Consider the following 98415-nt stretch of genomic DNA (forward strand, 5'->3'; position numbering starts at 1 on the left):
GTGCGGGCATGCCGAGCCTAAGCGAGGCACCGAGTGGTGGGGCAAAGACCTTTTGGTTACTTTTGGGGCGTTTGCCAAAAGTGACCCGCTGTAAGAGCGGAACCATAAGTGGCCGTTACCGAAGAAACGGATATGTACTCAGCCAGACTGAACATATCTCATACCCCCCAACCCACCACGCAACTATTGGTTACAAGTTGGTGATAACCTCACCGTTCCCCCACCCAGACCCGTCTCCCCGATGCCCAGTGAACCCGCGCTGCTGTTACGTCACCACCGCCCTTTCATCGCGTTCTGGCTGGCGCGGATCTTCACCGCCAGCGGTTTCCAGATGCTCACCGTGGCCATCGGCTGGAACCTCTACCAACTGACCGGCAACGTGCTGGACCTGGGTTTGGTCGGCCTGGTGGAGTTCGTACCGCGAGTACTGTTCATGCTGCACACCGGCCATGTGGCCGATCGCTATGAACGGCGCAAGGTCGCAGCCATCTGCCAGACCGTTCAAGCGCTGATCGCGCTATCCCTGGCAATCGGCGGACTGACCGGCAATGTCACCCGCGAGATGATTTTTATCCTGGCATTCCTGCTGGGCGCAGCCCGCTCGTTTGAAATGCCCACCACCCAGGCCCTGCTGCCGAGCATCGTGCCCACTGCACTGTTTCCCCGCGCCGTGGCGTCGTCGCAGTCGGCGCAGCAATTGGCCACCATCGTGGCGCCGGCGCTGGGCGGTCTGCTGTACGCCTTTGGCAGTGTCTGGGTGTACGGCCCCACGGTGGTGCTGTACCTGATCGCCTGCGTGTTGACCCTCAACCTGCCCGCGCGCCAGACGCCGCTGAACAAGGCCAAGGCGACCATGGATTCGTTGCTGGCCGGGATTCGTTTTATCCGCAGTCGGCCGGACATCCTCGGCGCGATTTCCCTGGACCTGTTCGCCGTATTGCTGGGCGGCGCCACGGCCTTGCTGCCGGTGTTTGCCAAGGACATTTTGCTGACCGGGCCGTGGGGCCTTGGGCTGCTGCGCTCGGCGCCAGCGGTCGGGGCGTTGTTGATGTCGTTGTGGCTGGCGCGGTTTGCCGTCGACCGGCATGTGGGGCGGATCATGTTTACGGCGGTCGGGGTGTTTGGCGTAGCCACCATCGCGTTCGGCCTGTCGACCTCGTTCTGGTTCTCCCTGGCGGTGCTGGTGGTATTGGGCGCAGCGGACATGATCAGCATGGTGATCCGCGCCTCGTTCGTGCAACTGGAAACCCCGGACGAAATGCGCGGCCGGGTAAGCGCGGTCAACGGGCTGTTTATCGGCGCGTCGAATCAGTTGGGCGAGTTCGAGTCCGGGATCACCGCCCACTGGTTCGGCACCGTGCCCGCCGTGGTCATGGGCGGCATCGGCACGCTGGTGGTGACCGGGGTCTGGATCAAACTGTTCCCGACCCTGGCCAACCGCGACCGCATGCATGTGCCGGTGGAAGAACCCGCCAAGGTTTAGAAGACCTTGTCGAGGGTGACGGGAAAGTCCCGCACCCGCTTGCCGGTGGCGTGATACACCGCGTTGGCCACCGCCGCCGCCACCCCGACTATCCCGATCTCGCCGACGCCCTTGGAACCAAGGGCGTTGACGATCTCGTCGTGTTCTTCGACAAACAGCACATCAATCTCGCCGATATCCGCGTTTACCGGAATGTGGTATTCGGCCAGGCTGTGGTTCATGGAGCGACCCAATGCGTGATCGACCTGGGTCTCCTCATGCAACGCCATGCCGATGCCCCAGACCACCCCGCCGAGAATCTGGCTACGGGCCATCTTCGGATTGACCACCCGCCCGGCCGCAATCGCACTGACCACCCGGCTGACCTTGATGGTGCCCAGGTCCTCATCCACCCGCACTTCGACAAACACCGCTGAATGCGTGGCAGAGGCATAGCCTTCGCGCTGTTTGCCCGGCTCGCAATCCACCTGCACTTCCAGCGCCTGCTCGCCGCTGTCTTGCACCAATTGCGCCAGGGAGATGCGCTGGTCACCGGCGTGCAGCTGGCCATTCTCAAACCGCGCCGACTCAGCGTCTTTGAACGCCGGGTACGTCTTGCGTGCAATGTCCAACAGCTTGGCGTTCAACGCTTCACAGGCCTGTTGCACCGCACTGCCCACCGACGACACGGTAAACGAGCCGCCCTGCAATGGCGCTGTCGGCAGCGATGAATCCCCCAGCAGGAACGTCACATCGCCTACCGGCACGCCGCTGGCCTGGGCGGCGATCTGCGCCATGACCGTGTAGGTGCCGGTGCCGATATCGGTGGTGGCGCTGCTGACCGTGAGCTTGCCCAGATGGTCGATCCGCGCCTTGGCGCTGGCTTTCATTTGCAGGGCCTCCCACACCCCGCCGGCCATGCCCCAACCGATCAGTTGGCGACCATCGCGCATGCTTCGCGGCTCCGGGTTGCGCTGGCTCCAGCCAAAACGCTCGGCACCTTCGCTGTAGCATTCGCGCAACGCTTTGCTGGACCAGGGCTTGTCTTCGTTCTGATTGCGCTCGGCATAGTTGATCAGCCGCAATTGCACCGGGTCGATGCCCAGGGCGCAGGCCAGTTCATCCATGGCGCATTCCAGGCCGATCACCCCCAGCGCTGCGCCGGGAGCGCGCATGTCCAGCGGTGTGAACACGTCCAGCGGCACCAGCTTGTAGGTCAGCAGCACGTTATCGCAGTGATAAAGCATGCCGCTCCATTCCACCACGTGTTCGCTGAAGTCCTCGAAGCGCGAGGTCTGGCCGATGGCGGTGTGGCCCAGGGCAAGCAAGCGGCCATTGGCGGCAGCACCCAGTTGCAGGCGCTGCAAGGTGCGCGGGCGATAACCGAAGGTGAACATCTGCTGGCGCGTGAGGGTGACGCGCACCGAACGCTTCAGGGCCAGCGATGCCATCACTGCCAGCGGCAACTGGTACTGCGGGCGCAGACCGGAACCAAAGGCGCCGCCGACGAACGCGGCGAAGATCCGCACCTGGCTTTTATCCAGGCCGAAGACTTTCTGCACATAGGCCTGGCAGTTCTGCGGGCCCTGGGTCTTGTCGTGGATATGCAGGGTGCCGTCCGGCTGATACAGCACGGTGCTGGCGTGGGGTTCCATGGGGTTATGGTGTTCGATGGGCGTGCTGTAGTGCAGGTCCAGGCTCGTGGCGGCGCCGGTCCATTCGGCCTGGAAGTTGCCGCGCGGCTTGGGCGGTGTTTGCGGCGACGGGTGCGCCTGCTCCTGCAAGGCCAGCAGATCGGTCTCGGCAGGCTCGGCGGCGTATTCGATCTGCACCAGGGAACCGGCGTGGCGCGCCAGCTCCAGGTTGTCGGCAATTACCAATGCCAACGGCTGGCCGCTGTAGAGCACGCGGTCGTTGTACAGCGGGCGAAACGGCGAGCCGTCGGCAGCATCGGCATCGGCGTAGCTGTCGTCGTAGCTGGCCAGTTTCGGGCGGTTGAGGTGATCAAGCACCATCACTACACCGGGCAGCGCCAGGGCTTGGGACGCATCAATGCGGATGACCCGGCCCTTGGCGATGTTGCTCGACACCACGCTGCCGTGCAGCAAGCCATCCTCGGGAAACTCACCGGCATAGCGCGCTTGCCCGGTGACCTTGAGCAGACCGTCGACCCGGTCCAACGGTTTGCCGATTGCGCTCATGACGTGGCTCCTGCAACAGCGGCATCGCTCAGGGCGCGAATGATCGCGCGGCGTGCCAGTTTGATCTTGAAACCGTTGTGTTCCAACGGCTCGGCGTCCAGCAGCAGGGTTTCAGCGGCAGTGCTGAAGGTTTCGCGGCTGACGGACTGGCCGATCAGCGCGGCTTCCACCGCGCGATCACGCCATGGCTTGTGGGCGACGCCGCCCAGGGCCAGGCGAGCGTCGACGATCACATCGCCATCCAGCTCCAGCGCCGCCGCGACGGATATCAGGGCGAAGGCGTAGGAAGCCCGGTCACGGATTTTCAGATAGTGACTGTGGGCAGCCAGGTGGTCGGCAGGCAACTCGATGGCGGTGATCAGTTCGTCGTCGGCCAACTGGTTATCCCGCTGGGGCGCATCGCCCGGCAGCCGGTGAAAGTCGGCGAACTCGATGACCCGCGCACCACCCCGGCCCTGCACATGCACCCGCGCATCCAGGGCGGCCAGGGCCACGCACATGTCAGAAGGATGGGTGGCAACGCACTGGTCACTGGCGCCGAGGATCGCGTGGATGCGGTTCAAACCGACCCGCGCCGGGCAGCCACTGCCGGGCTCGCGTTTGTTGCAGGGCACGGCAGCGTCATAGAAGTAGTAGCAACGGGTGCGTTGCAGCAGGTTGCCGCCGGTACTGGCCATATTGCGCAATTGCGGCGAGGCGCCGGCGAGGATGGCCTGGGACAGCAGCGGGTAACGTTCCTCGATCAGCGGGTGCCAGGCCAGGTCGGCGTTGCTCACCAGGGCACCGATCATCAAGCCGCCCCCGGGAGTTTCTTCCACGTCGCGAAGTGGCAGCCCGGTGATATCAATCAGGTGCTCCGGGCGGCTGATGTTCTCTTTCATCAGGTCCAGCAGGTTGGTGCCACCGGCGATAAACCGCGACGCCGGGCTGACCAGGTGCACCGCCTCCTGCACGTCGGCCGGCTTGCTGTAATGGAAGGGATTCATTGCTCACCTCCCTGCACGCGGCACGCCGGCAAGGCTTCTTCGATGGCATCGCGGATGTTGTTGTAGGCGCCGCAGCGGCAAAGGTTGCCGCTCATCAGTTCCTGGATCTGCGCGGTGTCGTGGGCGCGGCCTTCACGGGCCAGGCCCACCGCCGAGCAGATTTGCCCCGGCGTGCAGTAGCCGCATTGGAAGGCATCGTGCTTGATAAACGCCTGTTGCATCGGGTGCAGGTCTTCGCCCGAGGCCAGGCCTTCGATGGTGGTCAACTCGGCACCGTCGCACATTACCGCCAGGGTCAGGCAGGCGTTCACCCGTTTGCCGTTGAGCAACACGGTGCAGGCGCCGCACTGGCCGTGGTCGCAGCCCTTCTTGGTGCCCGTCAGGTCCAGTTGCTCGCGCAGCAGGTCCAGCAGGGTGGTCCAGGGCAACACGTCGAGTGAGTGGTCCTGACCATTGAGGGTCAAGCGTATGGAGTGGGCGACGAACGGCTTGGCCGCCGCGCCATTGGGAGTTGCGCTCATAAACACCTCACGGATTGGTGTGCAATCGCGGCGTTCAGAAAAGTCGCCGTCTTAGCGGTCCGACTTCCGGAGTTTATGAGCGTTCAAGGCAATTGATGGGTGGCGATCAGCGAATGCCGAGGGTGGTGACCAACTGGTTGCGCGGTGGGTTGATCGAGGTGTTGCTGTACTGGAACGTGCCGCCGGCTTCGACATTATCCAGCTGGAACGTATAGATGTAGCCCATCAACGTTCCCGCGCCGCTGCATGGCTGGCTGATGGAACCCACCTGGCAGATGGCGGTGGTGCTGATACGGGGCACCGACGCGCCGTCGAAAAATGCCTGGGAGCTGTTGCCCAGGCCGACTTCCATCACGTACACCAGCGTCTGCCCGCGGTGCGTGCACATCTGGGTGCTGTCGGCCCGCTCGGGAATGGTTTCAGTGCACTTGGCCGACTGAACCTTGAATACCCGCACCTCGCTCAACGCCGGTGCAGGCGCGCCCCACGCCGGTGCCGCACCGAGCCACAGGCCGATGCAACCGAACAGAGCTAGACTCCAGGCGCTGGCTTTTTTCATGCTGTCGATGACCCTGTAATAAACGTCGGCGCAGTATGCCTCAAGGCCATGATCAAGCCTATGCGCCACTGGCCCTCGGCTGCTGGTATGATGCGCCGCTTTTTCCGATCCTCTCTGGAACCACAGGCGCTTGGCGCAGTTTGTGCTTTGACTTAGAGGTCAACAAATAACGACGCAAGATAGCGTCACAGGGAGCAGGCATGCTGGAAAAGCTGTTTCAACTCAAGGCACACAACACGAATGTGCGCACCGAGATTCTCGCGGGCGTCACCACCTTCCTGGCCATGGCCTACATCCTGTTCGTCAACCCGAGCATCCTCGGTGAGACCGGCATGGACAAGGGCGCGGTCTTTGTCGCGACCTGCCTCGCGGCGGCCATCGGTTCTACCGTGATGGGCCTGATCGCCAACTACCCGATTGCCCTGGCACCGGGCATGGGCCTCAACGCATTCTTCACCTACACCGTGGTCCTGCACATGGGCCACACCTGGCAAGTGGCGCTGGGTGCGGTGTTCATCTCGGCGGTGCTGTTCTTCCTGCTGTCGATCTTCCGCATCCGCGAATGGATCATCAACAGCATCCCGCTGCCCCTGCGCTCGGCGATTGCGGCGGGTATCGGCCTGTTCCTGGCGCTGATCGCCTTGCACAACGCCGGCATCGTGGTCAGCAACCCGGCCACCATGGTAGGCCTGGGCGACCTGAAACAACCCGCGCCGATCCTCGCCACCCTCGGCTTCGCGCTGATCGTTGCGCTGGAAGCCCTGAAAGTGCGCGGCGCGGTATTGATCGGCATCCTGGTGGTGACCATCGCCTCCATCGTGCTGGGCTTCACCCCGTTCGGCGGCGTGATGTCGATGCCACCTTCGCTGGCCCCGACCTTCCTGAAACTGGACATCAAAGGCGCCCTGGACATCGGCCTGGTGAGCGTGATTTTCGCGTTCCTGTTCGTCGACCTGTTCGACAACTCCGGCACCCTGATCGGCGTCGCCAAGCGCGCGGGTCTCATGGGCAAGGACGGCCACATGCCGAAAATGGGCCGTGCGCTGATCGCTGACAGTACGGCGGCCATGGCCGGCTCGCTGCTGGGCACCTCGACCACCACCAGCTACATCGAATCGGCGGCGGGCGTGAGCGCCGGTGGCCGTACCGGTTTGACCGCCGTCGTGGTCGCGATCCTGTTCCTGCTGGCGCTGTTCTTCTCGCCACTGGCGGCCAGCGTCCCGGCCTTCGCCACCGCACCGGCGCTGCTGTTCGTGGCCGTACTGATGACCTCGGGCCTGGCCGAAATCGACTGGGACGACATCACCGTCGCCGCACCGGTGGTGATCACCGCCCTGGCGATGCCATTCACTTATTCCATCGCCAACGGCATTGCCTTCGGTTTCATCGCCTGGACCGCCATCAAGCTGCTTTCGGGCCGCTACCGTGAGCTGAACCCGGCGCTGGTGATCCTGTCGATTCTGTTTGTGATCAAGCTGGGCTGGTTCAACGCATGACTTTTGACGCCGCAAGCTACACCGTTCAACTGGAAGAAAAGGTCACGCGCCTGCGTGACCTGCTGGCGCCGTTCGACGCGCCAGAGCCTCAGGTTTTCGACTCGCCGTTGCAGAACTTCCGCCTGCGGGCGGAGTTCCGCCTGTGGCGCGAAGAGGGTCAGCGCCACTACGCAATGTTCTCCCAGGAGGACAAGCGCACACCGATCCTCATTGAAGAGTTTCCGATTGCCAGCCTGCGCATCAACCAGTTGATGCCGCAACTCAAGGCCGCCTGGCAAGCCAGCGCCGCCCTGAGCCACAAGCTGTTCCAGGTGGAGTTCCTCACCACTCTGGCCGGCGACGCGATGATTACCCTGTGCTATCACCGCCCGCTGGATGAGCATTGGCATACGGCGGCGAACAAGCTGGCGGCGGACCTGAACGTCAGCATCATCGGCCGCTCCAAGGGCAAGCGCGATGTGATCGGCCGCGATTACGTGGTCGAGAAACTCGACGTCGGCGGTCGCACCTTCAGCTATCGCCAGCCTGAAGGCGCGTTCACCCAGCCCAACGGCACGGTGAACCAGAAGATGCTCAACTGGGCATTCGAAGCCCTGGGCGATCGCAGTGACGACTTGCTGGAGCTGTACTGCGGCAACGGCAACTTCACCCTGCCCCTGGCCACTCGCGTGCGCAAAGTGCTGGCCACCGAGATCAGCAAGACTTCGGTGAACGCGGCGCTGAGCAACCTCGATGAAAACGCGGTGGATAACGTCACCCTGGTGCGTTTGTCTGCCGAAGAGCTGACCGAGGCCTTGAATGAAGTGCGGCCGTTCCGCCGCCTGCACGGCATCGACCTCAAGAGCTACGAGTTTGGCAGCGTGTTCGTCGACCCGCCGCGTGCCGGCATGGACCCGGACACCTGCGAGCTGACCCGGCGCTTCGAGAACATCCTGTACATCTCCTGCAACCCGGAGACGTTGGCGGCGAACATTGCGCAACTGCATGACACGCACCGGATTACCCAGTGCGCGATGTTTGACCAGTTCCCGTGGACGCACCACATGGAATCGGGTGTGTTACTGACCCGGCGTTAAATCCCCAGCACTGCAAAGATCAAAATGTGGGAGCCGTCGAGCTTTAGCGAGGCCGCGATGGCGGTGGGTCAGACAGAAAAATGTCATCAGTCCCGCCGCCATCGCAGCCTCGCCAAGGCTCGACAGCTCCCACAGTGGATCGGTGTGTTAGCCGATATAGCCATCATGCCGATGGCTGGAAATACCCCGCCAACGCCCGCAGGTCCTGCTCGTTGAGCAATCCTGCAAAATACTTCAGTTGTATCCGCGCCAGCAGATACGCATGCCGCGCATCCGCCAGGTCGCGGCGTGCCGTGAACAGTTGCTGCTCGGCATCCAGCACATCGAGGTTGACGCGCTCGCCACCGGTCACGCTTTTCTTCGTCGCCGTCACCAGGGCGGTGGCCGAGCTGACCGCCATTTCATACGCCCGCACTTTGGCCGCGCCGCTGGTGTTGAGGTTGAATTGCTTGCGCAGTTCGATCAGCGTCCTGGCGGTCTGCGCGTCCAGTTCATATTGGGCCTGGGACAGTTGATTGGCGGCCTGACGGGTTGACGCCGACACCGAGCCACCGGCGAACAGCGGCAGGCTGACCTGGATGCCGACGCTGTTGGTGTCGTACTTCTGGTTGTAGCTGCTTTCCGAATCCGAGCTGGTCTGGCGGCTGCTCGCATACAGGCTGACCTTGGGCATGTGCCCGGCGCGCTTGCGCTCCACTTCGTATTCGGCGACGTCCAGCGCGTGGTGCTGGGATTTGAGCTCCGGGTTGTTGGCCATCGCCATTTCCCGCCAGGTCTCGAAACGGTTGGGCTCCAGCGGCGGGATCTCGAACTGGCGAGTCAGCGGCGCCAACTCGTCTATCTGCAACGGCTGGCCCACAATCGCTTCCAGCTCGCGCAAGGCTGCGTCCTGGGTGTCCAGGGATTCGATCTCTTCGGCCTGGGCCAGGCTCAGGCGTGCCTGGGTTTCCAGCACATCGGTGCGGGTGCCCTCGCCGCCCTTGAGCAGCCGTTCATTGAGTTGCAGGCGCTCGGCATACGCGCGTTTCTGGGCGCGGCTCAGCTCGATCCGCTCCTGGGCCAGCAACGCCTGGCTGTAGGCGCTCAACACCCGCACGGCCAGTTCCTGGCTCTTGCTGCGAAAGCGTTCATCGGCAAACAGCGCCTGCGCTGCACCCTGGCGATAGCGCGCATAGGCTTCGTAATCGAGCAGCGGTTGTTGCAGGGTCAGGGTCGAGGCATAGCTGCGGTAATCGCGGTCGCTGGTGACGTTGCCCACCGCCGTCGACTGGGTGACTTCGGACTCATTGCGCGAGTTGTTGTAGCTCCAGGACAGGTTCGGCAACAGCCCGGCGCGGCCGATGATGCGGTTTTCCTCGCCGGCCTCGCGCTCCTGGATTGCCGCCTGAAACGTCGGGTCGTTGCGCAGGGCCAAGTCATAGGCGTCGAGCAATCCCAGCGCCTGAACCGATCCACTGCAGGCACAACACAGACCGAATAACAGCGCCTTCATTCTTCCACCAACGCCATGTGAGTCCGATCCAGCAAGGGTTTGAACAGGTAGTTGAGCATCGAGCGCTCACCGGTTTTGACGAACGCTTCCACCGGCATGCCCGGGCGAATCTGCAAGCCGTCGAGCTGGCGCATGCCAGCTGCACTGACCTGGGCGCGCAAGGTGTAATACGGCTCATCGGTGCGCTCGTCGACCTGGCGGTCGGCCGACACCAGCGTCACTTCACCGGCAATGCGTGGGGTGGTGCTCTGGTTGAACGCCGAGAACAGCAACTCCACCGGCAAGCCCGGGTGCACCTTGTCGACCATCTGCACCGGCACCCGCGCTTCCACCAGCAGTGGTTCGCCCTGGGGCACGATGTCCATCAGCGCCTGGCCGGGCTTGATCACGCCGCCTTCGGTATAAACCTCCAGCCCCACCACCACGCCAGCCGCCGGCGCGCGCACCAGGCTGTTGGCCAGTTCGAATTCGGCCGAGGCCAACCGGTTGCGCAAGTCGTCGCTGCGGGTGCGGGTTTCGGCCAGTTGGCCGCGCAGGTCTTTCTGGAAGTCTTCGCCGAGCTGGCGGATGCGCAGGCGCAGTTCAAGGACTTGCCGTTGCAACTGGCCGATGCGGCCGAAATCCTCGGCAATCGCACCGTCGAGCTGGGCATACAGCCGTTCATTTTCTAGCAGCCGATTGCGCGGAATGTAGCCGTCCCGCGCCAGCTCGCGCAGGCCTTGCAGTTGTTCATTCATCGCGGTGCGTTGCAGCACTTTACTGGCCTGGGATTCCCGGGTGCCGCGCAATTGTGCCTCGGCCCCGGCGATGGTTTCCCGCAGGCCTTGCTGCTCCGTGGCCAGGGCCTGGGCGCGACTGCTGAACAGTTGCCGTTGCAGGCTCAAGGTGGCGGCGGCCTCAGGCTCGTTCAGCAGTTCGGGACCGAAGACGATGGCCGACAAGCCTTCGCTCTCGGCACTCAAGCGCGCTTCGCTGGCCCGGGACGCAATGAACTGGCTGCGCAAAGACTGCATCTGCCCGCGCAACGGGGTTTCCTTCAGGCGGACCAATACCTGGCCGGCGCTCACCACCTCGCCATCGCGCACCTCGATCCGCTCGACGATCCCGCCCGCGGGGTGCTGCACCGTCTTGCGGTGCCCCGACACCATGACCTTGCCGGACACCGCCACACCCTTGTCCAACGGTGCCAGCGCGGCCCAGCCAAGGAACCCGGCAAACCCGCCGAGCACCAGCAACCAGCCCAGGCGCGCGTATTTTTTATCGTCCAGCGCCAGCACGTTGTTCACCGGCGGCACGCTGTTGTCCGTCACAAGCACAGGTCGGCTCATGCTTTTTTTCCTTCACCGAGGCGGTAGCTCATGCTCATCGCCGACACCGGTTTGGGCGGCGCGGCCGCCGGTTTCTGCGTGGCCTCCAGCACCCGCGCCGTGGGCCCGAACGCCTGCAACTGGCCGTCCCGCAGAATCAGTAATTGGTCCGTCAACGCCAGCACAGGGGTCTTGTGGGTGATCAGCACCAGCGTGCGACGCTGCGCCTTGAGCAAGGTGATGGCATGGAGCAAGGCCTGCTCGCCGGCCTCATCGAGATTGGAATTGGGCTCATCCAGTACGATCAGCGCAGGCACGCCGTACAGCGCTCGCGCCAGCGCGACACGTTGCTTCTGCCCGCCGGACAACCCGGCACCGCCCTCCCCCAGTTGGGTGTCGTAGCCTTGGGGCAACTGCAGGATCAGTTGATGCACGCCGGCCATTTGCGCGGCAGCGAGCACCTTGTCCGAATCCACGGTGTCGAAACGCGCGATGTTGTCGGCAATGCTGCCGGCGAACAGCTGGATGTCCTGGGGCAGATACCCAATGTGCGGGCCGAGTTGCTGCTTGTCCCATTGCGCCAGGTCCGCGCCGTCCAGCCGCACCTTGCCGGCCAAGGGCGCCCAGGCCCCCACCAGCAACCGCGCCAGGGTCGACTTGCCGCAACCGGAAGGCCCGATCACGCCCAGCACGTCACCGGCAGGCAGGCTGAACCCGAGGTTGGCCAACGCGGGCCGACGACTGCCAGGCGCACACGCGCTTACCTGCTCGACCGTCAACTGGCCGCTGGGCGCCGGCAAGCTCATGCGCTCGGTGCGCGCCGGGTTGGCCGCCAGCATCAGGGTCAAACGGTCATAGGCCAGGCGCGCCGAACTCCACTGTTTCCACACGCCGATCAGTTGGTCGATAGGGCTCAGTACCCGCCCCATCAGGATCGAGCCGGCGATCATCATGCCCGGCGTAATCGCCCCCTGCACCGCCAGCAATGCACCCAGACCGAGGACCAATGACTGCAACGCCAGGCGTACGCCCTTGGACCAGGCACTGATGGCAGCGGTCTTTTCACTGGCCAGGTTCTGCGCCGCCAGAAACGCCTGGTGCTGGGCAAACCAGCGCGCACGCAGGGTTGCCAGCATGCCCATGGCTTCGATGGCTTCGGCATTGCACAGGTTGGCCGTGGCCTGCTGGCTGGCGCTGATCGACAGCTGATTGGCCTGAGTCAACGGTGCCTGGCAGATGTGCTGGTTGGCCCACGCCAGCGCCATCAGCATCAGCGCACCGGCCAGCGCCAGGACGCCGAGCCAGGGGTGGAACAGGAAGATCACCAGCAAGTACACCGGAAACCACGGCGCATCAAAAAATGCGAACAGCGCCTGGCCGGTGGCGAACTGGCGCAAGGTCGTCAGGTCGCTCAACGCCTGCCCAGCCGCCTGGGTACCGCCCTTGAGTTGCGCCTCGAACGCGGCGTCGTACACCCGCTGGTTCAGGCGCATGTCCATCTGTGTGCCAAGGCGGATCACCACCTGGCTGCGCACCCACTCCAGCGCGCCCATCAAGCCGAACAAGCCAAGGATCATCAGCGTCAGCATCAACAGGGTCATCGAGTTGCCGGAGGCCAGCACCCGGTCGTAGACCTGCAACATGTACAGCGCCGGGGCCAGCATCAACAGGTTGATCACTGCCGAAAACAGGCCAATGTTGAGGAAGCCACATTTATAGGCCGTGAGAGCGGCCAGGGTTTCGTTGCCGGCATGGCGCATCGAGGGAGTCTCATGGGGGAAATCGGGAAGCGCCGCCCGCGTTTGACACGCCGCGCGCCGCTGCGCAGAATTTGTCACCGCCGTCGCCCTGGCCTTCGAAACTCACGGCGACGACGGGGTTTACGCAGCGAATGGGAGAGCGATCTTCCATTCGCTTTTTTCATTGCACAGCCACATCAGGCAGCGAGTGCCCAGTCCTGTGCAACGTCCTGCACGCCTACCAGGGCGACGTCGGTGGTGGTTGCCGTAGCGTGTGCTGCCAGGCCGGCCGAGATCTCGTCGAAGGTGTTGGCGGTGGACAGGCCGAAGTCGTCCAGCAGGTTGTTGAGCACGGTTTCCAGTGCCGAGGTGTTGCCTTGCATCAGGCTGTAGATCACGTTCTGAACGTCGTTGCCGACGCGGCCTGCACCTTGTGCCGCGCTCAAGTCAAGGCCGTTGAAAGCCACTTTGAACGCATCGAGGGTGAAGTCGCTGCCATTGCCGCCGCCCAGGCCGGTGCCCAGTTGAACGTTATCCAGGTTGCCCCACAGGTAGTGGTTTTCGTTGTGGCTGGCTGGCAGCGCCGGGTTGAATACGTAGTGCAGGCCGTTGCTGGTGTTGCTGTCGGCAATGAACGCGTAGTCGGAATTGTTGGCGCCGTGGGTCGAATACTGGTCGCCGCTCAGGGAGCCGTTGCTGAAGCCGCCGGTGTTGCTGCTGCCGTGACCCGCAGTGTTGAACCCCAGTGCCCAGTCGGTCAGGTAGTCCGAGACGGAGTAAGCACCGAGCGCAGCTTCGTAACTAACAGAAATAGTCATCACTTAACCTCGTTATAAACAACACGATTGATCAGCACGCTCATACAGCGCACTTTTTGCCCACCCTTGGGCAAAACCGTTGGTTGATAAAGTGCCGTGGCACCTTGATCAGAACTTGTATTCGAGCATCCCGCTCAACGTTCGCCCGCGCGCCAGGCTCAGGTTATTGGCGTCCCCCATCGCAACGAAGTAGGCCTCATCGGTGGCGTTTTCCAGCGCCAGGGCGATGTTCAATTGGTCGGTCATCCAGTAGCTGGCGTACAGGTCATAGAGGGTGTACTGGGGCCATAGCGCCTGGTCGATGAAGTCATAACCTTGTGAGTCGAGGTTCTCGCCATTGCCTGAGCTGTAGCGCACGCGGACGCCCATATCGAGTCGCTTTTCCAGGAAGCGCGCGCCCAGGGTCAGCGAGCCGCGATCAGCCGGCATATAGGTGGCGTTGCCCATGATCCGGCCACAGCTTTCCTTGTTGTTGGCGACATCGTCGTCCAGCACCTCATACGTGGTCACCGGGCGCAGGCCGGTCGTGCCGTTTGGCCGGGTGTAGCGTTCATAGCGTGTGGTGGACGGCCCGTTCTTCTTCGCCCCGCCCATGTAATAGTTCTTCGAGCAGAACTCATTACTGCCGATCATGTGGGTGTAACTAAGGTTGGCGTACGCCCGCCCCATGTCGTAGTTGAGCTGGTACTCCACCCCCCGAAAGCGCGTGGGGTTGGTGTTATTGACGTACGCCATCGTGCCGAGAAAACCGCCGACGGAGGTCTCCGGCAAACTGACGCTGTGATTGAGGAAAGAGAAGTTCTCGATCCGGGTATCGAAGTAAGCCACCTTCATGCCCAGGCGGTCGTCACCGAACAGCAGTCCCTCTTTGAATACGTTCACGCCCATTTCCCAGTCCCGCGACTCTTCGGGTTTCAGGAACGGGTTGGGAAACACCCGCTCTGATGAGCTGCCACCGTGAGGACGCCCGGTCATGAAGGTTTCCGTCACCGCCGGCGGGCGCCAGCCCTTGCCCCAGCGGGCGTAGAGTTGCATCCAGTCCAGCCCCGGCTTTATGCCGATACCGAACGTGGGAGAGAACTGGCCCTCTTCTCTATCAATGTCGAACACTTCCTCGACACGCTTGGCACCTACCGTGCTGCTGTAGAACCGATCGCGCCGGTAGAGCGTCATCCCGGTGACCCCTTCCAGCCGATAGCGGTCGTACCGCAAGCCCGCATCCAGCGTCAGCCAGTCGCCATATTCGTACTGCAGGTTGTTGAACAGGCTGGCGATGGTGCGTTTGCCACCGGGCGTCCCGCCTTCAACGTAAGGCAACAGGCCGGAAAGGTTGGTGGCCTCGACCTTGTTGGTACTGGGCTTGAACTTGTCTTGATACACCTCCACGCCGTAGTTCCAACTCACATGCCCCAACGCATCGAAGTCGAACCGCGATGTGTTGTCGCCCTGTACACCCCAGGTATCGGTCTGAAAATGATCCGTGTAGCCCGCCACATAGTTGCCGGAGGTCAGCGACGCGGTGTTGGGCGCATTGTCCCGGTCCATCTGTGTGGTGACGTAGTAGACCTTGGCCTTGAAATCGATCAGCGGGTTATCCGGCGTGTAGCGATAATCCAGTCCGACGTTCCTGGCATTGAGGTTGTTCTTGCTGACGCGCTGGTAGTACACGCTCTGGTTATCCGGGGCGGTGTAGGCCCACGCGTCATTGCTGTCGCTGTCACTTTCCAGGTAGCTCAGTTGCACCCGTTGGTCATTGGGCAGGTTCAGGCCGAACTTGACGATTTGCGAGCGGGTCACGCTGCCGGTGTCACCGACCTCACTGTTCAGCCAATCGTCGAAGGCCGCAGGCTGGGAGTCACGAGCGCGCAAATGAGTACCCAGTTTCTGGTCGTTGTGAGTACCGGCGCGGTAGTCGCCAAAATGCCGTTCGCTGTACCCCAGCAGCACGTCGCCGCGCTCGTCGCCAAAGGCAAACACACCGCTGCCGTTGAAATAGGTGCCGTTACCCAGTTCACCAATCCCGCTACCGGCACGCAGACGCCCGCCATAGTCCTTGCCATCGGCCAGGAACTCACTGGCCTCCAGGGTCTTGAAGGATGCAATCCCGCCCAACACGGCAGCACCGCCCTGCCCGGACTGGCTGCCCTTGTCGATTTCGATGCTGGAGATGAATTCCGGGTCGATCAACATCGTGCCGTTGCGCTGCTGGTGGCCGTTGACGTTGAAGTTCTGGCGCATGCCGTCGATGTTCATGTTGACCCGGCCGTAGTCCTGCACGCCGCGGATGTTCACCGACAGGCCCGGGTCACGCTGGTTGACGGCGGTGTACACGCCGGCGGTTTCTTCGAGCATGTCGGCGGCGTGGCGTGGTGGGCGTTTGTCGATCTGCTCGCGACTGATCACGGCCACCGAGCGCGGTGTGTCGTACACCCAGTCGCTTGGCTTGCCGTTGGTGTTGCCGGTGATGGTGGTGGTGCCCACGGTCAGCGCACCGTCATGGTCGGCGCCGACGCGAGTCAGCGTCACCTGCCGGTCCCCGGTAAAGCGGTATTCCACCGGTGCACTGCCCACCAATCGGCCGAGGCCTTCCTGGGCGCTGTAACGGCCCTTGAGCGCGGTGCTGGTGAGGCCTTGCAGGCGCGCGCTGTCGAACAACACTTGCAACCCGGCCTGGTCGGCGAACGTCAGTACGGCAAGGCCCAAGGGTTGCGCCGCAATATCAAACGTCAACGTGACAGGCTGTGATTCACCGACTGGCGCCTCGGCGGCCTGCACCTGGCAGGCGGAGGCTAACAGCCCCAGGTGGATGGCAAGGGCCAACCGGCTACCGGTGTTGCGCCCCTTGGTGATTGCAGACATCGACGTTATCCCTTCGCTGACCATTCTTGTTTATGCGAATACTTCTCACTTAACAGGACGTGTCAGGCGTCGGAACTCAGTAAGGTTTTTTTGAAAGTTTTTTCGAAGGGCGTAAACGGGGCCCGGCGACCCCATCAATAGATCAGGCTCAGCCCCGCCAGATCAAAGCGCTGCACCTGTAATTCTTCGGTCAGGGTGCCGAGGGCCGTGTCGAGCATATCGAGGCGGAACACGCCGCTGACTTCACGGGTGCCGAGGTCGGCATTGGTCAGCACCACCTTGCCCGGCCGGTAGCGGTTGAGCTGTTCGATGACCTTGGCCAGCGGCAAGCGGTCGAAGATCAGCACACCGCGACGCCAACTGGTGGCGCGCTCCAGGTCGAAGTCGTCGAGGGCGACCACGCCGTTCTCCGGGCTGTAGCGCGCAGCCTGGCCTTCCTTGAGCACCGTTTCTTTCTGCGGCAGCGCCTGCAGCGTGACGGCCACACTGTGCTGCAACACTCCGACCCAGGCCTGCCGGTCGTCCTCACGCTCGACCACAAACCGCGTGCCCAGGGCACGGGTTTGCCCGCTGGCGCTGTGCACCACGAACGGCCTTTTTTCCTCACCGGCCATGGGCGCCACATCAAAGATGGCCGAGCCTTTGATCAGGCTGATGCGCCGCTGCACACCGTCAAAATCCAGCTTGATCGCACTCGCAGAATCCAGTTGCACGCTGCTGCCGTCCGCCAGGTGCACGGTGCGCACTTCGCCTTTTTGGGTGAAGTAATCGGCCTGCACCTGCAGCAGCGCCTCAGGCCCGCGCACCCAGCCGACGCCCGCCACCACCAGCAACAGCGCAACACTCGCCGCCATGCGCCACGGCCTGCGCCGACGAGGGCCGCGCACCGGCGCAGCGGTAGCGGGCGGCCGCTGGCGATGCACCGTCTCATCGCGATGCACCTCGCCCAGCGCCGCCCACGTCTGCTCGGCAAAACGCAGCGCCGCTTCATGGCGGCTGTCTCTGGCGATCCATTGGCGCAGCTCGGCCTGCTCCTGATCGGTCAGGGCGCCGGCGTGCAGGCGCACCGCCCAATCGGCAGCCGCCTCGGTAATGCTGTGCTGTTGCGGACCCGGGCTATTCACGTGTGAATCTCGAATTTTTCGTTATATAACGCTGTGACGTCTGACCCCAGGTTTGTCGGTAATTCATTCGTCGGACGGCCCCGCCTCACCTTCCTGCAAACGCTGCATGACATACGCCAGCGCCTTGGCCAGGTGCTTTTGCACTGAGCTGTCGGAAATGCCCAGGTGGCGCGCGACCTGGGCATGGGTCATGCCCTCGATCCGGTTGAGACGGAAAATCTGCCGGGTACGCTCCGGCAATTCCGCCAGTGCCTGCTTCAATGCCTGCCGCTGTTGCTGCGCCATCGCCTGAGCCTCCAACCCGGCCATTTCATCTTCAATCTCGGCCAGCGCCTCATGGGGCACGGAGTCGGTCTTGCGCCGCGCCTCCTGGCGGATATGGTCGATCAGCAGATTGCCGGCCGTGCGATAGAGATAGCCCTGGGAGTTGTCGATGCGCTCGCCGGCCGGCTTTTGCGCCAGGCGCAGGAAACTCTCCTGCACCAGGTCTGCGGCCAACTGCGGGTCCCGTACCTTGCGTGCGAGATACCCGCGCAGGGTATCGGCGTGCTTGAGAAACAGGCCTTTGAGATCCACGTCCGACAAACCGACTCCCTGGAATGTTAAGGAAACAGGCGGGCATCTTAAGCGTTGTCGAGAATGATTTTCAATTGATATCAACTCTGATCCACACAACGGTGGTTTTCATTCAGCGTTCGGTAATCGAACGGTTCCCACCCACGCGATTGACCAAATTAACCATTCAGTACATTTTATCGGCATACATAAAAACAACAGTGGAGAACCCTCTATGCCGCCCATCGTGCTGGTGCTCAACGGCCCCAACCTCAACCTGCTCGGCACTCGCGAGCCCGCCACTTATGGCCATGAAACCCTGGCCGACCTTGCTGCCCTGTGTGGCCGCAGCGCCGAGCAACTGGGCCTGAAAGTCGAATTCCGCCAGACCAACCACGAAGGCGAATTGCTGGACTGGATCCACGGCGCCCGCGCCCGTTGCGCCGGCATCGTGATCAACCCGGCAGCCTGGACCCACACTTCGGTGGCGATCCGCGACGCGCTGGTGGCCAGTGAAGTACCGGTGATCGAGGTGCACTTGTCCAACGTGCATGCCCGGGAAGCGTTCCGTCATCACTCGTTCGTGTCGCCGATTGCCAAGGCGGTGCTGGCCGGGTTTGGCAGCCACGGTTATCACCTCGCCCTCGAACATTTCAGCAAGACCTTGAAGGGATGAGCGCGGTGTCCAAACGTCGAATTCTGGCCGGCCTGATCGGCGCCGGCATCCAGGCTTCCCGCACCCCGGCCCTGCATGAGCATGAAGGCGATGCCCAGGGCCTGCGTTACCTCTATCGCCTGATCGACCTCGACCAGCTACAGGTGGATACCCGCGCCCTGCCCGACCTGTTGATGGCGGCCGAACAGATGAACTTCACCGGCTTGAACATCACCTACCCGTGCAAGCAGGCGATCCTGCCGCTGCTGGATGACCTGTCACCCGAAGCACGGGGCATCGGCGCGGTGAACACCGTGGTGCTTTGCGACGGTAAACGCATCGGCCACAACACCGACTGCCTGGGCTTTGCCGAAGGCTTTCGCCGGGGCTTGAGTGATGTGGCTCGCAAGTTCGTGGTGCAGATGGGCGCGGGCGGCGCCGGGGCGGCAGTGGCCCATGCGCTGCTGGGTGAAGGCGTGGAACGCTTGAGTATTTTCGACATGGACGCCGAACGTGCCCGCAGCCTGGCGGACAACCTCAACCAGCATTTTGGTACCGGCCGGGCGCAGGCCGGCAATGACCTGGAAAGCGCCATGGCCGAAGCCGATGGCCTGGTGAATACTACGCCAATGGGCATGGCCAAGCTGCCGGGCATGCCCGTGCCGTTGGGCACCTTGCGCGCCGACTTGTGGGTAGCGGAGATCGTGTACTTCCCACTGGAAACCGAACTGCTGCGCAACGCCCGCGCCCTGGGTTGCCGCACCCTGGATGGCGGCAACATGGCGGTGTTTCAGGCGGTGAAGGCGTTTGAGTTGTTCACTGGCGAAGTGGCGGATGCAGAACGCATGCTCGCGCACTTCCAGAGCATGACCACCCAACTGTAGAAACCGGATCAAAAATGTGGGAGCGGGCTTGCTCGCGAATGCGGTGGATCAGCCAAACATCCGGCGACTGACACTCCGCCTTCGCGAGCAAGCCCGCTCCCACATTTTGCTCGGTGTTGAACTCAAGCCTGCAGGTAGCGCAACACCGACTCGCAGATCATCGCCCGATGCCGCTGCTTGACCGCCTCATCCGACAACTCGATCTGAAAGATCTCGCTGAAGGTGTGGCGGTTCGACACCCGGTAGAAGCTGAACGAGTTGATCAGCAAGTGCACGTCCAGCGGCTCCAGCCCTTCCCGGAACAACCCCAACTCGGCGCCCCGGCGCAACGTGGTGCCAAGGGCTTCGAGGATGTTGCTGTTCATCGCCTTGATCGACGTCGACTGCTTTACATACTCGGCGTTGTGGATGTTCTCGATGCTCACGATGCGCACAAAATCCACGTTCTGATCGTGGTGATCAAAGGTGAATTCCACCAGCCGGCGGATCGCTTCCCGGGGCTCCAGGGCCGTCAGGTTCATCCGTGTCTCGGTGTTGCGAATGTCGCCGTAAAGCTTCTCCAGCACCTCGACGTAGAGCTGTTCCTTGCTGCCGAAGTAGTAATAGATCATGCGCTTGGAGGTCTGGATACGCTCCGCGATCGCGTCCACCCGGGCGCCGGAAAGGCCCTGGGTGACAAACTCGACGATGGCTTCCTGGAGAATGTTCTCGCGGGTCTTTTCCGGGTTGTTCTTGCGGCTCTTGCGCGGTGCGGTGGCCGCGGCGGGAAGCTCGGAGGTCAGGGTCATGGTGCGCTCACGGCCTTAGGTGCAGGCGCTGATTATGGGCCGCGCCGCACGCCGAAGGAAGCGCCGGCACCTTACAACCTGGCCTGGCGCACCGCACCGCTGCGGGACTTGGCCATGGCCGCCAGGCGCACCGCCACGTTGGCCGCACCGTAGCCGGCGTAACCGTTCTTGCGCTGGATGATCTCGAAGAAAAACCGGCCCTCGAACGGTTCGGTATAAACGTGAAACAGTTCACCGCCCTGGGCATCGCGGTCGTACAGCACGTTGTAATACGCGAGCTGGCTGAGGAACTCGTCATCGAAATCAAACCGCGCGGCCAGGTCATCGTAGTAGTTCAGCGGGATATCCAGCAGCGGCACGCCCGCATCCTTGGCCCGGCTGACCTCGGCGAAAATGTCCGCGCAGTCGAAGGCAATGTGGTGCACACCCGAGCCGCGATAGCTCGACAGCGCGTGGGAAATCGCGGTGTTGCGGTTCTCGGAAATATTCAGCGGCAGGCGAATCGAGCTGCAACGGCTGCGCAGTGCCCGGCTTTTCACCAGGCCATAGGGGTCCGGCAGCACCACTTCGTCGTCGGCTTCGAAATCCAGCAGGCTCTTGTAGAACAACACCCAACTGTCGAGGCTGTCGGCGGGCAAGGCCATGGCCATGTGGTCGATGCGCAGCAGGCCGCCGCTGGCAGCGCTTGCGGGTTGCAGGTTGAAGTCGGTGTCGTAGAGGCCGCCTTCGCTCTGATCGACGAGGTAGATCAGGCTGCCATCCGGTGCACGCACCGCTGCCAGCTCCAGCTCGTTGGGGCCGACCAGCCCACGATACGGCTGGCCCTTGTAGGCCACCGCCCGCTCCAGGGCCTTGGCGCTGTCCTTGACGCGGATCGCCGTGGCGCACAACGACGGGCCGTGGGCCTCGAAGAAGTTATGGGCGAAGGAATAGGGTTCGCAATTGAGGATCAGGTTGATATCGCCCTGGCGCAACAGGCTGACGCTCTTGGATCGATGCTGCCCGGCCTTGACGAAGCCCAGGCGCTCCAGCCATGAAGTGAGCTTGGCGCCGAGGTTTTCATCCACGGCGAATTCGAGGAATTCAATGCCGTCGTATTCGCTGGCGGCCGAGGTTTCAAACAGGATCTCGGGGACCTGCGTCGCTTCTTGCTCCAATCGCTGGCGGGTTTTCTCTTCGAGGTACAGCAGCGAGCGCAGGCCGTCGGCGGCATTCGCCCGGGTCGGTGCGGCGCGGAAGCCGTCGTTGAAGATTTCCAGGGACAACGGCCCGGTGTAGCCGCTCTTGATGATCGGGGCGAGAAAGCCCGCCAGGTCGAACTCGCCCTGGCCTGGGAAGCAGCGGAAATGCCGGCTCCATTCCAGTACATCCATGGCGAGGATCGGTGCATCGGCCATCTGCACAAAGAAAATCTTGTCGCCGGGAATCTCGGCAATCGCACTCGGGTCGCCCTTGAGAGACAGGGTGTGGAAGCTGTCGAGCAACACGCCCAGGCTCGGATGATCGATCTTGCGCACCAGGTTCCACACCTGCTGCCAGGTGTTGACGTGCCGGCCCCAGGCCAGCGCTTCATAGCCGATGCGCAAGCCCCGGCGGCCAGCGTGTTCGGCCAGCAGGCTCAGGTCATCCAGCAGAATGCTTTCATCGCCCACGGAATCGGCTGACGCGTTACTGCACACCAACACCAGGTCAGTGCCCAGCTCCTGCATCAAGTCGAACTTGCGCTCGGCCCGCTCCAGGTTGCGTGTCAGGCGGTCGCGGCGGCAGCCCTCAAAGTCCCGGAACGGCTGGAACAAGGTGATGGCAATGCCGAGGTCGGCGCACATTTGCCTAACTTCACGCGGACTGCCGTCGTAATACAGCAGATCGTTTTCGAAGATTTCCACGCCATCAAACCCGGCAGCCGCGATGGCTTCGAGTTTTTCCGGCAAGGTTCCGCTCAAGGAAACGGTGGCGATGGAGCGTTGCATGGGGCGACTCCCGGCATTGAGGCATGTCTTGTTTACGGCAAATTATTGGCCGCCAGGTTCATCACAGCAATTGAAATGTACGAACCGGTTAGTTTTATGGGCGATTATCGAACAGAATGGCAATCGGCGAATTGACGATTTTTTAGCCGCTGCGCACCATCGACAGCACATTGAGCCCCGCTTCCATTGAGCGGCCTCGGTTAACCAAGACCCTGAACACACCATAAAAATTTCAAAAAAACGGGTACTTCCTCATGCCTTCGCAAAATCCCGCCGTGGCCGTGGGCCACAGCAATCCCCATAGCGGCATCGGTGACAAAATCCGTGGCGCCATGGCTGTCGGTAAAACCCGCTGGGGCATGCTGGCCCTGGTGTTTTTCGCCACCACCCTGAACTACATCGACCGCGCCGCCCTCGGCGTGATGCAACCGATCCTGGCCAAGGAAATGAGCTGGACGGCGATGGACTACGCCAACATCAACTTCTGGTTCCAGGTGGGTTACGCCATCGGCTTTGTGCTGCAAGGCCGGTTGATCGACCGGGTCGGCGTCAAGCGCGTGTTCTTCTGCGCGGTGCTGCTGTGGAGCCTGGCCACTGGCGCCCACGGCCTGGCCACCTCGGCGGTGGGTTTTATGGTCTGCCGGTTCATTCTCGGGCTGACCGAAGCCGCCAACTACCCGGCCTGCGTCAAGACCACCCGCCTGTGGTTCCCCGCTGGCGAGCGTGCCGTGGCCACCGGGATCTTCAACGCCGGCACCAACGTCGGCGCGATGATGACGCCGATGCTGCTGCCGCTGATCCTCCACGTGTGGGGTTGGCAGGCGGCGTTCCTGTGCATGTCGGCACTGGGCGGGATCTGGCTGGTGCTCTGGGGCTTGAAGTACTACAACCCGGAAGACCATCCAAGCGTGAAGCAATCGGAACTGGACTACGTGCAACAGGAAGTCGAACCGGAACAACCCCGCGTACCGTTCAGCCGGATCCTGCGGATGCGCGGCACCTGGGCCTTCGCCCTCGCTTACTCAATGACCGCGCCGGTGTTCTGGTTCTACCTGTACTGGCTGCCGCCGTTCCTGAATCAGCAATACAACCTGGGCATCAACGTGACCCAGATGGGCATCCCGCTGATCATCATTTACCTGACGGCGGACTTCGGCAGCATCGGCGGCGGGATCCTGTCTTCGTTCCTGATCGGACGCGGGATGAACCCGATCAAGGCGCGGCTGCTGTCGATGTTGCTGTTTGCCTGCTGCATCGTCGGAGTGATCATGGCCGCCGGCTCCAGCCACCTGTGGGTCGCGGTGTTTGCGATTTCCCTGGCCATTGGCGCGCACCAGGCCTGGACCGCCAACATTTGGAGCCTGGTGATGGACTACACGCCCAAGCACATGATGAGTACGGTGTTTGGTTTTGGCGGCATGTGCGCGGCCATCGGCGGGATGTTCATGACCCAAATCGTCGGCCATATCCTGACCGTGACCAACAACAACTACACCGTGCTGTTCACCCTGATTCCGGCGATGTACTTCATCGCGCTGATCTGGATGTACTTCATGGCGCCGCGCAAGATTCCGACCGTCGAGGTCTGAGTTTCCTACCTGCGCCGCTGCTGCCAGGCAGCGGCCAACCCGCTCAGGCAAATCACCCCGATCCCGACCACGGTGGTCAGGTCCGGGGTGTGGTTGAACACCAGCCAGCCCAACAACCCCGCAAACACGATCTGGCAATAGCCGAACGGCGCCAGCAGGGCTGGCGCTGCGAAGCGGAAGGCCTGGGTCAGCATCAAGTGTGCGGTCATCCCGCAAGTGCCCAGCGCCAGCATCAGCACCCCGTGCCACAGGCTCGGCACCTGCCAGAAGAACGGCACCAAGGCGCTCATCACCAAGGTATTGCACAACCCGGCGAAGAAGTTGCTGGTGGTGGGGGTGTCGTACTTGCTGAGGATGCGGGTGAGCAGTTGGTAGAAGCAGAAGAACAACGCCGACGTCAGCGGCAACAACACCGCGGGGGTGAACAGCTCACCGCCCGGGTGCACAATGATCAGCACCCCGATAAACCCGCAAATCACCGCCAGCCATTGGCCGCGGGTCACGTGTTCGCCTAACAGCGGCACCGACAACGCGGTGACCAGGATCGGCGCAAGAAAGTTGACCGCCGTGGCCTCGGCCAACGGGATAAAGTGCAGCGCCGCCGTAAAGAACAGGCTGGTGCCCAGCAGGCACAAGGCCCGCGCCACTTGCAGTAAAGGGCGTTTGCTGCGCAGTACCCGCAGGCCCGATTGCGGCAGGAAGATCCCGGCCATCAACAACGTGTGCACCAGGTAGCGGGCCCACACCACCATCACGATCGGGTAGAACCCGGCCAGGTATTTGGACAGCGCGTCGTGGCTGGAAAACAGAAAGGTCGCCACCACAATCAGCAAAATGCCTTTGAGCGGGTGGTTGACGCCGGAAAGTGGGGTACTGAGGGTCATTGCATTCTCTTGAGTGGCAGGCTGAAATGACCGCCGCATACCGCGGCATAATCTAGAACGGGTAAAGCGCCTCGCTCAAGAGCATAACCAAACACTGTTCGAACAGCGCACTAAATTGCGGTTTTCCAGTCCAACGCTTCACGCCGCCCCGCCCACTGCGCGTTTTTTAACCAAGGCTTTCTCACCATGAAAAAAACCCTGTTGATTCTTTCGACCCTGACGCTGCTCAGCGCCTGCGACAAGCAAGCCGAGACCGCCAAGACGCCCGCCCCGCCGTCTGTCCAGGCAACGTTGGTACCGCAAGTGCTGCCCACCGACAAATGGGTCGGCAAGTGGATTGGCGTCGAAGGCCTGAACCTGACCATCGCCAAGGACGACAGCATCGGCCGCGGCCACTATGTACTGACCATGAAATACGGCCTGGATGACGACGATTCCGGCACCTTCAAGGGCCAGGCATCCGAAGACGGCATCACCTTTGAACGCCCGGACGGCCCGCAGATCCTGAGCGCTGGCGACGGCGAAGCCACTGGCCTGAAATGGCTGGCCGACAAGAAGGACTGCCTGATCGTCGACACCGGCGAAGGGTATTGCCGCGACTGACACAAGCTTCATACAGATCGGACGACGCAGCGTTTAGCATCGTCAGACAGCCGGACTGGCGCCAACCCTACACACCAACAACACTGAGCTGCAGGTTCACAAAGAGGATTGCCACATGCTATGGAAAAAAGGCCGACGCAGCGACAACGTGGTAGACGCCCGCGATGACAGCGGCGGCGGTGGCGGTGGCATGCGTTTTGGGGGCGGCAAGGGCCTGAGCCTGACGGCCATCGTGCTGATCGTCGGCATCGGCTGGCTGACCGGCCAGGACCCGATGCAGATCCTCGGGCAACTCAGCGGCCAGCTCACCGAGCAAGCGCCCTCCGTCAGCCCGCAAACCCGCCAGGCGCCGCCGGCCAATGATGAACAAGCCGACTTCGTGCGCGCCGTCCTCGGCGACACCGAAGACACCTGGGCCCAGGTGTTCCAGGAAAACGGCCTGACCTACAAGAACCCCAAACTGATCCTGTTCCGCGGCCGGGTGAACTCCGCCTGCGGTGGCGCCACGTCCGCCAGCGGGCCGTTCTATTGCCCGGCAGACCAACAGGTATACCTGGACCTGGATTTCTTCCGGGAAATGTCCCAGCGCTTCAAGGCCGCCGGCGACTTCGCCCAGGCCTACGTGATCGCTCATGAAGTCGGACATCACGTGCAGACGCTGCTGGGCATCTCGGCGAAGATTCAGGCAGCCCGCCAGCAAGGCCGGCAGATGCAAGGCGACGGCGGCCTGCTGGTGCGCCAGGAGCTGCAAGCCGACTGCTTCGCCGGGGTGTGGGCCAACCGTGCGCAAAAGCGCCTGAACTGGCTGGAGCCCGGCGACATTGAAGAAGCACTGAATGCGGCCAACGCGATTGGCGATGACCGCTTGCAGCAACAAGGCCAGGGCCGCGTGGTGCCTGACTCGTTTACCCACGGCACCTCGGCACAGCGGGTTCGCTGGTTCAAGACCGGCTTCGCCCAGGGCCAGATCACTCAATGCGACACCTTTACCGCCAAGAGCCTTTAAATGAATAAACGACTGGGTCTGCTGTTAGGTTTGTTGATCACCTGTTCCTCCTCCACCTGGGCTGCCGAACATGGCGTCAAGGTGGTCAGTCCCGATCGTTTTCACCTGGATGCCGGCGACCTGAGCGTCGGCTTGAGCCAGGACTGGCGCCAGCCGCTGCCTCAAGTTACCCGCGCGCTGATCATCGTGCATGGCCGTTTGCGCAACGCGATGACCTACCTGGACAGCGGCGAAAAAGCGGCCGAAGCCGCAGGACAAAACGCCAATACCCTGGTGATTGCGCCACAGTTCCTCAACCAGACCGACCTCAAGCGCAACCAGATCGACAGCCAGACCCTGCGCTGGAACAGTAACGACTGGATGGCCGGCGAGCCGTCCACAGGCCCGGGCCAGATCAGCTCCTACGGCGCGCTGGACCAGATCATCAAGCACCTGGGCAACCGCAAGCTGTTCCCGAACCTGAAGGAAATCGTGGTGGCCGGCCATTCCGGTGGCGGCCAAGTGGTGCAGCGTTTTGCGCTGACCGGGCATGATCACCCGCTGCTGCAAACCGAGGGCATCAGCCTGCGTTATGTGGTGGCCAACCCGTCGTCCTACGCGTACTTCAGCCCACAGCGTCCGGTGAAATTCGATGTTGCCAGTTGCCCGGGCTTCAACGACTGGAAGTACGGCATGCAAAACCTGCCGGCCTACGCCAAGGGGCAAAGTGCCGAGCAGCTGGAGCAGGCTTACGTTTCGCGTAATGTCACTTACTTGCTGGGCCAGCAGGACACCGACCCGAATCACCCGGCGCTGGACAAGAGCTGCGGCGCTGAAACCCAGGGCGCGTATCGCTTGATTCGCGGGCACAATTATTTTGACTACCTCAAGCAGCGGCACCCGCAGTTGGGCCACAAGCTGGTGGAAGTGCCGGGGGTTGGGCATAACGGGGACAAGATGTTTACGTCGCCTGAAGGGCAGAAAGTACTGTTCCAATAACCACTGAAGAAACCGGATCAAAAATGTGGGAGCGGGCTTGCTCGCGAATGCGGTGGATCAGTCAGCCTATGTATTGACTGACACACCGCATTCGCGAGCAAGCCCGCTCCCACATTGGATTTTCATCGACCGGACTAAATCATCCGGCGCAATACCGCGCAATCTTCAGCATGCCAATCCGCCAGCTCCGGCCACGGGTTTTCCGGCAGATTGACCAGCACAGTCTTCGTCCCCGCCGCCCGCCCGCAATCCAGATCAAACCGGTAATCACCGACCATCACCATCTCTTGCGGCGCCACTTCCCACGCTCGCGCCAGCTTCAACAAACCACCCGGGTCAGGCTTGGGCGGCGCATCATCACGCCCCAACACATCCTCGGCCGCAAAGCAGTCCGCCAGGCCGATCGCCTGCAATGTCACATGGGCCAGCTCCCGCGCATTGCGCGTCAGGATGCCCAGGCGATAACCCCGCCCGGCCAATTCCCGCACCAACTCCACGGCACCGGTAGCGGCTACCGAACCCAGCGCCAGCTCACGCTCATGCGCGAGCAACCACGCATGCTTGGCCGCTGCTTCATCGGCGGGCAACGCCGCCAGGTGCGTAAGAATGTCGTCAGTCGCCGGAATATCCAGGGCCACGCGGATCGCCGCAAAATCATGCACGGCCACCGTCAGGGTGCCATCCATGTCGAACACCCAGTGCTTCACATCACTGAGGCTCATGCCCAATCCTTGCGATGACGAATCAAGCCTTCCTGGGTAACCGATGCCACCAGTTGCCCGGCGCGGTTGTACACGCTGCCCCGGGAGAACCCACGGGAATTGCCGGCCCATGGGCTGTCCATGGCGTAGAGCAACCAGTCATCGGCACGCAGGTCGGCGTGGAACCACAGCGCGTGGTCGAGGCTGGCGACTTGCATGTCTTTCTGCCACACGGTCTTGCCGTGGGGCAGCAGCGAGGTAGTCAGCAGGCCGAAGTCCGAAGCGTAGGCCAGCAGGTATTTGTGCAGCGCCGGCGAGTCGGCCAGGGCGCCGTCCGCACGAAACCACACGTATTTGACCGGGTCGGACGGCTGCGGGTTGTACGGGTCTTTCTCGGTCACCGGCCTTACTTCGATCGGCTTGGGGCACAGCAGCTTTTCGCGCATGTGCTCGGGAATCAGGTGCGCGCGCTGCTGGGTCAGCTCCAGCTCCGACGGCAGGTTCTCCGGGCCGACCACCACGGGCATGGTGGTCTGGTGCTCGAAGCCTTCTTCGTCGTACTGGAACGAAGCGCTGCAGGTGAAGATCGGGTTGCCCTTCTGGATCGCCGTCACCCGGCGCGTGCTGAAACTGCCGCCATCGCGCACCCGGTCAACCGAATACACCACCGGCAACGCCGCATCGCCGGGGCGCAGGAAGTAACCGTGCAACGAATGCACATGCCGCGCCTCTTCAACGGTCTGGCTGGCCGCCGACAGCGACTGGCCGAGCACCTGGCCGCCGAACAGCTGGCGAAAGCCCAGGTCCTGGCTGCGGCCGCGAAAGAGGTTTTCCTCGATCGGTTCCAGGGTCAGCAGGTCCACCAGATCTTCCAACACTTGGCTCATAGAGCATCTCCTACAACAATCTATTGGGCATTCCGGGCTGCTTATCCGTGCAGCGTGTCCAACCATTGGGCGCGGGTGATGCGATACAACACATGATGCCGCAAGGGGTCATCGGCTGCGACCTTGGGGTGTTCAAAATCTGCCAGGGGATCGTAATGCATACCGATGGCCTGCATGACTTTTTGTGATGGCAGATTGGCTTCAGTGGTAAACGAAACGATTTCGTCCAGCTTCAGCCGGTCGAAACCACAGCGCAGGGCAGTCCAGGCGGCTTCGCTGGCGTAACCCAGGCCCCAGTGTTCCCTGGCCAGGCGCCAGCCGATCTCCACCGCCGGAGTGAACGGGGCCTCGAAGCTCACATTCAGCAAGCCGGTGAGGCCGATGAACTCGCCGCTGTCCTTGCGCTGCAAGGCCCACAGGCCAAAACCGTACTCGGCAAAATGGCCGCGAATACGCCCGATCAGCGCGGCACTTTCCAGGCGGCTCAAGGTGGCCGGGAAATACCGCATCACCTGCGGGTCGGCGCACATGCGCGCAAACTCCGGCAAGTCGGCATCGCTCCATTGGCGCAGCACCAGGCGTGCGCTTTCCAATTGCAGTATCGGCTCCATTGGTCCCCCTCCCTTGCCATGTGCGTGAGTGTAACGCGCTGTTAAGATCCGTCGCTGGTTCCCGTCAGAAATCGCCATGCCCTTGCCATTGATCTACCACGACGACTACAGCCCCGAGTTCCCGGCAGACCACCGCTTCCCCATGGATAAATTCCGCCTGTTGCGTGACCATCTGGTGGAGAGCGGCCTGACACGGGACAGCCAACTGCTGCGCCCGGAACTCTGCCCCGCCGAGATTCTGGCCCTGGCCCATGAACCTGGGTATATCGAACGCTACATGAGCGGCGAGTTGTCGCGCGAAGACCAACGGCGCCTTGGCCTGCCTTGGAGCGAAGCCCTGGCCCGGCGCACCGTGCGCGCGGTGGGCGGCTCGTTGCTGGCCGCCGAGCAGGCCCTGGAGCACGGCCTGGCCTGCCACCTGGCCGGCGGCACCCACCACGCCCACTACGATTACCCGGCGGGTTTCTGCATCTTCAATGACCTGGCCGTGATCAGCCATTACCTGCTGGCCAGCGGGCGGGTCAACCGGGTGCTGATCTTCGACTGCGACGTGCACCAGGGCGACGGCACCGCACGCATCCTCCACGACACCCCGGATGCAATCACCGTGTCCCTGCACTGCGAAAAGAACTTCCCCGCGCGTAAGGCGCAAAGCGACTGGGACATCCCGCTGCCGATGGGCATGGGCGACGCGGACTACCTCAAGGTGGTCGACGATGCCCTCAACTACCTGCTGCCGCTGTATCAGCCCGACCTGGTGCTGTATGACGCCGGCGTGGATGTACACAAGGACGACGCCCTCGGCTACCTCAAGCTGACAGACCAAGGCGTCGCCGCCCGCGATGAAAGCGTGATGCGCCACTGCCTGGGCCGCGATATTCCGGTGGTCGGGGTGATCGGCGGCGGCTACAGCAAAGACCGCCCTGCCCTGGCCCGTCGCCACGGGATCCTGCACCACAGCGCGCAGCGCGTCTGGACGTCATCAGGCTGTCATTGAGTTATGCGCGTTACCCACAATCGCTGTGGAACTGCCTGTGGATAACCTGAGTGAAAGCCCCTGCAGGCCATAAGCCGCCTGGCCTGCAGAAGGCTGTATGTTTTTTGATCAGGCAGCATGAGCATCCTCGGGTAGAATGCTCGGCCTACTTTGCCGAACCGCAGTTATCCCCATGCCCCAGACTCAAACCCCATCTCAACACGTCATCATCATCGGCGGCGGCCCGGCCGGGCTGATGGCCGCCGAAGTGTTGAGCCAGGCCGGGATCCGGGTCGACCTGTACGACGGCATGCCCTCGGTAGGCCGCAAGTTCCTGCTGGCGGGCGTGGGCGGCATGAACATCACCCATTCCGAACCGTACCCGGCGTTTCTGGCGCGCTATGCCGAACGGGCGCCGTGCATGGCGCCGTTGCTGCGTCAGTTCGGTGCCGAAGCGTTGTGCGAATGGATACACGGGTTGGGGATTGAAACCTTTATCGGCAGCTCCGGCCGGGTGTTTCCTACTGACATGAAAGCCGCCCCGCTGCTGCGGGCCTGGCTCAAGCGCCTGCGCGACCAGGGTGTAGTTATCCACACCCGCCATCGCTGGCTGGGCTGGAATGCCGACGGCAGCCTGCTTATCCACAGCCCCGAGGGCGACAAAAGCGTACGCGGTGATGCAGTGTTGCTGGCCTTGGGCGGCGGCAGTTGGTCGCGCTTGGGCTCGGATGGGGCGTGGCTGAAGTTGCTGGAAGACAAAGGCGTGCCTTACGCGGCGTTGCAACCGAGCAACTGTGGCTTCGAGGTGTCGGCCTGGAGCGAGTTGATGGTCAGCAAATTCGCCGGGGTACCGCTGAAAAACGTCGCCATTGGCCTGGCAGACGACAAGCCACGGCTGGGGGAATGTGTGGTCACCGCCACGGGCATCGAAGGCAGCCTGATCTATGCGTTGTCGGCACCGATTCGTGAGGCGATCAACCGGGTTGGATCGGCCACGGTGCACATTGACCTGTTGCCGAGTAAGCCACTGGACAAGGTGATCGCAGCGCTGAGCAAGCCGCGCGGCTCACGCTCGATGAGCAAGCATTTGCACAGTCAGTTGGGATTGGATGGGGTGAAGGCGGCGCTTTTGCGCGAGCTGTCACCGGCGGAGCACTTCAATGATCCGGCGCAGCTGGCGGTGGATATCAAGGCGCTGCCGCTGACGCTGGTGAAAACCCGGCCAATGGATGAAGCCATCAGTACCGCAGGCGGCGTGCCGTTTGAGGCGCTGGATGAACGCTTGATGATCAAGCAATTGCCGGGCGTTTTTTGCGCAGGCGAGATGCTGGACTGGGAAGCGCCGACGGGCGGGTATTTGCTGACGGGGTGTTTTGCCAGCGGGCAGGCGGCAGGGCGCGGTGTTCTTGAGTGGTTGAGGCCGGCCACCCCGGCATGACCCACTCACCCCATCACCGCCCGGCAGCAAAGTTACCTCTGACTCAACTGGCTGTTAGATCGGGATAGGCACGTTTAAAAGCTGTTACTTGCTTCTGCAGGAAAGCATCCTCTTCAGGCAGTAAAGTTTTCAGATTTTCTATATAACCTGAATACGCACTGAAGAGTCTGGAAGGATCGCCGTGTTTCAAATCGTTCCATTCCTGCTTGAAGGCGTAGCTGAGTTTCTGGCCCTCTTCCTGACTGGTATAAAGCATATCCTGTAGATACTTATCCAATGGCGCCCTTATCTCAGGACTGATCGAATAATTAGCCTCATACAACGACATCAACTCTCTGAACGAATGGATTGCCTGCCCATACTCGCCGCGCGCCGCATGGTCTTCAACCCGGGACCTTAATTCGGCCACACGCAACTCTACCTGCTTGAAAGCTTTCTCGTCAGCGGCCTTGCCTTTCTTGATTTCGCCGTCTACAACAACGCCGCCGATAATGCCCGCCGCCGCCAGGACCGGCAAAACAAAAGGTACTAAAAACACAGCCATATCTACATCTCCATCTAAGTTCGTCATTCAGAAATCAGTTTCTGACTCAAGCTCAGTGGAAATGAAGCATTTTAAGTTCCAGCACTTAAACACGGCGACAATTACAAAAAATATCCAAATCACAAGCAATAACTCATCAAGGATGACGAGGCACAACTTGACGCGAGCGGAATTGCTCCGCTCACGGTAGTCACTATGCGTTTACTTGATAACCAACAAGCCCTACTTCTTTTTCCGCGGCCCGGTGTTAAACACGGGCACCTTACGCACTGGCTTGATCGAAGGCTCGACCGGCGTCGCCTCCCCGCTGTCCACCCACTTGCCCAGGTTGCGCTTGCCACCACCGCCGCCCGAAGCCTTGGGTTTCTTCGGCTTTTTCGGCTTCTTCACCACCTGGCCAGTGGCATCGGTATCCGGCACACGGTGCTCCGGTTCGAAGTCCTGCTCCATCTTCCGGGTCAACGTCTGACGGGTCAGCATCTCGATGGCCGACAGCATGTTCACTTCATCGGCGCACACCAGGGAAATCGCCTCACCGGTGTTGCCCGCACGACCGGTACGGCCGATGCGGTGGATGTAGTCCTCGGCCACGATCGGCAGGTCAAAATTGACCACCAGCGGCAAGTCTTCGATATCCAGGCCACGGGCCGCCACGTCGGTGGCCACCAGGATCTGCACGTCGCTGCTCTTGAAGCGATCCAGCGCACGCTGGCGCGTGGCTTGTGGCTTGTCGCCGTGAATCCCGTCGGCATTGATGCCCAGGCCCTGGAGTTTTTCCACCAGCGCGTCCACACCGTTACGGGTCTTGGCGAACACCAGCACCTGCTTCCAGCGGCCCTTGCGCATCAGGTGCACAAACAGCTCGGCCTTGCGCTTCTTGTCCACCGGCACCACCCATTGCTTGACGGTGTTGGCGGCGACGTTGCGCGGGCTGACTTCGACGGTCAGCGGGTCGTTGAGCATCTGCCCGGCCAACTGGCGGATCTCGTCGGAGAAGGTTGCGGAGAACAGCAAGGTCTGGCGTTTTTTCGGCAGCATGCGGTAGATGTTCGCCAGTTCTTCGGAGAAGCCCAGGTCGAGCATGCGGTCGGCTTCATCCAGCACCAGGGTTTGCAGCTGGTTGAGTTTCAGCGCGTTCTGGCGGAACAGGTCGATCAGGCGGCCAGGGGTGGCGACCAGCACATCAACGCCTTTGCGCAGCTTCATCATCTGCGGGTTGATGCTCACGCCGCCGTACACGGCGTAAGTGGTCAGCGGCACGTTTTGGGCGTACTCGGCGACGCTCGCATGAACCTGCTCGGCCAGTTCGCGGGTCGGGCACAGGATCAGCGCGCGCACCGAGTTGGCGCTGACTTTCGGCCCTTCCATGGTCAGCAGTTGCAGCAGCGGCACGGCGAAACCGGCGGTCTTGCCGGTGCCGGTCTGGGCCGCAGCCATCAGGTCACGGCCTGCCAGCACCGCCGGAATGGCTTGCGCCTGCACCGGCGTCGGGGTCTGGTAGCCAAGCGTCTCAAGGGCGCGCAGCAAGGGTTCGATCAGGCCAAGTGTGGCGAAAGTCATGGAAATACCGTAGGAAAAAGTCAGCGCAAGGTCGCAATGCGCGGCAGTTTACCTTATTTCCGGCTTTGGCTTTCGCCACTGTGGCAGGCTGATCAGCAGCACCGCGCTGATAATCACCAACATCGCCAGGGCTTCCTCCGTGCCGATGGTCTCACCGACAAACACAATCCCGAGCAACACCGCCACCGCCGGGTTGACGTAGGCATAGCTGGTGGCCGCCGCCGGGCGTACGTGCTTGAGCAGGTACATATAGGCATTGAAGGCGATGATCGAGCCGAACACGGTCAAGTACGCCAGGGCCAGCCAGCCTTCCAGCGGCGGCATGGCTTGGAGGTGTTCGCCGCTGACGGCACTGAGCAACAGCAGCACGAAACCTGCGATCAGCATCTCCGCCGCACTGGCCATCGCGCCTTGAGGCAGCGGCAAATGCTTGCTCCACACCGAACCAAAGGCCCAGGCCGCCGCCGCAAAAATCAGCAAGGCCGCACCGGTGGGGCTCGATTGCAGGTTGGAGCCCATATTGAGCATGGCGATACCGATAATCCCCAGCACCACCCCGGCCCATTCCAGACGGGTATTACGCGCGCCCCAGAAATAACCACAGAGCAAGGTGAACAACGGCACCGTCGCCACCGCCAACGCGGCAACCCCGGACGCCACGCCCGTATGTTCAGCCACACTGACCGCACCGTTACCGAAGGTCAGCAGCAAAATGCCGATCTTCGCGGCAGCCTTCCACTGCACCCACGTCGGCGCCGGCGCCCCGCGCCAGCGCAGGAAGGCATACATCAGCGCACCCGCTGTCATAAAGCGAATCCCCGCCAGCAACAGCGGCGGCCAGTACTCCACACCAATGCGAATCACCAGGTAGGTAGACCCCCAGATCACGTACAACGCAAAAAAGGCGGCGATCAACGGTAAGGAAAAGCGACGTGGGCCAGGCATTGGGCAGCTCTGTGGCAGGACAAGGGAGCGTTATTTTAGAAATCCCCGGCCGTAAACATAAGTTACAAAACCTGTTTAAAGCGCCAGTACACTTTTCAAAACATGGTTATCAAGGCTATAAACCGTGCTTTCGAAAGCTATGCATTCCCGGAGCCTTATCATGGACAAATACGACCGTATGCTTCTCAGCGCCCTGCTGGAAGACGGCCGCGCGTCCTACGCGCAACTGGCGCGCACCGTGAACCTGTCTGCGCCCGCCGTGGCTGAGCGGGTGGCGAAACTGGAAGCCAGTGGTGTGATTACCGGGTATCAGGCCAAGGTCGACCTGTCGAAGGTGGGGTTGCCGATCCAGTGCGTGATTGAGTTGCGGTTGACCAATCATGGGAGCCAGAAGGTTTACGACGCGCTGTCGGAAATTCCCGAGTTGACTGAATGCCATCGGGTGACGGGCGATCCGTGCGTGATCATGCAGGCGGCGGTGGGCTCGATGCCGGAGCTGGAGAACCTGATCAATCGGGTGGCGAAATTCGGGTTCAGCAAGACCTCGATCATCTTGTCGAGCGCGATAGAGCGGCGGGTGCCGTTGGGGCAGTTGGAGGGGAATGGGAAGAGTGGCAACTGAACACGCCGCTCGGCAGCTCGTTCCCACGCTCTGCGTGGGAACGCATCCGGTGACGCTCTGCGTCACGACTTCAAGAGCGGACGCAGAGCGTCCAGGGCGGCATTCCCACGCGGAGCGTGGGAACGATCGCCATAGTTGACCGAGTTGCCTGAAACACCCTCGCTCAACTGTGGGAGCTGGCTTGCCTGCGATGACGTCAGTAGCTTCACTGATTCGAAGGTGGTGGTGGATCGGTCGCTGGACTGCTTACAGCCTCGATAACACCGCAAAACTAATGTGGGAGCGGGCTTGCTCGCGAATGCGGTGTGTCAGTCAGCGCATGTGTTTGCTGATACTCCGTATTCGCGAGCAAGCCCGCTCCCACATTTGGATCTTCGTCATGTTGAAGATGGAGTTCTGCTCAAGCGACTTAGAACCCGCGATGCTTCTTCAGATGATCATTGATCTTCGCCGCCGGAACCTTCTGCAAGCTGCACAGCAATTCGTGTGACAACTCCCGCAACCCGTGGGTGCGACGCAGTTCCTCGGCCAGATGCGCGGTAAGGTTCGCCGCCATCTCCGCGTCCGCCATCGCCCGGTGAGCCTTGCCGGTGTGGGGCAGTTGGGCAAACGAGGTCAGGGTACCCAGCTTGTGGTTCGGCGCCGCCGGCATCAAGCGTCGCGCCAGCAATAGCGAACAGGCAAACTTCTGCAAACGCGTACGCCGGATCAACCCCAGCTCGAAATCCCAGAACTTCTGGTCAAACGCAGCGTTGTGGGCCAGCAGCGGCGTGGTGCCGACAAACTCGTTCACCTCGTTCATCACCCGCTCCGCCGACGGTGCGGTGCGCAACATGGCGTTGCTGATGCCGGTCAGTTGCTCAATAAACCCCGGCACACGCACACCGGCGTTCATCAGGCTCTGGTAGCGGTCCACGATCTGGCCCTGCTCCAGGATGACCACGGCGATTTCCGTGGCCCGGCAGCTGCTGCTCGGCTGGATGCCGGTGGTTTCAAAGTCGATGACCGCTATACGTTCCAAACCTGTTCCAACTCCGTCAAAAATCTATTTAAGCAGCAACGCGCCTTCAATCGGCACGTAGCGGCTGGCGGCGCGTATCAATGAGTTGGCCGTCAGCCCCGGCACGCCGTAGGCCACGGCTTCGACGCCGTGCTTGCTGATGATGCGGTCCAGCAGCATGTCGAAATCACCGTCGCCGGAGGCCAGCACCACTTCGTCGACATGGGCGGCGGCGTCCATGATGTCGATGGTGATGCCCACGTCCCAGTCGCCCTTGGCCGAGCCGTCGCTGCGCTGGATGTAAGGCTTGAGCTTCACGGTAAAACCCAGGTTGCGCAGGATCTGCTGGAACTGCTGTTGCTTGCTGTCGCCACGGTCGATGGCATAGGCATACGCCTCGACAATCTGCCCGCGCTGGCTGATGTCAGCCCACAGCGCCGCGTAGTTGAAGTGACAGCCGTACGCCTGGCGCACGGTGTAGTAGAGGTTTTGTACATCGGCGAACACGGCTATCTTTTTCACCGCAAATCCTCATGACACGCGCATGGACCCCGGACTCAAGGGCCCGGAAAGGTTGCCAGTATGCCAGCCACAAGGGAGTTTCCGAGAAAAATCAGCCCGGGGCGACGAAGCGCCCCGGTTGAGTGTGGGTCAGACGAAGGAATCGTCGTCGCCAAAGGAGGAGGAGTCGTCGGAATAGTCGTTGTCGGCGAAGCTGTCGGAGGCGTTGTCGCTGCCCCAGCTGTCGTTGCCGGCATATTTCTGGTCGTCGTTGCCCCAGTTGCCGTTGTCGCTGGCCGGGGCCGGCTCTTCGCGGATGATCTCTTCAACCACTTGCGGTTGTTGCGAGTTGTGGCTGAACAGGCTGCTGATGCCTTCTGCCAGCATCACACCACCGGCCACGCCAGCTGCGGTTTTCAGGGCGCCGCCGAGGAAACCGCTGCCAATCGGCGCTGCGGGTGCCTGTTGTGGCTGCTGATAGTTCTGCTGGGGAGCACCGTAGTTCTGCTGCGGCGCAGGTTGCCCGCCAAACGACGGACGCGCCGGTTCACGCCAGCCACCGCCCGACGACGCCGGTGCGCTCTGGGTCGGCTGCGGGTCACGGGAACCGCCGCCGAAAATGCTCGACAGGAAACCGCCACTGCTCGGTGCAGGCTGCGCCGCCTGGGACCTGGCCTGTTGCAGTTGGTCCTGCAACTCCTGGATCTGCTGGGCCTGCTGCTTGTTCTGCGCATCGAGGCTCTTGATCGCGTGCTCTTGCACCAGAATCGACTGGGTCATGTAGTACGCAGCGGCCGGTTGGCGAGTGACGTGTTCCTTGATCCGCGCTTCAGCCTGGGCGTCGCGGGGGGCTGAGTCCGTTTCGGCTTGCTGCAACCGTGAAAACAGTCCGTCGATCAGGGTTTGTTCTTCGCTGTTCATGGCGACCTCGTTAGATTGCCGGTAGAAATCTTCGCCTTGCGCACGATGTGCAAGGTACAACCCAGTTATGGGGCTGTTGCTGATTGTTTCAATGGTCTTTACGCAAGGTTTACGTTTGCTTGCATCTGCTCATGATCGGTTAAAGTAACGCCCTTGCTTTTCGGCCTGTGAAGACCCTGATGAATCCGTTAGACGTATTGCGCGACTCCTTCTTCTTTTTCAAGCGCAACCTGGGCGCCATCGTGCAGTTGTGCCTGCCACTGGTGATCCTCGAAGCCCTGCTGCAACAGGTGCTCGACCACACGCTCGGCCCAGATGCGTTTCCCGGTTACAGCGTGGTGATCGGGCTGCTGGTGTACCCGTTGTACACCGGCGCACTGATCCTGTTCCTCGACGCCCGCACCCGGGGTGAATCGCCGCGCACCCTGGATGTGCTGGCCATGGCCCTGACCCTGTGGCCGCGCTTTGCCCTGCTGACGGCAATCAGCACGCTGCTGATCCTGCTGGGCCTGTCGCTGTATTTCCTGCCCGGCCTGTGGCTGATGGTGGTGCTGGCTTTCGCCGAATACCTGCTGGTGCTGCGGGGCATGTCGGCGCTGTCGGCCATGAAGGAAAGCCTGCGCCTGACCCGTGGGCATTTCTGGCGGATCCTGGTGTGCCTGCTGTGCGTGATGACCCCGCTGTGGTTGCTCAAGGGCGCCAGCGTGGCCGTCTATCCGGACCCGAACCCGCTGCTGGGCCTGCTGATCGACAGCGCACAAAGCTTCCTGCAACTATTCACCAGCGTGGTGTTGTTCCGCCTGTTCATGTTGATTGGTGGCGACGCCGACGCGCGGTGATATGCTCCGGGCCTGTCCTGCAACGCCATAAGCCGAGCCGATGACCCGACTACTGCGCATTACCTTGGTGGGCCTGCTGATCCTCGCGGCCCTGCTGACCGGCTTGATCTACAGCCTGACCTGGCGCCCTGCCGACAAGGAAACCCTGCCCATCCGCTGCGTCGCGCCCCGTGCGCCGACCCTGCTGCCTGGGCAGGCGCTAAAGGTCATGACCTGGAACGTGCAGTACCTGGCGGGCAAGAACTACGTGTTCTGGTACGACACCCCGGACGGCAGCGGCCCGGACGACCGCCCGACCGTTGAAGACATGGCTTCAAGCCTCGACGAAGTGGCGCGGGTGATCCGCGACGAGCAGCCCGACATCCTGCTGTTGCAGGAAGTCGACGAAGGCGCCAAGCCTTCCAGCTACCAGGACCAACTGGCCTTGCTCCAGGAGCGCCTGGCCGACCTCTACCCGTGCAGCGCCCAGGCCTTCGACTGGAAAGCCGACTTCGTGCCCGACCTGCATATCTTCGGCAGCGTCGGCCGCAAGCTGGTGACCATGAGCCGCTACCAGATCGAACACGCCGAGCGCCTGCAATTGCCGGTGGCACGCGCCAACCTGATCAGCCGTCAGTTCCAGCCCAAGCCCGCGTTATTGCTGACCTACCTGCCGTTGAGCGATGGCGGCCAGTTGGCCGTGCTCAATACTCGCCTGGACGGCGCGGCCCCCGGGCACAACGCCGTGCTGGAACAGGTGCAGGCGACCGTCAAGCTGGTGGATAAATTCGAGAGCCGCGGCACGCCATGGCTGATGGGTGGGGATTTCAACCTGATGCCGCTGGGACAGTTCCTGCGCCTGGACCCCGGCAAGCGCGGGCAATACTCGCCGGACAGTGAGCTGCACCTGCTGTGGGAAAAGTACCCGATGATCCCGAGCAACAGCCAATCCAGCGGGATTGACCGGGACCAGTGGCTGACGTATTTCCCGAATGACCCAACCGTAGAGGGGCCGGACCGTACGCTGGATTACCTGTTCCACAGCTCGCGCATCAAGAAGGTTGAGAGCAAGGTGCGCCAGAGCGATACGGTGCGTATCTCCAATCATTTGCCGGTGATTGCGCGGTTCCTGTTGCCCGCCGCGCAGTAAGCCACGCGGCGAAACAGTGTGGGAGCTGGCTTGTGTGGGAGCCGGGCTTGCCCGCGATGCAGGCACCTCGGTCTATCCGACAGACCGAGGTGATGCCATCGCAGGCAAGCCAGCTCCCACATTAGATCTGCGATGTACTTACTTTCTCGGCTTGATCCGGGCAGTCGGTTCAGCAATCAACGGATCATCCGGCCAGTAATGCTTCGGATACCGCCCCTTCAAATCCTTCTTCACCTCGGCGTAAGTACTGCGCCAGAAGTTCGCCAGGTCCTGCGTCACCTGCACGGGCCGTCTGGCCGGCGACAACAGGTGCAGCTTGACCACCTGCCGCCCGCCGGCGATCCGCGGCGTATCCGCCAGCCCGAACAATTCCTGCAAGCGCACCGCCAGAATCGGCGGCTGCTCGCTGTAGTCCAGCCGCACCGACGAGCCCGACGGCACCTTCAGATGGTGCGGCGCCAGCTCGTCCAACCGCGCCGGCAACGGCCACGGCAGCAGGTTATGCAGGAAGCTGGAAATATCCAGACTGGCGAAATGGCTCAGGCGCGACACCTTGCCCAGGTACGGCATCAACCAGTGTTCCAGGCTGGCAAGCAAGGCGCTGTCGCTGACATCCGGCCATTCACTGGCCTTGCCGCTATCCAGACCACGCAGCAGCATCACCCGCGCCTGCCATTGGCGCAGCTCCGGGGTCCAGGGCAGCAGTTCCAGGCCTTTGCGCCGCACCAGGTTGACCAGCGCCTGGCTGCGGGCGGATTCGTCGAGGCCGGTCAGCGGCTCGCGGCTGAGCACCAGTTCGCCGACCTTGCGCTGGCGTTCGGCGCGCAGCACGCCCTCGCGTTCGTCCCAATCGAGTTGGTCGACATTGCGCACCTGCTCGGCCAACACCGAGTCGAACAACGCCGGATCAAAATCCGCCGCGAGGTAAATCCGTTCTTCACGCTGGCCCTGGCGGCTGCCCAGATCGGCGATCACCAGCCAGGGTTGCTTCATCAGGCTGTCGGCTTCGGCGAACAACGCGGCACGGCCGTTGGCGAGGCGGTATTCGGCACCGCCCGCCCGCCGTTGCTGGGCGACGCGGTCCGGGTAGGCCAGCGCCAGCAAGGCGCCGAGCCAGCGCGGATGATCGGGATCAGCCACCGGCTGCTCTGCCTTGCCTCTTAAATAGCCACGGTATTGCCGCGCCAGTTGGCGGGCACGCTGCACGCCGCCCTGGGTGCCACGGGCCTTTTCTTCACCGGATAACAGGGCCAGGCGGCTGTGCAAATCCGCACCGGCACCACGCAGGATATCGCGCTCACCCAACAGTGCCGCCACGTCACAGGCCATGCTCGCCAGGCCCAGATCCTGACCACGCAGCAGCAAATGAGCGATTCGCGGGTGCGCCGGCAACCCGGCCATTTTCTGGCCGTGGGCGGTCAGCTTGGTATCGCTCAACGCTCCGAGGCGCTCGAGCAAATCCTGGGCCTGTGCATAAGCCGCGGTGGGCGGAACGTCGAGCCATACCAACTGAGTAGGCGCCACGCCCCAGCGGCCCAATTGCAGGGCCAAACCGGAAAGATCCGCCGAGAGAATTTCCGCACTGGAATACGCCGCCAGCCCTTCATGCTGGTCCTCGGACCACAACCGATAACACACCCCCGGCTCCAGTCGCCCTGCCCGGCCGGCACGCTGGGTGGCGCTGGCGCGAGAGATGCGCTGGGTGTCGAGACGGGTCATGCCGCTGCCCGGGTCGAAACGCGGGACCCGCGCCAACCCGGCGTCGATCACCACGCGCACGCCGTTGATGGTCAGGCTGGTCTCGGCAATGTTGGTGGCCAGCACCACTTTGCGCTTGCCGGCGGGCGCCGGGTCGATGGCGGCGCGCTGGGCGGCCAGGTCCAGTTCGCCGTGCAGCGGGCATAGCAGCACATCGGGGTTATCGCCCAGCGCGTCAGCCAATTGCTGATTAACCCGACGAATCTCGGCCTGCCCCGGCAGGAACACCAGCACGCTGCCGGCTTCATCATGCAGGGCTTCAAGGATGGTCTGCACCAACCGTGGCTCGATAAATTCGCCGGGCTGGAATGGCCGGCCCCAGCGCATCTGCACCGGGTACATGCGCCCTTCGCTGCGCAGGATCGGCGCGTCGTCCAGCAACCCGGCCAGGCGTTCGCCTTCCAGGGTGGCGGACATCAGCAGGATCTTCAGTGGCTGCTCGTCGCGAAACAGGTCTCGACCATTGAGACTAAGGGCCAGCGCCAGATCGGCGTCCAGGCTGCGTTCGTGGAACTCGTCGAAGATCAACAAACCCACGCCGTCGAGTGCCGGGTCATCCTGCAGGCGACGGGTGAGGATGCCTTCGGTGACCACTTCAATACGGGTGTTGGGGCCGACCTTACTGTCGAGGCGAATGCGGTAGCCGACGGTTTCGCCGACCTTTTCTCCCAACTCGCTGGCCAGCCTTTCTGCCGCTGCACGGGCGGCCAGGCGGCGGGGCTCGAGCATCAGGATGGTTTGCCCGGCCAGCCAGGGTTCATTCAACAGCGCCAATGGCACCCGTGTGGTTTTACCGGCGCCGGGCGGTGCTTCGAGCACGGCTTCATGGCGCGTCGCCAGGGCGTCACGCAGGGCAGGTAAAACATCATCGATTGGCAACGAATTCATACTGGCTCCAAAGCAGAGCGGCGAGTATAACGGCGAACTGCCGGGTGTCGGTGGTGGTCTCAACGACACGGCCCCGTCCTGACTGGAATGCGGCCAGCTCCCACACTTGATCATCGTCGCCTTGTAGACTGGCTTATAGTCATTTTCATTATGTTCAAGGAGAGTCCCATGCGTGTTGCTTCCCGTGTTATCGGCGGTGTTCTGGCCGTCACCCTGCTGAGCCAGTTGACGGCCTGCGGCTCGATTTTCTACCCCGACCGCCGGGGCCAGATCGACGGCAAGATCGACCCGGCAATTGCCGTGCTCGATGCGGTCGGCCTGCTGTTCTACGTGATCCCGGGCCTGATCGCCTTTGGTGTCGACTTCGCCACCGGCGCGATCTACTTCGAGCCGGGCAAAACCGCCCAGGTGGCCCCGGAAAAACTCCAGCAAGCCATCGGCGCCGACGGCAAGGTCGACAACGCCAAGCTGCAAACCATCATCCAGAAAGAAACTGGGCATAACCTGCCGCTGGACGACCCGCGCATGATCCAGTTCAAGGGCAGCGTGCAACAACTCGCCACCCTGGGCCTGCAACCCGCCGCTTAAGGACTGACCCGCCCCATGACCACCAGTCCCGAACACGCCCGGCTGTTGCGCCTGGCCACCCGCGCTTCCGTCGGCGTGGCCTGTGTGCTGATTGTGACCAAGGCCATCGCCTGGTGGCTCAGCGGCTCGGTGAGCATGCTCGCCGGGCTGACCGACTCGCTGCTCGACGGCGTTACCTCGCTGCTCAACTTGCTGGCCGTGCACTACGCGTTGCGCCCGGCGGATGACGATCACCGGTATGGCCACGGCAAGGCGGAATCCCTGTCGGGCATGGCCCAGGCGTTGTTCATCGCCGGCAGTGCGGTGTTGATCGCCTTCCAGGCGTTCCAGCGTTTGCAGCATCCGGAACCTGTGGGCGCGCCATGGCTGAGTATTGGCGTGATCGTTCTGTCCCTGGCGTTGACGGCGGCGCTGCTGATCCTGCAATACCGGGTGATCCGCGAAACCGGCTCCAACGCCATCCGCGCCGACTCGCTGCACTATCGCTCAGACATGATGCTCAACGGCAGCATCCTGGTGGCGCTGGTGCTGGCGGCGTTTGGTTTTCATCAGGTGGACGCCTGGTTCGGCCTGGGCATCGCGGCCTACATTTTGTGGAGCGCCATCCAGATCGCCCGGGAAAGTTTTTCGGTGCTGATGGACGAGGAACTGCCGCCGGATGTCAGCCAGCACATGCTCGAACTGGCGTGCAGCGTGCCCGGTGTATTGGGTGCCCATGACCTGCGCACGCGGATTTCCGGCAGCCACTGGTTCGTGCAGCTGCACCTGGAGTTACCGGGGGAATTGAGTTTGTCCGTGGCCCACGGCATCAGCGACCAGGCCGCCGATGCCATCCACAACGCCTACCCGCGAGCCGAAGTGCTGGTGCACGCCGACCCGCAGGAAGTGGTCAAGGGCGAGAAGGCCTAGTACTGCACCTGATACCCGCGACTGCTCAGGCAGTTGCCCTGGGCCTGGCGGTAGGTTTGCACCACGGCCGGGTCGGGGGCGTAGGTGACGGTCCTTGGGTCAAAGCCACTTTGCTGCACCGCCCAGCGATAGCAGTCGTAACCATCCTGCTGGACCTGCGCCGGTGACTGGCCGTTGGCTGGGTAAGCCACCACGTCATAACCATTGCCCTGGGGCACGGGCTGCGGCGCTGGCGCGGCGGGTGGCGGCTGCACCACAACGTACTGCTGGCTGCTTTCTTCGTAGGTGTAATAGGCACCGGCGGCGAGGAAGAACAGCGCACTGCCCACCCACACTTCCCGCGCGTAGTCGGGCAGGTATTGCACGCGAATCCCGTAAGGCGGCGTCACGACGACATAGCGCGGGCCTTGTGGGCGATACCAGTAGCCACCCGAGAAGAAGTAGTCCTGCCCGCGATACGGCACGCGGTAATTGCGGTCGGGGAAGCGATCGACGATATAACCCGGACGGTATTGCGGGCCGGGCCCCCAGCCATTGCCGTGCCCGTCGGGGCGGCCTGGCCAGCGGTGATCGTTGGGGTGGTTATTGCCACCGCCGTTACCCCCGTTGAAGCCGGGCCGGCCCGGGCCACCCTGGCCGCCATTGCCGGCCTGCCAATGCTGGTTGCCGTCGTTGCGACGCGGGATGTCCTGGTAATTGCCGGGACGCGGTTCCTGGGTCTGGCGCACGGTGTCCGGGCGACCCTGGATCGGCAGGTTATTGGCCGGCTGCGGCGCCGGGTGCGGAGGTTGCTGTTGATTGCCTTGCGGGCGACCTTGCCACTGGCCACCTCCGTTCGGGCGCTCAATGTTCTGGTTCTGCGGCCGTGGCTGATTGTTTTCGAAATGCTGATTCTGCGGACGCGGCTGATTGTTCTCGGGCCGAGGGGCTACAGGGCGCGGTTGACTATTTTGTGGTCGCGGTTGGTTGTTCTGCGGCCGAGGCTGATTATTGCCTGGATGCCCTTCCGGGCCTCTTTCATGCTGACCACCGCCTTCCTGGCGTGGCGGGTCGTCGGCCATCACTTGCGCACCAACGCTCATCATCAGCAAACCAACACCTGCCAAACGCCAGATGCGCTTCATGCTATTCCTCACTGCGGATTAGGGCCTACACGTAAGACTGGAAAACCGGGGCCCGGTTCTGCGAGAGGTTATCAGTCACGAGAACTATTTTCGCAGGCAATAAAAAGGGGCGACCCGTCGGTCGCCCCTTGAGAACTTCGTCCTGGCTCAACGCTTTTGACGTCGGCTCACCTCACGCCGTCTTGTGGACAGTGTGCAGCCCGGGGGCCGGGGCAACCCTGTGGGGTTGGCGGCCGCAGCCGGCCTTATTGGCGGGCTGCAGTGGACTGTATGTCCGGGCAGTGATTCTGTTGATAACTCTACGCCTCGGCCTCGGGCAGATGATTGCGAAGATTGCGTCAATAAACAGTGCTTGCGCAATTTTTAACCCTGGATAGATAATTCACCGCAATAGTTACGACAAAGGCCAGCCCCATGAGCAAACTTGACCGATACGACCTGAGTATTTTGGCGGAATTGCAGCGCGACGCGAGGATCTCCAACCAGGAGTTGGCCGAGCGCATCGGCCTGTCGCCTTCGCCGTGCTCACGCCGGGTCAAGCAACTTGAAGACGACGGCTACATCGCCCGCCAGGTCGCCTTGCTCGACCGCAAGATGCTCGGCCTGAGTCTGACAGCCTACGTGCTGATCGGCATGGACCGACACACCCCCGAACGTTTCGAGAACTTCGAAGCGGCCATCCGCACCTTGCCGCAAGTGCTGGAATGCAGCCTGGTGACCGGGATGGACGCCGACTATCAGCTGAAAGTGGTGGTGCCAGACATGGATCACTACCAGAAGTTGCTGCTGGGCCACCTGACCCGCATCGAAGGCGTCACCAGCGTGCGTTCAAGCTTTGTGCTGAACCAGGTGCTCAACAGCACCGAGCTGCCGCTGACCCACCTGCGCACTTAAGACCAGCGCGGAACAAATGTGGGAGCGGGCTTGCTCGCGAATGCGGTGTGCCAGGCACCGAATGTGCTGACTGATCCACCGCATTCGCGAGCAAGCCCGCTCCCACATTTTGACTGTGTTCCCGCAGGGTGGTAAGTCTGCGGCAGACCGACGCAGGTCAATGTCGCGCCGATTGCCCTGGCGTATAATCGGCGCCCTGCCCCAGCCGGAAACGACCCGATGAACTCGATTGATCCCGCCGTGTTTGAAGAATGGATGATGACCGGCCTGGTCAGCATCCTGATCATTTTCATGGGCTTTATCGTCTGGGACCTGGCGAAGAAATCCAAGGCCGGGCGCTTTGGCTCGATGATCCTGTTCTTCGTGCTGGGCCTGGGCGTTGCCGCGTTCATCATCAAGAGCGTGGTGATCGGCCTGATCGAGTCCGGCGCCTTATAAGCGCGCCGGCACTTCTTTCCATTGGCCTTGGTCCAGGCCGTCGATTGACCAGTCACCAATCCGCACCCGCACCAGACGCAACGTCGGCAACCCCACCGCCGCCGTCATGCGCCGCACCTGGCGGTTACGCCCTTCACGAATCACCAGCTCCAGCCAATGGGTCGGCACGCTCTTGCGAAACCGCACCGGCGGGTTACGTGGCCACAGTTGTGGCTCGTCCAGTTGCCGGGCTTCGGCGGGCAGGGTCATGCCGTCGTTGAGCTCCACACCGTCGCGCAGGCGTTGCAGCTGTTCCTCGGTCGGTTCGCCTTCCACCTGCACCCAATAGGTTTTCGCCAACTTGTGCTTGGGGTCCGCGATGCGCGCCTGCAATTGGCCGTCGTTGGTCAGCAGCAACAGGCCTTCACTGTCACGGTCCAGGCGCCCGGCCGGGTAAATGCCGGGGATGTCGATGAAATCCTTGAGGGTCGCCCGCCCGCCTTCATCGCTGAATTGGGTCAGCACATCGAAGGGTTTATTGAACAGGATCAACTTGGGATCGGCCGGTGGCGCCTTGGCGACACGACGCGGGGCTGACGAGGTTTGCGGACTTTTCACACCGGGGCGGCGGGAAACAGGACGGGCAGGACGGGACATGGCAAAGGAACATCTAACGGTCAGGACCGACAATGCTAGTGGCCTGACCGTTAAATAACCATCCCAACCGTTTAGCGGAACGGCGGCTCGTCGAAGCTGCGCAGTTTGCGCGAGTGCAGCGAGTTGAGTTCGGTGCGCAACAGATCCACCGCCTCGATGCCGATCTTCAAGTGCTGGCTGACCGCACGCTCATAGAACGCGTTGGCCGATCCCGGCAGCTTGATCTCGCTGTGCAGCGGTTTATCCGACACACACAGCAACGTGCCGTACGGCACCCGCAGGCGGTAGCCCTGGGCGGCGATGGTGCCGCTTTCCATGTCCACGGCCACGGCGCGGGACAGGTTGATCAGCGGACGTTCCTGGGCCCAGCGCAGCTCCCAGTTGCGGTCGTCGTAGGTCAGCACGGTGCCGGTGCGCAGGCGCTTTTTCAGCTCTTCGCCTTTCTCGCCGGTGACGTTGGCCGCGGCTTGCTGCAAGGCCATCTGCACTTCGGCCAGGGCCGGGATCGGAATGTTCGGCGGCACTACCCGGTCGAGAATCCCGTCGCGACGCATGTAGGCGTGAGCCAGCACGTAGTCACCGATGGTCTGGGATTGGCGCAGCCCGCCGCAGTGACCAATCATCAGCCAGCAATGCGGACGCAATACGGCGAGGTGGTCGGTGATGTTCTTGGCATTGGACGGGCCGACGCCGATGTTCACCAGGGTCACACCATGGCCGTCGCTGGCTTGCAAGTGGTAGGCCGGCATCTGGTAGCGGTGCCAGACCACGCCGGCGGCGATGGCAGACGCTTCGCCGTGGTCCATGCTCTTGTCGATGATCACATTGCCCGGCAGCACCATGCGGATAAAGCGCGGGTCGCTGCGCAACTGTTCCAGGCCATGCACGATGAACTGGTCAACGTAGCGGTGGTAGTTGGTCAGCAAAATCCACGGCTGCACATGGCGCCAGTCGCTGCCGGTGTAGTGCACCAGGCGGCGCAGGGAGAAGTCGACGCGGGCGGCATCGAACAATGCCAATGGCAGCGGGTCGGTGTTTTCCCAGTCGTACAGCCCGTCGGCGATGCCATCGGTGGCGGCAGACAGGTCGGTACTCGGGAATACCCGCGCCAGCGTGGCGGCAGTCACACCGGAGCCGGCCAGTTCGTCACCCTGCTCCACCACGTACGGGTAGGGAATGTTCTGCTGGCTGACGCCCACTTCCACCGTCACGGTGAAGTCGTGCATCAACGGCACCAGTTGCTCCAGCAGGTATTTGCGGAAGGCCGACGGATGGGTGACGGTGACGCTGTAGGTCCCCGGCAACTGAACCTTGGCATACGCCCGGGTGGTCTGTGGGACTTCGCCCTGCACCAGGTAGGTCAGGCGCAGTTCCGGGTAGCGAAACATCGCACGTTGTTCAGCGTCGGGTTCGACGCGGTCTTTGAGGTAGCGCTTGAGGGCTTGATTGAGCGCGCCGGTAGCACGCTCATGGAGAGCCGCCAGCCGATCCACGGCTTCTTCGGCGGTTTGAACGACAACAAAAGCTTCGGTCACGGTAAGCATCCTGTGTTCTGACTTGCAGGCCTTCATCTTGCCTGTATCCCTGGCGCACTGGAACACCGGAATTGGAATGCGATCAATAATGTGGGAGCGGCGGTGCGACGATTCGACTTGCTCGCGAAAGCGGTAGGTCAGTCAGCACATGTATTGGCTGATCCACCGCCTTCGCGAGCAAGCCCGCTCCCACATTTTGACCGTGTTTGTTCAGGAAAAAGGAGGTGTCGAGCGCGCGACAATCGCTTCCACATTCACACCGCGCGGCAAGGTGCCATAGACCCGGCCCGACGACTCACCCAGTCGGCTGGCGATAAAGCCATCACTCACACTGGCATTGCCCGCCTCCAGCAGCAGCTTGGCCTGCAACGCCACCGCGATGTCCTCGGTCAATTGCCGGGCACGGTATTGGATGTCCTGGGTGTCCATGAACGCCGACTTCAACTGCTCGATATGCCGCGCCAGGTGCTTGTGACCATGACCATCCCCCAGCTCGACAAACAGCGCCTCCAATACTCCCGGTTCTTTGGACAGGGCCCGCAGCACATCCAGGCACTGCACATTGCCGGAACCTTCCCACGTCGAGTTGACCGGCGCCTCACGGTACAAGCGCGGCAGGATACTGTCCTCGACATACCCCGCACCGCCCATGCACTCGGCGGCTTCGTTGATCATCGCGGGCGCGCGCTTGCAGATCCAGTACTTGCCCACCGCCGTCACCAGCCGGGCGAATTTGGCTTCCTGTTCGTTATCCAGATGGTCCAGCGCGCGCCCCATGCGCATGCTCAAGGCCAGGGACGCCTCGCTTTCCAGGGCCAGGTCGGCCAGTACGTTCTGCATCAACGGTTGCTCGCTGAGCACCCGGCCACCTACCAGGCGGTGAGCGCAATGATGGCTGGCCTGGGTCAGCGCCTGGCGCATCAGGGCGCTGGAGCCGACCATGCAATCGAAGCGGGTCATCGCCACCATCTCGATGATGGTCGGTACGCCGCGCCCTTCTTCGCCGATCATCCAGGCCAGCGCGCCACGAAACTCCACTTCGCTGGAAGCGTTGGAGCAGTTGCCGAGCTTGTTTTTCAGGCGCTGGATGTAGAACTCGTTGCGGGTGTCATCCGGGCGGTGCCGGGGCAGCAGGAAACAGGTCAGGCCCTTGTCGGTCTGGGCCAGGGTGAGGAAGCCATCGCACATCGGCGCGGAGCAGAACCACTTGTGCCCCACCAGCTCATACGCCTGGCCCGGACCGCCAGCGCCCACCGGGTAAGCGCGGGTGGTGTTGGCGCGCACGTCGGTGCCACCCTGTTTCTCGGTCATGGCCATGCCGATGGTGGCGCCGGCCTTGTGGGCGATGCCGACGTTGCGCGGGTCGTATTCGGTGGCGAGGATTTTCGGCAGCCAGGTTTCAGCCAGGTCTGGCTGCAGGCGCAGGGCCGGGACGCAGGCGAACGTCATGGTCAGCGGGCAGCCGGTGCCGGCTTCGGCCTGGCTGTGCAGGTAGGTCATCGCCGCGCGGGCCACATGGGCGCCGGATTGCGGATGGGCCCACGGCAACGACGGCAGGCCGTGTTCGACGGCGGTGCGCATCAGCTCGTGGTAGGCCGGATGAAACTCCACCAGGTCGATGCGATGGCCAAACCGGTCATGGCTGTTGAACACCGGTTTGTTCTGGTTGGCCAGGAACCCGGCTTCCATCAGCGGCCCGCCCGCCAGCGCACCATAGGTGTCGATGCGCTGCTCGGCCCAGCCGGCGCCGAAGCGCCGGGACCAGTCTTGCAGCGGCAAGTCGATACGGTACAGGTTGGTGCCGTCCAGGGACGGTGGCTGGTTGGTGACGTCGTGGGTTTCGGCGAACTGGTGCAGGTTCATGACAGGCCTCCTGAAAAAAGGCCACGTTCATTGAGGCCTGAATTTCAGTTAAGCACCGTCACCCGGGTTAAAAAAGTGGCATAAACGCCTAATTGGCGGCGCTTTCACCCTCAACCATATGCAACAACCGCAGTTGCAGCACCCGTTGCAGGGCCTCGAAACGTACCGGCTTGGCCACTCGGTCGGTGATACCCACGCCGTGGCAGCGCTCGCGTTCCGGGGCTTGTAACGAGGTGCTCAAGGCGATCACCGGCAGCTCACCACAGCCGGGCAACGCACGGATCTGGCAGCACAGCGAAAAGCCGCCCTCGGGCACATCCAGCAACACTGCGTCGAAGGTTTGGCTCTGCAGCAACGCCAGGGCGGCCGGCCCATTGTCGACGGTTTTCACCCGATAACCGAGCTTGAGCAACATGCCGCGCACCACCAGTTGCGCCACGCTGTTGTCGTCCACCAGCAGCACCGTGCACTCCTGCGGCGTGCGTTGCGCCTGCGGTACTCGCCGCACGGCAGCCGGTTCTGGCTGGACGGGGCTGACTGCAAGTTCCAGCTGGAAGCGACTGCCGCGCCGCGGCTCGGAATTGTGGGTGAGGCGCCCACCGAGCAACTCGATCAATTGCCGGCAGATCGCCAGGCCGATGCCCATGCCGCCGTATTGACGAGTGGTCGAGCCATCGAGCTGGAAGAAGCGCTGATACAGGGTCGCCTCATCGAGGTAGGCGAAGCCGATGCCGGTGTCAGTGACAATGAAGGTCAGGCGCAGCGTTCCGTCCGCCTGGGGCACACCGACCACCCGCACACGCACCGAGCCCTCGTGGGTGAACTTGAAGGCATTGTCCAACAGGCAATCCAGGCACTGCGCCAGCTTGCCGGGATCACCGTTGATGCGGTCCGGCAGGTCTTCTGCCAGATCAATGGAGAACGCCAACCCTTTGTTCTGGGCGCTGGCCGCGAACTGCTGGCGCAAGGTGTCGAGCAGCCCACGCAGGCTGAACACTTGGGGTTGCGGGCTGAGGCGCCCGGCCTGCAATTCGGTGAGGGTGAGGATGCCGTTGACCATGCGCATCATCTCGCGGGCCGCACCGGAGGCGGTTTGATGGTACTGCGCGAGGTCGCCTGGCAGCGGCTCGGTCTGCATCAATTCCAGGGAGCCGATCACACCGTTCATCGGCGTGCGCAGCTCGTGGGTCAAGGTGGCGAGGAATTCATCCTTGAGCTGGTTGCTGTGGGCCAGTTGCGTGTTGAGCACTTCGAGTTTCTGGCTGGCGTCGAACAGGATTTGCGCCTGTTGCTCGCGCATCGAATTGATCCGGTCGGCCAGCGCCAGGGACAGCAAGGCCACTTCCAGTGCCGAGCCGATCTGGCTGGCGTACATCGTGAGGAACACATTGGGCAGGTAGCCCAGCACCATCATCGTATTGACTACACCGCCCAGCAGGAACGCGGTCCAGGCGATGATGAAGTAGCGCGCCATGCGCTGGCCGCAATACCAGGCCTTGATGGCCGCGACGAAGATGGTCACGGTAAAGACCAGCGCCAGGGCGGTGGCCAGGCGTAGCGCCAGCGCATAACTGGTGAACAATGCCAGCACCATCACCACCCCGCCGCTGACCGCCAGGGCCAGCAACAGCCGGTTGATCCAGCGACTGTAAAGCGCGGTGTGCAGGAAACTGCGGGCAAAGAGGCTGCCGAACAGCGCCGCCGAACCGATCAGGAAGGGCACCGCCGCGTTCGCCCACCACGGGTTATTCGGCCAGAAATACTGCACGGCCACACCGTTCACCGACAGCTGATACAGGCCGAACGAGGCGATATAGAGGATGTAATAGAGGTAGCTGGTGTCGCGCACGCTCAGGTAGATGAACAGGTTGTAGATCAGCATGCCGAGCAACACGCCGTAGATCACACCCAGCACGTACAGGCGCAATGGCTGTTCTTCGAGGTACGCGGTGGTGGACCAGAGGGTCAGCGGTGCCTGGATCGAGCCCTGGCTTTGCAGGCGCAGGTACAGGGTTTCCTGCTGGCCAGGGACGAAGTCGAGCTTGAACAGGTAGTTGCTCTGGCGGATTTCGCGGCTGGAAAACGGCAGGATGCTGCCGGTGCGCGACACCAGTCGATAGTTGCCGACACTGTCAGGCTCGTACAGCTCCAGTTGGTTCAACGGCGGGTAAGCCAGTTCCAGCAGCCAGCGGCGCGGGGCATCCGGGCGCTGTGCACGGTAATGCAAATCGACCTTGAGCCAGAACACCGAGCGCGAATAGCCGGCATTCAATGTGGCTTTGTCGTGGGTCTTGAAACGACTGGCGAGGACCGGCGAGCTGATATCGCCAATGGTCAGGGCGCCACTGGGGTCCTCAAGGACTTGCATCACTTGGCCCAGGGGCAACCGCGTGGTGGTCTCGTTGAACTCGACTGCGCCGGCCAGCATCGGCAGCCCGGTCAACAGTAACATCAGCAAATAGCGCATAGAGCCCCAGCGTGACCTGTCCGGTTATGTCAAAAGCCTCCATTCCTTTTGAGCAGACGTAAACCGGCGATACAGTTATTGGTTTGAATCCACTCTAGCATAGCCATTACAGGCCAAAAGACACCATTGAAATAATTTTTTGAAAGGCTCTAGAGCGGGCATTACAGGGCATTTGACCTGTATTTCACGATGATAGCAAACAGCCACTTCCACCTTCCCCTCCGCTAAAAATTCAACCATCGCCCGACAGCCACCCAAAAAGCGTTTGGTGGTAAGCTCGCGCACCATGAATATCTACAGCTCTCGCCCCGTTGTCCTCTGTCTCTCCGGCCATGATCCCAGTGGTGGCGCCGGCTTGCAGGCAGATATCGAAGCCCTGCTCGCCCAGGGCTGTCATGCGGCCCCGGCCGTCACCGCGCTGACTGTGCAGAACACCGTCAACGTCAGCGATTTCCGCGTGCTGGATCGCGAGTGGGTGCTGGCCCAGGCCAACGCCGTGCTCGGTGACTCCGAAGTGGCCGCGGTGAAACTGGGCATGCTCGGTTCCCTGGAGATGGTCGACACCGTGGTCGAACTGCTCAAGGCGCACCCGCATTTGCCGGTGGTCTGCGACCCGGTGCTGCGCGCCGGCGGCGGCGGCAGCCTGGGCAAGGACGAGGTCGGCTACGCCATGCGCGAGCGGCTGTTGCCGCTGTCGATGATCGCCACCCCCAACCTGCCTGAAGCACGCATCCTCGCCGAATTGCCCGAGGGCACGGCGGACGAATGCGCAGCGAAACTGCTGCCGTTCATCAAGCACCTGCTGATCACCGGCGGCCATGGCGACGAGCACGAAGTGCACAACCGCCTCTACAGCCGCGACGGCACGCACCAGACCTTTACCTGCCAGCGCCTGCCCGGCAGCTACCACGGTTCGGGCTGCACCCTGGCCAGCGCGCTGGCCGGTCGGTTGGCACAAGGCGAAGGGTTGGTCAGCGCGGTGCAATCGGCCCTCAACTACACTTGGCGCACCCTGCGTGACGCTGAACAACTCGGCCAGGGGCAATTCGTGCCTCGTCGTCTGCCGTTGGATTTCTGCTCGTAACACCAAGAGGCCTGCCCGATGAAACTACGTGGCCTTTATGCCATTACCGACAGCCAACTGTTGGCCGGCAAGTTCCTGGCCTACGTCGAAGCGGCGTTGGACGGTGGCGTGACCCTGCTGCAATACCGCGATAAAAGCAGCGACGAAGCGCGCCGCCTGCGGGAAGCCGAAAAACTGCGGGAGCTGTGCTCGCGCTACAAGACCCAACTGATCATCAACGATGACGCCGAACTGGCCGCACGCCTCGGCGTCGGCGTGCACCTGGGCCAGACCGACGGCCCGCTGACCCCGGCCCGTGCGCTGCTCGGTTCCAAGGCGATCATCGGCTCCACCTGCCACAGCCAGATCGAACTGGCCGAGCAGGCTGCCCGCGAAGGTGCCAGTTATGTCGCCTTCGGCCGCTTCTTCAATTCCAACACCAAGCCCGGCGCGCCGGCAGCCACCGTTGAACTGCTGGCCCAGGCCCGCACGCGGTTGCACCTGCCGATCTGCGTGATCGGCGGCATCACCCTGGAAAACGCCGAGCCGCTGGTGGCCCACGGTGCCGACTTGCTGGCAGTGGTCCACGGCCTGTTTGGTGCCGACAGCACCCAGGAAGTCACGCGCCGCGCCCGCGCTTTCAACGATCTTCTAAAATCTTGAATTCAGAGAACACGACCATGTCCCGTTCCGAAACCCTGTTTGCCAATGCCCAGAAACACATCCCCGGCGGTGTGAACTCTCCCGTGCGAGCGTTCAAGAGCGTTGGCGGAACCCCACTGTTCTTCAAGCATGCCGAAGGCGCCTACGTCACCGACGAAGATGACAAGCGCTACGTCGACTACGTGGGTTCGTGGGGCCCGATGATCCTCGGCCACAGCCATCCGGAAGTACTGGACGCGGTGCGCCAGCAGCTGCAACACGGCCTGTCCTATGGCGCACCGACCGCCATGGAAACCGAGATGGCTGACCTGGTGTGCTCCATCGTGCCCTCCATGGAGATGGTGCGGATGGTCAGCTCCGGCACCGAAGCCACCATGAGCGCGATTCGCCTGGCCCGTGGGTTTACCGGCCGCGACAGCATCATCAAGTTCGAAGGCTGCTACCACGGCCACTCCGACAGCCTGCTGGTCAAGGCCGGTTCCGGTGCGCTGACTCAGGGCGTACCGAGCTCCGCCGGGGTGCCGGCCGCGTTCGCCAAACACACCCTGACCCTGCCGTTCAACGACATCGCTGCCGTCGAGCAGATGCTCAGCGAAGTCGGCCAGGAAGTGGCGTGCATCATCGTCGAGCCGGTGGCCGGCAACATGAACTGCGTGCCGCCGGCGCCGGGCTTCCTGGAAGGCCTGCGGGAACAGTGCGACAAGCACGGCGTGGTGCTGATTTTTGATGAAGTGATGACCGGCTTCCGCGTTGCCCTCGGCGGCGCCCAGGCTTACTACGGCGTCACGCCGGACCTGAGCACCTTCGGCAAGATCATCGGCGGCGGCATGCCGGTGGGCTGCTTCGGCGGCAAGCGCGAAATCATGCAACACATCGCGCCGCTGGGCCCGGTGTACCAGGCAGGCACCCTGTCGGGTAACCCGCTGGCCATGGCCGCCGGCCTGACCACCCTGCGCCTGATCAGCCGCCCGGGCTTCCACGCCGAGCTGACCGACTACACCACTCGCCTGCTGGACGGCCTGCAACAGCGCGCCGATGCCGCCGGCATTCCGTTCGTGACCACCCAGGCGGGCGGCATGTTCGGCCTGTACTTCAGCGGCGCCGACGACATCGTCACCTTCGACGATGTGATGGGCAGCGATGCCGACCTGTTCAAGCGCTTCTTCCACCTGATGCTGGAAGGGGGCGTGTACCTGGCACCGAGCGCCTTTGAGGCCGGCTTCACCTCGATCGCCCATGGCGATGCCGAGCTGAAACTGACCCTCGATGCTGCCGAACGCGCCTTCGCCGCCTTGAAATAAGCGGATCAAAAATCAGGCGCCGCCCCTGGCGGCGTCAGATTTGCTACTTTGCTTACAGGCATTTCCGTCTTTTTTCGAGAATTCACCTGCAATCCGGCAGATAACTTGCCCACGCAGCAGAAAAACGAGTAAAGACTTTGTAAGCAGGTGCCTGCTTATTTCATAATGCGCGCTTATTGGATCCCCCCGTGGGTCCCGCGCCCCGTCAGAGGTAAGTCGATTCCCATGAAACGCACCGGCCGCACCCTGGTTCTGGGCTGCCTGTTGCTCCTTCAGCCGCTGCTGGCGTATGCCCAGGCAGGCGGCAACTCGTTGTTAATCCCAGCGATGGGTCGTTGCACCCTCAATACCCAGCCGGAAAGCCAGGCCGAAGCCCTGAGCGCGTGCCAGAAACAGGCCGATGGCGGGGATGCGCAGGCGCAATACGAGTTGGGCGAGTACTTCTACGACAGTAAAAAACCCGCACGTGACCTCAACAAAGCCTTGAGCTACTTCGAGAAAGCCTCGTTGCAGGGCCACGCCCAGGCGCAATTCCAGCTGGGCACCATGTTTTTCCACGGCGAAGGCGTACCGGCCAATAACGTCCAGGCGTACATCGTGCTGAAAATGGCGGCGGTGAACGGCGCCGAAGATGCACTGGACACGGCCGACGAAGTGGCCGAACACATGCAGCGCGACGAACTGGAAGTGGCTACCCAAGTGCTGGGACAGATTTTCCGCAACTACCTGCAGGAACTGCAGAGCGCAGATGGCAGCTCGCCGTTTTCGCCGCTGCCCTGAGTTTTGTAGCGCCTTTACTACCGCCTTCGCGAGCAAGCCCGCTCCCACATTCGACTGTATTCCAAAGGTGGAACTCGGTCGAATGTGGGAGCGGGCTTGCTCGCGAAGGGGTCGGCGCGGTCTAAAGCCTTACTTCTCAGGCATCGGCATCGGAAACGGCATGACATTGCTCATGCCCCGGGCCTCGCTGATTTTCGGCGTGCCCAGGCGCTCGACTTCGTCGATGCGCACGATCGAATGCATCGGCACAAAACTGCGCACCACGCCTTCGAACTGAGCCTTGAGTTTTTCCTCGCCCGGGTCGACGACCAGCTGCGTGCGCTCGCCAAAGACGAACTCTTCCACTTCCAGGAAGCCCCACAGATCACTTTGATAGATCTGCTTGGCGTACATTTCGAACACCTGGCCCTGGTTAAGGAAAATCACCTTGTAGATTGGAGCTTCACGTTTGGTCATGGTGGGCGGGTAACACATCGGGGGATTTAAAAGAGGGCGCGAACTATAGCATGGCGTCCGATGCACAGTGCTAGGAACCTATCGGCATGCCCCCTATAATGCGCGGTTCTTTACCACCAGTTGACGATCCCCATGGCCAAGAAGCTTTACATCGAAACCCACGGTTGCCAGATGAACGAGTACGACAGCTCGCGCATGGTCGATCTGCTGGGTGAACATCAGGCCCTGGAAGTCACCGCTCGCGCTGAAGACGCCGATGTGATCCTGCTCAATACGTGCTCGATCCGCGAGCGGGCCCAGGACCGGGTCTACTCGCAGCTGGGCCGCTGGCGTGAACTGAAACTGGCCAACCCGGACATGGTGATCGCCGTCGGCGGTTGCGTGGCCAGCCAGGAAGGCGCCGCCATTCGCGACCGAGCACCGTACGTCGACGTGGTATTCGGCCCGCAGACCCTGCACCGCCTGCCGGAAATGATCGACGCCGCGCGCATCACCAAGCTGCCGCAAGTCGACGTCTCGTTCCCGGAAATCGAAAAATTCGACCATTTGCCCGAGCCGCGCATCGACGGCCCAAGCGCTTATGTGTCGGTAATGGAAGGCTGCAGCAAGTACTGCACCTTCTGCGTGGTGCCCTACACCCGCGGCGAAGAAGTCAGCCGCCCGTTCGACGACGTGCTGGCAGAGATCATTCACCTGGCCGAGAACGGCGTGCGTGAAGTGACCCTGCTGGGACAGAACGTCAACGGCTACCGTGGCCAGACCCACGACGGGCGCCTGGCGGACCTCGCGGAGTTGATCCGCGTAGTGGCCGCCGTCGACGGGATCGAGCGGATTCGCTATACCACTTCGCACCCGCTGGAGTTCTCCGACAGCCTGATCCAGGCCCACGCCGAAGTGCCGGAGCTGGTCAAGCACCTGCACTTGCCGGTGCAATCGGGCTCGGACCGCATTCTCTCGGCGATGAAGCGCAACCACACCGCCCTGGAATACAAATCCAAATTGCGCAAATTGCGTGCGGCGGTGCCGGGGATCTGCATCAGCTCGGACTTTATCGTCGGCTTCCCAGGGGAAACCGAGAAAGACTTCCAGCAGACCATGAAGTTGATTGAAGACGTAGGCTTCGACTTCTCCTACTCCTTCGTCTACAGCCAGCGCCCGGGCACCCCGGCGGCAGACCTGCTCGACGAAACCCCGGAAGCGTTGAAGAAGGAGCGTTTGAACGCCCTGCAACACCGCCTCAACCAGCAGGGTTTCGAGATCAGCCGACAGATGGTGGGCTCGACCCAGCGCATCCTGGTGACCGACTACTCGAAAAAAGACCCTGGCGAATTGCAGGGCCGGACCGAGAACAACCGGATCGTCAACTTCCGCTGTGATAATCCGACGCTGATCGGGCAGTTCGCCGACGTGCACATCGACGCGGCACAACCGCACTCGCTGCGCGGCTCGCTGGTGTAACAATAATTCGGCCACCGGGAACCCATGTGGGAGCGGGCTTGCTCGCGAAGGCAGTGTGTCAGGCAACGAATAGGCTGACTGAACCACCGCATTCGCGAGCAAGCCCGCTCCCACATTAGAACGGCGCCAGCTTCGGGATATATAAGTGCTTTCGCACACCGCCTGCTGGCGTTATCCTTGATTTCATCTTAATTGCCCCAGGGCGGCTAAAAACGACCTTGAACGCACCCATAGAACCACATCGTTTTCTCCTCGAGCCCTTTGAGGCTCGCCGTTTCGCCAATCTGTGCGGACAGTTCGACGAGCACCTGCGCCTGATCGAACAACGCCTGAGCATCGAGATCCGCAACCGCGGCAATCAATTCGAGCTGATTGGTGAACCCCAGCACACCACCTCGGCAGAAAACCTTCTGCGCCGCCTCTACCGGGAAACCAAAGGTAGCGAGCTGTCGCCGGAAACGGTGCACCTGTACCTGCAGGAATCCGCCGTGGAGGACCTGGCCAATAACCCGGTAGCCGAAGCCAGCGTCGCGTTGCGCACCAAGAAAGGCATGATTCGCCCTCGCGGCTTGAACCAGCAGCGCTACGTCAAAGAGATCCTGGGCAACGACATCAACTTCGGCATCGGCCCTGCCGGTACCGGCAAGACCTACCTGGCCGTGGCCTGCGCGGTCGACGCCCTGGAGCGCGAGCAGGTGCGACGCATCCTGCTGGTGCGTCCGGCGGTGGAAGCCGGCGAGAAGCTGGGCTTTTTGCCCGGCGACCTGGCCCAGAAGATCGACCCGTACCTGCGCCCGCTCTACGACGCGCTCTACGAGATGCTCGGCTTCGAATACGTGGCCAAGCTGATCGAGCGCCAGGTGATCGAGATCGCCCCGCTGGCCTACATGCGTGGCCGTACGCTGAACAACAGCTTCATCATTCTCGACGAAAGCCAGAACACCACCGTCGAGCAGATGAAGATGTTCCTGACCCGGATCGGTTTCGGCTCCACCGCCGTGATCACCGGCGACGTCACCCAGGTCGACCTGCCCAAAGGCACCAAGTCGGGCCTGGCCCAGGTGATCGACGTACTCAAGGACGTGCCGGGGATCAGCTTCACGCACTTCATGCCCAAAGACGTGGTACGTCACCCGTTGGTGCAGCGCATTGTCGAAGCCTACGAGCGCTTCGAACACCGCGACGACCAACCGGCCAAGGACACTCGCCGCGATGCTTGAGCTTGACCTGCAGCTGGCCACCGAAGCGCCCGCCCCCAGCGAAGAACAGTTCCGCCAGTGGTGCACCCTGGCCCTGCGCCAGCGCACCGCCGACTCGGAGCTGACCATTCGCCTGGTGGACGAGCCCGAAGGCCGTGAACTGAATCACACCTGGCGACAAAAAGACTACGCGACCAACGTGCTGTCGTTTCCCGCCGACGTACCCGATGAGCTGCTGGATATCCCGTTGCTGGGCGACCTGGTGATCTGCGTCGAAGTGGTCGAGCGTGAAGCAAAGGAACAGGGCAAGGAACTTGAGGCCCATTGGGCCCATCTAGTCATCCACGGCTGCTTGCATCTCTTGGGTTACGACCATATAGACGATGACGAAGCCGAAGAAATGGAAGCACTGGAACGAACGTTGCTTGCAGAACTGGGTCATCGTGACCCGTATGCAGACGACGAAATTGCAACTACACCTAACTGAAACAATAAAGGATTTAGAGTAATCGCTATGAGCGAAGACCGATCGAGCAACGGGCAAAAGTCATGGCTGGGGAAACTCACCCAGGCCTTTGCCCACGAGCCGAAAAACCGCCAGGAGCTGCTGGAGCTGCTGCGCGAGGCGCATCAGAACAAGTTGCTGGACAGTGAAGCGCTGGCCATCGTCGAAGGCGCCATCCAGGTAGCTGACCTGCAAGTACGGGACATCATGGTTCCGCGCTCGCAGATGGTCAGCATCAAGGCGACCCAGACCCCTCGGGAATTCCTCCCGGCCGTGATCGACTCGGCGCACTCGCGCTACCCGGTGATCGGCGAAAGCCATGACGACGTCATGGGCGTCCTGCTGGCCAAGGACCTGCTGCCGCTGATCCTCAAGGAGAACGGCGACAGCTTCAACATCAAGGACCTGCTGCGTCCTGCCACCTTCGTCCCTGAATCCAAGCGTCTGAATGTGCTGCTGCGCGAATTTCGTGCGAACCACAATCACATGGCCATCGTGATTGACGAGTACGGCGGTGTAGCGGGTTTGGTGACCATCGAAGACGTGCTGGAACAGATCGTCGGCGACATCGAAGACGAGCACGACGTCGAAGAAGACAGCTACATCAAGCCGCTGCCCAGCGGTGATTTCCTGGTCAAGGCCCTGACGCCGATCGAGAACTTCAACGAGTTCTTCGACAGCGAATTCTCCGACGATGAATTCGACACGGTTGGCGGCCTGGTGATGAGTGCGTTCGGGCACCTGCCCAAGCGTAACGAGACCACGGAAATCGGTGCCTATCGCTTCCGCATCCTGAATGCCGACAGCCGCCGTATTCACTTGATCCGTTTGACACCTATTGCCCGCTAAGGACTGACATGCGCCGTATGATTGCACCCGGCTGGCCCGGTAACTTGCTGGCCGTGGTGGCCGGCGCCATCACCACCCTGGCGCTGGCGCCGTTCGACCTCTGGCCGTTTGCGCTGGTGGCGGCCGGGTTCTTTTATGCGGGATTGCGTGAACTGACACCGCGCCAGGCCTTGTGGCGCGGCTGGTGTTTCGGTTTCGGCCTGTTTGGCGCCGGTACCAGCTGGATCTACTACAGCATTCACCACTTCGGCGGCGCTTCGGTGCTGCTGGCGGGCATGCTGATGCTGGCGTTTACGGCGGCCATTGCCTGGTTCTTTGCCCTGCCCGCCTGGCTGTGGGCGCGCTGGCTGCGCCGCAACGAAGCGCCACTGGCCGATGCACTGGCCTTCGCGGCCTTGTGGGTTGGCCAGGAAGCGTTTCGCGGCTGGTTCCTCACCGGTTTTCCCTGGCTCTATTCCGGTTACAGCCAGCTCGACGGTCCTCTCACCGGCCTCGCGCCGCTGGGCGGGATGTGGCTGATATCCTTTGCCCTGGCGCTGACCGCCGCACTGATCTGCAACCTGCCGCGTCTGCTGGCGGCTAAGCGCAACCTGTTCATCGGTGCCGGCTTGCTGTTGTTGGTGGCGCCATGGGCCATCGGCCTGGCACTCAAGCATCATGCATGGACCACCCCCGCCGGCGCGCCGCTGACCGTGGCAGCCGTCCAGGGCAACGTCGAACAAAGCATGAAGTGGGACCCGGAGCAGCTCAATGCGCAGCTCGCGCTGTACCGCGACATGAGCTTCAGCTCCAAGCCTGTCGACCTGCTGGTATGGCCGGAAACCGCCGTGCCGGTGCTCAAGGAATCCGTGGAGGGTTACCTGGGCATGATGGGCAAGTTCGCCGCTGACCGGCACACTGCGCTGATCACCGGTGTACCGATCCGCCAGGAAGTGCATCACCACAAGCGCTTCTTCAACGGCATCACGGTGGTGGGCGAAGGCGACGGCACCTACCTGAAGCAGAAGCTGGTGCCGTTTGGCGAGTACGTGCCGCTGCAGGACATGTTGCGCGGCTTGATCGCGTTCTTTGACCTGCCGATGTCGGACTTCGCCCGCGGGCCGTCCGACCAGGCTTTGCTGCAAGCCAAGGGCTATCAGATTGCGCCGTTCATTTGCTATGAAGTGGTGTACCCGGAGTTCGCCGCCGGCCTGTCGGCCCGCAGCGATTTGTTGCTGACCATCAGCAACGACACCTGGTTCGGCCGCTCCATCGGCCCGCTGCAACATTTGCAGATGGCCCAGATGCGCGCCCTGGAAGCCGGTCGCTGGATGATTCGCGCCACCAACAACGGCGTCACTGGCCTGATCAACCCGTACGGGCAGATCACCGTGCAGATCCCGCAGTTTGAACGCGGGATTCTCTACGGCGAGGTCGTGCCGATGCACAACCTCACGCCTTACCTGGAATGGCGTTCCTGGCCGTTGATCATCCTGTGCCTTGGCCTGTTTGGCTGGGCGCTGTTAGCGGGCCGGATGTCCAAAACGGTTTAACAGAAATACTCGGACAACAATGTGGGAGCGGGCTTGCTCGCGAATGCGATCTGTCAGTTAAAGCACCAGTGACTGACACACTGCATTCGCGAGCAAGCCCGCTGCCACATTTGCCCGGCGGTATTACCTGTAAAACATCCGGTAACCCACCTGCCCCACCGCTTCATTCAGCAACTGCCCGCTCTGCCATACCGACTTGAACTCCGGCATCCAGCCCCCCAATGGCCGGGCATTGTCCAAACCAAGAAACCCCACTGGCGCCGGAACAACCGTGAACCCGGCCTTTTCGAAGCTCCAGCGCGAGCGCGGCATATGCCAGGCCTGAGTCACGACCACCACACGCTTGATCCCCTGCGGCAGCAGAATCTCGGCACTCATCTGCGCGTTTTCCCACGTGGTACGGCTGCGCTCTTCCTTCCAGCGCACGCTCACGCCAAAGTCATCCTGCATCGATACCGCCATCAACTCCGCCTCGCTGGGCGGTGTGCCGTAGTGCAAGCCGCCGGTGGTCAGCACCGGCAAGCCCGAAGCCTTGGCCAGGCGGGCTGCATAGCGCTGGCGCTCAAGACCGATACCCGTCGGCTGATCGGAGCCCCACGCCGGATCCCCGCGCTCACGCCCCGAGCCCAACACCACGATGGCATCAGCCCGCTGCGCCAGGGTCGCCCATTCATCACGGGCCAGAGGCGGCTCGGTCTCCAGGGCCTTTGCGCCCCATTGAACCGCCACCGGCAGGCTCATCAGCAACATCCCGCCAAACCCCAGGGCAAAGCACACGGCCGCCAGCCGCGGTCGGCTGCGACGAAACCACCAGGCAAGGGCCAGCAACAGCAACAGGATGCCGGGCGGCAACAACAATTGTTTAATGAAATAGCGAATAGGCATCGGGCATCTCCAAAGATGCCCGAAGCCTAAGGTGTAACGGGGTTAAGCGACAATCTTTACAGGAACAGACGCTGAGAAGGCTACAGATCACTAACGCGGTACTTCACTTGAAACGCACGGACCGGAGTTTTTCCGGGCTGCGACCGGCCGAAAAATCCTTGAGCCATACCACCTTGGCCGATCGCGAAAACTCCTGGGCTGGCGGGGAGGCCATGCCATGGGACGCGCGATGCTCATTCAACTCCAGATACACCCTGATCACGTCCAGCTCTGCCTGGCTCAAGCCACGCAGTTCCAACTCCAGAGGCCGTTCATCACACAATCGGCCTGCGGTTTTTGCTGCATCCAGTGCTCGACCCAAACGGTCGATCAGTCCTTCGTACACCTGCGGTTTCGTTAAAGTTCGCTGCGAATCAACCATCCCTCACCTCATTGAAGATAAGACTCACTCCCCACTAAACAGCGTAGTCCTGCTTGCCCTGCCTGCCTGGCGCCGCGACCAACGGCCTCGGCGGCGCAATCAGGGTTTCCCTCGATAGAGTGGGGTCATGTATGCTACGGCGCTTCCTGTAACTCCACTTCCCGCAGGGTTTGGGCACGGACGCGCCGCTTTTTGGTGTCGATCAACCTGAACGTTGCACCGAAGAGGATTAGGCCACCCCTATTCAGTTCAAAAGTAGCCATGCACGAACAATATCAGCCCCGTGAAATAGAAAATGCCGCCCAGTCGTTCTGGGATGAGCAAAAGTCCTTTGAAGTCAGTGAACAGCCAGGCAAGGAGACTTTCTATTGCCTATCGATGTTCCCTTACCCCAGCGGCAAGCTACACATGGGGCATGTGCGCAACTACACCATCGGCGACGTCATCTCCCGCTACCAGCGCATGCTGGGCAAGAACGTCCTGCAACCCATGGGTTGGGACGCCTTCGGCATGCCGGCGGAAAACGCCGCGATGAAGAACAACGTAGCGCCCGCCAAGTGGACCTACGAAAACATCGCCTACATGAAGACCCAGCTGCGCAGCCTGGGCCTGGCGGTGGACTGGTCCCGCGAGGTGACCACCTGCAAGCCTGATTACTACCGCTGGGAACAATGGCTGTTCACTCGCCTGTTCGAAAAAGGCGTGATCTACAAGAAGAGCGGCACCGTGAACTGGGACCCGGTGGACCAGACCGTACTGGCCAACGAACAAGTGATCGACGGCCGCGGCTGGCGTTCCGGCGCGCTGATCGAAAAGCGCGAAATCCCGATGTACTACTTCAAGATCACCGCCTATGCGGATGAACTCCTGTCGAGCCTCGACGATTTGCCGGGCTGGCCCGAGCAGGTCAAGACCATGCAACGCAACTGGATCGGCAAGTCCCGTGGCATGGAAGTGCAGTTCCCCTACAACGTCGACTCCATCGGCGCAGAAGGTGTACTGAAAGTCTTCACCACCCGTCCGGACACCCTGATGGGCGCGACCTACGTCGCCGTGGCCGCCGAACACCCGCTGGCCACCCAGGCTGCACAGAACAACCCCGAGCTGCAGGTGTTCATCGCCGAATGCAAGGGCGGCAGCGTCGCCGAAGCCGACGTCGCCACCCAGGAGAAAAAAGGCCTGCCGACCTCGTTGTTCGTCGAGCACCCATTGACCGGCGAGAAGCTGCCGGTGTGGGTCGCCAACTACGTGCTGATGCACTACGGTGATGGCGCAGTAATGGCTGTGCCGGCCCACGACGAGCGCGATTTCGAATTCGCCGTCAAATACAACCTGCCGATCAAGTCCGTGGTGCGCACCAGTTCGGGCGACACCAACCCGGCTCCGTGGCAGGACGCGTACAACGAACACGGCACACTGATCAATTCCGGCGAGTTCGACGGCCTGGATTTCGAAGGCGCCTTCGACGCCATCGAAGTGGCGCTGATCAAGAAAAACCTCGGTGCCTCGCGCACCCAGTTCCGCCTGCGTGACTGGGGCATCAGCCGCCAGCGCTACTGGGGCTGCCCGATCCCGATCATCCACTGCGAAACCTGCGGTGACGTGCCGGTACCGGAAGACCAACTGCCGGTCGTATTGCCCGAAGACGTGGTGCCGGACGGTGCTGGCTCGCCATTGGCGCGCATGCCCGAATTCTACGAGTGCACCTGCCCGAACTGCGGTGCCCCGGCCAAACGCGAAACCGACACCATGGACACCTTCGTGGAGTCTTCGTGGTACTACGCCCGCTACGCCTCGCCGCACTATGAAGGCGGCCTGGTGGAAAAATCCGCGGCCGACCACTGGCTGCCGGTAGACCAGTACATCGGCGGTATCGAACACGCCATCCTTCACCTGCTGTACGCGCGCTTCTTCCACAAGCTGATGCGTGACGAAGGCCTGGTGAGTTCCGACGAGCCGTTCAAGAACCTGCTGACCCAGGGCATGGTGATTGCCGAGACTTATTACCGCCGCGAAGCCAATGGCGCCTACACCTGGTTCAACCCGGCAGATGTCGAGCTGGAGCGTGACAGCAAGGCCAAGGTGATCAGCGCCAAGCTGAAATCCGACGGCCTGCCGGTGGAAATCGGCGGCACCGAGAAGATGGCCAAGTCGAAGAACAACGGCGTCGACCCACAGTCGATGATCGACCAGTTCGGCGCGGACACCTGCCGCCTGTTCATGATGTTCGCCTCGCCGCCTGACATGAGCGCGGAATGGTCGGACTCCGGCGTCGAAGGTTCGCATCGCTTCCTCAAGCGCGTCTGGCGCCTGGCGCACGCCCATGTCAGCCAAGGCTTGCCGGGCAAGCTGGACATGGCGACCCTGAGCGATGAGCAAAAAGTCATTCGCCGCAGCACCCACCTGGCCATCAAGCACGCCAGCCAGGACGTGGGCCAGCACCACAAATTCAACACCGCCATCGCCCAGGTGATGACGCTGATGAACGTGCTGGAGAAAGCGCCGCAGGCTACCGAACAGGACCGCGCACTGGTACAGGAAGGCCTGGAAACGGTCACCCTGCTGCTGGCGCCGATCACGCCACACATCAGCCACGAACTGTGGAACCAGTTGGGCCACAGCGGTGCCGTCATCGATGCCGGCTGGCCGGTACAGGATGACAGCGCCCTGGTACAGGACACGCTGCAACTGGTGATTCAGGTCAACGGCAAGCTGCGTGGCCAGATCGACATGCCGGCCAGCGCCAGCCGTGAAGACGTCGAAGCCGCCGCCCGTATTAATGAGAACGTGCTGCGCTTCACCGAAGGCCTGACGATCCGCAAAGTGATCGTGGTGCCCGGCAAACTGGTCAATATCGTCGCTAGCTAATCGGATCGGGCGCCAAGGGAATAACCCTGGCGCCGAACAAAACCTCCAGGGCCTCGATAAGGCCCACATGGTTTCAAGGGGAGCATCAAAATGATCAAACGCAATCTGCTGGTTATGGGCCTTGCCGTGCTGCTGAGCGCTTGCGGCTTCCAGCTGCGCGGCACCGGCCACACCGAACTGGCGATCAAGGAACTGGACGTCACCGCCCGCAACTCCTACGGCGAGACCGTGCAACAGCTGCGCCAGGTCCTGGAAAACAGTGGCGTCAAAGTCTATTCAGGCGCGGCTTACAAGCTGAACCTGCTGGATGAGAAAGAAGAGCAGCGCAACCTCAGCTATGCCAGTGCCGGGCGTGCTTCGGACATCGAGCTGAGCACCACGCTCTTCTTCGAAATCCAGGGCCACGACCACCTGCCGTTGATGGGCGACAAGATCCAGGTACAGAAAGTCGTGAGCCACGACGGCAACAACCTGGTGGGTTCGGACTCCGAAACCATCCAGGTGCGCAAGGAAATGCGTCGTGAGCTGGTGCAGCGCATGCTTCTGCGCCTGCAACTGATCACTCCGGAAAAACTGGATCAACTGCAGCAAACGGCAGATAACAAGGCCAAGGCAGATGCCGATGCGCTGAAAGCGGCGCAAGAGTATGAAAACAGCCAGCCGAAACAATCGCCTGTCGAAGTTCCTGTCGAGTAAGCCAGACGGGGCGCCCCTGGCGCCCCGTTCGCCCTGCCTATGAAACTCGCCCCCGCCCAACTCGCCAAGCACCTGCAAGGCAGCCTTGCGCCCGTCTACATCGTCAGCGGTGATGACCCGCTGCTGTGCCAGGAGGCTGCGGACGCAATTCGCACCGCCGCCCGCCAACAGGGCTTCGATGAACGCCAGGTATTCAGCGCCGACGCCAGTTTCGACTGGGGTACGCTGCTGCAAGCCGGGGCGAGCATGTCGCTGTTCGCCGAAAAACGCCTGCTGGAACTGCGCCTGCCTTCGGGCAAGCCCGGCGACAAAGGCGCGGCGGCGTTGATGGAATACTGCGCACGCCCTGCCGAAGACACGCTGCTGCTGATCAGCCTGCCCAAGCTCGATGGCAGTGCGCAGAAAACCAAGTGGGGCAAGGCGCTGGTGGAAGGCGGCCAGACTCAGTTCATACAGATTTGGCCGGTGGACAGCAGCCAACTGCCGCAGTGGATTCGTCAGCGCCTGTCGCAATCCGGGCTGAGTGCCAGCCAGGATGCGGTGGAGCTGATCGCGGCGCGGGTGGAAGGCAACCTGCTGGCCGCCGCCCAGGAAATCGAAAAGCTCAAGCTGATGGCCGAGGGTGGCCAGATCACCGTCGAAACCGTACAAGGTGCCGTGGCGGACAGCGCGCGCTTTGACGTATTTGGGCTGGTGGATGCGATCCTCAATGGCGAACCCGCCCACGCCCTGCGCATGCTCGAAGGGCTGCGCGGCGAAGGCGTCGAGCCGCCGGTGATTCTCTGGGCCCTGGCGCGAGAATTACGGCTGCTGGCCAATATTGCCCTGCAGTACAGCCAGGGCATCCCACTGGACAAGGCCTTCAGCCAGGCGCGGCCACCGGTATGGGACAAGCGCAAACCACTGATCAGCAAAGCCCTGCAACGGCACTCGGCGCAACGCTGGGCGCAATTGCTGCTGGAAGCCCAACGCATTGACGCGCAGATCAAGGGGCAGGCGGCTGGATCGCCGTGGATGAGCCTGAGTCGTTTGTCACTTTTGATGTCAGGACAGCGCTTGGCGCTGCCTGCTGAATAGTCCTACGTATCGCTGGGCTGGACAGAATCCAAACTTCGGCAGATGATTCGCACCGCATCATCAACCTGCCAGAGAGTACCCATCATGAGCAAAAAGCCATCCAAGCATGGCCCCAACAAGGCCAAATCCATCATCGCCCAGCCGTTGTTCCGCAGTCGCCAGGAACGAGCCGGCAAAGGCAAAGGCAGCTACCGCCGCGAAGCCTTCCAGTCTAATAGCTGGGAGGCTTCTTACTTTCTGGCTGCCTGAAGGCAAGCGCCCCTCCGGCATGATAAGGTCTGTACCTGATTCGTATTCCCTGGACCTGTGCATGCCCTCTAGTCTTTCCCGTCGTTGGCACCTTCGCCAACTGATCGCTGCCTCCAGCCTCATTCTGTTAGTCGCCTGCGCGGAAAAACCCACCGCTGCCGATGCCCAACCCCTGCCCCCGCTCCAGACTGCACCGGTAGCTGCGCCTGCCGTCGTTGCGCCACTGGTGGCAGACAATCTTGATATCCAGCCGACCCAGACCTTTGCCGAATGGCAGGCGGGGTTTCGCGTGGAAGCCTTGAAGGCCGGTATCACGCCGCAGGTTTTCGATACGGCCTTTGCCAATGTCGTACCCGACATGGCGGTGATCCGCGCCGACCGCAGCCAGCCGGAGTTCTCCCGGCCGGTATGGGAATACCTCGATGGCGCGCTGTCGCCGCTGCGGGTGCGCAATGGCCAATCGCTGCTGGTGAAGTATGCCGACATTCTGCAACGCATTGAGGACCGTTACGGCGTCGACCGCCAGGCGCTGGTCTCGGTGTGGGGCATGGAGAGTAACTTCGGCCAGTTCCAGGGCAACAACTCGGTGATCCGCTCACTGGCGACCCTGGCCTATGAAGGCCGTCGCCCGGCCTTCGCCCAGGCGCAACTGTTGGCGGCGCTGCAAATCATCCAGCATGGCGATATCGCCGCCGACCAGATGAAAGGCTCCTGGGCCGGGGCCATGGGCCAGACCCAGTTCATCCCGACCACCTATAACACCCACGCCGTAGACTTCGACGGTGACGGCCGCCGCGATATCTGGAACAGCCCGGCCGACGCCCTCGCCTCCACCGCGCACTACCTGCAAAGCTCCGGCTGGCAGAAAGGCCAGCCCTGGGGCTTCGAGGTGCAGCAACTGCCGTTGAATTTTGATTACGCCCTGGCCGATGGCAGCGTACGCAAGACCGTTGGCGAGTGGCTGAAACTGGGAATCCAGGTGCCGCCGGGCGCCAGTGTCCCGGCCAACGTCGACCAGCTTTCCGCCGCCCTGTTGCTGCCGGCCGGCTATCGTGGCCCGGCGTTCCTGGTGCTGGATAACTTCCGCGCGATCCTCAAGTACAACAACTCGTCGTCCTACGCGCTGGCAGTTGGGTTGTTGTCGGAACGCTTCGGGGGCGGTGGCTTGATTCGTGGGAGCTGGCCGAAAGATGAACTGCCGTTGACTCGCTCGCAGCGAATTGACTTGCAGACGGTACTCAGTGCCAATGGTTACGACGCAGGCAACCCGGACGGGATCATCGGTGCGAATACCCGCAAGGCGATTCGTGCCGCGCAGCAGTCCCTGGGCTGGCCGGCGGATGGGTATCCGACGGTGAAGTTGCTGGAGTCGCTGCAAAGCCGATAGATCGGCGTATGGCTGCTACCGCATTCGCGAGCAAGCCCGCTCCCACATTTTGACCGTGCACTTCCTGAAGGAACGCGATCGAAATGTGGGAGCGGGATTGCTCGCGAAGAGGCCTTTATCGGCGCTACAAAGTTCAGGCCTTAAACACCACATCCTGTTCCAACACCAACCGCTTCTCCCCCGCATCCAGCCGCACCCTGGCGCCCAACGGCAAGGTCAGGTTCGGGTTGCAGTGCCCGCTGCGCCAGCCGGACAGCACAGGAATGCACAACGGCTCGAAGGTCTGCTTCAGCAAGCGCTCAAGCGCAAGGCTATCAACCCCAGCCACATCCCCCACCACCACGCCCGACACCTGGGCCAGCTTGCCCGCCAGGCGCAAATGGGTGAGCAACCGGTCAATGCGGTACAACGGCTCGTTCACATCTTCGATAAACAGAATGATGCCCTCGGCATCAATCTCGTAAGCCGTGCCCATCACTGCTGCGATCATCGATAGATTGCCGCCCAGCAGCCGCCCACAGGCGATGCCTGGCTCGACGGTGGTCAGCGGGTAGGCCACAGGGTGAGCCAGCTGGCTACCGGCTTTCACTTGCCCACGCAGCATGCTGAACAGCGACGACTCGGTAGGCTGTTGCTTTTCACCTAACAGGTCAGCGTTGAACATCGGACCATGGAAGGTGACGAAACCGGCATACCGGTTGATCGCCAGGTGCAGGGCGGTGATATCGCTGTAGCCTACGAATGGCTTGGGGTTGGCCCGGAGCAGGTCAAAGTCCAGGCGGTCCAGCAGGCGTGGCGTGCCATAGCCGCCGCGCAGGCAGAAAATCGCGTCGATGGTCGAATCGGCGAACGCCGCGTGCAGGTCATCAAGGCGTACCTCATCACTGCCGGCCAGATAGCCATCACGCTGGCTCACGCCCGGAAAGATCCGCAGTGTGTAGCCCCGGGCGCGCATCCATTGCGTGGCCGTGTCGATATCCAGCTCGGCCGGCCCGGCAGGGGCAATCAGCCCGATCACGCCTTCGGCGCGCAGCGCAGGTACCGCACAAGTGGTCAATTGAGTCGTCATCCATGGTTCTCCTCGCGTGGATTGCCCAAGGCACTCTAAACAGCAATGGTTGCAAACAGAAGAGGAAGAGTCAGTAGCAAATGTGGGAGCGGGCCTGGGGGGAGCGGGCTTGCTCGCGAAGACGGTCAGTCAGTCACCGGACAGGTCAACTGATCCAACGCATTCGCGAACAAGCCCGCTCCCACTCAAGCCGGCTCCCACATGGGTCCTGCAGTGTCCGGCGTTCCGCGTATCAGGACACCAGGCTGGCCTTGACCAGTTTCGCCTGCTCGTCGGCGTGGTACGAGGAACGTACCAGCGGGCCGGAAGCGACGTTCTTGAAGCCCATCTTGTAGCCTTCTTCGGCAAACCAGGCGAACACATCCGGGTGCACGAAACGCTGTACCGGCAAGTGGCTGCGGGACGGCTGCAGGTACTGGCCGAGGGTCAGCATGTCGATGTCGTGTTCGCGCATGCGCTTCATGACTTCGATGACTTCTTCGTCGGTTTCGCCCAGGCCCAGCATCAGGCCGGATTTGGTCGGAATGTGCGGCATCATCTGCTTGAACTTCTGCAGCAGGGTCAGCGACCACTGGTAGTCCGAACCCGGGCGCGCAGCCTTGTACAGGCGCGGTACGGTTTCCAGGTTGTGGTTGAACACATCCGGCGGCTCGGCGGCAGTGATTTCCAGCGCCACGTCCATACGGCCACGGTAGTCCGGCACCAGGGTCTCGAGCATCACGTTCGGCGACAGCTTGCGGATCTCGCGGATACAGTCGGCAAAGTGCTGGGCACCGCCGTCACGCAGGTCGTCGCGGTCTACCGAGGTAATCACGACATACTTGAGTTTCAGGTCGGCGATGGCGATGGCCAGGCTTTCCGGCTCGTTGACGTCCAGTGGCTTCGGCCGGCCGTGGCCAACGTCGCAGAACGGGCAACGACGGGTGCAGATGTCACCCATGATCATGAAGGTCGCGGTGCCACCGGAGAAGCACTCGCCCAGGTTCGGGCAGGACGCCTCTTCGCACACGCTGTGCAGCTTGTGTTTGCGCAGCAGGGCCTTGATGCGGTCGACTTCCGGCGAAACCGGGATACGCACGCGAATCCAGTCAGGCTTTTTCGGCAGTTCGGTGGTCGGAATGATCTTCACCGGGATGCGTGCAACCTTCTCGGCGCCGCGCAGCTTGACGCCGGCTTCTACCTTGGCACGCGGGGCCGGACGCTCGGTAACATCCAGCGTCGGGATCATGGTTTGCACTGCATCAGTAGTCATAATCAGTCGATTCCGCCCGTTAGGGTCGTCTGCTCAGCATAGTCGAGGTGTTTGACGAGCTGCGCGCGCAGCCGGGCACTTACCTCGGCAAATTCTAGTGGTGTTGCGTGATCGCTCAACTGGGTCATCGCCAAACCGGCGTAGCCGCAGGGATTGATCCGTCGAAACGGCGCCAGGTCCATGTCCACATTCAAGGCCAGGCCATGAAAGGAACAACCGTGGCGAATCCGCAAGCCCAGGGAGGCGATTTTCGCGCCATCAACATAAACCCCCGGTGCATCAGGCTTGGCCGCGGCGGTCACACCGTAGCTGGCCAGCAGCTCGATCAGGCATGACTCCATGCGACTGACCAGCTCACGTACGCCAAAACCCAGCCTGCGCACGTCCAGCAACAGATAAGCCACCAATTGACCTGGGCCATGGTAAGTCACCTGCCCGCCGCGGTCGACCTGCACCACCGGGATTTCTCCCGGCAGCAGCAAATGCTCGGCCTTGCCGGCCTGGCCCTGGGTGAAAACCGGCGGGTGCTCCACCAGCCAGATTTCATCCGGGGCTTCGGTGCCGCGCTCGTTGGTGAACCGCTGCATGGCGTGCCACACCGGTTCGTAAGCCATTTGGCCGAGCTCGCGAAAGCCCAGGGTCTGTGACATCACAACACCATGTGCACGAAGCCGGTAGCCCGCAGTTCGCTGTTGATGTTGTACAGCTGGTCCTGATCAGTCGCCACGATGTGCAACTGAATAGTGGTGTACTTGCCGTTGGTGCTTTGACGCTCATCCACACGGTCATGGTTGATCGTTGCGTGTTTCTTGACGATCTCGATGATCTTGTCCTTGTTGCCCACGCCCGTATCGCTGATCACCTTGACGGGATAGTCCACGTTTGGGAATTCGATCTTTGGCGCCTTTACTTCGGTATCGGTCATGGCGTAACGGCCTCGTAAGCGTAAGCCGTGGCGACGGGCATAACCCCGCGCCGGATCAGCGCGGGGTCATGCAGGTGCACACTATCAGTTGAACAAGCTGTAGAAGAATAGACGGATGCTATCCCACACGCGTCGGAAGATACCACCTTCGTCGACGGCGTCCAGAGCGATCAGATCGGCGCTGTGCACCACCTTGTCGTCCAGCTTCACTTCGACTTTACCAATCACATCGCCCTTGGCGATCGGTGCGACCAGTTGCGGGTTCATGGTCATGCTGGCAACCAGCTTCTTGAGCTGGCCTTTAGGCATGGTCAGGGTCAGGTCTTCAGCCAGGCCAGCCTTGACTTGATGGGTCGCGCCTTTCCACACAGGGGCTTGAGCCAGCTCGGTGCCTTTCTGGTAGAAGGTCTGGGTTTCGAAGAAACGGAAGCCATAGGTCAGCAGCTTTTGCGTCTCGGCCGCACGGGCCTGCTCGCTGTTGGTACCGAATACCACGGCAATCAGGCGCTGGCCGTCACGGACAGCGGACGACACCATGCAGTAGCCGGCTTCTTCGGTGTGGCCGGTTTTCAAGCCATCGACAGTCTTGTCACGCCACAGCAACAGGTTGCGGTTAGGCTGCTTGATGTTGTTCCAGAAGAACTCTTTCTGGGAGTAGATCGCGTAGTGCACCGGGTCGACACGAATGATCGCGCGAGCCAGGATCGCCATGTCGTGAGCCGACGAGTAGTGCTCAGGGTTCGGCAGGCCGGTCGGGTTCATGAAGTGGCTGTTGGTCATGCCCAGGTCAGCCACGGTTTTGTTCATCATGTCGGCGAACGCATCTTCGCTGCCGGCGATGTGCTCGGACAGGGCTACGCTGGCGTCGTTACCCGACTGGATGATGATGCCGTGCAGCAGGTCGCTGACGGTCACTTGCGAGCCGACCTTGATGAACATCCGCGAACCGCCGGTGCGCCAGGCGTTTTCGCTGACGGTCACCGGATCGTTTTCGCCGATCTGGCCGCGACGGATTTCCAGGGTCGCGATGTAGGCGGTCATCAGCTTGGTCAGGCTGGCTGGGGGCAGGCGCTGGTCACCGTTGTTCTCCACCAGCACGTTGCCGCTGGCGGCGTCCATCAGGACCCAGGCCTTGGCAGCCAGTTGCGGGGAAGCTGGCACCATTTCAACCGCCCAGGCGGCCGGGGTGATGATCAGCGAAAGAAGCAGGCACGTGCGTTTGGCTAAGGTGGTGATGTTCATCCGTCTCTCGAAATTGCTTATGGAAACTTGCCCTCGCGGGCAAAACTATTCAGACAGCCCGTCGCCAGACTGTCGCGTGTTCGGTTGCATGCCCACCCCTTGCCCCTGGGTTTTTATTGTTCAACGAGCCAACAACCAGGGCTCAAACCCGCATGCGAGCCTGAGCCATCAATCCTTTGTACTGCTTACTCGGCGGTGACCACGCTGGGTTGCCCCAGGTTGGCCAGGCGCACGCTGTTCTGCACTTGCGCAACTTCACTCGGCGAGCCGATCGGCCCCATGCGCACACGGTGCAGGGTCTGCTGGTTACGCACAATAGAGCTGATAAAGACTGGCGCGCTGACCATCCCGCTGAGCTTGGACCTTAGCAGCTCTGCCGCGTCCGGGTTGGCGAAAGCGCCGACTTGCAGGTACTGGCCGCCCACGGTAGAGGCTCCCGGTGCTGCATGCGGAATGACCACCGTGTCCGGGGCGTGCTGCGCCGGCGGCGGGGTCCACTGTTCGATCTTGCCGGCCGAGGCCGTGACTTGCGGTTGCGGGGTTTGCGGTTCGTTGAGCATCAACGGCGCCGGCTTGCCACGCTGGGCCCAGTACTGGGCCGGGTCGATACCTTCGACCTTCACCCGGGCGGTGCCGATTTCGGCATACCCGAGTTTCTTGGCGGCGGCGTAGGACAAGTCGATGATCCGGTCCGAATAGAACGGCCCACGGTCATTGACCCGCAGGATTACCGAGCGGTTGTTGTCCAGGTTGGTCACGCGTACATAGCTGGGCAGCGGCAGGGTCTTGTGCGCCGCGCTCATGCCGTACAGGTCATAGACTTCGCCGTTGGCGGTGTTCTGGCCGTGGAACTTGGTCCCGTACCAGGACGCCGTACCTGATTGCACGTAGGTCTTGGAGTCTTGCAGCGGGAAGTAGTTTTTGCCCAGCACGGTATAGGGGTTGGCCTTGTAAGGGCCGGTGTGCAGGGTCGGCGTGGCATCCGGGATCTTCGAAACATCCACATCCCACCACGGCGCGCCGTCTTTGTGGGCGCGGTTGATATCCAGCCCCGGCTGGGAGCGGATCGCCGTGCCTGCGGTTTTTTGCACCGGTGCACGACTGGTGGAACAACTGACCACCAATAACGACAATGCGGCGTACGCCAACAGCTTCAGGGGTTTGTACATCGGTGATACCGGCATTACTTGACGCCCCGTGCTTGGACCAGCATGTCTGACAGTTGATGCACGGCCATGGCGTACATCACGCTGCGGTTATAACGCGTGATTGCGTAGAAATTCTTCAGGCCCATCCAGTATTCGGGGCCATTTTCGCCTTCGAGGCGGAACGCCGTCACCGGCATATCATCGCGTGGCGCATTCTGACTCGACCAGCCCAGCGCCCGCAACTCCCCGACCGTCTTGACCGGCTCGATACCCTGAGTCAGGCCTTCATCGGCGCGCTCACCGGTCACATCGGCTCGAATCACCACCGGCTCGCCGGCTACCCAGCCGTGGCGCTTGAAGTAGCTGGCGACGCTGCCGATAGCGTCATCGGGGTTGCTCCAGATATTGATATGGCCGTCGCCGTCGAAATCCACGGCGTAGGCGCGAAAGCTGCTCGGCATGAACTGCGGCAAGCCCATGGCCCCGGCGTAGGAGCCCTTGAGGGTCAACGGGTCGACCTGTTCTTCACGGGCCAACAACAGGAACTCGCGCAGCTCTTTGCGGAAGAATTCGGCGCGTGGCGGGTAGTCAAAGCCCAGGGTCGACAAGGCGTCGATCACCCGGTAGCTGCCGGTGTTGCGGCCGTAGAAGGTTTCGATGCCGATGATTGCCACGATCACCTGGGCCGGTACGCCGTATTCCTGCTCGGCGCGGGCCAGCACCGCTTCGTGCTGGCGCCAGAAGTCCACGCCCCGCGCCACGCGGGCGTCGGTCAGGAACATCGGGCGATATTCCTTCCACTGCTTCACGCGCTCGGCGGGCCGGGAGATGGCGTCGAGGATCGCCTGCTTGCGCTGGGCCTCGCGGAACACGCCCATCAGCTGTTCACCGGCGAAACCATAGTCACGGGTCATCTCACCGACAAACTCGGCGACCTGGGGCGAACCGTCGTAGTCGCCGGCCTGCGCTTCCTGCACAGCGGCTCCCAGCAGGCCCAACAGGCCCATCCAGGACACGTGCCGGGCAGCCCAGCCGCGCATTACTTGCATTGACATCTTCACCTTATTCAAACCTGTGCGATCCACTTACGATGGGTATGGATCGACATCAAAACCCCAAACGCTGACAGCAATGTCACCAGCGAAGTTCCGCCGTAGCTAATGAACGGCAACGGCACCCCAACCACCGGCAACAGGCCACTGACCATACCGATGTTGACGAAAACGTAAACAAAAAACGTCATGGTGAGGCTGCCGGCGAGCAATTTGCCAAACAGGGTTTGCGCCTGGGCAGTAATCACCAGGCCGCGCCCGATCAGCAGCAAGTAAATCAGCAACAGTGCGCAGATGCCCACCAGGCCGAACTCCTCGCCCATCACCGCGATAATGAAGTCGGTGTGGCTTTCCGGCAAAAAGTCCAGGTGCGACTGGGTGCCCAGCAGCCAGCCCTTGCCGAATACGCCACCGGAACCGATGGCCGCCTTGGACTGGATGATGTTCCAGCCGGTGCCCAGCGGATCGCTCTCCGGGTCGAGGAACGTGAGGATTCGCTGCTTCTGGTAGTCGTGCATGAAGAAGAACCACATGGCCACGGCCACCGGCACGGCCGCGGCCAGCACGCTGAGGATCCAGCGCCAGCGCAGCCCCCCCATGAACAGCACGAACGCGCCGCCCGCCAGGATCAGCAGCGAGGTGCCGAGGTCGGGCTGGCGCACGATCAGGATAAACGGCACGCCGATCAATATCAGGCTGATGCCCACGTGCTTGAGCTGGGGCGGCAGTGTGCGTTTTGACAGGTACCAGGCGATGGTCGCCGGCATCAAAATCTTCATGAATTCCGACGGCTGGAAGCGAATCACCCCCGGGATGTTGATCCAGCGCGTCGCGCCCATGGCGTTGTGACCCATGACATCCACCACCACCAGCAGCAACACGCCGGCGACATACCCCAGCGGCACCCAGCGCGCCATGAAGCGCGGCTCCAGCTGGGCGATCACCACCATCGACAACAGGCCAAGGCCAAACGACGACGCCTGTTTGATCAGCAAGTCCCAGTTCTTGCCACTGGCCGAATACAAAACAAACAGGCTGCCGGCCGCCAGGGTCAGCAGCAGGATCAGCAACGGGCCATCAATGTGCATGCGCTGCAGCAAAGTGGCGCGGCGGCGCATCACATCCTCGCTGGAGAGGATGCGGTCAAAATTACTCTTCAAGGGCCGTAGCCTCCACACTGGATGGGGTGCCGCCATATTCGGGCTTGAGCTTGCCGTCTTCGGTCAACAGCCAGGCATCCATGATCTGACGCACCACGGGCGCGGCCACGCCGGAACCGGATTCACCGTTCTCGACCATCACCGCCACGACGATCTTCGGGTTGTCGGCCGGAGCAAAGCCGACGAACAAGGCGTGGTCACGGTGGCGTTCCTGAACCTTGGAGCGGTCGTACTTCTCGCCCTGCTTGATCGCGACCACCTGGGCCGTACCGCTCTTGCCGGCAATCCGGTATTGCGCGCCGGCTGCCGCTTTACGAGCGGTACCCCGGGCGCCGTGCATCACTTGCTGCATGCCGTGGTTGACCTTGGTCCAGTCGGACGGGTCGCGCAGCACAATGTCGGGAATCGGGTTTTCGTCCACCGGGCGTTCGCCCTCGATGGTCTTGGCCAGGTGCGGACGGTTCCACACACCCTTGTTGGCCACCAGCGCGGTGGCCTGAGCCAGTTGCAGCGGCGTGGCCTGCATGTAGCCCTGGCCGATCCCCAGGATCAGGGTTTCGCCCGGGAACCACGCCTGGCGCCGGGTCGCACGCTTCCACTCGCGAGACGGCATCAGGCCCGGGGATTCTTCGAACATGTCCAGGGAGACTTTCTGACCAAGGCCGAACTTGCCCATGTAGGCCGACAGCCGATCAATACCGAGCTTGTGGGCCAGGTCATAGAAGTAGGTGTCGTTGGAACGCATGATCGCCGTATCCAGGTCCACATAGCCGTCTCCGGTGCGGTTCCAGTTACGGTATTTGTGATCGTAGTTGGGCAGCATGTAGTAGCCGGGGTCGAACACCCGGCTCGATGCCGTGACCACGCCCGAGTCCAGGCCGGCAATCGCTACCGCCGGCTTGATGGTCGAGCCCGGCGGATACAGGCCGCGCAATACGCGGTTGAACAGCGGCCGGTCGATGGAATCACGCAGCTCGGCGTAGGCCTTGAAGCTGATCCCGGTGACAAACAGGTTCGGGTCAAAACTTGGCTGGCTGACCATCGCCAGCACTTCGCCAGTGCTCGGATCCAGTGCCACCACGGCACCCCGACGCCCGCCCAGGGCCATCTCCGCCGCTTCCTGCAACTTGATGTCCAGGCTCAGCACGATGTCCTTGCCGGGCACCGGGTCGGTACGCTTGAGCACCCGCAGCACGCGGCCACGGGCGTTGGTCTCGACTTCCTCGTAACCCACCTGGCCGTGCAGTTCCGGCTCGTAGAAACGCTCGATGCCGGTCTTGCCGATATGGTGGGTGCCGCTGTAGTTGACCGGGTCGAGGGTCTTGAGCTCTTTCTCGTTGATCCGGCCCATGTAGCCGACCGAATGCGCAAAGTGCGCCCCTTGCGGGTAGTGCCGCACCAACTGCGCCACCACTTCCACACCCGGCAGACGGAACTGGTTCACCGCGATCCGGGCGATCTGCTCTTCGGTCAGCTCGAACAGGATCGGCACCGGCTCAAACGGCCGGCGCCCCTGTTTCATGCGCTTTTCGAAAATCACCCGGTCTTCCGGCGTCAGTTGCAGCACCTCGACGATCACATCGAGGATCTGCTGCCAGTCGCCGGAGCGTTCGCGGGTCATGCTCAGGCTGAAGCTGGGCCGGTTATCCGCTACCACCACGCCATTGCGGTCGAAAATCAGCCCACGGGTAGGCGGAATCGGCTGCACGTGCACCCGGTTGTTTTCCGACAATGTGGAGTGATAGTCGTACTGGATCACCTGCAGGAAATACAGGCGCGCAATCAGCACCCCCAGCAATGCCACCACCAAAATCGCGCCAAACACCACCCGCGCGCGTACAAGACGTGCGTCTTTCTCGTGGTCCTTGATGCGGATCGGCTGGGTCATCAGGCAGGGCGCAGATTATTTGTGGTAAGGGTGCCCGGACAGAACTGTCCAGGCGCGATACAGCTGTTCACCGATCAGAATTCTTACCAGCGGGTGCGGCAGTGTCAGGGGCGACAGCGACCAGCGCTGGTCCGCCCGCGCGCACACTTCCGGCGCCAGCCCCTCGGGGCCGCCGACCATGAAGTTGACCGTGCGCGAATCCAGGCGCCAGCGATCCAGTTCCACCGCCAACTGCTCGGTGCTCCAAGGCTTGCCGTGCACTTCGAGGGTCACGATCCGCTCGTTGGGCCCGACCTTGGCCAGCATGGCTTCGCCTTCCTGACGGATAAAGCGCGCCACGTCGGCGTTCTTGCCCCGGGTATTGAGCGGTATTTCCACCAGTTCCAGCGCCAATTCGGATGGCAGGCGCTTGGCATATTCATGCCAGCCTTCTTCCACCCACTTGGGCATGCGTGAACCGACAGCGATCAGACGCAGGCGCACAGCCGTTCCTTATTCCTGGTCTTTGTTGAGCTTGTCGAAGTGCGCGTGGCCGACTTCAGGGCTGTGGTGCTTGCCATCGGCGGCACGGCTCTGCTCGGCGCCTTTCCACAGACGCTCCAGGTCGTAGAACTGACGGGCGTTGCTGGTCATCATGTGAACGATCACGTCGTCCATGTCCAGCAGTACCCAGTCGCTGTCGCCCTTGCCTTCTTCACCCAATGGCTTGACGCCCTGGGCTTTGACCGCTTCGCGAACCTTGTCCAGCATCGCGCCGATCTGGCGGTTGGAAGTACCGGTGGCGATGATCATGAAGTCGGTGATGCTCTGCTTGTCGCGCACGTCCAGGACCTGGATGTCCTGGGCCTTCACGTCTTCCAGGGCAGCCACGGCAACCTTCACCAGCTCTTCGCCGGCCAGCTCAGGGCCGGTGTGGGCTTCTACTGGCAGAGGAGCGCTCTTGAACGTGCCTTTGCGCTTAACTTTGCTTACGTCTTTGTTCGTCATATAAAACTCGTTTTGCTCGTATGTTCGGGCGCTCGCTGCACGACTGTTCGTGCGTTCAAGCGCGCCTTTTCAGTTCGACGCACGGTAAAGCCCGTGCGCATCGATGTAGGCCAGGACCGCGTCAGGCACCAGGAAACGTACCGACTTCCCGCTGGCCAGCAGTTGACGGATCTGGGTGGCAGACACCGCAAGCGGGGTTTGCCAGACGAATGCAATATTCCCGCTCGGCCCGGTCAGGGCCAAAGGGTCACTTACCGACCGCGCCGCCAGCAGGTTGCGCAAGGCATCCGGCGATTCTGCGTCGGCATCCGGGCGTTGCAGCACCAGGATGTGGCAATGCTGGAGCAACTCTTCCCAGCGATGCCAAGTGGGCAGGCCGCAAAACGCGTCCCAGCCCAAAAGTAGAAATAACTGGTCATCCGCGGCCAACTCGGCCCGCATCAGTTCCAGGGTGTCGACAGTGTAGGACGGTTTGTCGCGCTTGAGTTCGCGGTCGTCCACCACCAGCGGTGCAATGCCGGCCACAGCAAGGCGGACCATCTCCAGGCGCTGCTGCGCAGACACCTGCGGCGTATCGCGATGCGGCGGCCGGGCATTCGGTGCCAGGCGCAGTTCATCCAGCCCGAGGGCGTCCGCGACTTCCAGTGCACTGCGCAAATGGCCGATGTGCACGGGGTCGAAGGTGCCGCCGAGCAGCCCGATGCGTTTACCCATCAAGTGCGCACATGACCGTCACCGAACACCACGTACTTCTCGCTGGTCAGCCCTTCCAGGCCAACCGGGCCGCGTGCGTGGAGCTTGTCGGTGGAGATACCGATCTCCGCCCCCAGGCCGTACTCGAAGCCATCGGCAAAGCGCGTCGAGGCGTTGACCATCACCGAAGCGGAATCCACTTCGTTGAGGAAACGCCGGGCATCGCTGAAATGCTCGGTGACAATGGCGTCGGTGTGCTTGGAGCCGTATTGATTGATGTGCTCGATGGCCTGGTCCAGGTCGTCGACAATGCGGATCGACAGGATCGGCGCCGTGTATTCGGTGTACCAGTCCTGCTCGGTGGCCTCGATCACGTCGCTGCCGAGGATCGCCCGGGTACGCTCGCAACCACGCAGTTCAACGCCCTTGTCGCGGTAGATGGCAGCCAGCGGCGGCAGCACGCGATCGGCAATGCCGACGTGCACCAGCAGGGTTTCCATGGTGTTGCACGGGGCGTAGCGGTGAGTCTTGGCGTTGTCGGCAATGCGGATCGCCTTGTCGAGGTCGGCGGCGATGTCGATGAACACGTGGCAGACGCCGTCCAGGTGCTTGATAACTGGCACCTTGGCATCACGGCTCACGCGTTCGATCAGGCTCTTGCCACCCCGTGGCACGATCACGTCGACGAATTCAGGCATGGTGATCAGTGCGCCAACGGCAGCGCGGTCAGTGGTCTCGACCACCTGCACCACTTCGGCGGGCAGCTCGGCCACGGCCAGGCCCTGCTGAATGCACGCGGCGATGGCACGGTTGGAATTGATGGCCTCGGAACCGCCCCGCAGGATGGTGGCGTTGCCCGACTTGAGGCACAGGCTCGCGGCGTCGATGGTCACGTTCGGGCGCGACTCATAGATGATGCCGATCACGCCCAGGGGCACGCGCATCTTGCCGACTTGAATGCCGGAGGGCAGGTAGCGCATGTCGCGGATTTCACCGATGGGGTCAGGCAGCTTGGCCACCTGACGCAAGCCTTCGATCATGTCGTCGATCCGCGCCGGCGTCAGCGCCAGGCGATCCAGCAATGCAGGCTCCAGGCCATTGGCGCGACCGTTGGCCAAATCCTGTTCATTGGCGGCGCTCAGCTCGGAGCGCGAAGCATCCAGAGCGTCGGCGGCCGCCAGCAAGGCGCGGTTCTTCTGCGCAGTGCTCGCACGGGCGATCAACCGCGAGGCCTGACGGGCAGCGCGACCCAGGCGGGTCATGTAGTCAAGAACGGACTCAGTCATGGTCTGGTGGGGTCTTGGCAAAGAGGAAAGCGGCAGATTATAGCTGTGACGCCGTCCTACGGACAGCGGTGAGGGGCGGATGGTCGAAATGAACTGTAAAAACCCGACGTTCAGCGGGAATTAAGGCTGGAGTTGTTATCATCCTGTCACATTTAGCCGTATTACCTTTGATCGCCATGTCCAGTTTCTCGCCGCTGATCCCCGCCAACGCCCTGCCCGACGGCTTTTTCGACCGTGACGCGCAACTGCTCGCGCGCGAATTGCTCGGAAAAGTCATTCGCCATCGTGTTGGTGATTTGTGGCTGTCGGCACGAATTATCGAAACCGAAGCGTATTACCTCGCCGAAAAAGGCAGCCACGCGTCCTTGGGCTACACAGAAAAGCGTAAGGCTTTGTTTCTGGATGGCGGGCACATCTATATGTACTACGCCCGTGGCGGTGATTCGCTGAACTTCAGCGCCCACGGTCCGGGCAATGCGGTGCTGATCAAATCAGCCTATCCGTGGGTCGACGAAGTCTCCGGCCCGGCCAGCCTGGCGCAGATGCTGCTGAATAACCCGGACGCCAGCGGCAGGCCACGGCCCTCGCAAAAGCTGTGCGCCGGCCAGACCTTGCTGTGCAAGGCGCTGGGTTTGAAGGTGCCGATGTGGGACGCCAAGCGCTTTGACCAGGAACTGCTCTACGTGGAAGACGTAGGGCTGGCGCCAGCGCAGATCATCCAGACCACCCGCCTGGGCATTCCCGGTGGGCGCGATGAACACCTGATGTACCGCTACGTCGATGCCGGTTATGCGCCGTATTGCACACGGAACCCGCTGCGCCGGGGCCAGGTCGAAGGCCGCGACTATTTTTTGATTTGAAAACATACATAAACCTGTAGGAGCCCGGCTTGCCCGGCGATAGCGGACCCAAGGACGCCATCGCCGGCAAGCCGGGCTCCCACAAGGACGATCTACAAAAGGGAGTTGATTGTATGGGCCCATGGCTCGATAGCATTACCGGCTGGCTGACCCTGAACCCGCAATGGCTGGCCGTGGCGGTGTTTATCGTGGCGTGCGTGGAGTGCCTGGCCATTGCCGGCCTGATCGTACCTGGCACGGTATTGCTGTTTGCCATCGCCGCCCTGGCCGGCAGCGGCGCACTGTCACTGGGAGAAACCCTGTTGCTGGGCTTCCTCGGCGGCGTGTTGGGCGATGTTGTTTCCTACTTCCTCGGTCGCCATTTCCACCAGAACATCCGGCGCCTTCCCGGCCTGCGGCATCACCCGGAATGGATGAGCGGCGCCGAGGCTTACTTCCAGAAGTACGGCATCGCCAGCCTGTTGGTAGGCCGCTTCATTGGCCCGCTGCGGCCGATGTTGCCGATGGTTGCGGGCATGTGCGACATGCCCTTCCCGCGTTTTGCCGCCGTGAGCCTGCTGGCCGGTGCAGGCTGGTCGGTGGCGTATCTGTTGCCGGGCTGGGCCACCGGCGCGGCCTTCCGCCTGCCATTGCCCGAAGGCTTCTGGCCAGAGGCCGGGATTGTCGCCGCCTGTCTCGCAGTGTTGATCGGCGTAAGCCTCAACAGCAGCCTGCGCGGCCATCGGCGCGCCACCCTATGGATTGGCTGCATCGGCGGCACACTGTTGATCGCGTTGTTTATCGGCTATCCCTACCTCAACGACTTTGACCAGGGCTTGATGGCACTGGTGCAGGAACACCGCGGCCCGGCGATCGACCGGGCAATGGTGATGGTGACCCAGCTCGGCGAGTTCAAGAAGATGTTTGTCGCCAGCGCGGTGCTGACCGGCCTGCTGGTGGTGGCGCGGCAATGGCGCCAGGCAATCTTTGTCGGCGCCACCCTGCTGGGCGCGGCGCTGATCAATACCGGGACCAAGCTGTTTTTTGCGCGGATGCGCCCCGAAGTGCTGACCGACCCACTCACCAGCTTCAGCATGCCCAGCGGCCATGCGTCCGGCTCGTTTGCATTCTTCCTGGCCTTGGCAGTGCTTGCCGGTCGCGGTCAACCGACACGACTGCGCCTGACCTGGCTGGTGCTTGGCTGCATTCCCGCCGCCACCATCGCGATTTCCCGGGTGTACCTGGGTGCACACTGGCCGACGGACATCCTGGCCGGCACCCTGCTGGCAATGACGGTGTGCGCCTTCAGCCTGACGTTAAGCCAGCACCGCAGCCTGTTGCCACCGATGCCGCCGAGAGTCTGGTGGCTGATCCTGCCGGTGTGTGGCGCGGTGCTCGGGTTCATTGCGTTTACCGGCACTTCCCACGCGCTGCTGAGGTATGCCTACTAGGCAGGCCCCAGCCAATCCAGGGGTGCAGCGCGGCGTTCGACGCTGCGCTCGCGCCGCTCCAGAAGCATTTCGTCAGCCATCTCCGCGGCGCGTTCGGCGATGTACTCCGCGCCGCGACCGTCGTTCATATGAAGAATTTGCGTGGTGACGGCCATAAAAAACGCATCCCACACGACTTGCTCCGATTGCGAAAGCCGAATCATCCTTTCCCCCTGATCATCGTTACGTGACTGCCAACTATTTCAGGCAACGGGATCAGGACAACCACGGAAAATCTGAAGACCGGGAAGGACAAGTCCGAGTGACACTCGCGGGTCAGGTGAACAGCTCGCCCTGCAACTCATCCAGCAGCAACTGGATCGCGTCCAGGCGCTGTTGCGGGTCATCGAGTTGCAACAGGTCGATCTTGTCGGCCTCGGTAAAGGGCAGCAGATAGGCCAACTGATTGCCCAGGGCTTGCTGTCCATCGGCGTGGGTGCCCATATCCAAAGACGCCACCATCGGATGCTCGGCCAGGGCATGAAGCAACGCCAGCAAGTCAGCGTCTTCCTCTTCCAGCGGTTGCTCGGGATGCTCGTGCAGCCATTGCACCTCGGCCACCAGCAACTGGTCCTTCTGCACACCGGCATCACGCACGCGGAAACGCCGGCCACCCTCGACCCGAATCCCCAGCAGGCCATTGTCCTGCTGCTTGAAGTCGCGGATCAGCGCCTCGCAGCCAATCAACGCATAGCCATCCGGCGCCAGCCCCACTTCCTTGCCGTCGAGGATGCACACCACGCCAAAGCTTTCGCCCTTTTTCATGCAGCGGCTGATCATGTCCAGGTAACGCGCCTCGAACAGCTGCAGGTCGAGGGTGCACCCGGGAAACAGCACGGTATTGAGCGGGAAAAGCGCCAGACTCATAAAGGTTTCCTTAAACCCGACTTAAATAACCAGCGACACGGCCAACGGCAGGAACACCGCCGTGGCCACGCCCATCAGACTCATGGCCAGCGCCGCAAAGGCGCCGGTCTCTTCGCTTTCCTGCAAGGCCACCGACGTACCTACGGCGTGGGCGGTCATGCCCAGCGCCATACCGCGCGCTTCGGGGCTGTGCACGCCCAACCGTGACAGATACGCCGGACCGATCATCGCGCCGATCACCCCGGTGATCAGCACGAACACCGCCGCCAATGCCGCCACGCCGCCGATCTGCTCGGCCACCAGCATCGCAATCGGTGAGGTCACGGACTTGGGCGCCATGGTCATCAGCATCATGTGTTCGGCGCCAAACCACCAGCCCAACAGCACGCACAGGCCGGTGGCCAATACGCCTCCCACCACCAGCGTAGTAAAAATCGGCCAGAACAATTGGCGAATTCGTCGCAGATTCAGGTAAAGCGGCACCGCCAGGGCTACCGTCGCCGGGCCCAGCAGGATGCTCATGATCTCGGTGCTCTTGCGGTACTCGACGTACGTCAGGCCACAGCCGAGCAACACGCCGATCACCAACAGCATCGACACCAGCACCGGTTGCAGGAAAATCCAGCGGGTTTTCTCGAAACCGGCCAGCACCAGCTGATAGGCGCCGAGGGTGATGCCGATGCCGAACAACGGGTGATGAATCACGGCGGCCCAGGCGCCCTGCCAGTCCAGTGTCATTGGCCGTCCTCCCGCTGCGCCTGGCGCTTGACCAGTTTCTGCATCAGCACGCCGACAAAGCCCATGGCGATCACCAGCGACAGCACCAGCGCGCCGACGATGGCCCAGAAGTCGGCGGCAATGTCCTTGGCATACACCATCACGCCGACCGCAGGCGGCACCAGCAGCAATGGCAAATAACGCAGCAGACTGCTGGCCGCCAGGCTCAGGGGTTCACCGACTTCGCCGCGCCACACCAGGAAGGCCAGCATCAGCAGCAGCCCGATAATCGGCCCCGGCAGCACCGGGACAAACAAATGATTGATCGCCGTGCCGAGTAATTGAAACAGCACCAGCCATGTCAGACCGCGTAACAGCATCCGTTCTTCCCCCCAAAAGCGTGTCGGCATTATAAGCACGCTGCCTCTATGGAGCGGCATTCGCCAAAAGCATGGTGGGTTGACCGGGCCAAGTGCCCGTGATGATCTACATTGGTTCTCTGGACCTGTCCAAAACTACAAAAACGATGAAGCCAACCGAGCAAAGAAGGAGAGTCGCAATGCCCTCAGTACCCGTAGCGCAACTCAAAGAATATGTCGGCAAGGAACTGGGACGTTCTGCATGGCTCACCATCGACCAGGAACGTATCAACCTGTTCGCGGAAGCCACCGGCGATTTTCAGTTCATCCACGTCGACCCGGTGAAAGCCGCCCAGACCCCGTTTGGCGGCACCATCGCCCACGGTTTCCTGTCGCTGTCGCTGATACCCAAGCTGATCGAAGACATCCTGATCATGCCCGAAGGCCTGAAGATGGCGGTCAACTATGGCCTGGACAGCGTGCGCTTCATCCAGCCCGTGAAGGTCGACTCCAGGGTGCGCCTGGCCGTGACCCTGACCGACGCCACCGAGAAAAAACCTGGGCAATGGTTGCTTAAAGCCACCTGCACCCTGGAAATCGATGGCCAGGAAAAACCGGCCTACATTGCAGAATCGTTGTCACTCTGCTTCGTCTGAAGCCTGGCTGTGGTGAGCCCGTCCGCTCACCACAATTCATGTAAATTTATGTATAGATCTCGCAGCTGCGGCATACTCGGCGCTCAATTATCCGGATCCCGCTATGCGCCCACTCGCTCCCCTTGCTCTTGTCCTGTTGCTCACCGCGTGCGGCGACGGCGAATCGCTGTTGCCGCCCGATGCGCGGCTGCCCGATGGCGGTCGTTACCGTGGCGATGTGGTCAATGGCTTGCTGCAAGGCCAGGGCCGGGTGGATTACCCCAATGGCAGTTGGTACGCGGGCCAGTTCGATAAAGGCCAGTGGCACGGCCAGGGCGAATGGCATGGCAGCAACGGCGAGGTCTATAAAGGCCAGTTCCAGCAGGGCCTGTTCGACGGCCAGGGCAGCCTGACCACGTCGGGCAACAGCTACGTCGGCGGTTTCAAACAAGGCAAGCGCAACGGCGAAGGCACCCTCAAAGAGGGGCAGATGACCTATCGCGGCGAATTCAAGGACGACCAGTATTCCGGCCTCGGCCGCCTCGAGCTGGCCGACGGCAGCCAGTACCAGGGCCAGTTCGCCCACGGCAAGCCCAACGGCGAAGGCCAGCGCAACGACGACAGCGGCAACCAGTTCAGCGGCCGCTTCGTCGATGGCCAGCTGGAGGGCAACGGCACTTTCAACAGCGCCGACGGCGACATGTACATCGGCCATTTCAAACAAAACCAGCTCAACGGCAAGGGCCGCTACGAAAACGCCGACGGCGACGTATGGATCGGCGAATTCAAGGAAGGCGCCCTCAGCGGCAAGGGCGAACTGATCGGCGTCGATGGCAGCCACTACGTCGGCCAGTTCGTCGACTGGCGCTTCACAGGCACAGGCCGCCTGAACCTCACCGACGGCAGCTTCTATATTGGCGGCTTCGACAGCGACAGCTATCAAGGTCGTGGCACTTTGGTGCTCACCGACGGCACCGTGCAGGCCGGCACCTGGGCCAACGGCATGCGCGTGCGCGACGCCGAGGGCAAATTGTTGCCTGACCCGCTGGAAATCGGCCTGTTTGCCCAGGGCCACTTGCTGGATGCCGCCCTCGCCGCCGTGCCCGCGTCTAAATCGGGGGTGGAGCTGTACACCCTGGTGGTGGCCGGCGACGGCAAACAAAGCGTGTTCCTGCGCGAAGCCGACTACGTCAGCAACATGCTCGCCACGCGCTTCGGCGCCTACGGCCAGATCCGCCTGGTGAACCATCGCGACCATATTGCCGACCGCCCGATGGCCACTCGCGAAAGCCTGCGCCGCGCAGTCCAGACCCTGGCCGAACGCAGTGGCCCGCAAGACCTGGTGTTTATCTACCTGACCAGCCACGGCACCCACGAGCACGAACTGGTGCTCGACCAGCCGCGCATGGAGCTGGCCGACCTGCCGGCCGATGAGCTGGCCGCCGTGCTGGCACCGCTGAAGAACCGCGACAAGATCATCGTGATTTCGGCCTGCTACTCCGGCGGGTTCATCCCGGCCCTGAAGGACGAACACACCCTGATCATGACCGCCTCACGGGCCGATCGGGTGTCGTTCGGCTGCTCCGAAGAGGCCGACTTCACCTACTTCGGCGACGCCCTCTTCGCCCAGGCCTTCAACCAGACCGACGACTTGCAGCAAGCCTTCAAGCTGGCACAGACCCACGTCGCCGAACGCGAACAGGCGGACAACTTCGAAGCCTCCGAACCGCAGATCTGGGCCCCCAAAGGCGTAATCGCCCATTGGCAATTATTACGCAAACAGCAGGCACGAAAGGCGCTCGAAAGCGTCTCAATGAATAGCAAGGAAGCCAAGAGCAACTAAGCTGAATCTGTATCAAGGGGGAAACATCATGTACCTGACGCCTCAGCATATCTTGCTCGCCGGAGCCTCCGGCCTGACCGGGGAGCACCTGCTGGACCGCCTGCTCAACGAGCCGACCGTGACCCGCGTGCTGGCACCCAGCCGCAAGCCTCTGGCCGAGCATCCACACCTGGAAAACCCGGTGGGCGACCCGGCAGTATTCCTGCCGCAACTGAGCGGCCAGGTGGACATCGCCTTCTGCTGCCTGGGCACCACCATCAAGCAGGCCGGCTCCGAAGAAGCGTTCCGCGCCGTCGACCTGGACATGGTCGTGGCCTTTGCCAAGCGCGCCCGGGAAATGGGGGCGCGGCACCTGATCGTGATCAGCGCAATCGGCGCCGACCCGAAATCCTCGATCTTCTACAACCGCGTCAAGGGCGAGATGGAACAGGCGTTGAAAGCCCAGGATTGGCCGCAGTTGACCATCGTCCGACCTTCGCTGTTGTTGGGTGAGCGATTGGAACCGCGGCTGGCCGAGCAACTGGCCGGGCCATTGTCACGGCTGATTCCGGGCAAGTACCACGGCATTGAAGTGTGCGAACTGGCGCGGGCGATGTGGCGACTGGCGCTGGAAGAGCAGGATGGGGTACGGGTTATAGAGTCGGACGAGCTGCGCAAGCTCGGCAAATAACACGTAATTCCAGGCAGGACACCATCCAAATGTGGGAGCGGGCTTGCTCGCGAATGCGGTGGATCAGTCAATGATACAGTGACTGATCCACCGCATTCGCGAGCAAGCCCGCTCCCACATTGGATTTCTGTTAATACTGGGATAAGTACTAAAGCCCGCCCGTCGCGTTAAACCCAACCCCCAGCACCGTCAGCACCGACAGCGGCAACAGCAGCGTGTCGAGCAAGGCACTGGCCGGCAGGTCGACATGGGGATAGCTCGGCGCCTCGGCCCCAAAACGGTCCATCGCGCAGCACCCGCCCTGAATCGCATACATGTCCAGCCGCGTGCCGGCATACACCACCGGCGCGCCGGGCTGGGCGGCGTCCAGGGTTCGCGCAGTCGCACACCCGGTCAGTTGCAGCGCCAGCAGCACCATCAATAGTTTATTCATCACTGCTCAAATGGTGCTCGCCCCAGCGCGGCAGCATGTCCTGGGGAATGTTCAGCAGGTTGAGAATCCGCGCCACCACAAAGTCCACCAGGTCATCGATGGTCTGCGGCTGGTGATAGAAGCCCGGCGACGCCGGCAAGATAGTCACGCCCATGTTCGACAGCTTGAGCATGTGCTCCAGATGGATGCTCGAATACGGCGCTTCGCGTGGCACCAGAATCAACTGGCGACGCTCCTTCAAGGTCACGTCCGCCGCGCGCTCGATCAGGTTGTTGCAGGCGCCCGTGGCAATCGCCGACAGGGTCCCGGTGGAACACGGCACCACCACCATCGCGGCCGGCGCACCGGAGCCCGACGCCACCGGTGACATCCAGTCTTCCTTGCCATAGACCTTGATCTGCCCCGCCGCCGCACCGGTGTACTCGGTGAGGAAGGCCTGCATCATCTGCACTTTGGGCGGCAACGCCACATCGGTCTCGGTGGCCAGCACCAGTTGCGCGGCCTTGGAGATCAGGAAGTGCACCTCGCGGTCTTCGCGCACCAGGCAGTCCAGCAGGCGCAAGCCATAGGGCGCGCCGGACGCGCCGGTCATCGCCAGGGTGACGCGTTCCGGGCCGCTCACTTCAGGGCCTCGGCGAGTTTGCCATGCAGGCCGCCAAAGCCGCCGTTGCTCATGATCACCACGTGAGTGCCGGGCCTGGCCTGGTGTTTCACGTGCTCGATGATGCCTTCCAGTGAGTCGCGGCAAATCGACGGCACCGTGCACAACGCGGCGATGGCAGGCAGGTCCCAACCGAGGTTGGCCGGCGCGTACCACACAACCTGGTCGGCATCGTTGACGCTTTCCGGCAAACCATCACGGTGGGCGCCCAGCTTCATGGAGTTGGAGCGCGGCTCGATAATCGCGATCACCTGGGCATCGCCCACACGCTTGCGCAAGCCATCCAGGGTAGTGGCGATGGCCGTCGGGTGGTGGGCAAAGTCGTCATAGATGGTAATCCCATTCACTTCGGCGACCTTTTCCATCCGGCGCTTGACACTTTTGAACGCGCTCAAGGCCGCAATGCCCATGGACGGCACCACGCCGACATGCCGCGCAGCCGCCAGGGTGACCAAGGCATTGGCGACGTTGTGCTGGCCGGTCATGTCCCAATCGACGATGCCTTGGGCGACGCCTTCGAACAGTACTTCAAATTTGGAGCCATCTTCGCTCAGCAGTTTGACCTGCCATTGGCCGCCAGCACCGGTGGTTTGTACCGGGGTCCAGCAGCCCATCTCGATAACTCGCTGCAGGGCAGGTTCGGTGGTGGGGTGAATCACCAGGCCTTCGCTGGGAATGGTGCGCACCAAGTGGTGGAACTGCCGCTCGATGGCCGCCAGATCAGGGAAGATGTCCGCGTGATCGAACTCCAGGTTGTTCAGGATCGCCGTACGCGGGCGGTAGTGAACGAACTTGGAGCGTTTGTCGAAGAACGCGCTATCGTACTCATCGGCTTCGATAACAAAAAACGGGGTGTCGCCGAGGCGCGCCGACACCGAGAAATTCTGCGGCACGCCACCAATCAGGAAGCCCGGGCTCATGCCCGCATGCTCCAGCACCCAGGCCAGCATGCTGCTGGTGGTGGTCTTGCCATGGGTACCGGCAACGGCGAGTACCCAACGGCCTTGCAACACATGGTCGGCCAGCCATTGCGGGCCAGACACGTACGGCAAACCTTTATTCAGTACATATTCGACTGCCGGGTTACCGCGCACCATGGCATTGCCGATCACGACAAGGTCCGGGACCGGGTCGAATTGCGCCGGGTCATAACCTTGGGTCAGCTCAATGCCCTGGGCCTGCAGTTGCGTGCTCATGGGTGGGTAAACGTTGGCATCGGAGCCAGTAACATGATGGCCCAGCTCTTTGGCGAGCACCGCCATCGAGCCCATGAACGTGCCGCAAATACCGAGAATATGAATGTGCATAGTCGACCTCGTAAAACATCGAGGCAGGTTAGCGCAGGGAAGGGAAAATCGCACTCTTTAGCTGTAGCACGCAGGCCTTGGGGGGTAGCCGCCATTGTTTGTCAGAGCGTAGGGGAATATTCGATAAGTCCGGTGCCACAGGATGCATGCATGGCATCGGACCCATCGCCAGTTTGACTGAGCATCATCCATGACTCGAAAGTTTACGCGGGGTTATGTCACACGACTTTTGTTTCGGCAGACTCCGCCGGTAATTCCAGCGTTTTCATGTGCAACAACTTCCCTATGAACTTGTTTAATGCGTCGAATTTTTTATCAATAACATCCAGACGGCCTTTGTCATCGGTGCCGTCTGCGGGAGTGGCAATGTAAGGCCGGAATACCATGTCGCTTTCGTCCGCCAGTTTTTTAAGCTGTTCCTCCGCAGTTTTATACAAGGCCTCAAGCGTTTCCAGGCGCTCGCTTGGCGTACGCGACGACGAGGAGTCGCTCATTTTAAGTGCCGGAGCATTCGTTCCTTGACGCATTGCCATAATATTGTTGGCAATGACTTCCATGCGCAACTCGGCCAGGCCCAAGCGCGCGGTCGTGGCACCCGTGTCGGTGTCCTGCGTGGCGACGACCGATGTTGTCCCGTCGGTTTTCGCGGCAGGCACCTGCGTGCTTGGAGCCGGCTGGTGAGCCGGAGGGAGCAGTGGCGTATTGTTTGTAAACTGCGCCTTGATTGTCTCGCCAGACCAAACCGAGCCTGCGTAGGTACCAATACTCAGGGGAGCACTGACCAATCCGCTTACACCCGAACTGACAAAGGCGTCGCGGGCTACCGTCGCCGCCTGGGGCGAGGTGTCGAACACCTTAGCCTTGACCAGGCGATCAGCAACCATCAGGTTTTGAGTCACCTGTGCCATATCTTTAGGATCTGCGCTGGCCTGAGGCTTGAACGGCCGGTTGGCAGGCCCTTGGTTCATCAATTTTTGTTGTGTCAGCGTTTGAAAATTATTGGGTTTCTCGGGCTTGGGTAGCGTTGTGGAGGTGTCTGTGGCCGGATTTTTCCCTAACCGGGGTTTAGGTTGGGGAGCTATTGGAGGGGAGCTGCCCTGGCCACCGGGACGTACTATCGGAGGCGTTACACCGCCATTGCGCGGGGCCGGTGGTGTATTCACTGGAGGTAGATTGACCGTGTTGGGCCGAATTCTAATACTATTCATGATTATTATCTCACTTGTTGTTACTATTTACGCATAAGCGCTATTAGCGAGTTATCGAGACAATCGACAACCGCCAACTTAGTAACTAAACAGATAATGAACGTTCCAGAAGACAGTCACCCACACACGAAAATACATGACAAAACATTAATACGGTGCGACGCCAATTATTTAACGCACAGTCGCCCACAACACAGATTGATCACTCACAGCCAGAACAGGTAACGTCATCATTAAACCTGACGCGCTATACCATACTTACGTAACTTTCTATAAAGCGTATTTCTACTGACTCCAAGCACGGTCGCCACGTGCGTCATATGCCAGCGTTGCTGCACCAATGTTGCCAGCAATGCCTGGCGCTCGGCAGCATCCAGCAATGAGTTTGCCGGTTCACTCATCGCCACCGGCAGGGTTTGCACGGCACGAATCTGTGCAGGCAGGTCATCAAGCCTCACCCGCCCGTCCTCACACAGTGCGGCAAGGGTGCGCAACACCGTGCGCAACTGCCGCACGTTGCCCGGCCACGCGAACGCCAACAGGGCCTGCCGGGCCTCGCCGTCAAGCTGCACCGCCTGATCTCCCGCTTCTTCGGCCAACAGGAAGTCCAGCAGTTGCAACTTGTCACTGCGCTCGCGCAACGGCGGCAAGGCCACTTCCAGGCCATTGAGCCGGTAATACAGGTCTTCACGAAAACTACCGTCCTGCACCCGATCAAGCAGATTACGGTGGGTAGCGCTGATAATTCTGACGTCCACCGCTTGCGGTTCACCGCCGATGGGCACTACCAAGCGGTCTTCAAGCACCCTTAATAGCCGGGTTTGCAAAGCCAGCGGCATATCGCCGATTTCATCCAGAAACAACGTGCCACCATCTGCCTGCTGCAGCTTGCCGCGCATGCCTTCCTTGCGGGCGCCGGTAAAACTGCCGCCGCGATAACCGAACAGCTCGCTTTCGATGAGGCTTTCCGGGATGGCTGCGCAGTTGAGGGCCACAAAGGCTTTATCTGCGCGCAGGCTTGCATGGTGCACGGCCTTGGCAAACGCCTCTTTGCCAGACCCGGTTTCCCCCTGGATCAGCAAAGGCACATCACGCTCGAACACCCGCAAGGCTCTGCGGAAATCGTTTTGCAGCGCCGCGTCTCCAAGGCAAATGCCCGGCAATCGCGGCCGCTCCGGCAAGGCGTGGGCCACCGGCACCGGTACGCTGCGTGGCTGGCCGCGCAACACCGCGAACAAGCCACGGCCATCGTGGGTACGCAGGGGCCAACTGGCGCTGGCGTTCGCGCTGGCACGCCCGAGCAACTCATCGAGCGAACAATCGAAAAACGCCTCGACCGGCTGCCCCAACAACCCGCCACGGATTTGCCCGAGCAGGTTCAACGCACTCTGGTTAACCGCACAAATGCGCCCTTCACCATCGAACGCCAGCAGCCCTTCGCTGAACAGGCCCACAGACTCGGCCTGCAAATGAAAGCGCAGCAACCAGTGGTGCTCAAAATGGCGCAGGAAGTAACAGCTCTCGATCATCTTCGCCGAAAGATTGACCAGCGCCATGGTGTGGAACTGGCTCTGGCGCGACACCGCCTCCCGGGCCGAGGACACATCCAGCACCGCCAGCAGTTCGCCATGAGGGTCGAACACCGGGCTGGCCGAGCAGGTCAGGCCGGTATGTCGGCCACGAAAGTGTTCATCGCGATGAATCGTCAGGGACTGGCGCTCCACCAGGCAGGTGCCGATGCCGTTGGTGCCTTCGCAGGCCTCACTCCAGTCGGCCCCCAGCCACAGGCCGGCACGTTCGAAAATCTTGCGCTCGCTGGGGGCGGTGACGCAGTTGAGGATCACCCCACGGGCATCGGTCAGCAGCACGGCATGGCCGGCGCCGGAGAGCTGTTGATGCAGGCTGTTCATTTCGCTACCGGCGATGCTCAGCACTTGCTGCAGGCGTTCGCGACTTTCCAGCAGGCGGCCATGTTCGAGCACCGTGGGCGCGATGGTCAGCGCAGGGTCGAGGTGATAGTCCTCCAGGCATCGCAGCCAGGAGCGGGCGATGGAGGGATCGCTGCCGGGGCCGTGCAACGGGTCCTGCCCACGGGTGACCGTCAGGACTTGCTGGGCATGGCGACTGAAATGATCGTTTTGCATGTTCTTATTATTCTCCCTGCGTGAACTACCGCGCGCGAGTGCCCAGCATCCTCCAGCCTCCCGACCAATGCAATCCCGGGCAGACCCACCGGTCACAGGCTGTACCGCTTATGGCACAAACTGTCACCCAGGCTGTACCAAGCCTGCCACAGCAACGGTTTGCAACAACCTCTAAACCCTTGATTTACAGGCTCTACGAGGCACTGGCCCGACCTTTGCTCTACGCTTTAACAAGCACAACCGTGCGTCCTCCAATAAACACAAAAAAGCCAGGAGATACCCACCATGCGTTACGCACACCCCGGTACTGAAGGCGCGATCGTTTCGTTCAAGGCCAAGTACGGCAACTACATCGGCGGTGAGTTTGTCGCGCCGGTCGATGGCAACTATTTCACCAACACCTCGCCGGTCAACGGCAAGCCCATCGCCGAATTCCCGCGCTCCACTGCCAAGGATATCGACAAGGCCCTGGACGCCGCCCACGCCGCCGCTGACGCCTGGGGCAAGACCTCGGCCCAGGACCGCTCGCTGGTACTGCTGAAAATCGCCGACCGCATCGAACAGAACCTCGAACTGCTGGCCATCACCGAAACCTGGGACAACGGCAAGGCCGTGCGCGAAACACTGAACGCCGACATCCCGCTGGCCGCGGATCACTTCCGCTACTTCGCCGGCTGCATCCGCGCCCAGGAAGGCAGCAGCGCCGAGATCAACGAACACACCGCCGCTTACCACTTCCACGAACCGCTGGGCGTGGTCGGCCAGATCATCCCGTGGAACTTTCCGCTGCTGATGGCCGCCTGGAAACTCGCGCCAGCCCTGGCCGCCGGTAACTGCGTGGTGCTCAAGCCTGCCGAGCAAACCCCGCTGGGCATCAACGTGCTGATGGAACTGATCGGCGACCTGCTGCCGCCGGGCGTGCTGAACGTGGTGCACGGCTACGGCAAAGAAGCCGGCGAAGCCCTGGCCACCAGCAAGCGCATCGCCAAGATCGCCTTCACCGGCTCCACGCCAGTGGGCTCGCACATCATGCACGCGGCCGCCGAGAACATCATTCCGTCCACCGTTGAGCTGGGCGGCAAGTCGCCGAACATCTTCTTCGCCGACATCATGAAAGCCGAACCGCAATTCATCGAGAAGGCCGCCGAAGGTTTGGTGCTGGCGTTCTTCAACCAGGGCGAAGTGTGCACCTGCCCTTCCCGCGCGCTGGTGGAAGAGTCGATCTACGACGACTTCATGAAAGTGGTGATGAAGAAGGTCGAGTCGATCAAACGTGGCGACCCGCTGGACACCGACACCATGGTCGGCGCCCAGGCGTCCGAGCAGCAGTTCGACAAGATTTTGTCCTACCTCGAAATCGCCAAGGGCGAAGGCGCCGAGCTGCTGACTGGCGGCAAGGTCGAGAAGCTGACCGGCGATCTGGCCACCGGCTATTACATCCAGCCAACCCTGCTCAAGGGCACCAACAAGATGCGGGTGTTCCAGGAAGAAATCTTTGGCCCGGTGGTGAGCATCACCACGTTCAAGGATGAAGCCGAAGCCCTGGCGATTGCCAACGACACCGAGTTCGGCCTGGGTGCCGGCCTGTGGACCCGCGACATCAACCGCGCCTACCGCATGGGCCGGGCAATCAAGGCCGGGCGTGTATGGACCAACTGCTACCACCTGTACCCGGCGCATGCCGCGTTCGGTGGTTACAAGAAGTCCGGTGTGGGCCGTGAGACTCACAAGATGATGCTTGATCACTATCAGCAGACCAAAAACCTGCTGGTGAGCTACGACATCAACCCGCTGGGCTTCTTCTAACTGACAACCCGCTCCCACA

92 protein-coding genes are annotated in these 98415 nt (G+C 62.0%); 38 read left to right on the plus strand and 54 right to left on the minus strand.

The annotated features are described in order from the left end of the window. Nucleotides 1–241: 241 nt before the first annotated feature. Entirely contained in the window at nt 242–1483 is a 1242-nt protein-coding gene (locus tag HYE77_RS14180) for an MFS transporter (RefSeq protein WP_063026986.1), read from the plus strand. Here HYE77_RS14180 and HYE77_RS14185 read toward each other — a convergent pair. From HYE77_RS14185 to HYE77_RS14200, 4 genes are all read right to left on the minus strand, one after another. Then, nucleotides 1480–3663, minus strand: coding sequence for a xanthine dehydrogenase family protein molybdopterin-binding subunit (locus tag HYE77_RS14185; RefSeq protein ID WP_087693544.1), 2184 nt, complete (start codon nt 3661–3663; stop codon nt 1480–1482). The genes HYE77_RS14180 and HYE77_RS14185 overlap by 4 nt on opposite strands. Continuing rightward, a complete protein-coding gene (locus tag HYE77_RS14190) occupies nt 3660–4649 on the minus strand; it encodes a xanthine dehydrogenase family protein subunit M (RefSeq protein ID WP_177068903.1) in 990 nt (329 codons plus the stop codon). Before HYE77_RS14190 ends, HYE77_RS14185 begins: the two co-directional genes overlap by 4 nt. Then, entirely contained in the window at nt 4646–5170 is a 525-nt protein-coding gene (locus tag HYE77_RS14195; protein WP_177068904.1) for a (2Fe-2S)-binding protein, read from the minus strand. The genes HYE77_RS14190 and HYE77_RS14195 overlap by 4 nt, the downstream gene beginning before the upstream one ends. Before the next feature lie 106 nt (nt 5171–5276). Then, the gene (locus HYE77_RS14200; RefSeq protein WP_102605484.1) at nt 5277–5729 is read right to left on the minus strand and encodes a DUF4879 domain-containing protein; all 453 of its coding nucleotides are present in this window, start codon (nt 5727–5729) and stop codon (nt 5277–5279) included. A 200-nt stretch (nt 5730–5929) separates the two neighbouring features. Here HYE77_RS14200 and HYE77_RS14205 point away from each other — a divergent pair, with 200 nt between their 5' ends. Beyond that, on the plus strand, nt 5930–7225 hold the full coding sequence (locus tag HYE77_RS14205) for an NCS2 family permease (protein WP_177068905.1): 1296 nt from the start codon (nt 5930–5932) through the stop codon (nt 7223–7225). After that, nucleotides 7222–8301 (plus strand): tRNA (uridine(54)-C5)-methyltransferase TrmA, encoded by a 1080-nt coding sequence (gene trmA / locus HYE77_RS14210; RefSeq protein ID WP_102605483.1) that lies wholly within the window; start codon nt 7222–7224, stop codon nt 8299–8301. The genes HYE77_RS14205 and trmA overlap by 4 nt, the downstream gene beginning before the upstream one ends. 163 nt (nt 8302–8464) lie before the next feature. On the opposite strand, the gene HYE77_RS14215 is transcribed toward trmA, so the two are convergent. The 7 genes from HYE77_RS14215 to HYE77_RS14245 form a co-directional block, all read right to left on the minus strand. After that, on the minus strand, nt 8465–9793 hold the full coding sequence (locus HYE77_RS14215; RefSeq protein WP_177020964.1) for a TolC family outer membrane protein: 1329 nt from the start codon (nt 9791–9793) through the stop codon (nt 8465–8467). Then, a complete protein-coding gene (locus HYE77_RS14220; RefSeq protein WP_177040843.1) occupies nt 9790–11121 on the minus strand; it encodes an HlyD family type I secretion periplasmic adaptor subunit in 1332 nt (443 codons plus the stop codon). The genes HYE77_RS14215 and HYE77_RS14220 overlap by 4 nt, the downstream gene beginning before the upstream one ends. Beyond that, on the minus strand, nt 11118–12860 hold the full coding sequence (locus tag HYE77_RS14225; RefSeq protein ID WP_177068906.1) for a type I secretion system permease/ATPase: 1743 nt from the start codon (nt 12858–12860) through the stop codon (nt 11118–11120). The genes HYE77_RS14220 and HYE77_RS14225 overlap by 4 nt, the downstream gene beginning before the upstream one ends. A gap of 176 nt (nt 12861–13036) precedes the next feature. Continuing rightward, complete coding sequence (locus HYE77_RS14230; protein WP_003215551.1) at nt 13037–13657, minus strand: heme acquisition protein HasA; 621 nt, start codon at nt 13655–13657, stop codon at nt 13037–13039. Nucleotides 13658–13765: 108 nt separating this feature from the next. After that, a complete protein-coding gene (locus tag HYE77_RS14235; protein ID WP_102369949.1) occupies nt 13766–16516 on the minus strand; it encodes a TonB-dependent receptor in 2751 nt (916 codons plus the stop codon). Between the two features lie 134 nt (nt 16517–16650). Continuing rightward, the gene (locus HYE77_RS14240) at nt 16651–17640 is read right to left on the minus strand and encodes a FecR family protein (protein WP_177068907.1); all 990 of its coding nucleotides are present in this window, start codon (nt 17638–17640) and stop codon (nt 16651–16653) included. Between the two features lie 63 nt (nt 17641–17703). Further along, a complete protein-coding gene (locus tag HYE77_RS14245) occupies nt 17704–18225 on the minus strand; it encodes an RNA polymerase sigma factor (protein ID WP_003215543.1) in 522 nt (173 codons plus the stop codon). 205 nt (nt 18226–18430) lie between these two features. On the opposite strand from HYE77_RS14245, the gene aroQ reads away from it, so the two are divergent. Together aroQ and HYE77_RS14255 are read left to right on the plus strand one after the other, a co-directional pair. Then, the gene (gene aroQ, locus HYE77_RS14250; protein WP_087693554.1) at nt 18431–18871 is read left to right on the plus strand and encodes a type II 3-dehydroquinate dehydratase; all 441 of its coding nucleotides are present in this window, start codon (nt 18431–18433) and stop codon (nt 18869–18871) included. After that, nucleotides 18868–19734 carry a shikimate dehydrogenase gene (locus HYE77_RS14255; RefSeq protein ID WP_177068908.1) on the plus strand — a complete coding sequence of 289 codons (867 nt, stop codon included), beginning with the start codon at nt 18868–18870 and terminating at the stop codon, nt 19732–19734. The genes aroQ and HYE77_RS14255 overlap by 4 nt, the downstream gene beginning before the upstream one ends. 122 nt (nt 19735–19856) lie before the next feature. Here the strand turns inward: HYE77_RS14255 and HYE77_RS14260 are convergent, their stop codons facing one another. Both HYE77_RS14260 and quiC read right to left on the minus strand, forming a co-directional pair. Continuing rightward, nucleotides 19857–20522 carry a TetR/AcrR family transcriptional regulator gene (locus tag HYE77_RS14260; RefSeq protein ID WP_003215538.1) on the minus strand — a complete coding sequence of 222 codons (666 nt, stop codon included), beginning with the start codon at nt 20520–20522 and terminating at the stop codon, nt 19857–19859. Between the two features lie 71 nt (nt 20523–20593). Beyond that, the gene (gene quiC, locus HYE77_RS14265; protein ID WP_177068909.1) at nt 20594–22492 is read right to left on the minus strand and encodes a 3-dehydroshikimate dehydratase QuiC; all 1899 of its coding nucleotides are present in this window, start codon (nt 22490–22492) and stop codon (nt 20594–20596) included. A 254-nt stretch (nt 22493–22746) separates the two neighbouring features. Between quiC and HYE77_RS14270 the strand changes: the two genes are divergently transcribed. Further along, the gene (locus HYE77_RS14270) at nt 22747–24081 is read left to right on the plus strand and encodes an MFS transporter (protein WP_003215533.1); all 1335 of its coding nucleotides are present in this window, start codon (nt 22747–22749) and stop codon (nt 24079–24081) included. Between the two features lie 5 nt (nt 24082–24086). Here HYE77_RS14270 and HYE77_RS14275 read toward each other — a convergent pair whose 3' ends face one another. Continuing rightward, nucleotides 24087–24965 carry a DMT family transporter gene (locus HYE77_RS14275; protein WP_003215531.1) on the minus strand — a complete coding sequence of 293 codons (879 nt, stop codon included), beginning with the start codon at nt 24963–24965 and terminating at the stop codon, nt 24087–24089. Nucleotides 24966–25151: 186 nt separating this feature from the next. On the opposite strand from HYE77_RS14275, the gene HYE77_RS14280 reads away from it, so the two are divergent. The 3 genes from HYE77_RS14280 to HYE77_RS14290 all read left to right on the plus strand — a co-directional run bounded on the left by HYE77_RS14280 (nt 25152) and on the right by HYE77_RS14290 (nt 27552). Continuing rightward, nucleotides 25152–25568 carry a hypothetical protein gene (locus HYE77_RS14280; RefSeq protein ID WP_003215528.1) on the plus strand — a complete coding sequence of 139 codons (417 nt, stop codon included), beginning with the start codon at nt 25152–25154 and terminating at the stop codon, nt 25566–25568. A 115-nt stretch (nt 25569–25683) separates the two neighbouring features. Then, entirely contained in the window at nt 25684–26574 is an 891-nt protein-coding gene (locus HYE77_RS14285) for a neutral zinc metallopeptidase (RefSeq protein WP_003215526.1), read from the plus strand. Next, the gene (locus HYE77_RS14290; RefSeq protein WP_003215523.1) at nt 26575–27552 is read left to right on the plus strand and encodes a hypothetical protein; all 978 of its coding nucleotides are present in this window, start codon (nt 26575–26577) and stop codon (nt 27550–27552) included. It abuts the gene before it with no gap. Between the two features lie 134 nt (nt 27553–27686). Here HYE77_RS14290 and HYE77_RS14295 read toward each other — a convergent pair whose 3' ends face one another. From HYE77_RS14295 to HYE77_RS14305, 3 genes are read right to left on the minus strand one after another with little or no spacing between them, the layout of a single operon-like run. Further along, nucleotides 27687–28274: an HAD family hydrolase gene (locus tag HYE77_RS14295; RefSeq protein WP_003215522.1), complete on the minus strand. Its 588-nt coding sequence runs from the start codon at nt 28272–28274 to the stop codon at nt 27687–27689. Then, on the minus strand, nt 28271–29140 hold the full coding sequence (gene tesB / locus HYE77_RS14300) for an acyl-CoA thioesterase II (RefSeq protein ID WP_003215520.1): 870 nt from the start codon (nt 29138–29140) through the stop codon (nt 28271–28273). Before tesB ends, HYE77_RS14295 begins: the two co-directional genes overlap by 4 nt. A gap of 41 nt (nt 29141–29181) precedes the next feature. Continuing rightward, nucleotides 29182–29751, minus strand: a complete 570-nt coding sequence (locus HYE77_RS14305; RefSeq protein WP_003215518.1) for a GNAT family N-acetyltransferase — start codon at nt 29749–29751, stop codon at nt 29182–29184. 76 nt (nt 29752–29827) lie between these two features. Between HYE77_RS14305 and HYE77_RS14310 the strand changes: the two genes are divergently transcribed. Both HYE77_RS14310 and HYE77_RS14315 read left to right on the plus strand, forming a co-directional pair. Further along, nucleotides 29828–30748 (plus strand): histone deacetylase, encoded by a 921-nt coding sequence (locus tag HYE77_RS14310; protein ID WP_008436610.1) that lies wholly within the window; start codon nt 29828–29830, stop codon nt 30746–30748. A gap of 172 nt (nt 30749–30920) precedes the next feature. After that, nucleotides 30921–32165 (plus strand): TIGR03862 family flavoprotein, encoded by a 1245-nt coding sequence (locus HYE77_RS14315; RefSeq protein WP_177068910.1) that lies wholly within the window; start codon nt 30921–30923, stop codon nt 32163–32165. A 43-nt stretch (nt 32166–32208) separates the two neighbouring features. Here the strand turns inward: HYE77_RS14315 and HYE77_RS14320 are convergent, their stop codons facing one another. The 3 genes from HYE77_RS14320 to yedA form a co-directional block, all read right to left on the minus strand. Continuing rightward, nucleotides 32209–32736, minus strand: a complete 528-nt coding sequence (locus HYE77_RS14320) for a hypothetical protein (protein ID WP_256347218.1) — start codon at nt 32734–32736, stop codon at nt 32209–32211. A 195-nt stretch (nt 32737–32931) separates the two neighbouring features. After that, nucleotides 32932–34269: a DEAD/DEAH box helicase gene (locus HYE77_RS14325; protein WP_003215511.1), complete on the minus strand. Its 1338-nt coding sequence runs from the start codon at nt 34267–34269 to the stop codon at nt 32932–32934. Between the two features lie 48 nt (nt 34270–34317). Next, entirely contained in the window at nt 34318–35214 is an 897-nt protein-coding gene (gene yedA / locus HYE77_RS14330; protein WP_177068911.1) for a drug/metabolite exporter YedA, read from the minus strand. A gap of 160 nt (nt 35215–35374) precedes the next feature. On the opposite strand from yedA, the gene HYE77_RS14335 reads away from it, so the two are divergent. Then, nucleotides 35375–35836, plus strand: a complete 462-nt coding sequence (locus tag HYE77_RS14335; RefSeq protein WP_003215506.1) for an Lrp/AsnC family transcriptional regulator — start codon at nt 35375–35377, stop codon at nt 35834–35836. Between the two features lie 409 nt (nt 35837–36245). On the opposite strand, the gene HYE77_RS14340 is transcribed toward HYE77_RS14335, so the two are convergent. The 3 genes from HYE77_RS14340 to HYE77_RS14350 all read right to left on the minus strand — a co-directional run bounded on the left by HYE77_RS14340 (nt 36246) and on the right by HYE77_RS14350 (nt 38258). Next, nucleotides 36246–36857 carry a PolC-type DNA polymerase III gene (locus HYE77_RS14340; protein WP_003215504.1) on the minus strand — a complete coding sequence of 204 codons (612 nt, stop codon included), beginning with the start codon at nt 36855–36857 and terminating at the stop codon, nt 36246–36248. Between the two features lie 24 nt (nt 36858–36881). Then, nucleotides 36882–37358, minus strand: a complete 477-nt coding sequence (locus HYE77_RS14345) for an NYN domain-containing protein (RefSeq protein WP_003215502.1) — start codon at nt 37356–37358, stop codon at nt 36882–36884. Between the two features lie 129 nt (nt 37359–37487). Further along, nucleotides 37488–38258 carry a DUF2076 domain-containing protein gene (locus HYE77_RS14350; protein WP_008436594.1) on the minus strand — a complete coding sequence of 257 codons (771 nt, stop codon included), beginning with the start codon at nt 38256–38258 and terminating at the stop codon, nt 37488–37490. A 179-nt stretch (nt 38259–38437) separates the two neighbouring features. Between HYE77_RS14350 and HYE77_RS14355 the strand changes: the two genes are divergently transcribed. Further along, on the plus strand, nt 38438–39097 hold the full coding sequence (locus HYE77_RS14355) for a YciC family protein (protein WP_003215498.1): 660 nt from the start codon (nt 38438–38440) through the stop codon (nt 39095–39097). Between the two features lie 40 nt (nt 39098–39137). Next, nucleotides 39138–40226, plus strand: a complete 1089-nt coding sequence (locus tag HYE77_RS14360) for an endonuclease/exonuclease/phosphatase family protein (RefSeq protein WP_177068912.1) — start codon at nt 39138–39140, stop codon at nt 40224–40226. A 138-nt stretch (nt 40227–40364) separates the two neighbouring features. On the opposite strand, the gene hrpB is transcribed toward HYE77_RS14360, so the two are convergent. Next, nucleotides 40365–42872: an ATP-dependent helicase HrpB gene (hrpB, locus tag HYE77_RS14365; protein ID WP_177068913.1), complete on the minus strand. Its 2508-nt coding sequence runs from the start codon at nt 42870–42872 to the stop codon at nt 40365–40367. 168 nt (nt 42873–43040) lie between these two features. On the opposite strand from hrpB, the gene HYE77_RS14370 reads away from it, so the two are divergent. After that, complete coding sequence (locus HYE77_RS14370) at nt 43041–43460, plus strand: hypothetical protein (RefSeq protein ID WP_017476229.1); 420 nt, start codon at nt 43041–43043, stop codon at nt 43458–43460. A 15-nt stretch (nt 43461–43475) separates the two neighbouring features. Further along, nucleotides 43476–44369 (plus strand): cation diffusion facilitator family transporter, encoded by an 894-nt coding sequence (locus HYE77_RS14375; protein WP_003215490.1) that lies wholly within the window; start codon nt 43476–43478, stop codon nt 44367–44369. Here HYE77_RS14375 and HYE77_RS14380 read toward each other — a convergent pair. Then, entirely contained in the window at nt 44366–45493 is a 1128-nt protein-coding gene (locus tag HYE77_RS14380) for a DUF6515 family protein (protein ID WP_003215487.1), read from the minus strand. The two genes, HYE77_RS14375 and HYE77_RS14380, sit on opposite strands and share 4 nt — an antisense overlap. Nucleotides 45494–45907: 414 nt before the next feature. Between HYE77_RS14380 and HYE77_RS14385 the strand changes: the two genes are divergently transcribed. Further along, on the plus strand, nt 45908–46387 hold the full coding sequence (locus HYE77_RS14385) for an Lrp/AsnC family transcriptional regulator (RefSeq protein ID WP_003194418.1): 480 nt from the start codon (nt 45908–45910) through the stop codon (nt 46385–46387). 228 nt (nt 46388–46615) lie between these two features. After that, nucleotides 46616–46825, plus strand: a complete 210-nt coding sequence (locus tag HYE77_RS14390; protein ID WP_026077819.1) for a DUF2788 domain-containing protein — start codon at nt 46616–46618, stop codon at nt 46823–46825. Here HYE77_RS14390 and HYE77_RS14395 read toward each other — a convergent pair. The 4 genes from HYE77_RS14395 to HYE77_RS14410 form a co-directional block, all read right to left on the minus strand. Further along, nucleotides 46820–47461, minus strand: coding sequence for a pseudouridine synthase (locus HYE77_RS14395; protein ID WP_003215483.1), 642 nt, complete (start codon nt 47459–47461; stop codon nt 46820–46822). The genes HYE77_RS14390 and HYE77_RS14395 overlap by 6 nt on opposite strands. A gap of 71 nt (nt 47462–47532) precedes the next feature. Beyond that, nucleotides 47533–49032 carry an AMP nucleosidase gene (gene amn / locus HYE77_RS14400; RefSeq protein ID WP_172834544.1) on the minus strand — a complete coding sequence of 500 codons (1500 nt, stop codon included), beginning with the start codon at nt 49030–49032 and terminating at the stop codon, nt 47533–47535. A 174-nt stretch (nt 49033–49206) separates the two neighbouring features. Further along, nucleotides 49207–50859, minus strand: coding sequence for an acyl-CoA dehydrogenase family protein (locus tag HYE77_RS14405; RefSeq protein ID WP_102604765.1), 1653 nt, complete (start codon nt 50857–50859; stop codon nt 49207–49209). An 88-nt stretch (nt 50860–50947) separates the two neighbouring features. Next, nucleotides 50948–53326 (minus strand): hybrid sensor histidine kinase/response regulator, encoded by a 2379-nt coding sequence (locus tag HYE77_RS14410; RefSeq protein WP_008436587.1) that lies wholly within the window; start codon nt 53324–53326, stop codon nt 50948–50950. Between the two features lie 286 nt (nt 53327–53612). Between HYE77_RS14410 and HYE77_RS14415 the strand changes: the two genes are divergently transcribed. The 4 genes from HYE77_RS14415 (at nt 53613) to HYE77_RS14430 (ending at nt 57133) form a co-directional block, all read left to right on the plus strand. Further along, nucleotides 53613–54410 (plus strand): hydroxymethylpyrimidine/phosphomethylpyrimidine kinase, encoded by a 798-nt coding sequence (locus HYE77_RS14415; RefSeq protein ID WP_177008849.1) that lies wholly within the window; start codon nt 53613–53615, stop codon nt 54408–54410. 18 nt (nt 54411–54428) lie between these two features. Further along, nucleotides 54429–55052, plus strand: a complete 624-nt coding sequence (gene thiE, locus HYE77_RS14420; RefSeq protein ID WP_003215472.1) for a thiamine phosphate synthase — start codon at nt 54429–54431, stop codon at nt 55050–55052. Between the two features lie 17 nt (nt 55053–55069). Beyond that, on the plus strand, nt 55070–56353 hold the full coding sequence (gene hemL / locus HYE77_RS14425; RefSeq protein ID WP_003215470.1) for a glutamate-1-semialdehyde 2,1-aminomutase: 1284 nt from the start codon (nt 55070–55072) through the stop codon (nt 56351–56353). Nucleotides 56354–56578: 225 nt separating this feature from the next. After that, nucleotides 56579–57133, plus strand: coding sequence for a tetratricopeptide repeat protein (locus tag HYE77_RS14430; protein WP_177068914.1), 555 nt, complete (start codon nt 56579–56581; stop codon nt 57131–57133). 129 nt (nt 57134–57262) lie between these two features. Here the strand turns inward: HYE77_RS14430 and HYE77_RS14435 are convergent, their stop codons facing one another. Further along, nucleotides 57263–57589, minus strand: a complete 327-nt coding sequence (locus HYE77_RS14435; RefSeq protein ID WP_003215457.1) for a DUF1820 family protein — start codon at nt 57587–57589, stop codon at nt 57263–57265. Between the two features lie 132 nt (nt 57590–57721). On the opposite strand from HYE77_RS14435, the gene miaB reads away from it, so the two are divergent. The 5 genes from miaB (at nt 57722) to lnt (ending at nt 63132) form a co-directional block, all read left to right on the plus strand. Further along, entirely contained in the window at nt 57722–59047 is a 1326-nt protein-coding gene (gene miaB, locus HYE77_RS14440) for a tRNA (N6-isopentenyl adenosine(37)-C2)-methylthiotransferase MiaB (RefSeq protein ID WP_102369960.1), read from the plus strand. A gap of 218 nt (nt 59048–59265) precedes the next feature. Further along, entirely contained in the window at nt 59266–60267 is a 1002-nt protein-coding gene (locus tag HYE77_RS14445) for a PhoH family protein (protein ID WP_003215453.1), read from the plus strand. Then, the gene (gene ybeY / locus HYE77_RS14450) at nt 60260–60733 is read left to right on the plus strand and encodes an rRNA maturation RNase YbeY (protein WP_003215452.1); all 474 of its coding nucleotides are present in this window, start codon (nt 60260–60262) and stop codon (nt 60731–60733) included. The genes HYE77_RS14445 and ybeY overlap by 8 nt, the downstream gene beginning before the upstream one ends. Nucleotides 60734–60760: 27 nt before the next feature. Next, nucleotides 60761–61600, plus strand: coding sequence for an HlyC/CorC family transporter (locus HYE77_RS14455; RefSeq protein ID WP_003215451.1), 840 nt, complete (start codon nt 60761–60763; stop codon nt 61598–61600). Nucleotides 61601–61608: 8 nt separating this feature from the next. Next, complete coding sequence (lnt, locus tag HYE77_RS14460; protein WP_003215450.1) at nt 61609–63132, plus strand: apolipoprotein N-acyltransferase; 1524 nt, start codon at nt 61609–61611, stop codon at nt 63130–63132. 123 nt (nt 63133–63255) lie between these two features. Here the strand turns inward: lnt and HYE77_RS14465 are convergent, their stop codons facing one another. Further along, nucleotides 63256–64017: a YdcF family protein gene (locus HYE77_RS14465; protein ID WP_102369961.1), complete on the minus strand. Its 762-nt coding sequence runs from the start codon at nt 64015–64017 to the stop codon at nt 63256–63258. A 103-nt stretch (nt 64018–64120) separates the two neighbouring features. After that, complete coding sequence (locus tag HYE77_RS14470; protein WP_008436575.1) at nt 64121–64438, minus strand: hypothetical protein; 318 nt, start codon at nt 64436–64438, stop codon at nt 64121–64123. A gap of 261 nt (nt 64439–64699) precedes the next feature. On the opposite strand from HYE77_RS14470, the gene leuS reads away from it, so the two are divergent. The 5 genes from leuS (at nt 64700) to HYE77_RS14495 (ending at nt 70715) form a co-directional block, all read left to right on the plus strand. Then, nucleotides 64700–67306, plus strand: coding sequence for a leucine--tRNA ligase (leuS, locus tag HYE77_RS14475; RefSeq protein WP_177068915.1), 2607 nt, complete (start codon nt 64700–64702; stop codon nt 67304–67306). A 90-nt stretch (nt 67307–67396) separates the two neighbouring features. Continuing rightward, nucleotides 67397–68002 (plus strand): LPS assembly lipoprotein LptE, encoded by a 606-nt coding sequence (lptE, locus tag HYE77_RS14480; protein ID WP_177045753.1) that lies wholly within the window; start codon nt 67397–67399, stop codon nt 68000–68002. Between the two features lie 39 nt (nt 68003–68041). Further along, on the plus strand, nt 68042–69079 hold the full coding sequence (holA, locus tag HYE77_RS14485) for a DNA polymerase III subunit delta (RefSeq protein WP_008436560.1): 1038 nt from the start codon (nt 68042–68044) through the stop codon (nt 69077–69079). Between the two features lie 84 nt (nt 69080–69163). After that, nucleotides 69164–69328, plus strand: coding sequence for an alternative ribosome rescue factor ArfA (gene arfA / locus HYE77_RS14490; RefSeq protein WP_003176285.1), 165 nt, complete (start codon nt 69164–69166; stop codon nt 69326–69328). 61 nt (nt 69329–69389) lie between these two features. Continuing rightward, nucleotides 69390–70715, plus strand: a complete 1326-nt coding sequence (locus HYE77_RS14495) for a lytic murein transglycosylase (RefSeq protein WP_003215443.1) — start codon at nt 69390–69392, stop codon at nt 70713–70715. 133 nt (nt 70716–70848) lie between these two features. Here HYE77_RS14495 and HYE77_RS14500 read toward each other — a convergent pair whose 3' ends face one another. From HYE77_RS14500 to HYE77_RS14560, 13 genes are all read right to left on the minus strand, one after another. After that, nucleotides 70849–71784, minus strand: coding sequence for an LD-carboxypeptidase (locus tag HYE77_RS14500; protein ID WP_177040876.1), 936 nt, complete (start codon nt 71782–71784; stop codon nt 70849–70851). Nucleotides 71785–72016: 232 nt separating this feature from the next. Further along, nucleotides 72017–73036 carry a lipoyl synthase gene (gene lipA, locus HYE77_RS14505; RefSeq protein ID WP_003215441.1) on the minus strand — a complete coding sequence of 340 codons (1020 nt, stop codon included), beginning with the start codon at nt 73034–73036 and terminating at the stop codon, nt 72017–72019. 2 nt (nt 73037–73038) lie between these two features. Then, the gene (lipB, locus tag HYE77_RS14510) at nt 73039–73686 is read right to left on the minus strand and encodes a lipoyl(octanoyl) transferase LipB (protein ID WP_003215439.1); all 648 of its coding nucleotides are present in this window, start codon (nt 73684–73686) and stop codon (nt 73039–73041) included. Then, nucleotides 73686–73961 (minus strand): DUF493 domain-containing protein, encoded by a 276-nt coding sequence (locus tag HYE77_RS14515; RefSeq protein ID WP_003215438.1) that lies wholly within the window; start codon nt 73959–73961, stop codon nt 73686–73688. The genes lipB and HYE77_RS14515 overlap by 1 nt, the downstream gene beginning before the upstream one ends. A gap of 84 nt (nt 73962–74045) precedes the next feature. Then, nucleotides 74046–75203 carry a D-alanyl-D-alanine carboxypeptidase family protein gene (locus HYE77_RS14520; RefSeq protein WP_003215437.1) on the minus strand — a complete coding sequence of 386 codons (1158 nt, stop codon included), beginning with the start codon at nt 75201–75203 and terminating at the stop codon, nt 74046–74048. Between the two features lie 185 nt (nt 75204–75388). Next, a complete protein-coding gene (locus tag HYE77_RS14525; RefSeq protein ID WP_003215436.1) occupies nt 75389–76387 on the minus strand; it encodes a septal ring lytic transglycosylase RlpA family protein in 999 nt (332 codons plus the stop codon). Then, on the minus strand, nt 76387–77400 hold the full coding sequence (gene mltB, locus HYE77_RS14530; RefSeq protein WP_003215435.1) for a lytic murein transglycosylase B: 1014 nt from the start codon (nt 77398–77400) through the stop codon (nt 76387–76389). Before mltB ends, HYE77_RS14525 begins: the two co-directional genes overlap by 1 nt. Nucleotides 77401–77417: 17 nt before the next feature. Next, a complete protein-coding gene (gene rodA, locus HYE77_RS14535) occupies nt 77418–78521 on the minus strand; it encodes a rod shape-determining protein RodA (protein WP_050442794.1) in 1104 nt (367 codons plus the stop codon). A 31-nt stretch (nt 78522–78552) separates the two neighbouring features. Beyond that, a complete protein-coding gene (gene mrdA / locus HYE77_RS14540) occupies nt 78553–80451 on the minus strand; it encodes a penicillin-binding protein 2 (RefSeq protein ID WP_003215433.1) in 1899 nt (632 codons plus the stop codon). 15 nt (nt 80452–80466) lie between these two features. Next, nucleotides 80467–80934 (minus strand): 23S rRNA (pseudouridine(1915)-N(3))-methyltransferase RlmH, encoded by a 468-nt coding sequence (rlmH, locus tag HYE77_RS14545; protein WP_003185785.1) that lies wholly within the window; start codon nt 80932–80934, stop codon nt 80467–80469. A gap of 9 nt (nt 80935–80943) precedes the next feature. Beyond that, nucleotides 80944–81438, minus strand: coding sequence for a ribosome silencing factor (gene rsfS, locus HYE77_RS14550; RefSeq protein WP_003215432.1), 495 nt, complete (start codon nt 81436–81438; stop codon nt 80944–80946). Between the two features lie 69 nt (nt 81439–81507). After that, on the minus strand, nt 81508–82152 hold the full coding sequence (nadD, locus tag HYE77_RS14555; RefSeq protein WP_003215431.1) for a nicotinate-nucleotide adenylyltransferase: 645 nt from the start codon (nt 82150–82152) through the stop codon (nt 81508–81510). Continuing rightward, the gene (locus HYE77_RS14560; RefSeq protein WP_003215430.1) at nt 82152–83417 is read right to left on the minus strand and encodes a glutamate-5-semialdehyde dehydrogenase; all 1266 of its coding nucleotides are present in this window, start codon (nt 83415–83417) and stop codon (nt 82152–82154) included. Before HYE77_RS14560 ends, nadD begins: the two co-directional genes overlap by 1 nt. A gap of 176 nt (nt 83418–83593) precedes the next feature. Between HYE77_RS14560 and HYE77_RS14565 the strand changes: the two genes are divergently transcribed. Further along, nucleotides 83594–84277 (plus strand): DNA-3-methyladenine glycosylase, encoded by a 684-nt coding sequence (locus HYE77_RS14565; protein WP_134327366.1) that lies wholly within the window; start codon nt 83594–83596, stop codon nt 84275–84277. Nucleotides 84278–84390: 113 nt separating this feature from the next. Beyond that, a complete protein-coding gene (locus HYE77_RS14570) occupies nt 84391–85707 on the plus strand; it encodes a bifunctional DedA family/phosphatase PAP2 family protein (protein WP_003215428.1) in 1317 nt (438 codons plus the stop codon). Here HYE77_RS14570 and HYE77_RS14575 read toward each other — a convergent pair. The 4 genes from HYE77_RS14575 to HYE77_RS14590 form a co-directional block, all read right to left on the minus strand. Then, nucleotides 85704–85910, minus strand: coding sequence for a hypothetical protein (locus tag HYE77_RS14575; protein WP_003215427.1), 207 nt, complete (start codon nt 85908–85910; stop codon nt 85704–85706). The genes HYE77_RS14570 and HYE77_RS14575 overlap by 4 nt on opposite strands. 112 nt (nt 85911–86022) lie before the next feature. Beyond that, nucleotides 86023–86613, minus strand: coding sequence for an LON peptidase substrate-binding domain-containing protein (locus tag HYE77_RS14580; protein ID WP_003215426.1), 591 nt, complete (start codon nt 86611–86613; stop codon nt 86023–86025). A 21-nt stretch (nt 86614–86634) separates the two neighbouring features. After that, complete coding sequence (locus tag HYE77_RS14585; RefSeq protein ID WP_003215425.1) at nt 86635–87351, minus strand: LrgB family protein; 717 nt, start codon at nt 87349–87351, stop codon at nt 86635–86637. Beyond that, nucleotides 87348–87710, minus strand: coding sequence for a CidA/LrgA family protein (locus HYE77_RS14590; protein ID WP_003215424.1), 363 nt, complete (start codon nt 87708–87710; stop codon nt 87348–87350). The genes HYE77_RS14585 and HYE77_RS14590 overlap by 4 nt, the downstream gene beginning before the upstream one ends. Before the next feature lie 179 nt (nt 87711–87889). Between HYE77_RS14590 and HYE77_RS14595 the strand changes: the two genes are divergently transcribed. From HYE77_RS14595 to HYE77_RS14605, 3 genes are all read left to right on the plus strand, one after another. Next, complete coding sequence (locus HYE77_RS14595; RefSeq protein ID WP_003215423.1) at nt 87890–88345, plus strand: MaoC family dehydratase; 456 nt, start codon at nt 87890–87892, stop codon at nt 88343–88345. Nucleotides 88346–88448: 103 nt separating this feature from the next. Continuing rightward, nucleotides 88449–90167, plus strand: a complete 1719-nt coding sequence (locus HYE77_RS14600) for a C13 family peptidase (RefSeq protein WP_177068916.1) — start codon at nt 88449–88451, stop codon at nt 90165–90167. 28 nt (nt 90168–90195) lie between these two features. Then, entirely contained in the window at nt 90196–90837 is a 642-nt protein-coding gene (locus tag HYE77_RS14605; protein WP_003215421.1) for an oxidoreductase, read from the plus strand. A gap of 148 nt (nt 90838–90985) precedes the next feature. On the opposite strand, the gene HYE77_RS14610 is transcribed toward HYE77_RS14605, so the two are convergent. From HYE77_RS14610 to HYE77_RS14630, 5 genes are all read right to left on the minus strand, one after another. Next, entirely contained in the window at nt 90986–91270 is a 285-nt protein-coding gene (locus HYE77_RS14610; RefSeq protein ID WP_023659172.1) for a YceK/YidQ family lipoprotein, read from the minus strand. After that, nucleotides 91263–91892, minus strand: a complete 630-nt coding sequence (ubiX, locus tag HYE77_RS14615) for a flavin prenyltransferase UbiX (RefSeq protein ID WP_003219402.1) — start codon at nt 91890–91892, stop codon at nt 91263–91265. The genes HYE77_RS14610 and ubiX overlap by 8 nt, the downstream gene beginning before the upstream one ends. Then, nucleotides 91889–93238 (minus strand): UDP-N-acetylmuramate:L-alanyl-gamma-D-glutamyl-meso-diaminopimelate ligase, encoded by a 1350-nt coding sequence (gene mpl / locus HYE77_RS14620; RefSeq protein WP_003219401.1) that lies wholly within the window; start codon nt 93236–93238, stop codon nt 91889–91891. The genes ubiX and mpl overlap by 4 nt, the downstream gene beginning before the upstream one ends. A 218-nt stretch (nt 93239–93456) precedes the next feature. Further along, entirely contained in the window at nt 93457–94446 is a 990-nt protein-coding gene (locus HYE77_RS14625; RefSeq protein WP_256344652.1) for a hypothetical protein, read from the minus strand. Nucleotides 94447–94679: 233 nt separating this feature from the next. After that, the gene (locus tag HYE77_RS14630; protein ID WP_177068917.1) at nt 94680–96590 is read right to left on the minus strand and encodes a sigma-54-dependent Fis family transcriptional regulator; all 1911 of its coding nucleotides are present in this window, start codon (nt 96588–96590) and stop codon (nt 94680–94682) included. Between the two features lie 285 nt (nt 96591–96875). Between HYE77_RS14630 and HYE77_RS14635 the strand changes: the two genes are divergently transcribed. Continuing rightward, nucleotides 96876–98396 carry an aldehyde dehydrogenase family protein gene (locus HYE77_RS14635; protein ID WP_003219398.1) on the plus strand — a complete coding sequence of 507 codons (1521 nt, stop codon included), beginning with the start codon at nt 96876–96878 and terminating at the stop codon, nt 98394–98396. Nucleotides 98397–98415: the final 19 nt, after the last annotated feature.

The sequence above is a fragment of the Pseudomonas sp. IPO3774 genome (assembly GCF_013386835.1).
Lineage (GTDB): Bacteria > Pseudomonadota > Gammaproteobacteria > Pseudomonadales > Pseudomonadaceae > Aquipseudomonas.

What these genes read in the sequence shown, in the direction of transcription:
- HYE77_RS14180 (WP_063026986.1), top strand. Translation starts at nt 242, where the DNA reads ATGCCCAGTGAACCCGCGCTGCTGTTACGTCACCACCGCCCTTTCATC.
- HYE77_RS14185 (WP_087693544.1), bottom strand. Translation starts at nt 3,663, where the DNA reads ATGAGCGCAATCGGCAAACCGTTGGACCGGGTCGACGGTCTGCTCAAG.
- HYE77_RS14190 (WP_177068903.1), bottom strand. Translation starts at nt 4,649, where the DNA reads ATGAATCCCTTCCATTACAGCAAGCCGGCCGACGTGCAGGAGGCGGTG.
- HYE77_RS14195 (WP_177068904.1), bottom strand. Translation starts at nt 5,170, where the DNA reads ATGAGCGCAACTCCCAATGGCGCGGCGGCCAAGCCGTTCGTCGCCCAC.
- HYE77_RS14200 (WP_102605484.1), bottom strand. Translation starts at nt 5,729, where the DNA reads ATGAAAAAAGCCAGCGCCTGGAGTCTAGCTCTGTTCGGTTGCATCGGC.
- HYE77_RS14205 (WP_177068905.1), top strand. Translation starts at nt 5,930, where the DNA reads ATGCTGGAAAAGCTGTTTCAACTCAAGGCACACAACACGAATGTGCGC.
- trmA (WP_102605483.1), top strand. Translation starts at nt 7,222, where the DNA reads ATGACTTTTGACGCCGCAAGCTACACCGTTCAACTGGAAGAAAAGGTC.
- HYE77_RS14215 (WP_177020964.1), bottom strand. Translation starts at nt 9,793, where the DNA reads ATGAAGGCGCTGTTATTCGGTCTGTGTTGTGCCTGCAGTGGATCGGTT.
- HYE77_RS14220 (WP_177040843.1), bottom strand. Translation starts at nt 11,121, where the DNA reads ATGAGCCGACCTGTGCTTGTGACGGACAACAGCGTGCCGCCGGTGAAC.
- HYE77_RS14225 (WP_177068906.1), bottom strand. Translation starts at nt 12,860, where the DNA reads ATGCGCCATGCCGGCAACGAAACCCTGGCCGCTCTCACGGCCTATAAA.
- HYE77_RS14230 (WP_003215551.1), bottom strand. Translation starts at nt 13,657, where the DNA reads ATGACTATTTCTGTTAGTTACGAAGCTGCGCTCGGTGCTTACTCCGTC.
- HYE77_RS14235 (WP_102369949.1), bottom strand. Translation starts at nt 16,516, where the DNA reads ATGTCTGCAATCACCAAGGGGCGCAACACCGGTAGCCGGTTGGCCCTT.
- aroQ (WP_087693554.1), top strand. Translation starts at nt 18,431, where the DNA reads ATGCCGCCCATCGTGCTGGTGCTCAACGGCCCCAACCTCAACCTGCTC.
- HYE77_RS14255 (WP_177068908.1), top strand. Translation starts at nt 18,868, where the DNA reads ATGAGCGCGGTGTCCAAACGTCGAATTCTGGCCGGCCTGATCGGCGCC.
- HYE77_RS14260 (WP_003215538.1), bottom strand. Translation starts at nt 20,522, where the DNA reads ATGACCCTGACCTCCGAGCTTCCCGCCGCGGCCACCGCACCGCGCAAG.
- quiC (WP_177068909.1), bottom strand. Translation starts at nt 22,492, where the DNA reads ATGCAACGCTCCATCGCCACCGTTTCCTTGAGCGGAACCTTGCCGGAA.
- HYE77_RS14270 (WP_003215533.1), top strand. Translation starts at nt 22,747, where the DNA reads ATGCCTTCGCAAAATCCCGCCGTGGCCGTGGGCCACAGCAATCCCCAT.
- HYE77_RS14275 (WP_003215531.1), bottom strand. Translation starts at nt 24,965, where the DNA reads ATGACCCTCAGTACCCCACTTTCCGGCGTCAACCACCCGCTCAAAGGC.
- HYE77_RS14280 (WP_003215528.1), top strand. Translation starts at nt 25,152, where the DNA reads ATGAAAAAAACCCTGTTGATTCTTTCGACCCTGACGCTGCTCAGCGCC.
- HYE77_RS14285 (WP_003215526.1), top strand. Translation starts at nt 25,684, where the DNA reads ATGCTATGGAAAAAAGGCCGACGCAGCGACAACGTGGTAGACGCCCGC.
- HYE77_RS14290 (WP_003215523.1), top strand. Translation starts at nt 26,575, where the DNA reads ATGAATAAACGACTGGGTCTGCTGTTAGGTTTGTTGATCACCTGTTCC.
- HYE77_RS14295 (WP_003215522.1), bottom strand. Translation starts at nt 28,274, where the DNA reads ATGAGCCTCAGTGATGTGAAGCACTGGGTGTTCGACATGGATGGCACC.
- tesB (WP_003215520.1), bottom strand. Translation starts at nt 29,140, where the DNA reads ATGAGCCAAGTGTTGGAAGATCTGGTGGACCTGCTGACCCTGGAACCG.
- HYE77_RS14305 (WP_003215518.1), bottom strand. Translation starts at nt 29,751, where the DNA reads ATGGAGCCGATACTGCAATTGGAAAGCGCACGCCTGGTGCTGCGCCAA.
- HYE77_RS14310 (WP_008436610.1), top strand. Translation starts at nt 29,828, where the DNA reads ATGCCCTTGCCATTGATCTACCACGACGACTACAGCCCCGAGTTCCCG.
- HYE77_RS14315 (WP_177068910.1), top strand. Translation starts at nt 30,921, where the DNA reads ATGCCCCAGACTCAAACCCCATCTCAACACGTCATCATCATCGGCGGC.
- HYE77_RS14320 (WP_256347218.1), bottom strand. Translation starts at nt 32,736, where the DNA reads ATGACGAACTTAGATGGAGATGTAGATATGGCTGTGTTTTTAGTACCT.
- HYE77_RS14325 (WP_003215511.1), bottom strand. Translation starts at nt 34,269, where the DNA reads ATGACTTTCGCCACACTTGGCCTGATCGAACCCTTGCTGCGCGCCCTT.
- yedA (WP_177068911.1), bottom strand. Translation starts at nt 35,214, where the DNA reads ATGCCTGGCCCACGTCGCTTTTCCTTACCGTTGATCGCCGCCTTTTTT.
- HYE77_RS14335 (WP_003215506.1), top strand. Translation starts at nt 35,375, where the DNA reads ATGGACAAATACGACCGTATGCTTCTCAGCGCCCTGCTGGAAGACGGC.
- HYE77_RS14350 (WP_008436594.1), bottom strand. Translation starts at nt 38,258, where the DNA reads ATGAACAGCGAAGAACAAACCCTGATCGACGGACTGTTTTCACGGTTG.
- HYE77_RS14355 (WP_003215498.1), top strand. Translation starts at nt 38,438, where the DNA reads ATGAATCCGTTAGACGTATTGCGCGACTCCTTCTTCTTTTTCAAGCGC.
- HYE77_RS14360 (WP_177068912.1), top strand. Translation starts at nt 39,138, where the DNA reads ATGACCCGACTACTGCGCATTACCTTGGTGGGCCTGCTGATCCTCGCG.
- hrpB (WP_177068913.1), bottom strand. Translation starts at nt 42,872, where the DNA reads ATGAATTCGTTGCCAATCGATGATGTTTTACCTGCCCTGCGTGACGCC.
- HYE77_RS14370 (WP_017476229.1), top strand. Translation starts at nt 43,041, where the DNA reads ATGCGTGTTGCTTCCCGTGTTATCGGCGGTGTTCTGGCCGTCACCCTG.
- HYE77_RS14375 (WP_003215490.1), top strand. Translation starts at nt 43,476, where the DNA reads ATGACCACCAGTCCCGAACACGCCCGGCTGTTGCGCCTGGCCACCCGC.
- HYE77_RS14380 (WP_003215487.1), bottom strand. Translation starts at nt 45,493, where the DNA reads ATGAAGCGCATCTGGCGTTTGGCAGGTGTTGGTTTGCTGATGATGAGC.
- HYE77_RS14385 (WP_003194418.1), top strand. Translation starts at nt 45,908, where the DNA reads ATGAGCAAACTTGACCGATACGACCTGAGTATTTTGGCGGAATTGCAG.
- HYE77_RS14395 (WP_003215483.1), bottom strand. Translation starts at nt 47,461, where the DNA reads ATGTCCCGTCCTGCCCGTCCTGTTTCCCGCCGCCCCGGTGTGAAAAGT.
- amn (WP_172834544.1), bottom strand. Translation starts at nt 49,032, where the DNA reads ATGAAGGCCTGCAAGTCAGAACACAGGATGCTTACCGTGACCGAAGCT.
- HYE77_RS14405 (WP_102604765.1), bottom strand. Translation starts at nt 50,859, where the DNA reads ATGAACCTGCACCAGTTCGCCGAAACCCACGACGTCACCAACCAGCCA.
- HYE77_RS14410 (WP_008436587.1), bottom strand. Translation starts at nt 53,326, where the DNA reads ATGCGCTATTTGCTGATGTTACTGTTGACCGGGCTGCCGATGCTGGCC.
- HYE77_RS14415 (WP_177008849.1), top strand. Translation starts at nt 53,613, where the DNA reads ATGAATATCTACAGCTCTCGCCCCGTTGTCCTCTGTCTCTCCGGCCAT.
- thiE (WP_003215472.1), top strand. Translation starts at nt 54,429, where the DNA reads ATGAAACTACGTGGCCTTTATGCCATTACCGACAGCCAACTGTTGGCC.
- hemL (WP_003215470.1), top strand. Translation starts at nt 55,070, where the DNA reads ATGTCCCGTTCCGAAACCCTGTTTGCCAATGCCCAGAAACACATCCCC.
- HYE77_RS14430 (WP_177068914.1), top strand. Translation starts at nt 56,579, where the DNA reads ATGAAACGCACCGGCCGCACCCTGGTTCTGGGCTGCCTGTTGCTCCTT.
- HYE77_RS14435 (WP_003215457.1), bottom strand. Translation starts at nt 57,589, where the DNA reads ATGACCAAACGTGAAGCTCCAATCTACAAGGTGATTTTCCTTAACCAG.
- miaB (WP_102369960.1), top strand. Translation starts at nt 57,722, where the DNA reads ATGGCCAAGAAGCTTTACATCGAAACCCACGGTTGCCAGATGAACGAG.
- ybeY (WP_003215452.1), top strand. Translation starts at nt 60,260, where the DNA reads ATGCTTGAGCTTGACCTGCAGCTGGCCACCGAAGCGCCCGCCCCCAGC.
- HYE77_RS14455 (WP_003215451.1), top strand. Translation starts at nt 60,761, where the DNA reads ATGAGCGAAGACCGATCGAGCAACGGGCAAAAGTCATGGCTGGGGAAA.
- lnt (WP_003215450.1), top strand. Translation starts at nt 61,609, where the DNA reads ATGCGCCGTATGATTGCACCCGGCTGGCCCGGTAACTTGCTGGCCGTG.
- HYE77_RS14465 (WP_102369961.1), bottom strand. Translation starts at nt 64,017, where the DNA reads ATGCCTATTCGCTATTTCATTAAACAATTGTTGTTGCCGCCCGGCATC.
- HYE77_RS14470 (WP_008436575.1), bottom strand. Translation starts at nt 64,438, where the DNA reads ATGGTTGATTCGCAGCGAACTTTAACGAAACCGCAGGTGTACGAAGGA.
- leuS (WP_177068915.1), top strand. Translation starts at nt 64,700, where the DNA reads ATGCACGAACAATATCAGCCCCGTGAAATAGAAAATGCCGCCCAGTCG.
- lptE (WP_177045753.1), top strand. Translation starts at nt 67,397, where the DNA reads ATGATCAAACGCAATCTGCTGGTTATGGGCCTTGCCGTGCTGCTGAGC.
- holA (WP_008436560.1), top strand. Translation starts at nt 68,042, where the DNA reads ATGAAACTCGCCCCCGCCCAACTCGCCAAGCACCTGCAAGGCAGCCTT.
- arfA (WP_003176285.1), top strand. Translation starts at nt 69,164, where the DNA reads ATGAGCAAAAAGCCATCCAAGCATGGCCCCAACAAGGCCAAATCCATC.
- HYE77_RS14495 (WP_003215443.1), top strand. Translation starts at nt 69,390, where the DNA reads ATGCCCTCTAGTCTTTCCCGTCGTTGGCACCTTCGCCAACTGATCGCT.
- HYE77_RS14500 (WP_177040876.1), bottom strand. Translation starts at nt 71,784, where the DNA reads ATGACGACTCAATTGACCACTTGTGCGGTACCTGCGCTGCGCGCCGAA.
- lipA (WP_003215441.1), bottom strand. Translation starts at nt 73,036, where the DNA reads ATGACTACTGATGCAGTGCAAACCATGATCCCGACGCTGGATGTTACC.
- lipB (WP_003215439.1), bottom strand. Translation starts at nt 73,686, where the DNA reads ATGTCACAGACCCTGGGCTTTCGCGAGCTCGGCCAAATGGCTTACGAA.
- HYE77_RS14515 (WP_003215438.1), bottom strand. Translation starts at nt 73,961, where the DNA reads ATGACCGATACCGAAGTAAAGGCGCCAAAGATCGAATTCCCAAACGTG.
- HYE77_RS14520 (WP_003215437.1), bottom strand. Translation starts at nt 75,203, where the DNA reads ATGAACATCACCACCTTAGCCAAACGCACGTGCCTGCTTCTTTCGCTG.
- HYE77_RS14525 (WP_003215436.1), bottom strand. Translation starts at nt 76,387, where the DNA reads ATGCCGGTATCACCGATGTACAAACCCCTGAAGCTGTTGGCGTACGCC.
- mltB (WP_003215435.1), bottom strand. Translation starts at nt 77,400, where the DNA reads ATGCAAGTAATGCGCGGCTGGGCTGCCCGGCACGTGTCCTGGATGGGC.
- rodA (WP_050442794.1), bottom strand. Translation starts at nt 78,521, where the DNA reads ATGCGCCGCCGCGCCACTTTGCTGCAGCGCATGCACATTGATGGCCCG.
- mrdA (WP_003215433.1), bottom strand. Translation starts at nt 80,451, where the DNA reads ATGACCCAGCCGATCCGCATCAAGGACCACGAGAAAGACGCACGTCTT.
- rsfS (WP_003215432.1), bottom strand. Translation starts at nt 81,438, where the DNA reads ATGACGAACAAAGACGTAAGCAAAGTTAAGCGCAAAGGCACGTTCAAG.
- nadD (WP_003215431.1), bottom strand. Translation starts at nt 82,152, where the DNA reads ATGGGTAAACGCATCGGGCTGCTCGGCGGCACCTTCGACCCCGTGCAC.
- HYE77_RS14560 (WP_003215430.1), bottom strand. Translation starts at nt 83,417, where the DNA reads ATGACTGAGTCCGTTCTTGACTACATGACCCGCCTGGGTCGCGCTGCC.
- HYE77_RS14565 (WP_134327366.1), top strand. Translation starts at nt 83,594, where the DNA reads ATGTCCAGTTTCTCGCCGCTGATCCCCGCCAACGCCCTGCCCGACGGC.
- HYE77_RS14570 (WP_003215428.1), top strand. Translation starts at nt 84,391, where the DNA reads ATGGGCCCATGGCTCGATAGCATTACCGGCTGGCTGACCCTGAACCCG.
- HYE77_RS14575 (WP_003215427.1), bottom strand. Translation starts at nt 85,910, where the DNA reads ATGATTCGGCTTTCGCAATCGGAGCAAGTCGTGTGGGATGCGTTTTTT.
- HYE77_RS14580 (WP_003215426.1), bottom strand. Translation starts at nt 86,613, where the DNA reads ATGAGTCTGGCGCTTTTCCCGCTCAATACCGTGCTGTTTCCCGGGTGC.
- HYE77_RS14585 (WP_003215425.1), bottom strand. Translation starts at nt 87,351, where the DNA reads ATGACACTGGACTGGCAGGGCGCCTGGGCCGCCGTGATTCATCACCCG.
- HYE77_RS14590 (WP_003215424.1), bottom strand. Translation starts at nt 87,710, where the DNA reads ATGCTGTTACGCGGTCTGACATGGCTGGTGCTGTTTCAATTACTCGGC.
- HYE77_RS14595 (WP_003215423.1), top strand. Translation starts at nt 87,890, where the DNA reads ATGCCCTCAGTACCCGTAGCGCAACTCAAAGAATATGTCGGCAAGGAA.
- HYE77_RS14600 (WP_177068916.1), top strand. Translation starts at nt 88,449, where the DNA reads ATGCGCCCACTCGCTCCCCTTGCTCTTGTCCTGTTGCTCACCGCGTGC.
- HYE77_RS14605 (WP_003215421.1), top strand. Translation starts at nt 90,196, where the DNA reads ATGTACCTGACGCCTCAGCATATCTTGCTCGCCGGAGCCTCCGGCCTG.
- HYE77_RS14610 (WP_023659172.1), bottom strand. Translation starts at nt 91,270, where the DNA reads ATGAATAAACTATTGATGGTGCTGCTGGCGCTGCAACTGACCGGGTGT.
- mpl (WP_003219401.1), bottom strand. Translation starts at nt 93,238, where the DNA reads ATGCACATTCATATTCTCGGTATTTGCGGCACGTTCATGGGCTCGATG.
- HYE77_RS14625 (WP_256344652.1), bottom strand. Translation starts at nt 94,446, where the DNA reads ATGAATAGTATTAGAATTCGGCCCAACACGGTCAATCTACCTCCAGTG.
- HYE77_RS14630 (WP_177068917.1), bottom strand. Translation starts at nt 96,590, where the DNA reads ATGCAAAACGATCATTTCAGTCGCCATGCCCAGCAAGTCCTGACGGTC.
- HYE77_RS14635 (WP_003219398.1), top strand. Translation starts at nt 96,876, where the DNA reads ATGCGTTACGCACACCCCGGTACTGAAGGCGCGATCGTTTCGTTCAAG.